The following is a 115,343-nucleotide window of genomic DNA, read 5'->3' on the forward strand; positions in this document are numbered from 1 at the left end:
TGGCTGTCGTTGATATCGACATCGGTGAAGCTCAAGTCGCCGCTGTCGCTGAGCATGCCATTGATGACATCAATATCCTCGGTGACCGCGCCGCTCATGTCGATGCTCAGCACCGGCGCATCATTGGTGCCGGTGATGGTGACAGTGACAGTCTCGGTATCTGTGCCGCCGTTGCCGTCATTGACAGTGACATCAAAGCTTAAGGTGATGGTCTCACCGACGGCGAGGAACTGCACCAGGCTGTTGGCGATCTCATAGTTCCAGCCGGAGTTGTCGACACTGAAGCCAGCTTCCAGCGCGCTAATGAGCGCCGTATCCAGTGGGGGATTATTGGTCCATGTAGCGTCATCATTGTAACTGCTGCTGACGTTGTGGCCGTCGTTGATATCGACATCGGTGAAGCTCAAGTCGCCGCTGTCGCTGAGCATGCCATTGATGACATCGATATCCTCGGTGACCGCGCCGCTCATGTCGATAGTCAGCACCGGCGCATCATTGGTGCCGGTGATGGTGACAGTGACAGTCTCGGTATCTGTGCCGCCGTTGCCGTCATCGACAGTGACATCAAAGCTTAAGGTGATGGTCTCACCGACAGCAAGGAACTGCACCAGGCTGTTGGCAATCTCATAGCTCCAGCCGGAGTTGTCGACACTGAAGCCGGCGGCCAATGCGTCCTGGGTGGCTTGATCCAGATCACCGTCGCTCCAGAGCACATCGTCGTTATAGCTGCTGCCGACACTGTGGCTGTCGTTGATATCGACATCGGTGAAGCTCAAGTCGCCGCTGTCGCTGAGCATGCCATTGATGACATCGACATCCTCGGTGACCGCGCCGCTCATGTCGATGCTCAGCACCGGCGTATCATTGGTGCCGGTGATGGTGACAGTGACAGTCTCGGTATCTGTGCCGCCGTTGCCGTCATCGACAGTGACATCAAAGCTTAAGGTGATGGTCTCACCGACGGCGAGGAACTGCACCAGGCTGTTGGCAATCTCATAGTTCCAACCGGAGTTGTCGACACTGAAACCAGCCTCCAGAGCGCTAGTGAGGGCCGGATCCAGAGGAATATTATTGCTCCATGTTGCGTCATCATTGTAACTGCTGCTGACGCTGTGGCCGTCGTTGATATCGACATCGGTGAAGCTCAAGTCGCCGCTGTCGCTGAGCATGCCATTGATGACATCGACATCCTCGGTGACCGCGCCGCTCATGTCGATGCTCAGCACCGGCGCATCATTGGTGCCGGTGATGGTGACAGTGACAGTCTCGGTATCTGTGCCGCCGTTGCCGTCATCGACGCTGACATCAAAGCTTAAGGTGATGGTCTCACCGACGGCGAGGAACTGCACCAGGCTGTTGGCAATCTCATAGTTCCAACCGGAGTTATCGACACTGAAGCCGGCGGCCAATGCATCCTGGGTGGCTTGATCCAGGTCACCGTCGCTCCAGAGCACATCGTCGTTATAGCTGCTGCCGACACTGTGGCTGTCGTTGATATCGACATCGGTGAAGCTCAAGTCGCCGCTGTCGCTGAGCATGCCATTGATGACATCGATATCCTCGGTGACCGCGCCGCTCATGTCGATGCTCAGCACCGGCGCATCATTGGTGCCGGTAATGGTGACAGTGACAGTCTCGGTATCTGTGCCGCCGTTGCCGTCATTGACAGTGACATCAAAGCTTAAGGTGATGGTCTCACCGACGGCGAGGAACTGCACCAGGCTGTTGGCTATCTCATAGTTCCAGCCGGAGTTGTCGACACTGAAACCAGCCTCCAGAGCGCTAGTGAGGGCCGGATCCAGAGGAATATTATTGCTCCATGTTGCGTCATCATTGTAACTGCTGCTGACGCTGTGGCCGTCGTTGATATCGACATCGGTGAAGCTCAAGTCGCCGCTGTCGCTGAGCATGCCATTGATGACATCAATATCCTCGGTGACCGCGCCGCTCATGTCGATGCTCAGCACCGGCGCATCATTGGTGCCGGTGATGGTGACAGTGACAGTCTCGGTATCTGTGCCGCCGTTGCCGTCATTGACAGTGACATCAAAGCTTAAGGTGATGGTCTCACCGACGGCGAGGAACTGCACCAGGCTGTTGGCGATCTCATAGTTCCAGCCGGAGTTGTCGACACTGAAGCCGGCGGCCAATGCGTCCTGGGTGGCTTGATCCAGATCACCGTCGCTCCAGAGCACATCGTCGTTATAGCTGCTGCCGACACTGTGGCTGTCGTTGATATCGACATCGGTGAAGCTCAAGTCGCCGCTGTCGCTGAGCATGCCATTGATGACATCGACATCCTCGGTGACCGCGCCGCTCATGTCGATGCTCAGCACCGGCGTATCATTGGTGCCGGTGATGGTGACAGTGACAGTCTCGGTATCTGTGCCGCCGTTGCCGTCATCGACAGTGACATCAAAGCTTAAGGTGATGGTCTCACCGACGGCGAGGAACTGCACCAGGCTGTTGGCAATCTCATAGTTCCAACCGGAGTTATCGACACTGAAGCCGGCGGCCAATGCATCCTGGGTGGCTTGATCCAGATCACCGTCGCTCCAGAGCACATCGTCGTTATAGCTGCTGCCGACACTGTGGCTGTCGTTGATATCGACATCGGTGAAGCTCAAGTCGCCGCTGTCGCTGAGCATGCCATTGATGACATCGACATCCTCGGTGACCGCGCCGCTCATGTCGATGCTCAGCACCGGCGCATCATTGGTGCCGGTGATGGTGACAGTGACAGTCTCGGTATCTGTGCCGCCGTTGCCGTCATCGACGCTGACATCAAAGCTTAAGGTGATGGTCTCACCGACGGCGAGGAACTGCACCAGGCTGTTGGCAATCTCATAGTTCCAGCCGGAGTTATCGACACTGAAACCAGCCTCCAGCGCGCTAATGAGCGCCGGATCCAGAGGGGGATTATTGGTCCATGTTGCGTCATCATTGTAACTGCTGCTGACGCTGTGGCTGTCGTTGATATCAACATCGGTGAAGCTCAAGTCGCCGCTGTCGCTGAGCATGCCATTGATGACATCGACATCCTCGGTGACCGCGCCGCTCATGTCGATGCTCAGCACCGGCGCATCATTGGTGCCGGTGATGGTGACAGTGACAGTCTCGGTATCTGTGCCGCCGTTGCCGTCATCGACAGTGACATCAAAGCTTAAGGTGATGGTCTCACCGACGGCGAGGAACTGCACCAGGTTGTTGGCAATCTCATAGTTCCAACCGGAGTTGTCGACACTGAAACCAGCTTCCAGAGCGCTAATGAGGGCCGGATCCAGAGGGGGATTATTGGTCCATGTTGCGTCATCATTGTAACTGCTGCTGACGCTGTGGCCGTCGTTGATATCGACATCGGTGAAGCTCAAGTCGCCGCTGTCGCTGAGCATGCCATTGATGACATCGACATCCTCGGTGACCGCGCCGCTCATGTCGATGCTCAGCACCGGCGCATCATTGGTGCCGGTAATGGTGACAGTGACAGTCTCGGTATCTGTGCCGCCGTTGCCGTCATCGACAGTGACATCAAAGCTTAAGGTGATGGTCTCACCGACAGCGAGGAACTGTACCAGGCTGTTGGCGATCTCATAGTTCCAGCCGGAGTTGTCGACACTGAAACCGGCGGCCAATGCATCCTGGGTGGCTTGATCCAGTGGGGGATTATTGGTCCATGTTGCGTCATCATTGTAACTGCTGCTGACACTGTGGCCGTCGTTGATATCGACATCGGTGAAGCTCAAGTCGCCGCTGTCGCTGAGCATGCCATTGATGACATCGATATCCTCGGTGACCGCGCCGCTCATGTCGATGCTCAGCACCGGCGCATCATTGGTGCCGGTGATGGTGACAGTGACAGTCTCGGTATCTGTGCCGCCGTTGCCGTCATCGACGCTGACATCAAAGCTTAAGGTGATGGTCTCACCGACAGCGAGGAACTGCACCAGGCTGTTGGCTATCTCATAGTTCCAGCCGGAGTTATCGACACTGAAACCAGCTTCCAGAGCGCTAATGAGCGCCGGATCCAGAGGGGGATTATTGCTCCATGTTGCGTCATCATTGTAACTGCTGCTGACGCTGTGGCTGTCGTTGATATCGACATCGGTGAAGCTCAAGTCGCCGCTGTCGCTGAGCATGCCATTGATGACATCGACATCCTCGGTGACCGCGCCGCTCATGTCGATGTTCAGCACAGGCGCATCATTGGTGCCGGTAATGGTCAGAGTGACTTGTTGTGAATCACTGGCGCCAAAGTCGTCGGTGACCGTCAGCGTGAAGCTTAAGGTGATGGTCTCACCGACGGCGAGGAACTGTACCAGACTGTTGGCTATCTCATAGTTCCAACCGGAATTGTCTGCACTAAAGCCCTGGGCGAGAGCATCCTGGGTGGCTTGATCCAGAGCGCCGCCACTCCAGCTTGCATCGCCATTGTAGCTACTGCTGACAACATGGCTGTCACCAATATCGACATCGGTGAAGCTCAAGGCACCGTTGTCGCTGAGCATGCTATCAATAACATCCACGTCTTCAATGACGGCACCACTTGTGTCAGCGGTAAGAATGGGGGCGTCATTGGTACCTATGATAGTAATAGTGACCAGTTGTTCGGCGCTGGCGCCAAACTCATCCGTCACAGTAACAGAGAAGGTTTCAGTGCGAATTTCACCTTCCAGCAGCCCATCGGCTGTGGTGTTATCTAGCTGATAATTCCAGGCACCACTGGCGGCATCTATGTTGAAGTTGCCAAAGGGGCTGTCGGCACTGCCGGACCAAACAAGCACGGCACCATTATCCACATCGCTGGCACTGAGCTGACCACTGACGCCTGGGGTTCCGGGGTCTATGCTACCATCATCAAATTGACCGGCTTCTCGCACTGTACCATCGGCTTCACCTGGCTGGGGCGTGCTGATCACAGGTATATCATTGGTACCCGTTATGGTGATCGTTAAGGTTTGGACACTGGTATCGCCATCGGCATCTGTCAACAGATAGGAGAAGACTTCCGTCAGGGATTCTCCCTGAGCGAGCGCCTGAACTGCTTGTGCTGCAGAGTTAATTTGATAGCTGTAACTACCATCGGCATTGAGGGTCAGCAGGCCGTAGCTGCCGGAAACAAGGCTTTGATTGGACACGGTATTATCGAGGTTGCCGCCACTGCCGGCGGCTGTCACCTGTGCGGTGTCGCCGCCCTGAACATCGTTATCGAGCAGGTTGCCACTAATGGCCGGCAGTGAGTCTTCATTTACACTGTTTACGTCATCCTGGCCACTTGGAGCGTCATCCAGTACCGAGATGGTAAGGGTATTCCCGACACTGTTTCCTTCTAGATCGGTCAATATCAGGTTGAAGGCCTCAGAGAAGTCATCGCTGAGGCTGTGGTCAACTGCAGAATTGAGGGTAAAGCTATAGCTGATATTGCCGTTTATCAGGTCAACGGCATTGATGGTGAGCACGCCATATTCGGTATTGATACTGACAGGGCCGTTAAATACGCCGCCAGAGACAATGGCAATCCCATCCAGGGTCAAGCTGGCTACGCCAGCCGCGGCACTGAAGCTCAAGTTACCGGTTTGGGTCAAGGGCGCGGGTGATGGCGTGGTTCCTGTCGGTAGGTTGGCATCTGAGAGTGTGGCTGCGCTACTGGTGAGTGTAGGGCCAGTCAGGGGAAGATCATCAAGTAATATTTCTTCTTGGGTGGTGATGGTGGCTTGCTCAAAGCCACTGGTATCGTAACCTGCGCTCGCCAATACTTCAGAACCATCCCTGGCTACGGATATATAGTCGAATCCGCCCTGGTTTCCAGCTGTCCCGGCACCGGCAGCTGTAGCGGGCAGGTTAGCGGTAGGGTCATCACCTGCAAGTATCTGTGCCTGTAATGCAGCTATTTCGGCATCGACCCCTTCATTGGCAAATTGGGCGCCATCAACAGCGGCGCTGTCTGACTGAGGTTGAGTGTTGGGCTGGGCATTTTGCTCTGTCAGCTGGGTACCGTCAGCATATTCTATGGTGAAAGTATCATTTGCAGTGAAGATGATCTCTTCACCATTGCGAATGACATCCCCGATACTCAGATCGCGGATATTGCCATTTTCGTCCTTGGCCTTGAGTTGTCCAACCAGATTGGTGACAACCGCGTCTTGCTTACTGATTGCGACGCCCATAACTCATACTCCTTTGCACGCATATACTGACGGCAAGGTCACTTTGTGCCCATGAGCGTCAGTTAAAGGTATTAATTATTAAGTCTGGGGTTGAAACAAAGACTGTCAAATATGTGACGTTAATGGTTGTAAAGTTATATGAGGGTGGGACAAAATGTCCACATTTTAGAATCTGTCTCGCATTCATGCGGTTACAGTATGTGTGCGGATAATCTTGTGATGATTAATAAAAAAGCCACTAAATAAGTGGCTTTTTTATTACGAAAAGATCTATCGATTAGTCGCACTTGGCGGCTTGCTTATAGCTCTTGAAAGCCCCTTGATGATCGGCTAACTGTTCCTGAAGTTTGGCTAAGGCCAGCCAGTACTCTTTGCGGGGCAGTAAATGACACAAGCGTTCCCATGCCGTGCGGGCCAGGCTGAATTCACGGCAGAGCTCATGGATTTGGGCCATACAGTGTTGGTAGTCGGCATGATTTTCGAGCTTGGGCTCCAAATTTTTCAGCAGTTTCAGGGTTTCGTTGTCCTGCGGCTCAAAAATTTTCGGCAACACTCCCAAAACCGCAGCGCAAGGTTCTTTTTTCAGCGCCTTATTCAGCAGTTTTAGGGCTTCGTCACGGCGGTTGAAGCCGGCCAGACCCAAAGCATATTGTGCCATATTGGCTTGTTGGCTGCGTTCCTGACGGCTAAGCCAGTGCCAACATTTTTCCAGTTCCTGTTCGCTGCGAAGGGCTGCCTGGGCCAGCAGAGCATTATTTACTCTTTGGTTCAGGAGGTCATACTCTTCATTATCCAGGAGTTGTTTTTTACGTAACGTCGGCAGTAGTAGTTTTAGGGCCTGCCAGTCTAACTGGCTCTGATAAAGCTCCAAGGCCAGTTGCAGTACCGGCGCTTTACTCTTGCTGCTGGGTTGTAGTTTATCCAGCTGCTCGCGGGCTTTTTCCAGCTCGCCTTGCTGCATGTAGTAGCGCACTCTGGTGGTGGTGACCGCTTGGGTTGCCAGTGGCAATTGGGCCGCCTTATTCAGGTATTCATCCCGCTCTTCATTCTTGAACTGTCGTTGGGCCGCTCTGGCGGCTGCCAGATAATTAAGAGCGGGCAGTTCACCGGCTTCGGCGCCTTTTTGCATCGCCTTTTCGGCCGCAGGCCAATCTTCTTCTGCCAGTGCCAGGGCGCCAGTGAGCGTGTGCTTACGAGCAGCATTGCGGCGCCAGCGCCGCGGCAGGTAGCGACTGTTAAGCACCAGATTCAGCACAGTGACAAGCAGCCATTCCAGTAGCTGCAACAGGGCAAAGAATATGATGAGTGCCATAACGGCAAACAGCAGGTTAGTTTCCAGTTGCCAGTCCAGGAAGGCGATATAAACATAACCCGTCTTACCGGCTAAGAGTGGGCTCAGACAGGCGCCTGCCAGAATAATCACCAGATAGATGAGTACTCTTATCATAGTTCGGCCCCCGGCATGAGTTCGCCATAGGTGACCAACTGCTTGAGCTGGGCGCTGGATTCAAATTTAGTCAGACTGATAGGATCCAGCTGCAGACTGGACAAAGCATTAATTGCAGTCAGCACTTCTTCGGTGCGCGGATCATCAAGGTCGAAATATTGTTGGATCCATTTGCGGGCCATGGCCAATGATTGGCGGTAGTTGAGCTCATCATATTGGTAGAGGGCCAGCTGTGACTGCAGTAGTTTATTGCGGATATTCTCGAGTAGGTACCATTCCTGCTGGGGAGATAGCAGAGGTGTGATATCTGAGCTTATTTTGCGAATAGTGAAGAAGTCTTCCTTCAGCGCGCTCCAGGTCTTGGCCAGGTTGCTCTGCCAGTCACCAATAGAGTCAGACATTTTACTTTCAGTTTCCGGCTCTATTTGTTGACTGCCGACACGGTTAAGCGGCAGCTTGTCCAGCTTGGTGATAATGCCATCCAGGGTGAAAACAGTACCTGCGATGTCGGTATTCTTGATGGCGCTTACCGCCGCCATATCGTTGGCGAGGGCGCGACGCAGCGGCATAAGAGATGGCTCCTGCATGGCAGCAATACGCTCATCGGCGGCCTGTAACAGGCCAGTTGCCGTTTGCGGATCTTTCTCCAGCCACAGTTTACGTCCCGCCATCCGCACCAAGTATTCGGCTTCAGCCGCCATCCAATGGTTGGGACTACGTTGTGCAAGGGTAGCGATACGGGTTTGCATCTGTTGTTGAGCATCGCGCAGTTGTTCTATGGCACCTTGTTGCTGTTGATTTTGTTGCAGGTCGCTTCTCAGTTGCTGCTCCAGTGCCTGCAATCTGGCCTCCGGAGCTTGTTTGACTTGTTCGAGGGTCGTTGCCAGCTGTGCATTGGCGGTTTGCTGTTGCTGCAGTTGCCAAAAGAGATAAGCACCTGTGGCGCAGGCCAGCAGTGCCAGCAACAGGCTCAATAGTAGGGTTAGTTTCAGGAGCAATGAGCTGTGCTTGGCTGTCGCCACAGGGGTATCTTGCTCTGTGAGATCCTGGGGCTGGGTAGGCAGTGCGGGGGTATCGCTCCCGACTTCTGGCTTGCTGTTATCCATTAATGCAGTCCTTTAACGCGACAATAGGGCTGGAAATCGGGAGGGGGGAAACTAAAGCCTCAATGCCTTGAGTACGGCCTTACTGTTGGCCGCCGTAGCATCAGTCACCTGAGTTAATCCGGCGACGACGGCCTTATCTACCACCCGAATGCTGGGAACTATAATATGACATGCTTGCAGCCAAGCAAAATACTCTTTTGGCAGCAGCCGGATAAGGTTCGTCAGGCTTTCTGCACTGCTGATCACTATGGTGTCTATCCCGAAGGCTTGCCATTCCTTGACCAGTTGTACTGCATCATAGGAAGGGCAGGTGCGGCGATAGACCTCCCAGAACTTGACTACAGCGCCATATTGCTGAAGTGTTTTTCCCAGTACTTCCCGGCCACCGTTGCCCCGAATTATGACCACTTTCTTGTGTTTTACTACTTCGGGTTGCAGTCCTGGCAGGGTTAACAGGCCTTCGGTCTGTTGATTGTCATCCGGAGCCTTATGCCCCTGAATGCCATAATGTGCAAAGGCCTCAAAAGTGGCTTCGCCGACGGCAAAATATTGAATGTGTGACGGCCATGAGGCATTCAGCGCCTGAGTGCCGAAATGCACCGCATTGGTGCTGACAAATACAATGATGTCGGCATCCTGCACCTCGGTAGGGGAGATACTTTTGTCTTCCATGGCCTCGACTGCCAAGAGAGGGGTCACCATAAAAGGTATGCCCCTTTCTGCCAGCGCCTGTTCCATGGCGTGATTGCGCCCCTCAGGGCGCGTCAACAACACTTTCATAGTGCCGCCTTGTTATTTGCCGTAAACGGCATCCAATATGGTTTTGGCGCCTTTGCTCAGCAGTTCTTCTGCCAGGGCGTTACCCAAGGCTACCGCTTCGTCTTGATGACCACTTACCACTCCTGAAATGACTTCAGAACCGTCAGGATTACCTACCAAACCTCTCAAGGTTAGTTGTTCGCCCTGGATCTCGGCATAGGCCCCGATAGGTACCTGGCAACCTCCTTCAAGACGCGTATTCATCGCTCTTTCGGCCAATACCCTGTAGCGGGTTTCTTTATGTTCAAGCGGTGCCAGCAAGGCTTTTACCCGCTCATCATTAGTGCGGCATTCAATGCCGACAGCACCCTGGCCGTTGGCCGGCAGTGATTCTTCGGCGCTGATAAAACTGGCAATACGCTCTGACAGTTTCAAGCGGATAAGCCCGGCGGCAGCCAGAATGATGGCATCATATTCACCGGCATCCAGCTTACCCAGACGGGTTCCCACATTACCGCGCAGATCTTTGATGATAAGGTCCGGGCGACGGGCTCTGAGCTGACATTGACGGCGCAGGCTTGAAGTACCGACAACCGCGCCTTGAGGCAGTTCATTTATACTCTTGTAGCTGTTGGAAACGAAGGCATCACGGGGATCTTCACGTTCGCAGATCACTTCCAGCCCCAGCCCTTCCGGGAATTCAACCGGCACATCTTTCATGGAGTGCACTGCGATATCCGCCTGGTCTTCCAGCATGGCGACTTCCAGCTCTTTAACGAACAACCCCTTGCCGCCTACTTTGGCCAGAGGAGTATCCAGGATGACATCACCCTTGGTGCTCATTGGCAGCAGTTCTACTGTCAGCCCGGGGTGAATGCGTTCCAGCTCGGCTTTGACAAATTCTGCCTGCCACATGGCGAGAGGGCTTTTACGTGTTGCTATGCGAATGCGATTTTCTGACATGCCAATCTTTTCCGTGAGAGTACGTTAAATGCGCCAATGCTAACATTGCCCATTGGAGAATGGCACCGAACGCTGCTCAATCTTTGAAGTGGGCACGTTAAATTTTTGCCAAATAGTGTGATCTTGATCTCATTACTTGCCTGCTACCGCAAAAGTGTTAGCATGATCATCCAACTGGTTCAGGGATAGTGAAATTTGGATGACCGAGCGTCAGCGACAATACGCCGAATACGCCGAGCGCCTCAATCGAGTGCGTTTGGCTCGTGCTCAGGCGCTGTTTTCCCCATTGCAAAGGCATCTGTTTAACCTGATCCCCCTGTTGCTGCATCAGCACCACAGCCGACTGCCAGGATATAACAGCCCTTTGACGCCATGCGGAGTCAAGGGGTTCCAACTCTCAGTTGAGCTCAAGGAATCGCTCGCTACCCTAACGTTACCCCAGTTCGAGGATACCCTGCATGCCAGTCCTGTGCTGGAAGGGGTTTACGTAATGGGCAGTACCGCCAGTTTTGGCCAGAATCCCAAGAGCGATGTGGATGTCTGGTTAGTCTATGACGCCGGGCTGACACAAGAGGAAGTAGAGTTGCTGCGGGACAAGAGCCTCAAACTCACCCGCTGGTTTGCCGGCTTTCAATTTGAAGTGAACTTTTATCTGGTACACCCGCGGCAGTTTTGCCGTGACGACACTTGCAATCAGGATGCCGAGTGGGAGCTGCTGGGGCATGAACACAGCGGCAGCGCCCAACATTGGTTGCTGCTGGAAGAGTTCTACCGCAGCCATATCCGCCTGGCCGGCAAGACGGTCGCCTGGTGGCCCAATGCCGAGCCTTGCAGCGATTTTCTGTTTCTTGGTGATATGCACCAACTACCCGCCAATGAGTATTTTGGTGCCTCTTTATGGCAGCTCTACAAAGGCTTGGACAAGCCGCACAAGGCCTTGCTCAAGGTACTGCTGTTGGAAGCTTATGCCAGCAACTATCCACAAACCAACCTGGTCAGTGAATGGGTGTGGTTGAGAACTCTGGCCGGTGACTTTTCCAACGCCAACGACGCCTATTTGCTCCTGTATCAATATATCGAATCTTATCTGCTTAAAGTGGGAGACGAGCGTCGGTTGGAGATAGTGCGCCGCTGTTTTTACCTCAAATGTGGTATCAGGCTCAGTGATGTCGAGCAGTGTCACGATTGGCGCTACCACAAACTCAAGCAATTGGTGGAGCAGTGGGAATGGCCCCAGAGTCTGCTGATTACTCTGGATGATTGCGAACATTGGCACAGTGGGCAGTTGCAGTGGTTCAACGCTCAACTTAACGAGTTGATGCTGGCCAGCTACCAAACTCTTTTGCATTTCGCTTCGACTCACAGGCTGAGCGAGTACTTTAAAGTAGAAGACTTGGGGCTGTTGACCCGCAAGTTACACACCTATTTCAGCGAGGACAAGCAGCAGATCCTGCGGCTCAACCGGCTTTGGAGTCAGTCGCTGGCTGAGCCGAATCTGACCATAGTTCGCAGCGAGCAGGATGGCCGCTGTCATCTCTATCGTCTATCGCCGGAGCCGCGACAGTTTATGGGCGAGGTGGCCATCTATCAGGCCGATGATGCCGCCTCTTTGATGATTTGGGCTTGCCTCAACGGGGTGGCTACCGCCAACAGCCGCTGGTTTGAGTATCGCGCGGGTCGTCTACGGTGTCGGCGTCTTAACCAGGTGGCCGAACGGCTATTGCCTTATACCGAAGACAAGCAATGGCGGGTGTCGAAACTGGATCTGTGTCAGCCTTGGCATTATCGCAAGTTGGTGTGGATTCTTAATCTGGAGCAGGACCCCAGCGAGCATTGGCAGGGTCAAAGCTTGATGCTGGAACTCATGGGCAGCAACCTGCTGGCGACAGGAAAACCGGCAGCCAGTTTGCTGGGTTCGGTGCAACTGATGAGCCTTAATTCTTGGGGGGAATGGCATTGTCATAGCTTTAGCGGTGAGCAGGCGCTATTGGAGGCCATTGCCTTTGCCACTCCAGGTATGAGAAGGGCGCCACAACAGGTGGCCTTCGATGTCGTCAGCGCCTCGCAAAAGCTGCAGTCCCAGCTGGAACAAACTGTAGTGGATATTCTCAAGCAGGTGCACCGACTGATAAAAGACGCCTGTCCGTCCAAGACTTTAGTGCAGCCACTGCAACTGGGTGAAAAGAAATATGGCCTGTTTTTCGATGCCAAGGGCATGAGTTACCGGGATCTCAGCGATGTGAAGTCCCTCTATCGTCAGTTGGCCAGGGGCGAGCTACAGAGTCTGCCAAGGCCCGAGCTTGCCAACGATCCTTGGGTCAAGGTGCCTGAGGTTATCCAGAACTATGCGGTGAAAGGAGTGATCCAGTATTTCCTGCGCAGCCGGGAAGATGAGTTGGATGTGTTTGTACTGGATGAAGGAAATGGCTTGAGCCACTATGTGCACAGCAATCCGGATGTCAGTGAATTGGTTAATACTGTCACCCAGCATTACGCCTTCGGTGAAGTACTGAACCTTAAAAATCAGTTCAACTTTCCGCAGTTTTTCCGCCTGGTGCGCCAGAGCGGTAATCTGGATGTGGTGCCTTTTGGGGTCACGGCAAGGGCGGCGCAGACAGAGTTCTGACCGCCCCTAAATCATCAGAACGACAGTTCTATACCACCCTGGCGGCTGATGGACTCTCTGACGAAGGGCATAAACTCGCCGCCGTTGCGCTCATCTATCCATTTACCGTCGACATAGCCAAAGTGATAACCACCGAAACGGGTTGCTACCCAGATCTGGTGCAGCGGCTCCTGTTTGTTAATCACGATTTTGGAGCTGTCGGCGAACTCGAGCTGCAGCACATTGCCTGAAGCGTCGATATCAACATCGGCATCCTGCTCATCTATTGCATTTTCAATTGCGGTTTCTATCCGGTCGAACATTTCATCGGCGAGCTGATGATATTCGGTATCTGTCATGGCCATGGAATATCTGTCCTTTGCTTTCATCAAGATGAATGCGATTATAAGGCTAATGTAATCCTGCTGCCCAGATGTTGAGTAAAATGAGACTGTTTTTATCCCTGATGCTTGCTAGCCTGTTGCTGCTTGGTTGTGGTCAAAAAGGCGTGCTTTACAAGAGCCCGGATCTGCCGGACAACCAATCCCAGACGGAACAAACCGAGCAACCCCAGCAATCGACAGAGGAAAACTAATTGGATCATTTTCAATATCAAGCTCAGGCTCTGTATGCCGAAGACTGCGCCGTAGCCGATTTGGCGGCTCAATATGGTACGCCTTTGTATGTCTATTCGCGGGCAACATTGGAGCGCCATTGGCATGCCTTTGACAGAGCCGTGGCCACTCATCCACACCTTATCTGCTATGCGGTCAAGGCCAACTCCAATCTGGCGGTGCTCAATGTGTTGGCGCGCCTTGGCAGTGGCTTTGATATTGTCTCAGGCGGAGAACTGACCCGGGTAATCACCGCAGGTGGCGATCCGGCCAAGGTGGTGTTTTCCGGTGTTGGCAAGACAGCGGCAGAATTGAAACTGGCACTGGAGCTGGGCATATATTGCTTCAACGTCGAGTCCCGCGCCGAGCTTGAACTGCTCAACGAAGTGGCAGGCTCTTTGGGTAAACAGGCGCCGGTTTCGTTGCGGATCAACCCAGATGTGGATGCCGGTACTCACCCCTATATCTCCACCGGCCTGAAAGAAAACAAGTTCGGCATCGCCATGGATGAAGCCGAGGAAGCCTTCCTGCAGGTGCAATCCTTGCCGCACCTGGCCATCAAGGGCGCCGACTGCCATATCGGCTCACAGCTTACTGAACTCAGGCCGTTTCTCGATGCTATGGATAGAATGCTGGCATTGATCGATAGGCTGGCAGAAAAAGGCATAGTGATTGAGCATCTGGACGTGGGCGGCGGTCTGGGAGTCACTTATGATGAAGAAACCCCGCCACAACCGGACAAGTATGCCGCCGCATTGCTCGAGCGTCTGGGTGAACGACCACTGAAGCTAATTTTCGAACCGGGCAGGGCGATTGCCGCCAATGCCGGGATCTTTGTCACCCAGGTATTGTTCCAGAAAGAGAATGCCGGCAAGCATTTTGCGATAGTGGACGGTGCCATGAATGACCTTATCCGGCCGTCACTCTACAGCGCCTGGCAGCAGATTATCCCGGTGCAGCCAAGAGAGGGTGAAAGCCGGGAATACGACATTGTCGGCCCAGTGTGTGAAACCGGGGATTTTCTGGGTAAATCACGCGCCTTGGTGCTGCAAGCTAAAGACTTGCTGGCGGTGCGTTCCAGCGGCGCTTATGGCTTTGTGATGTCCTCCAACTACAACACTCGTCCGCGAGCGGCCGAAGTCATGGTCGATGGCAGTGAACATTATCTGGTGCGTGAACGGGAAAAGCTGGAACAACTGTGGCAAGGTGAGCACTTGCTGCCGTAAACTAGTGTGAGTACTTTCCCGCTGTAGGCGTTGGAACCTAGGAGTAATCTTGATCCACTTCACTAAGATGCATGGTCTGGGCAACGACTTTATGGTCGTCGATGGCGTGACCCAGAATGTGTACTTTTCGCCGGAGCAGATCCGGCGCCTGGCCGACCGCAACTTCGGTATCGGTTTCGATCAACTGCTGCTGGTCGAGCCGCCCTATGATCCGGATCTGGACTTTCATTATCGTATCTTCAATGCCGATGGCAGCGAGGTCGAACAGTGCGGCAACGGCGCCCGCTGCTTTGCCCGCTTTGTTCGCAACAAGGGCCTGACCCAGAAATACAAAATCAAGGTCAGCACTTCATCCGGCAAGATGACCCTGCGCCTGGAGCGCGATGGCAATGTCACCGTCAATATGGGCGTACCTATCTTGGATCCGGCGCGGATCCCCTTCAAGGCCAAAAAGGCCGAAAAGACCTACCTGTTGCCTACCGAAGGGCAAACCTTCCTCTGCGGTGCAGTCTCCATGGGTAACCCCCACTGCGTGCTGGAGGTCGAGGATGTGGCTGCCACGGATGTCGATGTTATCGGCGCGCAACTGACCAACCACGAACGTTTCCCCAAAGGGGTCAATGTCGGCTTTATGCAGGTGCTCAACAAGGGTCATATCAAGCTCAGGGTTTATGAGCGCGGCGCCGCTGAAACCCTGGCCTGTGGCAGTGGTGCCTGCGCGGCTGCTGTGGTGGGCCAACTGCAGGGCAAGCTGGGCAATACAGTGCGGGTCGACCTGCCCGGCGGCACTCTGACAATCAAATGGGACGGTGAGGGCAAGCCGCTGTGGATGACAGGCCCGGCCGAACAGGTATACGACGGACAGATACAGATATGAAAGACGCCAAAGCTAAGCTCAATCCACCTTTTGATGAGCAGATCATCCGTGAATATCTGTTGGATAATCCGGAGTTTTTCTGCCGTCACCCCGAGCTGCTGTTGGCTATGCGTCTGCCCCACGGCGAGCGTGGCACAGTTTCTCTGGTGGAGCGGCGGCAGGAGCTGCTGCGCAGCCGGGTACAACAGCTGGAAGAGGAGATCACCGCGCTGCTTGGCATGGCCAGCCGCAATGAGAAAATCTTCTGCTTTAACACCCAGCTTTCATTGAAGCTGCTCGATTGCGAAGATATGGGCGAGCTTAGGCAGGTGTTGTGCGCCGAGCTTAAAGAAGCCTTTAACTTCAGCCATGTACGCCTGATTACCGTGCATGATATCGACTCAGAACTCTCGGCCATCTGGCGTAAGCGCCTGCAGCACGGCTATTACTTTGGTCGCTTGACCAAGGAGGAGTCCAAGCGTTTGTTCGGCTCTGAAGTCGGCTCAGTGTCACTGGCACGGCTGTCGGAGCAAAATGGCCAGGTGATCTTTGCTATCGCCAGTGCCGATGTGACTCACTTCCATCCGGAGATGGACAATATGCTGCTGGATCAGTTGCGGCAGCTGTTGGACCATCTGCTGCCCAAGCTCTGATGGCCGTTAAACAGGATTCTCCCTGGCTTGGCCGCTTCGAGCGCCATCTCAGTGCCGAGCGGCAGCTGTCTCCTTACACAGCCCGCAACTATCTGCGCGAACTGCAACGGGTTGCCGGGCTGTTGCCGCAGGATATTGATTGGGATCAGGTAACCGATCCCCAGTTGAGTGCTGTGTTGGCCAAGTTACATCGTCAGGGTCTCAGCCCGCGTTCTTTGTCTCTGTGCCTGTCGGCGGTCAAGCAGTTCTACGAATTTCTGCTGCTCGAAGAGCTGGTCAAGAGTAATCCCGCCCGGCAACTGAGCGCCCCGAAACAGAATAAGCCGCTGCCCAAGAATCTCGACGCCGACAGCATCAACCATCTGCTGGATATTGAGGTGACAGATCCCCTCAGTGCCCGTGACAAGGCGATGATGGAGCTGTGTTACTCCTCCGGGTTACGTCTGGCCGAGTTGGCTTCGCTGGATGTGCCGCAACTGGATTTCGCCCAGCAGCAAATCAGGGTGATGGGTAAAGGTGGCAAGGAGCGGCTGCTGCCTGTGGGCTCGGTCGCCATTGCCGCATTGCAACAATGGCTGGATTACCGCCGGGATATTCCCTGTGAAGATCAGGCGCTGTTCGTGACCGCCAAGGGCAAGCGCTTGGCGCATCGCAGTATTCAGGCGCGCATGGCGCGCTGGGGGCGGGAGCAGGTGCTATCCGCCAGGGTGCATCCCCACAAGCTGAGGCATTCCTTCGCGACCCATATGCTGGAATCCAGCGGCGACTTGCGGGCGGTGCAGGAACTGCTGGGACACGCCAATCTGGCGACCACCCAAATATATACCAGTCTGGACTTTCAGCATCTGGCCAAGGTGTATGACGGCGCTCACCCCAGAGCCAAAAAGGACAAGTGATGCAGGTGTTTCTTCGCCCCGGCGCTATCAAAGCCATCAGTTTTGATCTCGACGATACCCTCTATGATAACCGGCCCATTATCGCTGCCGCTGAAGGCACATTGCTCGAGTGGCTGGCCAAAGAATACCCCCGAAGCGGCAATTGGCAGGCCGCAGACTGGCGGGCATTGAAGCGCCAGCTGTTGCAGCAGCGAGCCGAGCTGACCCATGACACCAGTGCCGCGCGATTGGCGCTGCTGCAAACCGGGCTGGAGATGCTGGGATATGATAAACATAAGGCCAATCAAGGCGCTGAAGCGGGTCTAGCCTTGTTCCTTGAGCGGCGCAGCGACTTTAAGGTGTCAAAGGAAGTGCTCGCCCTACTTGCGCAATTGACTGAGCGTTTTCGCCTGGTCGGGATCACCAATGGCAATGTGGATGCCGGCAGAATTGGTCTGGGAGAGATGTTTGAGTTTGTGCTGCATCCGGGCAATGGCATCAGACGCAAACCCTGGGGAGATATGTTCCAGTTGGCCGCCGAGCGCCTGGCCTTACCCTCTGAGGCGCTGCTGCATGTCGGCGACCACCCGCTGACAGATGTCGAAGGTGCCCGTAAGGCCGGCTGTCAGGCTGCCTGGCTCAATCCGGCGTTTGCCGGTGATAACTGCAGAGCGGCTAATACCTTACTGCCTCACATACAGTTTAGTTCCCTAAGTGAATTGACACTTTTGCTGTAGTCCATCTGTGGATTTGACAATATATTATTTATAATCAATTGGTTGTTTTTGATTGGCTAGGTCTGTATATCCAGGGTACATTCACTGAATGCAACTTATTGAAACAATTGTTTGCCATTAAGGCGCGCATTAACTTATTTATTATCATTTTACTAACACCGGCTTGATGCTAGTGTATAATAATTTACAGTTAGCGCCTGAGATTTAACCTATGCCATCTCGAATAATCATGCTGTTTTTGTTGCTGCTGAGCCTGCCGGTTTCAGCTCACGAGCTGCATGCGGATGGGAGTTTCTGGGATGGATTCAATCATCCCCTGTTGGGATTTGATCATCTATTGGCTATGCTCAGTGTCGGTATTTTCAGCACTCAGCTCGGGCGCAGCGCCATCTGGTCAGTGCCGTTGGCATTTCTGTTTTTTATGACTTTGAGTGCTATCACGGGGATGCTCGCTACCCCTATACCCTTCGTTGAGCCCGGCATAGCGCTGTCGGTATTGTTGCTGGGGCTGGTTATAGCCCTCAATCGAGAAATGCCTATCTCTTTTGGCATGGCTTTTGTCGGTGTTTTTGCTTTGTTTCACGGTTATGTCCACGGCGCCGAAATGCCTGAATTGGCAAGGCCTGGTATTTATGCCATGGGCTTTATACTGGGGACGGCGGCGATTCATGTCGCTGGAGTGACCATTGGCAGTTTGATAAACCCGGATGGCAAGCGCAAACGGGCGGTGCAGCTCATGGGCTCGGCTATTGCCTTGGTGGGAAGTTATTTGACCCTGGAACTCTGGCTGGCTTGAGTATTGTGTCTTTGTTTGCGTCTTAACATACGTTTTACCTGCGCCGGGCTGGCGCGCATATCAGCATCTCCAACCCTGATATAGGTGCCGCCAATCGCTTCTGTCCCCAGATAGACTGGCTGCTGGCTGTAGTCTGCTTGAGGCACCCGAAAGCGGAGCAACTGCTTACCGGCCAGTTCTATCAGCTGAATGTCGGCCGGGCCAAGAATATTGGCACTGATCTTTTGCGAATTATTGAGGATCTTCCAGGCTTCATCGATAAGGGGCCTGGGCTCGGCTATCCCTTCGATAAAAAACTCGCCCTTTTCCTCCCTGACACCGAGAATGATCTCGCCACCATTGGTATTGGCAAAGGCGCTGTAGCTTTCCCACAGCGCCTGTGGCAGTGCGCCCTTGCCGTGGCGTCCGGCGGCGAGCTTGAACTCCACTGCGGCAGACTCACGCAGATTTTCAATATCGTCCAGAATGAAACCTGTAACCGGCATGACTGACCCCTTGTTTACTGCTGTTACTGCAGTTGTAGCAAGTCAGCCGGGATTTGAACAGCCCTCAGTTCACCAGTGCCAGGGCCTTGGGAAACAAGAGGTTATTTTCCAGGTGGATGTGACGGTGCAGATCGGCTTCAAACTCGGCCAAGGTGGCATAGCATACCCGCCAGGTAGTACAGGCATGTTCAGGAGCCTGGTAGTGATTGGTCAACTGCTGCAGCTTGGCCAGAATTTGTCCCGCCTCATCATGCTCATATTCCATTGCCCGGATAGGATTGCCTATATGGCCGAAACAGGCGTTGAACTCTTGCCCCTGACTCAGGGCGCGAATGGCCGGAAACAGTATCTGTTCTTCTTTTTGCAGGTGGGGTAAGAGGTCGTCCATCAGGGCGCGGATCCAACCGGCCAAGGGCTTGATCTCTTCATAATGCTCACCGTGGGCTCGCACCATCTTCTGGGCATATTCCAGCAGCAGCGGTGCGGTATCGCGTATGTACTTGTGGTGGGTCGCTTCGATATGCTCGATAAGCTCACCAAGTGGCAATTTGGCCAAGGCATCGTCCGGTGTGCCCTCTGCGGCCAGTTGGCTCAAGGCGTGCAACACCTCGGTAGGCTCGGCGCCGGCTCGCTCGCAGGCCGATGCCAATGAACGGCCACCGCCACAGCAAAAGTCGATACCAAAACGGCTGAAAACATGGGCGTTACGGAAGTCTTCGGCGACCAGTTCGCCGACTCTGCGTTCGAGGGAGATTTGCGCTGACATAGGATGCTCTCTGTGTTATCTATTTACATGCATAATAAAAGCATCTTTGGATTTAGCCAAGCTTAGGCAAATAAAACTTGACTGTTTTGCTTGGTTAATCACATTTTGCAGCAAACCTGATAGAGCCTCAGGGGCCGTCCGTGAGGTAGTTTATTTGATTCAGCCACTGAGCCGCCGTCGTCTGGTACTCTCCCTGATTTATCGCTTTAAGCAAGGTTTTGGCTTGTTGTAACTGCCCGGCTTCGTAGTGGCTCAGGGCCAGCAACAGCTGCCAGTAGCGGTTATCTGCATCTTGCTGCCGTAGCTGTGATAACAGTTGTTGTGCCAGCGGCCATTGCCCCAGGCTGTAAGCCAATTGTGCCCGTAGCGGCAGGGATTTCTGCCCTTGGGTTTCGTTTGATTTCTGCAGCAGGCTCAGCGCCTTGTCTCTTTGACGTGACAACAGATAGGCCTGAGATAACAGCGGCTTATAGCTGGAGTGTTGTGCCAGTGCCTCGCTGTGTTGCTCCAGCAGATCTGCCGCTCGGCCGGGGGCCTGATGCAGCATCAATAACTGTGCCAGCAGTGGAATACTGCGAGTGGGCAACTGCCCGGCCTTATAGGCCGAGCTGAGGACATTGAGTGATTCCTGCTCTTGCCCCTGTTGCTGCAGGTTATGGCCCAGGCGCTCCCAGTAGAGGGGGCGATCCGGATAGGCAGCGATCATCTGTCTCAGCAGTTGTTCTTCTTCCGGCAAACGCTGCTGCCGTTGATACAGAGACTGCAGAAAGTGTTGCCGGGTTTCGGTGACTTCCCAATCCAATGCCAGACGCATCTGCTCCGTGGCCTTTGGCAGTTGCTGCAACTGAAATTCGGCGTAGGAGGCCAGCGAGTGCATGGTGGCAAATTCAGTGGCGCCGGGTTTGAGTTCTTGTTCCTGTTGTTGCTCTTGGAGCTTGGCCGCCAGTTGCAGCCACTGCTTACTGTATTCGAGGCTTTGGCGGTATTCGCTTTGCTGATAGTTCAACTGGGCACCCAGCTTATAGAGATCCCGTTGCTGCAATGCCGTGACGGGTAAAGCCAGCAACAGCCGGGTTTGCTGCGCGGCGCACAGATAGTCCTTGAGGTTGATGCAGGCCTGCAGATGCAGGTAGGCCGCCATCTGCTGCTCACTGTCGCTGCCTTCGGCATACTGACGCTGAAAGCTTTCAATCGTCTTGAGCGCCGCAGCAGGATCCCGCTGCAATTGAAACTGCAGTTGTTGGTAACGTTGCAGGGCATTGCTCGCCAGCAGCGGCGCGCTGAACAGAATGCAGCAAAACAACAGGCTATTTTTCAAGTTCATATCTGATCACTATCCGTTGCCATTGGGTCTGCTTGGGCGCCGCGAAGCGCCACCTGAGTACGGCTCTGGAAGCCGAGCGGTAAAACACGCCGCTGGGGGCTTCATCCACCAACTTGATATCTTCTACTCGGCCGTCCGGGTTGATCGCCAAATCCAGAGTCACCTGTCCTTCAATGCCCCGCTGTTTGGCCTGCAGCGGGTATTCTGGCGGCATTTGAAACACCACCTGCGCCATGGCTATACTGGCCCGCATGGTACTGCCGGGAGCGCTGCCGCTTTGACTGAAATTCAGCGTCGGAGGTTGGATTTGCTGAATATCATCCGGCGTAGGCCACAGGGGATCCGGCACAGGAATACCTGTGTTGGCGTCTAGCGCGCTGAGATCCAGTGTTATGGGCGGAGGCGGTGGCGAGGATGTCAGCGGCGCAGCGCTGAGACGAACCTCAGGCAAGGGCTCTTGCGGTTTGCTATCCTGCCGCTCGGGAAAGTAGACTCCGCCCAATGTAACCTGTTTAACCGGCGCCGCGCCCTGTCCCAGCGTCAGGGCATAGATCAGGCTGGCCAATGCCAGATTGATCAGTATGGCACTGGTGAAAACCAGTCCTGTTTGGTTAGCTGGGGTCTTGGGTTGCGACGGCCACATTATTGACTCCTGCGATGCGTACTTTGTCGACCACTTCGATGAGCTTGCCGCTGGTGACATGCTTATCCACTTCGATAATGGCCGAACTCTGCTCTGAACTTGCCAGCGTGTGTTTCAGCCTGGCAGGCAGTTCAACCGCCTTGACGGCTTGCTGCTCCAGCCAGATCACATTGTGTTTGTCTATGCTGATTAAGATGGCGCGCTTATCCTGATTGTCTTGCACCTGAGCCGTGGGACGTTCCAGTTCCAGCGACTGGTTCTTCTGAAATGACGCCGATAAGATAAAGAAGATCAACAGGATAAATACCACGTCGATCAAGGGAGTGAGATCGACATTGGCTTCTGTACCTTGATCATCTGTGTGTTTGAATTGCATCTTTTACTCCGAAAGTGTCCGGCGCAGCTCCGCCAGCAACCGCTGATTGCTCTGCTTGAGCTGATAGGCCAGATAGAGCCCGGACAAGGAGGTCACCAAGCCTGCCAGTGTGGTCAGCAGTGCCGAGCTGATCCCGGATGACAGCTGTTTTTGGACATCGAGTTGCCCAAGTTCGGCAAAACTGCTGATCATCCCATCGACAGTGCCCAAGAGCCCCAGCAGCGGCAGTATCTTTATCAGTGAATCTATCCAGTCGAGTCCGCCGCTTAGACTCAGGGCGGCGCGGCTGAGAAAAGCTTGTTGCAACTGCGCCTTTTGCCAGAGGCCATAATGCGCAAGCCTGACGCTCAGCTGATTTGCATCATCCCGCCAGCGGGGGCTCAGGCGGCGAATACGGCTAAAGCCCTTCAGCAGCAGATACCACATCAGACAAGAGAGCAGCAGTATCAGCCAAACGATGACGCCGGCCTGCAGCACAAAATCATAGAAGGCGCTCATTGCCCGGGGTTACCTGTGCCACCAAAGCGCTGTAATACCACCAGTGCAGCCGCTTCCTGCTCAAGCATCTGGGTCAGTTGCCGACTCTGGCTCTTGACCGCGCAGTGCAGTAACAGCAGCGGAATGGCTGTCATCAGTCCCAGCTGGGTGGTCAGCAGTGCCTCGGCAATGCCACCCGAGAGCAGCTCTGTGTTGTTGCTGCCGAAACGGGTGATCACATCGAAGGTTTCAATCATGCCGCCAACCGTGCCCAGAAGCCCCAGCAGCGGCGGGATCCCCGCCAATACCGCCAGGGTGCCAGTACCACGGGTCAGGCGGGGGACTTCGCTGAGTACGGCGGCGTTGAGCCGCGCTTCGAGTTGCTCCTCGGGGCAGTCGGTTGCCGCCAACATCACCCGGCCGAGGGCATTGTCACTCTGCGCTTGCTGGCTGGCCTGCTGTTGGGTCAGCCGCCGTTTTTCGCGGCGCAGTATCCACAGGCGGTTCAGGGCTATGCCTGAGGCTATCAGGGCTATCAGACCGATAAAGATGCCGACTATCCCTGCCGGTTTGAGCTTGTCGAACCAGCCGTTAGCGTTTGCCGCCTGTTGCAGCAACTTGCCAAATGAGGGGTCGAGCCAGACACTCCCCTGGGTGGTCGATAGCTTTGGCTGCTCTGCCAGCAGTTGCCAGCTTTGCTGCGCCGGCAGGTAGCGTACCCAGCCTTTGTCGCTGAGGGCATTGAAAGGCCCATATTCGGTGACATTCAATAGCACTGGGGTGCCATCGGCATTGAGGCCTTCGCTGCTTTGCACTATGGGTTTGGCTGCCAATACGCTTTGTTCTGTCAATGCGGTCCAAAGCGCCTGCAGTCGCTGCAGGCCAAGTTGGTCAGTGGGTATCTCGGCAAGGCCGCTGCTGTCGTGGCGCCAGAGGCTGTGGGGTGCCACTGTGGTGAGCAGCAACTGCTCATGTTCCTGGATGGCGCGAAACACCCCGTCGAGACTGGCTTTCTCGGCGTTGAGCTGCGCCTGTTTGTCCTTGAGGCTTTGCTGCAGTGCCAGCAGTTGGTCTTCAAGTTCCAGGTTATTTGCCTGAGTCCGGGTGAGTTGCTGTTGCAGTTTCTTATGGTTGCTGCGCACCTGCTCCAGGCTCTGACGGCTTTGGTTCTCTTGCCGCTCGGCGGCCACTTGTTCCTGGCGACTGCCACTGCGAACCTGTTCCAACACCTGTTGCAGACTTTCGGCCTGGCAGGGGAGGGACAATGAGAGCGACAACAGCGATAGCGACCACAGTAATGCGGGACGCATCATGCTCTGGCGAGTGAGGGAAGACAAAAAGCTCATGATGCCTCCACTATCAGAGGCAGTTGCAGCAGTGTCGGTATGCCATCTCCGGAGGCGACTCGGATGGCCGCGGCGACATTGCCAAGCTGCTCAGGCGCCAGCGCCTGCCAATTATCTCCCTGCCAGCGGCCACCGGCCTTGCCATCCAGGGTGAGGAAAAAATACCCCAGGCGCCCGGCGCGCAGAAAATTCACCAGCCGACCGTCGTCGAGTTTGCCCTGCCAGCTTTCCACACTGTAGCCATAGCTGAGCTCAACCTGGTAGGCATCCAACAGCCGGGTCAGTTTCTCGCCCTGGTTCAGCTCGGCGCTTTGCAGCAGGAGTTGCAAATTATCGAGACGCTGCTGCCGTTCCTGTTGCTGAAATGGCAGATCGGCCCGCACCAGTTGCGTAAGTGAAAGCAGCATTTCGTCCATCATCGGGGCCAGCTGCATCCGGGTCTGGCGCAGTTGCCGGCGCTGCTCGCCAAGCTCCTCCAGAGCAGAGTGCAGTTGCCCTATCTGCTGCTGTAATTGCTTTTGGTAATGGCTGGCCAGTTGGATTTCATGCTTGAGTTGGCGGTTTTCCTGGATCAGGGATTGCTGCTCATCATCGAGTTTCTCTATGACTTGCTGGGCGTGTTGGCTGGCCTTTAATCCCTGACGGTCGGCCTTGTGGATCTCGTTGAGGTCACTTGGCGTGGCCGTTACCTGTAATACCCAGGCGGCCAAGACAGATACTGCTGTTTTAGTAAACATCTGAATGAAAATATTTTTTGTCTGGAATGCTGTGGTTTTGCGCACATCATCACCAGAATGTTGACATGATTTGAGACATTATCAGCAAATAGTAATGATAACAATTGTCATTTGTATTTGATCAAGTTATTTTGGCCAACCTCACACTTTAGTGGTGCGGGTTCAACTCCGGCATCGCTGTTTTTAACAATAAAGGGATTGAGGATGAAGAAACACGCGGCTGCAGTCTGTGGTCTGGCATTAGTGCCGGTAGCTCAGGCGCAACAGGTTGATGTGGCTGATCAACAGGAGATAATCGTCAGAGAGCAGGCCGACAATGGTCTGACTCAACATGAAACCCTGACCCGGGAAGATATTAAAAAACGCCCAACAGGTGACGGTAACCTGACCGACTTGCTCAGGTCTAATCCAGCGGTGCAGTTTTCCAACAGCGCCAACAGCAGTTTGAATCAAGGGGAGATCAAACCCGCCGACATTTCCATTCACGGCAGTAATGCCTACCAAAATGCTTTCCTGCTCGATGGCATGAGCATCAATAACGATCTGGATCCGGTCGATGGCAGCGTGGTCACCAATGCCCGCCTGTCCAGCGATGAGCAGGGCCTGTATGTCGACAGCCGCCTGATAGACAGCGTGACCCTCTATGATGCCAATATTCCGGTGGAATTCGGTGGCTTTACCGGCGGGGTAGTGGATGCCACAACCCGCAGTTGGCAAGGGGAAACTGCCGCCAGTGTTTATTTCCGCCAAACGGATGCCAGTTGGAACAAGGTGCATATAGATGACAAATTGCAGTTCGACTCGGCTAATAATGATCTGTCACAACCGGCCAGATTCCAGACGGATTACAGCAAGCGCAACTATGGCCTGAGTTTTGAAACCGGCATTACCGACGACTTGGGTTTTGTGGCTTCGGTTTCCCGGCGTGAGTCGAAAATCCCTATGATGAATGTATCTGCTACCGCAGTGGGACTGGATGCCAACGGTGAACTGGTGGCCTTCAAGACCGGCGGTGGCCTCAAGCATCAGCGACGCACCTCAGACAATCTGTTCAGCAAGTTTACCTGGTACGCGTCACCACGCACCACGGCGCATCTGTCGTTGGCCTATTCGGCTTATGAGGCGGAGATGTTCTTCAACGGAGTGGCCAATTCAGACTACCGCGATGAACACAAGGGCTACAGTTCTACCCTGGAGATAGAGCACGGCTTTGACGCTTCGACACTGGAGTTGTCGCTCAACTATAACCGCATGACGGACAAGCGTGTCGGCGAGCAAACTTACTGGGTGCAATTGATGGATTGGCAGAGCAATCGCTCCTACTCTTCAGGAGGCCCTGGCGATCTGGACTCGACCCAGGAAACCAGTACCGCCAAGTTGAAATGGAAATGGGATCCCCTCAAATGGGCCGGTATGAGTCACACCTTTACCCTGGGGGGCGAAGCCAGTTACACCGACGCCGAGTTCAACCGGGACAAGACTTACTACCGCAACAACTACGACGGCAGCCTGGAGATGATGGGCTGGTCACAACTGCGTCTCGATGCCTTCCTTGAAGGCCGATACAAGAGCACTCATAGCCAGTACGCCCTCTATGTTGAAGATGTGATCAACTGGGGCGATTTTAGCTTCAGGCCTGGTCTAAGGCTGGATCACGACGGCTTTGTCAATCGCAATAACCTGGCTCCGAGACTCAGCAGCAGCTGGAATCTGTTTGGCGACGGCAACACCCTGCTGACCGCCGGGGCCAACCGTTACTATGGGCGCTCCATGTTGACTTACGCCCTCTACAGCGGCCAAAACGGTGGCCTGGTACATTGCTACTTTGACTGTAAACCCAACTCTGCCGACAACGACTGGATGCCGACCCGGGACTATGAGGGGATGGAAGATCTGCAAACGCCCTATAACGACGAGTTTACCGCCGGTGTTCAACAGATTTGGGACAACAGCATCTGGAAGCTGAACTATGTGCACCGCAACGGCCGTGATGAAGTGCGCAGTCGTTACAAGTATCCCGGCACTGATGACTATGAGCAGCGCGCCATTCGAACCTTCGACAACAGCGGCAGCACCAGTCATGACAGCGTGATCTTCACCCTGATGAATCGGGAAACCCTTCAATTCTTGGGCGCGAACCACCAGGCCAAGTTCTCGGTCGCTTGGCAGGAAACCAAGAGCAACACCCCAAAAGATCAGGGATACAGCTATTTCGAATCCGGTCTCAATGTGGATGCCGACAAGGTTTGGTATGACGGCAAGGTCATTGCCGCGGCTGATTTACCGGCTACTGACTTCAATGCGCCCTGGAAGATAGATCTGGAACTGACCCACGAGTTCGATGACTACGGCCTCACCTGGTATAACCTGCTGCATTGGACCTCCAGCCGTGAGCAGGCCAGTCGCGATCAGAACGGTTATTTCCGCGATCCCGAGACCGGCAAGGATCTGGTCAAGTACAGCAAAGTGGATTTTGCCTCGACCTTCCGTTGGGATACCAAGCTGCAATGGCAGCCCGAATTTGCCAAAGGCGCTTCAGTGTCGGTAGAGATCTATAACCTGCTCAACCGTAAAAATGCCAACGACTCCTTTGTTCACCAGGATCAACTCTATTTCAACTATGAACCGGGGCGTCAGTTCTGGTTGCAGTTGAACTACGAATACTAAGCTGACCCTTCGGCGGGCGGCCCAGCGGCCGCCCGTTGCTATTGATGGATTTTCCGATATGAAACATCTGGCCATGTTCTGGCATTTGATAAAACCCTTTTGGTGTAATCAGCAACGGCTGCCGGCGTTGGCATTACTGCTGGTGGTGTTCACCTTAAGCCTCTCCTCGGTGTGGTTCAGCGTACAGCTCAACCAGTGGAACGGCGACTTCTTCAACGCGCTGCAGCAGTTGGATGGCAGCCTGATTTACCCCCTGTTGCAGCAGTTTATGCTGATCATAGTCGCCTTGGTGCTGGTGTTGGTGTACGCCGACTACCTGAAGAAAAAATTGATCATTCAGTGGCGTGAATGGATGACCCGGGATCTCTGTAGCCGTTGGCTGTCGCCGGATAGTCGCCATTACCGAATCCAGCTTGGGCAGCAGGAGCCTGACAACCCGGATCAACGCATCGCCGAGGATGTTTTCCTGCTGGTGGAGACTTCGCTGGATCTGCTGTTATCCTTCCTGCGTTCTGTACTCACCATAGGCTCCTTTGTGGTGATCCTCTGGACGCTGTCCGGCGAGATCAGCATTCCCTTGGGGTCAGCTGAGCTGACCATACCCGGCTACATGGTGTGGGTCTGCCTGCTCTACACCCTGATAGGCACCCTGATCACCCACAAGGTGGGTAAGCCATTGCACCGGCTTAACTTTCAGCAGCAAAAGCGTGAGGCAGATTTCCGTATCGCCCTGGTGCAGCGCCGTAATCACAGTGAAGCCATTGCCGGTCAGCGAGGTGAGGACTGCGAGCAGCAGGCATTGGCGCAAAGCTTTTCCCGGGTAGCCGGTAACTGGTATGCCTTGATGTCCAAGGAGCGTAATCTGGCCTTCTTCACGACAGGATACAGCCAGGTCACCATGTTGGCGCCGATATTCTTTGCTCTGCCCAAGTTTCTTGCCGGGGCAATTCAGCTCGGCGGTTTGATGCAGATAAAGATGGCCTTCACCCAGGTGGCCAGTGCCCTCAGCTGGTTTATCTACGCCTATAAAGACCTGGCGCGCTGGAGCGCTACGGTCGAGCGTCTGAGTCATTTTGAAGCCAGTCTGTTTGCCGATACGCCGCGGCCCGAGGCGGCAGTCGCCGCCAAGCCCTCAGCTGCAACCGATAGTGTCCCAGATAAAAGTGTCAATGTGTTTGAACCTCAGGCAGTGCCGCTGTTGCAGGCCAGTATGGATCTCTTGTTGCCGGATGGTCGGCCGCTGCTGCAAAGACTGCGCCTTTCACTCACACCGGGAAAGCTGCTGGTACTGCACGGCCGCTCCGGTATCGGTAAAACCAGTTTACTGCGAACTCTGGCAGGCTTCTGGGATGGCTATTACGGGAAACTGGCGACTCGGGTCAGCCCCTGCTGGATATCTCAGCGCCTTTATCTGCCGGAGGGTTCACTCAAGTCGCTCATCTGTTATCCGACTGCCACCCAGAGGTTTAGTGATGAGCGTTGCTGCCGAGTGTTGCAGCAGGTGGGGTTAGGGGAGCTGCAGGACACGCTCGAACACACAGATAACTGGCTGCAGCGGCTATCGGGCGGCGAGCAGCAAAGAGTGATGTTTGCCCGGTTGCTGCTCAACGCCCCTGAGCTGATCCTGCTGGATGAAACCACCTCGGCGCTGGACATAGCCGCCGCCACTTCGCTGCTGCAGCTATTGCGCGCCGAGTTGCCCAAGGCTTGCATAGTGTTGGTTAGCCATCAATTGCCACTGCATCAGCTGGCCGATGAGATTATTTCCCTGGAGCAGGATGAACAATGTCAACCTGCCAACATTACCCGCCTGAGGGAGGCCTGAAATGAAACCCTTGATAGTATGTTTGCTGGCCGGTTTGCTGCTGGCTTGCCAAAGCACTACTGAGCCGCAACCACAGTCACAACAACATTCAACGTCACAGCAACCACTCACCGAGGGCAGCTTGCCACTGAGGCCAGATCTGCAAACTTATACCTTGGAAAATGGTTTGCAGGTGATGCTGCTGCCCAGGAAAGATCCGCGGCAAAATGTGGAACTCAGGCTGCTGGTCAAGGCCGGCTCGCTGCAGGAAACCGACGCCCAGCAGGGCTTGGCCCATTTCGTTGAACATATGGCGTTCAAGGGCACAGAGGCGTTTGCGGATCAGCAAAGCTTTAAACAGCTGGAACAGCAGGGGATCAGCCTTGGCAGCCATGTCAATGCGGTCACCAGCTTTGCTTCCACCGTCTATAAGTTGTCTTTACCCGCCGCCGACGAGCAGCAAGTGGCGTTGGGATTGAAAATCTTATCCCAATGGGGCCATAAGTTGACGTTCGATCCCCAGGCGTTTGAGCGCGAGCGGGAAGTAATCATCGAAGAGTGGCGTCTGCGTCAGGGGCTAGGGCAGAGGATCAACAGCGCCCTGGAGCAACTGCGTTATCAAGGCAGTGAACTGGCCGAGCGTAATCCTATAGGTCTACCCGAGGTGATCCGCACTGCGCCTGTGACCCTGGCCAAGCAGTATTATCAGGACTGGTATCAGCCGCAAAATATGGTGCTGATGATGGCCGGTGAATTCGATGTCGAAGACGCTCGGCAGCATATCGAGCACTTCTTCGGGCCTATGGCGAAGGGCGACAGTAAAGTCACCGCCGACTGGGGCCGTTTCGATTCCTCCGCTGCCGAGGTGCAACTGCAAACTGTGTTGGATCCCGAGCAATCGCAGCGTTTCATCCAACTCATGCTGCAACAGCCCATGCCCGCGCCGCTCAATAGTGTCAACGGCCAATGGCGAGATCTGCTCGACAGGCTCTGGCTGGCGGTACTGAACCGTCGTCTCGGCCTGATGGTGGATGAACAGCTGTTTGCCAAGGCGCAGCTCGGCGATCAGAGCGCGGTGCTGTCGCCCTCGCGAATTCAGCATCTGGCGATTCTGCACCCGCTCGATGCCGACTATGGCACAGCGTTGCAGCGCTTTGCCACCGAGCTTAAACGTTTGGCGAGCCAAGGGGTGAGCCAAGCCGAGCTGGATGCCGTTAAGGGGCCCTTGTTGGCGCGCTTGCAACAGCAGGCGCTGAGCGAGTCGCGCTATGAAAGCGGTTATCTGCTTGAGCAACTGACCAATGCCGTCAGCTTTCAAATGCCTATGCTGAACAAGCAGCAAGAGTGGCAGATGACCCAGACCTTCCTCGCCGAGGTCACGCCCGAGCATCTGCAGGCGGCGGTGCAGTCTTTGCTGCAACAGGCCGAGGTCAAAATTGCCCTCATAGGGCCGGACACAGACGCCGAAAAGCTCAATAAAAATAGTCTGCTGACCGCCTGGCAACAGGGGCTGGCGAGCACGCCAGGCGCCTTTGCGCTCAAACCCAGGCAACTGACACTGGACTTAACGCCGCCAGCGATGAATAAGGTTGTGGATAGAGCATCACTGCCGGCGCTTGGCGCCTTGCCCAAGGTTCGCAGCGAGCGCTGGCAACTGGCCAATGGCCTGATCTTGCTGCTGCACAGCGATCCTATGCTGACCGATAACATTCAGCTGGATCTGCGCCTTCCCGGTGGTCGCTCTCTGGAAAACCACAACACCAAGGGCTATGTCAGCCAAGCGCTTTACCTGCCATCCTCCTGCGGTATCGGCGAGTATTCGGGCCGGGATCTGCTGGCCTTGCAGAAGCAATACGGCATCAGTATCACCCCCTATGCCGAGCTGCTGCATCATGGCCTGCGTGGTCAGGCATCCGCCGATACCCTGGCGCCGCTGCTCAAATTATTTGCCCTGCGTTTGACTCAGCCCAAGTATTGCCAGGAGGCTTTGAGCAGGCAGCTTCAGGCTATTCAGCAACAGCGGAATCATGTGCCCGCCGAGCGGCGCTTTATGGACGCCATCACACAAGCCGCCTTTGAGAACGGAGAGCTGCTCTTGATGCAGGGCAGTGAACCTGCATCAGAGCTGGCAAGGCTTGAGCAATTAGATAGGCAACTGCTGGGTGACCCGGGCGCCATGGTGCTGAGCATCAGCGGCAATCTGCCGCTCAAGCAATTGGGCGAGCAGGCCAACCTCTGGCTCGGTCATCTTGCCAAACAGGAGGGCAAAACGGCGCAGAGCTGGACTGATCGCAACATTCGCCCCAAGGCTGAGTCTATGGAGCGCCGTTACCCCTGGAGCAGTAGCCCGAAAACCATGGTGCAGATCCAATACAGCCAGGATGCGAAGTGGAGTGCGGCAAACAGCATGGCGATGCAACTGATAGAGCAGGTGCTGAACCAAAGGCTGCGGCAGAAACTGCGCACCGAGGCTTCCGGTGTCTATGTGATCCAGATGTCGCAGCTATTGGCGCGTGACCCGGCAGCTTATTATCTGGGACGGCTCAACTTCACCGCGGCGCCTGAGCGGGCCGAGGCGCTGGCCGCAGAAGCCGATACTGTAGTGCAGCATCTGGTGCGCGAAGGCATGAGTGTGGCCGAGTTCAAACAGGCCAAGCAAACCCTGGCCGTGTTGCAGCGTCAACAGCGCCAAAGCGCCGCCTTTTGGAGCGCTGCTCTGGCGCAGACCATGGCCGATGAAGGGCGACTTCAGGAGCTGGCTGAGACGGATAACACGCTGAATAAGCTGACGCTGGAGCAGACCAATCAACTGCTGCAACAACTTTTGGGACAGCAGAAGAAGGTCTTTATGCTGGAGCCGGCAGAGGTTTAATACCCAAGAGCCGAGGTATCTAACAAGACGGCCATTCGGCCGTCTTCTTTTACTAAACAATATGTTGAGGGCATTTATCAGAGTGACTTTTACCGAATCATATATTGTATGAGCCGTGTCGAATATTTCGCCATCAGACCTACTCGTTGACATGGGGCTATGGCAGACTGAATTTATGTTCAGGTGACGACAGCTAAATGTCCATGGAGGGGAAGGTGAGCAATTGTAAGTTGCCGATAGAGCGATTTGCTTTTCTCGAGATGTTGGCCTTTTGGAAAGGGAGCGTCCGCAATAAAGATATCGAACACCAATTTACCATTACCCGTCAGCAAGCCCACAAAGATTTGGCCAAATACCGGGAATTGCACCCAGGCGCCTTGATAAAGCTCGATAAGGCCTGTTTCGGGTTTGCGGAGCACGCCAGTCTCAGCTACTCATCTGCTTCCCTGGATGATTTTTTCCTCTGGTACGAGACAGGTTACTTTGCTCAGCCCCGCCCCTTGAATGGCTCCTGTGCCACCCGAATGGCATTGCCGGAACGCAACACTTGCCGCCATGTCCTCGCCGGTTTGATTAATGCCATCGAGCAAAACCTCAGGCTTGAAGTGGAATATGTCTCTCTGTCCAATCCCGAAGATGAAGGCCGAATTTTTACCCCCCACACCTTAGTCAAGGCCGGCAGCCGCTACCATGTTCGGGGTTACTGTGAAAAGTCAGCGGCTTTTCGCGATCTTGTTCTGAGCCGCTTTCGGGGAATTCCTGTTGTGGAGGGCATCGCCCATCAAACTGTAAAAGATGACTCGGCCTGGCAGACCATGCTGGCGGTAATTCTGGCTCCTGATCCCCGCCTGACAGCCCAGCAACAACAGGTGCTGGCCAAGGATTATCAGATGGAAGGGGGACAACTCATTATTCAGTGCCGGGCAGCCTTGGTGGATTACCTGCTCAGGGAAATGCAGGTCAATACCAAGTATCTGGATGGCACTCCAGAGGCTCAGCAGTTGGTGCTGGTAAACCGAAATGACATCAAGCAGTGGCTATTCAATAGCTAGGACCGGCATGGTTTAAGCCAAGGTAAACTCAGTTAACCTGAGTGTCTGTACAGTATTGGTGGCAATAGGAAAGTTGGGTAAAAGTAACTGATATCTAACGCCGAGGTATTTAAATGGACGATTTCTCACCCTCTGATCTTAAAGTGATTCTGCACTCAAAACGCGCCAACATGTATTACCTCGAATATTGCCGCGTAATGCAAAAAGATGGCCGAGTACTCTATTTAACCGAAGCTGATAAAGAAAACCTCTACTTCAATATCCCTATCGCCAACACCACAGTCTTGCTGCTTGGCAACGGTACATCAATTACTCAGGCCGCTATGCGTATGCTCTCGCAGGCCGGAGTACTGGTAGGGTTTTGTGGCGGTGGTGGCACACCGTTGCATATGGCGACTGAAGTGGAATGGTTTACACCGCAAAGTGAATATCGGCCTACCGAATACCTGCAAGGCTGGCTCTCATTTTGGTTTGATGATGAAAAGCGCTTAGCCGCCGCGAAACAATTTCAAAATGCCCGAATCGACTACTTACAAAAGGTGTGGCGCACTGACCGTGAACTCGCTCTGGAAAAGTTCAATGTTCAGGATCAGGTTATCCAACAATCACTTGAAACCTTCCACAAGCGCACAGTGGCAGCCAGTCAATCTTCAGAGCTGCTGCTTACCGAAGCGCAATTAACCAAAGTTCTATACAAATACGCAGCCAATAATACCGGCAAAGAGGGTTTTTCTCGCCAACAACAACCCGACAAAAAATGTACCGACAAAGCCAACGACTTTTTAAATCATGGCAACTACTTAGCTTATGGTTTGGCAGCAAGCTGTTTGTGGGTATTGGGGATTCCGCATGGCTTTGCCGTGATGCATGGTAAAACCCGCCGCGGTGCTTTGGTGTTTGATGTGGCCGATTTAATCAAAGACGCCATTGTGCTGCCCTGGGCCTTTGTTTGTGCCAAAGAAAACGCAGCCGAACAAGAGTTTCGCCAGCAAATATTGCAAGCCTTTATTGAGCACAAAGCCCTCGACTTTATGTTTGACACAGTAAAACGCGTTGCACTGGAAAAGAGAACAGAATAGTGCGGCTTAGCGCCGCACTTGCTACCTGCATGGCAGTGAACATGAATGTGAGTACATATTATTTCTAAGCTGCTATAACGCAGTGAAAGGATGGTAGCTACCTATTACGATAAAGACAAGTTTTTCTTGTTTTAATGTTAATACTTATTAGGTTGATCTTTCGAGGGGTTCATGTATTGTATGTTTTGTGAACTTTGAAACGTGTGGTGTTTTGATGAAAAGATTGATCAGTATTTATTGCTACATAAAGAATTGCTTATGGATATTATCTCTCCGGCTAAAGGACATGATGTCAAAGCCGGAGAACACTGCAACTTTTTTAATGCTACTAAAAATTATTAATGAAATTAAGCGATTGCTATATTGATTTTGGACTAACAATATGATGGTCACCTTTGTTTCTCAGTGTGAAAAAAACGCGCTTAAGAAAACCCGTCGCGTACTGGATGCTTTCGCCAACCGGATTGGCGATAACACCTGGCAAACCCTGATCACCGAAGAGGGATTGTTAACGGTGAAAAAAATGCTACGTCAAACCGCCAGCCGCAGCACTGCCGTCAGTTGCCATTGGATCCGCTCTCGCTCCCGCAGCCAGTTTTTATGGGTGGTGGGGAATAAAAAGAAATTTAATTTGGAAGGTGTGGTGCCAGTTAACAGTACTGAGAAAGATTTACTCAACAGCGACTATGAAAGTGATTGGAAATATTTGCCACTGATTAAAGCGCTCGCAGCTATGGCCGCTTTGTTGCACGATTGGGGTAAGGCTTCTTTACTGTTTCAGGAAAAATTAAAACCAGAGATTAAAACCCAGCATAAAGGCGACCCACTGCGCCATGAGTGGATCTCTTGCCTGTTATTTCATCAGTTCGTTACAAGCCAGATGAGTGAGAGTCACGATGAAGCATGGTTGAACTTTCTGATCAACCAAGGCATTGATGAGTCGCGATTGACTTACCAAAGGTTACAAACGGAAAAGCCACTAAGCGAACTGCCCAACGCAGCAGCATTGATTAGTTGGTTAATTGTTTCTCATCACAGATTACCGCTGCCCAAAAAAGAAGAGATGTGTCGGGAACAGCGAGAGAATCATAATAGTTCGCTTGGTGATTTGTTGGCCAGAATTACTTCGGCATGGGGGTATGAAAACCAATTTGAGGATTACAACAGGCTGTTACCCAAATGCTTTGAATTTCCTTTAGGGTTACTTTCCCAATCACAAACTTGGCTAACGGCATTGCAACGCCGAGCTAAGGATTTATTGCATCAGTTGCCTTTGTTAGAGCAAGCGATGAATGACGGCAGCTGGCGCGTGGTTTTACACCATGCACGGTTGTGCTTGATGCTGGGCGACCATTATTACTCCTCGCAAGCCAATGATCCTAGTTGGAAGGTTTCAACCGAGCTGTACGCCAATACAGATCCCGAGACCAAAGAGCGTAAACAAAAGCTGGATGAACATTTGGTTAATGTCGCCAGGGTGGCGGTGAATACGGTGAGGTTGCTGCCCTTTTTTGAATCTGAGCCGCTAAAAGCGACTGAACTTACCGAGCTGGCACCCAAAAGCAGCACCCCAAAAGCGTTCCGTTGGCAAGACAAAGCGGTACGTAAAATTATCGAGTGGCGTGAGCATACTGAAGATAAAAGCCAAGGTTGTTTTGTGGTCAATATGGCGAGTACTGGCTGCGGGAAAACTATGGCTAACGCCAAAATCATGCAGGCGCTCTCGGAGGATGGTGAAAGTCTGCGGTTTATTCTCGCGCTTGGTTTGCGCACTCTTACTTTGCAAACCGGCGATGAATACAAGCAGCGGCTCAAACTGCAAGATAAAGATCTCGCTGTGCTCATTGGCTCTAAGGCGATTTACGAGTTACATCACCAGACTGGTGCGCAAGTCGATAAGGAGGAAGTGGAACTTAATCAAGCTGAGCTTGGCTCTGAATCGATGGAAAGCTTGCAAGAAGAAACTGATGAACTGCATTGGCAGGGCGTATTGCCCGAAGAAGAACTCACCACAGTTTTAATCAAGGAAAAAGATCGCAAGTTGCTGTATGCCCCGGTACTGGCTTGCACCATAGATCATATTATGGCGGCTACCGAAACCAAACGGGGTGGGCGTTATATATTGCCTTGCTTACGGTTAATGTCATCCGATTTGGTGATAGATGAAATCGATGATTTTACTGGCGACGATCTGATTGCGATTGGCAGACTCGTTCACTTGGCCGGTATGCTGGGGCGAAAAGTCATGATTTCCTCTGCCACCATCCCGCCGGATTTAGCGCTCGGTTTGTACAATGCCTATCGCCAGGGGTGGGCAATATTTGCCGCCAGTCGTGACCGAAACGCCAGCATTAATTGTATTTATATTGATGAATTTACGGCACATACTCAGTTGGTGGGGAGCAATGATTATGACTTGGAGGCTTACCAGGCTTTGCAACAAGGCTTTATCAATAAACGGGTCGAGAAGCTCAAACAGCAAACCGCCAAACGTAAAGCCGAAATTATCCCCTGCCTCAAACAACCAGATTTACCGCTTGATACTCAGTATTTTGCAACGGTAAAGCAAGCGGTGCTGGCTAAACACCGGCACCACTTTACCTTAGATCCCCAAAGCCAAATTCAAGTTTCCTTTGGTGTGGTGCGCCTTGCCAATATTCAACCCTGTGTCGAGCTAACCAAGTACTTGCTCAGTTGTGATTGGCCTGCAGATACCGAAGTACGTTGTATGGCTTACCACAGTCAGCAAGTGTTGTTGCTGCGCCACGAGCAAGAAAAGCATCTAGATGAGGTGCTTAAGCGTAAAGAAGCAGCGAACGAATTACCGCTTGCCTTCAGCCATCCCATTATTCGCGGTCATTTAAATGCCTGTTCTGCAAAAAATATGATCTTTATTTTGGTGACTACGCCTGTGGAAGAAGTGGGACGCGACCATGACTTTGATTGGGCGGTGATAGAGCCCTCTTCTTTTCGTTCGATTATTCAAATGGCAGGCCGTGTACGCAGGCACCGTGATGGAGAAATTCCTGTGCCCAATATTGGCTTGTTGCAGTACAACCTCAAAGGGTTCAAGGGGGGAGAAGAGCGAGTATTTAACCGTCCTGGCTATGAAACCGACCGAACTACTCAGCTCGTCACTCATGACTTAACCCAGTTGGTGGACGAAAAGCCATTGCTGCAATCGGTTAATGCGGTTGCTCGAATTCAGAAGCGAGCGACGTTGGAGCCACAAAAAAACTTGGCGGATTTAGAGCACTTTGCCACCGCCAAAACATGCGGCACGGATCAAATCGGCAAGTCAGAAGTAAGCGAAGTTAACCGCCGGGATAGATTCAGCCGCAACCGTCGGGAAAGCCAGCGTCAATTTTGTTGGTGTGAGCATTTACACGGTCATATTCATGGCTACTGGTGGCTTACGGCATTGCCGCAATACTTCAAACGCTTTCGTAAAAGTGAACCCTCAGTGCAAATCTACTTAGTTAAAAAAGCGCGCAGCATTGAGTTTTGTTTGCGTGAAGATCAGGGCGGCTTACACCCGATTGAACGCACCTTGAATATTGAACATCTACCGTTTCCATCAACCCAACAACAGAAGCTTTGGCTACAGCGTGATTACAGTGAGTTAGTCAGTTTATACAGTCCAAGCCCTGAGCAGGAGTTTGTCACGTCAGTACGATACGGAGAAATCAGTTTTATCTACCGGGAAGGAAGTCAACAATACAGTTACAACGACCAATTAGGCTTGGTTAAGGTTAAATAGTGGAGGGATTTACTGTGTTAGATCCAGCAATAGTCACCTTCTTTGCCGAGCGCAAAGAAGCCTGGCTTAAGAAAAATGTCAGTACCTCGATGCAAGAATCAGAAGTATTGGAAAAACAGCGGGAGTGTGAGCAAAACTTTCTGTTGGCAAATTGGTTACCCGATGCTGCTAAAAGGGCAGGGCAAATCTCAATAGCCTCACATCCCTGCACCTTTAGTCATCCGAGTGCGCGAAAGAACAAAAATGGCTATGTTTCATCGATAATTGCCAAGAATAAACCGAGTGCCGATGGCTTTCTGCGATCAGGCAATGTGGCGGTAGAGCCTGATGCACTCGGTAATGCAGCGGCATTGGACGTGTATAAGTTCCTGAGCTTGCCGATGAGCGATCAACGCTCTCTGCTCGTGCATATTGAACAAGAAAGTGAGTTGGCTCGCCAGTTGCTTGAGGTGCCAACCTGTGATTATCAGACGCTACGAGACGGTTTTTTAAAAATGATCGATAGCGATCAAGCTTCGGTATCCAGCTCGAAGATTAAGCAGGTCTATTTCCCGGTAGCCGAAGGTGAATATCATTTATTGTCACTATTGACCCATTCAGGCCATCTTTTTGAATTACGCAAACGACTTGATGCAATGCGATTTGGGGAGCTTGTCAAAGAGGCCAGAGAGTGCAAAAAAGCCAATCGATTTCACCCAGAGGGTTATCAAGAAATATTTGGTCTAACGACCATTGGCTTTGGCGGTACAAAACCTCAAAACATCAGCGTGCTCAATAACCAAAATGCGGGAAAAGCCCATCTTCTTCCATCCATTCCGCCTAATTTAACACCCAGAGAAATCCGCTTGCCTAAGACGGACTTTTTCAAAGAGTGTTTTACTGCTTGGCAAGCCAAGGAGGTGTTGGAAGCGTTGCATCGACTGTTTAAGACTGACTATAACAACATCAATATCCGTGATGGACGCGATTACCGTATTCAGCAATACGTTGATTTGGTTATTGAAAAAATGTGGCAAGTGCGCCTGTTTCTCACTGACCATCAAGGCGACTTACCAAGCGAATTGCCATTGGAGCAAAAAGTTTGGTTGTACCCTGAATTTGAGTCGCAGCGAGAACAAGAGAATGAGTGGCTCGATAAAATCACTCGTCAAATTGCCCGTGGTTTAATCAACCACTACAGCCGCAGCAAAGTCATCAGCAACCCCTTATTACTGGCCGATCAAGAACTCTTGGCCATTGAGACAGTGGTTGCCAGCAATAGGGAGAACTTTCGATGAGAGTGCTGATTTTGCCCCATATTAAAATTCACAACGCCAATGCACTCTCAAGCCCTTTTACCATAGGTTTTCCGGCCATGACAGCATGGTTAGGGTTTGTCCACGCTTTGGAGCGCAAATTGAACCAAGCCGGTCTGTCTGAGTTAATGCTGCACAGTGTCGCCGTTGTCAGTCATTGCTGTGATGTACAAACTCACAAAGGTGAGGGCGATTTTGTCCATTCAATCATTGGTACAGGTAACCCACTCGATAAGGACGGTTCGCGTTCGGCATTTATAGAAGAAGCACGCTGTCATTTAGACGTCTCTTTAGTGATTGAGTGGAGTGGCGATGAGGAACAGGTGCAATATCCTGATTTTGCAGGGCAATTGCAAGCGGTCATCGCCACCATGAAAGTAGCGGGTGGTGATGTCATCTGTATAGGAAAGCCCGCAATCGGCTCAGTGGTGACAGAAGAGGATACGACGCGAGTTCTACGCCAACTGATGCCGGGCTATGTACTGCTAGAACGGCGCGATCTAATGATAGAGGCCATGCAGCAAGACAATGATGCATTAGATGCACTGCTTGGCTACCTCAGCGTTAACCACAATTGTGAACAGCTTGAAGATGGCAGTGTTGTTTGGCACAGCCAGCGCAAAACCCATGGTTGGATTGTGCCGATTGCCACTGGGTTTCAGGGCATTTCACCATTAGGTGAGGCGAAAAATCAACGAGATCCCACTACGCCCCATCGTTTTGCCGAAAGCGTGGTCACGCTAGGTGAGTTTGTTATGGCGCACAAAATTAAAAACCTCGATGACGCCCTTTGGCAATACAACTCCGATTTAGAAAACGATCTTTACCTTTGTCAGCAAGTTAACGCTATCAACGAACATGAATAAGGAACAATCTCATGGCTAAAATTAACGACACCGCTTCAGTATTGGCATTTGAGAAGAAACTAGTCCCATCAGATGGCTATCTATTTGGCACTAGCTGGGACGCTAAAGAACAGGTCACTCCTTTATCGTTACAAGAAAAATCGGTACGTGGAACCATTTCTAACCGTTTAAAAGCGGCAGTAAAAAATGATCCACTTAAGTTAAATGCCGAAGTGGAGAAAGCAAACTTACAACGTGTCGATGCCTGTGCTCTGGGGCAAGATCAAGACACTCTTAAACTCCATTTCACCCTAAAAGTGTTGGGTGGTTTAGCTCAACCTTCGGCTTGTAATAATGCGCAATTCAAACAGAGCTATAGTGCCGCAGTTGAGCAGTACATTGCCAAGCATGGTTGTTTTGAATTGGCAAAACGCTACGCCACTAACCTGGCAAACGCGCGTTTCTTATGGCGTAACCGAGTGGGTGCTGAAGAAATCGAAGTGCAAGTTAAGGCGCTTAATAAAGGGGCGGAGCAAACTTGGACGTTTGACGCCAAAAAGTTCAGCACCCGTCATTTCGATCATAACGACGAACAAGTGAGTAGTTTGGCTGAACGCATTGCCAAGGCCTTGGCCAGTAAGTCCGAACACCTGATGCTGCAAATTGACTGCTACGCAAAAGTGGGTAAAGCGCAAGAAGTTTATCCAAGTGAAGAGCTAGTGTTGGATAAAGGCAATAGCAAAACCAAGAAAAGTAAAATTCTTTATGCCGTTAATGAACATGCAGCGATGCACTCACAAAAAATAGGTAATGCATTGCGTTCTATTGATACCTGGTATCCGGAATATGCTTTGGCAGAACAAAGTGCAGGGGCGATTGCCATAGAACCTTATGGCGCAGTGACCAATTTGGGTAAAGCATTCCGCACTCCGAAAGATAAGCAGGATTTTTACAGCTTCTTTGACAAGTGGGCTCGTGGAGAACCACTACCGCGTGAAGAAGATGAGCATTATGTGGTGGCCGTGTTGGTGCGCGGCGGGGTATTCGGCGAAAGTGATAAATAGGTGGCGGTAATGAACTACTACCAAGAAATTACCTTACTACCGGATGTCGATATCTCGCTTGGTTTCCTCTGGCAAAACGTGTTTCAACAAGTGCATATTGCACTTGTTGAACACAAAGTGGATGCAAATCAGTCTAGTGTTGCGGTTGGCTTTCCTGATTATCTCCGGGCTAAGTTTCCCCTGGGCAGTAAATTGCGCCTCTTTGCCAAAGAACAAGCGTCATTGGAAAAGCTAGCCATTCACCAATGGCTGAATCGGTTCGAAGACTATGCGCATATAAAAGGGATCAAACCCGTACCGAGTGATGTTTCCTACGTGAGCTTTGTACGCAAACAGGTGAAATCGCCTGAGCGGATTGAGCGGGCTATGCAGCAAAAGGCGGCATTATGGGCGGCAAAGTCGGGCAAGCCGCTGGCCGAGTGCTTAACCGATCTTGAAAAAAGCAAACCGACTGGGCAGTGTGATTTGCCATTTATCTTCTTGCACAGCCAGCAAACGAAACAACGTTCGCCGGACAAAAACAGCAAGTTCCCGCTGTTTATCGAAAGATATCCGCAAAGTACACCTGTGGATGGGCTGTTCGATTGCTACGGGCTGAGTCGTAAAGTTAATGGTATTGCATCGCTTGGAACAGTACCGCACTTTTAAGCATCAAAGGGTGAGTTTTACCCTTTATTTTTGCTCTTTAAAAATAAGCTTTGTATACAATCAGTTACAACAGGTGGTATTCAACAGGGTAAAAATAGGTTTTTTATCCTAACCACCTGTTGTGACTTTCTTTTATTGCTTTATTCTATTGTTCACTGCCGCCCAGGCAGCTTAGAAATGCAAACGTATGGTAATGCTGCTCATTAGGATGTTCACTGCCGCCCAGGCAGCTTAGAAAGCAAGTAGGTCAGTATGAGCTTTATCGCACCAGTTCACTGCCGCCCAGGCAGCTTAGAAATTATTGGGCTTGGTGGCGGTTATCCGTTATCAAGTTCACTGCCGCCCAGGCAGCTTAGAAACTTGCGGATAGCATCATCAACCGTGACCACTTGTTCACTGCCGCCCAGGCAGCTTAGAAACATCAGTTGTGGTGGTGTTCGATGGGCTGCTAGTTCACTGCCGCCCAGGCAGCTTAGAAATCATGAATGGTGTAGCGCCCAGCTGGATAGCAGTTCACTGCCGCCCAGGCAGCTTAGAAATACACATTCCCTAACGGGGATTTTCAATGCTCGTTCACTGCCGCCCAGGCAGCTTAGAAAACTCCAGACTGGGCTTATGAACAACGCCTTGTGTTCACTGCCGCCCAGGCAGCTTAGAAACGATTGTGTATTCAGCTGTTGCATCAACATGCGTTCACTGCCGCCCAGGCAGCTTAGAAATGCTTATTTCGCCGTCTGAATATGAGTTTTTTGTTCACTGCCGCCCAGGCAGCTTAGAAACGGCCAATCTCGATTTGCAATTCGAGCCTCACGTTCACTGCCGCCCAGGCAGCTTAGAAATTGCTTAACCTGCACCTAAAAGAGGGACTTAAGTTCACTGCCGCCCAGGCAGCTTAGAAATCCGGTAGCAGATGCTGGTTAGGGAGGGACCCGTTCACTGCCGCCCAGGCAGCTTAGAAAACTTTCGTTGGTGCAACTGGTGTAATCATTATGTTCACTGCCGCCCAGGCAGCTTAGAAATGCTAGACAAGCTTTTCCTCTGGACTCTTAGCGTTCACTGCCGCCCAGGCAGCTTAGAAAGTACTCAACAACATAATGGCGGCCCGCAAGGCGTTCACTGCCGCCCAGGCAGCTTAGAAATTGCCGCTGATTTGGAAATAAACCGTATCCTTGTTCACTGCCGCCCAGGCAGCTTAGAAATGACCAAGGGCAGCCAGAACAAAGACCAGGGCGTTCACTGCCGCCCAGGCAGCTTAGAAATTCATGCCCGAGGCCATATCTTGAGATTTGCCGTTCACTGCCGCCCAGGCAGCTTAGAAAGATTGGTGAGCGTGAAAAGTGCCGCACCGTACGTTCACTGCCGCCCAGGCAGCTTAGAAATTGATGGCGGCCGCACGAAGCCGCAGCCACATGTTCACTGCCGCCCAGGCAGCTTAGAAAGCGCCATTGTGCAGACTGCCGGCAGCGCAGCAGTTCACTGCCGCCCAGGCAGCTTAGAAAGGTAGCAAATGGATTAATAGTCATCTCCTGTCGTTCACTGCCGCCCAGGCAGCTTAGAAATGGCTGACGGCCATGGTATTGACGCGCCGCGTGTTCACTGCCGCCCAGGCAGCTTAGAAAGCGAAGTGGCCAGACAGGGCAAACGGGGGTTCGTTCACTGCCGCCCAGGCAGCTTAGAAAAGACGGGCTGACCGTGGGCGGCGGGCTCGACCGTTCACTGCCGCCCAGGCAGCTTAGAAATCTTGCTCGCGTAGCGTTTCTTCACGCTGAATGTTCACTGCCGCCCAGGCAGCTTAGAAAAGGCCGCCGTAATACTTCATAGTTTCAACCACGTTCACTGCCGCCCAGGCAGCTTAGAAACAAACCAGGCCATCGCCTACGGCGTGCCCTCTGTTCACTGCCGCCCAGGCAGCTTAGAAAGGTAACCGCCGTTTTTGGCCGATCCGTGTCACGTTCACTGCCGCCCAGGCAGCTTAGAAACGAAGTGGAAAGAAGGGCAAGCGGGCGCAATCGTTCACTGCCGCCCAGGCAGCTTAGAAAGACCGCTGACGCCGTCACATATTCGGCCCAGCGTTCACTGCCGCCCAGGCAGCTTAGAAAGGCGGACCTTGCGGGGGGCGAGTCATCGTTCAGTTCACTGCCGCCCAGGCAGCTTAGAAAATACAGCCGGGCTTTAGGTCTTATCTGCTGTCGTTCACTGCCGCCCAGGCAGCTTAGAAATGTGCGCCCTTCTGGACGGCAACGAAGTGGACGTTCACTGCCGCCCAGGCAGCTTAGAAAGCCCACGGTCAGCCCGTCTGGCAGTGCGGTGAGTTCACTGCCGCCCAGGCAGCTTAGAAACGTGTGTTCACTGCAACGAGATGCAGGTCTTAGTTCACTGCCGCCCAGGCAGCTTAGAAAACACAGGGGCCTGCTGCCGACGCGCCGCGAGAGTTCACTGCCGCCCAGGCAGCTTAGAAACTGACAAGTACCACGGCACGATCTGCCTGGACCGTTCACTGCCGCCCAGGCAGCTTAGAAATATTAGTGCGTCCCGGCCCAAAGCCTGCGCGCGTTCACTGCCGCCCAGGCAGCTTAGAAAAAATCAGGCTGATATCCGATAACGATATGGCCGTTCACTGCCGCCCAGGCAGCTTAGAAATTCCCGAATGGGGATTTTCAATGCTCGCTCTGGTTCACTGCCGCCCAGGCAGCTTAGAAATTTTTGTTAGGCCTGCTGTGTTGTGGTTTTTTGTTCACTGCCGCCCAGGCAGCTTAGAAAGGTACGCGAGGGCAACTGGTTCAATGGTACCGGTTCACTGCCGCCCAGGCAGCTTAGAAATTGGGTACCCAGTCGTTATTGGCCAGTTCCAGGTTCACTGCCGCCCAGGCAGCTTAGAAACGCATAGACAAGGACTATAAGGGCGCATCCGAGTTCACTGCCGCCCAGGCAGCTTAGAAATAAGCGGGGCTTTTTTCGTTGGGGCTTGAGCCGTTCACTGCCGCCCAGGCAGCTTAGAAAAGCACCAGCACTATTAGGTATTCCTGCTTTGGGTTCACTGCCGCCCAGGCAGCTTAGAAATGATCAATGAATGTGCACACATTATCCTCCTGGTTCACTGCCGCCCAGGCAGCTTAGAAATTGGTTAATTAGCCCGGAGGGTTAGAAAGACGGTTCACTGCCGCCCAGGCAGCTTAGAAACTGCTGAACGGAGGCAATCCCCAGCGGATACGGTTCACTGCCGCCCAGGCAGCTTAGAAATACTGTTTCTTTTTCCTTGTGTCGTATGTCCCGTTCACTGCCGCCCAGGCAGCTTAGAAAGTATTGGTTGGCCTGCTCGCTAACGGTTTTGGGTTCACTGCCGCCCAGGCAGCTTAGAAAGCTATCACGTTAAATCGCCGCCTTTCATTTACGTTCACTGCCGCCCAGGCAGCTTAGAAACCTCAGCGGTTACCGTTACGCATTGCGACATTGTTCACTGCCGCCCAGGCAGCTTAGAAATCACAGTCAAACGCATCACGCAACTTTTCAATGTTCACTGCCGCCCAGGCAGCTTAGAAACCAAAGCGCCTCAATGCGTTTTGCCCAGGCGCGTTCACTGCCGCCCAGGCAGCTTAGAAATTACGTGAATCCTTGGCGAAACGCTTGGTGCCGTTCACTGCCGCCCAGGCAGCTTAGAAACTTCGTATTCGAGGTTGATACGTCCAGTTTCAGTTCACTGCCGCCCAGGCAGCTTAGAAAGATACGGCGGGCAACAAAGGCATCGATATCGAGTTCACTGCCGCCCAGGCAGCTTAGAAATCAAGCAGCACATCAAAGCGATGGAAGCCAATGTTCACTGCCGCCCAGGCAGCTTAGAAAGTTCGAGCTCTGCGCGAGCAGGCTGATATTGCGTTCACTGCCGCCCAGGCAGCTTAGAAAACGATCTAGTGCTTTGGAAAGCATCCCCGGAGGTTCACTGCCGCCCAGGCAGCTTAGAAATCACCCAGGAATTGTTTTAATGGCTCGCAAACGTTCACTGCCGCCCAGGCAGCTTAGAAAAGTTGAAGATTCATTTTGGTGCCGAGCAACAAGTTCACTGCCGCCCAGGCAGCTTAGAAATGTAGCCACTGGCAGCGATGGCGAATTTGTTTGTTCACTGCCGCCCAGGCAGCTTAGAAATGCAATCTGAACCTTATGGAAGATGACAGTCAGTTCACTGCCGCCCAGGCAGCTTAGAAACGTTATCGGGGTAGCGCGGGAGATCCGCGAGTGTTCACTGCCGCCCAGGCAGCTTAGAAAGTTCTTCTGGTGATGACCTTTCCCCCGAATTTATCACTCGGCCCCAGCAATATCCGAATTTCCTGCATTTATGGGGCTGAAGAGGCCGAAACAGAGGTGATCTAAATAGCGGCCCGGCTCAAGGCAGCATATCTACTCGAAGTAGTCTGCTGGCGCTGCGGCCTTTGTCGTCGCTGACCGATAACTGGAAGCGTCCTGCTCTGGGTGGGCGCCATTCCAGGGTTTGGCCCGGCAGGCTCTGGCCGAGCAGGCTGTTACCGGCAAACCAGTAGAGTATTTGGCTGTCGGAGGCGGCGTCGGCCTTGAGGGCTATGTGTTCATTGGCCACGCTTTGGCGCAGGCTGTAGGTGACACCCTTCAAGGGGGAGCGGATAAGCGGGGCCGAGTTGCTAACTGCGACTCTTTGGCTGCAGGCGGCCGGAAGCTCCGGCGGCCTCCTGCGGGGTAAACCTGCCTGCTCGAACAGGGCCGCCAAGTCTGACGGCCAGAAGGCAAACACCTCCTGGTGGTGAATTGCCGAGTCGTAGGGTGGGCAGACGGCGGCGCCGGTTTTGTTATCCAGCCACACGGGGCGATGCAAGTTGGAGACCTTGATGGGGGAAACTCCCGGGATATACCAGCCATCGACCAATTTGGGGCACCAAGGGTTGGGCAGCTCGCCGGAGGCGGCGCAGAAGGCTACCTTTTTCACTGTATCCGGCGGCGTGTTGGCCATGTCGGCCGTGCCCGGCAGCGCGCCCTGCAGGGCATCGCTGAGGGCGAAGAACAGGGGCCCGGCGGTTCGGACGCCGACAAAGGCCGGGTTGGGGGTGGCGTCGAAGTTACCCACCCAGACCACCAACACATAGGGGCCTGTGATACCGGCGCTCCAGGCATCGCGATACCCCCAGGAGGTGCCTGTTTTCCAGGCCACGGTCCAGTTGCTGCCGGGCAGGCCGTCGGCGCGGGGGTTGTCCTTGAGTATGTCCCGCACCATAAAGGCGGCGGCCGGGCTCAGCAAGCTCTTTCCTTGCGGGCTGATGGGCTGGCTTTGTTGATCCCGCAGCGGATAGTCGTGGCCCTGGCTCGCCAGCATCAGGTACAGCCGCGCCAGCTCCGCCATGGTCAGCTCGCCGCCGCCCAGCGCCAGGGATAATCCATAATGGCTTTCACCCCTGAGCCCCTGAATACCTGCCTGGCGCAGGAAGCCGTAGAGATTGGGTTGGTTTACTTGTCCTGCCAGCCACACGGCCGGCAGATTGCGGCTCTTGACCAGGGCGTCGTGGGCGCTGATGGGGCCGGTAAATCTGTGGTCAAAGTTCTCCGGTTGGAAACTGCCAAAGGCGGTGGGCGCATCCTTGAGTATGCTCAGCGGGTGTATGAGCCCCTGATCTATGCCCAGGCCAAACAGAAATGGCTTCAGGGTTGAGCCCGGCGAGCGGCGGGCGCTGACGCCGTCCACCTGGCCTTGGATATCGGTATCGAAGAAGTCTGCCGAGCCTATCCAGGCTTTGATGCTCTGATCGCGGCTGTCCACCAGGATTGCGGCGGCATTCTTGACCCCCAGATGGCGCTGGCTTTCGATATACAGCCCAAGGCGCCGTTCCAGCAAGGTCTGCAGGCTGACGTCCAGGGTGCTGTGAATTAGGGTGTCACTATTATTCCGCAGCAGGCGGCGGCTGAAGTGCGGCGCCAGAAATGGCAGCTCAGTGCGGTCATGGCCAATAGCGGTGAGTGTCAACAGGCCGTTGTTACGGGGATCGTCGCGATAGCTTTGTTGCCAGAGCAACGCCAGACGGTCGCGGGCATCCTGAAAGTCGGCACCGAAACGGGCGCGGCGCGCCGGGCTTTGCGGCATGACCGCCAGGCTGAGGGCTTCACTGAGTGACAGTTCACCGGCGTCTTTATGAAAGTAGATGCGGCTGGCAGCGCCGACACCTTCAATATTGCCGCCCATGGGCGCCAGATTGAGATAGGCCTCGAGAATATCATGCTTGGAGTAACGCAGCTCCAGCCAGAGCGCCGCCAGCATCTGTTGCAATTTCCCGGCAACCTGGCGGCTGTTGATGTTGTAAACTCGCCGGGCCAGCTGCATGGTCAGGGTCGAAGCGCCCTGACGATCATCCTTAAGATAGGTGGCGACTATCGCCCTGGCGGTGGCCGCCGGGTTGATGCCGGGGTGGAAGTAAAAATAGCGGTCTTCCTTGAGCAAGATGGCTTGCACCATGTTGTTTGAAACCCCTTCCAGGGGTTGCCAGAGCCGATACTGGCCATCACTGGCCAGCGTCAGCCGCAGCAGACTGCCATCGGCGGCCAACACCATGCGGGAACTGGGCGCCAGCTTTGAAAAAGGTTGTGCCGGCCAGAGTCTCAGCCCCAGCAGCAAGGCTGCCAGGGCCAGCAGGCACAAATAGCGGCGTTTCATGGCGCTTCGATCACCAACTCACCGCTTGGGCCCTGAGCCTGAACCAGGGGATCATACAGCCCCTCGGCGTAGGCGGGCGGCACCTGGAACTGGCCGACATTGGTGGCCCGAACCTTGTAGACAAAGGTTTTGGCATCGCGCCAGGCGGTACCGTAGAGCACCAGGCGGTCTTCGCGAACATTGAGCCACTGTGGCGACCAGTCGCTGTGCTGAGCCATACCCACTGGCGGCTGCCAGCCGTCGAAGCTGTCATCCTTGTCACGATAAACCGGCTCCACGCCGCCGGGCAGCAGATCTATTAGAACCACCTGCTGCAACTGGTCCATATCTGTGGCGCGCAGCCGCAGCCTGACCAGGAATTCATCCCCGACCTTGACCTTGGCAAGAGGTTGCAGCTCCTGGGTCAGATAGTCGCGGCTCACCTCCAGCCCCTGGCTGAAAGGCTTGGCCGGGCTTTGGTCAAATCCCTGCTGGCTGAGAAGATAGAAGGCAGGGTTGCTGCCGGTTTTCTGGTATTTCACTTCTTCACTGCCGAGGGGCAGCTTAGCCTTGGGTAGACTCAGTGCCTGCCAGGCCTTATCGACCAAGGCTTGCATGGCCAGCCCCTGATCGCCGCGGGAGTTATCCAGGGCGGTCAGTGCCCGCACCAGAGTACCGGCAGACAGCGAGCTGTAACGCTGCTCGCTGAGCCACTGGCCCATGCGCGGCAGCAGCTGTTCCGGCAGGTCATCCAGGCGCTGTGGCGCCTGACGGGCGATGAGTGTAAGCAGCTGGGCATCGTGCACCATGGGATCCAGGTAGAGGCCTAGGCGCTGGGGCTTGTCCTCAAGCAGCTGCCACTTCTGCGCCTGCCACAGCGGCTCGGCCAACTGTTGCTGCTGCATCAGGGTAAAGCTGGCGGCCAGCCAGGCACTGGCGATGTCCGCTTGCCAATCCTTGGGATAGTAGCGCTGCAAACGCTCGCGGATGTCGGCGAGGGCGCCGCTCACCTGCACCCCCTGGCGGGCCAGCAGATACGCGCCATAGGCACGCTCGCGCAGCTCATCCAAGCCGCTGCTGGGGCCGGAGCTCACGCTCGACAGATAGCTGTTGGCCTTGTCCAGTAGATCCTGGGGCACGGGGTAACCCTGGGCCTTGGCGTCCAGCAGCATGTCTACCACATACAAGGCCACCATAGGCTCGACTATCGGGTTGGCGGCCCAGAGACCGAAGCCGCCGCTGCTGTTCTGGCGGCTACGCAACTGGCTAATGAGTTGGTTAAAGTCATTGAGATTATCCTGGGGCTTGCCCAGCAGCAGCGCCGGTACGGCTTTGGATACCAACTGCTCGGTACAGGCGTGAGGATAGTTGTCCAGATAGTGGCTCAGCCCCTGAGCCCAAACCAGCGGACTGTTGCCGAGGGCCGCTTCCACCTTGCTGAACGGCGTAAACAGCTGACGGTCAAGTTTGAGCTTGGCTTCGGCACGGTCGAGCACAGCCGTGGCCAGGGTCAACCGGTGGGGCGTTAACGGCCGCACCGAGATGCTCTCGCTGATCTTGAGCTCGCCTTCGCTGGTGGCCAGCTTCCAGTGGAGTTCTCCTTGACCCAGATTTTCGCCTGCCTTGACGGCAAAGTGCGCCGTGGCCTCTCGGCCCGGTTCGATATGGAACTGCTGCGGTTGCAGGTCGCTGCGAAGGGCGCCGCTCAGGCTGAGGGTCAGGGTAACATCCTGCGCCTCGGCTTCTGTGTTATAGAGTCCCACAGTAACATCGGCGCTGTCTCCGGGTGCCAGGAAAGCCGGCACATTGGGGCTCATCACCACAGGCGCTTTAACCGCGACACTGGCCTCACTGGTGCCTATGCCGCTTTCGGTGGCACTGACGGCAAAGAAGCGGATACTGCCGTTGAAGCTGTCGGGCACAGTATATTGCAGCCGCTGCTCTCCGGCGGCCAACTCACGAATACCCGACCAGTAGACCACAGGCTTGGCGCGCTTGCGCTTGAAGGGGTTGAGGTTGGCTGCCAGCAGCGCGGCGGCGTCACCTCCGGGGGCAGCCTGGCGCATCAGCACCTTGAGATCCGGCAGCAGCAGGTCGAGAATTTGGCTCGAATCTACGCTGAGAGCCTTCTTGTCGAAGAAGTGCGCCAGTGGATCCGGCGCTTCATAGCGGGCCACCTGCAAAATACCGGCATCAACCCCGAATACCACGACTCTGGCTTTGCTTGGCAGCTTGAGGTCGATATCCAGTTGCGTCCCGGGTTTAACCTTTTCCGGCAGGCTCAGGGCGATGGCTTGACGCCGCTCACCGAGATCCACCTTAAAGGGTTTCACGGCATAGGACAGCGGGCTCATAAAGACTTCTTCCGAGTCCGGTGCCCGCAGGAACTGCACATTGATATAGGCATTGCCCTCAATGCCTTGCGGCAGGGTAATGCTTTGCAACGAACGAGTGCTGTCGGCCTTGAACCATTTGAAGGCGTAAACCTTGTCTCTCTCTATGGTGATGAGTCCGGCGCCGCTGTAAGGGGCCTGGATCGCTACCTGAATGCTTTCACCCGGCAGATATTCTGCCTTGTTTAGCGTCAGTTCCAGCTCGGCGTTGCGCTCCAGCGTGCGACTGGCGTTGCCGCTGCCGGCAACGCTGTAATCTATTTGGTTCAACTGGCGGCCGTTTTCATCCAGCAGTCGCAGGCGGTAGTCACCCGGCTCCCTGGTGTTGAGTTCCAATTGGCCACCGCTTGCGGCCAGACTCAGGGCAGTGCTGCCCAGCAGTTTGTCTTTGCGGCGCGATTCATAGCGATAGGTGCCGTCATTCTGTTTCACCAACACAGACACCCAGCGCCGGGCGATACGCTCGACTTTGAGCTCGGTAGCCACACCTTGAAGGTCCTGGCCAACGGCTTGCAGGTTGAGCACACGCTTGCCGTCTTTGCTGATGAAGTCCAGATCGCCATCGCTCTTGTAGCCCAGTAACCAGTCGGCATCGGATACCAGTAGCTGGTCTTGGGCGCTGACGCCGTGGCCTGAACCGGCTTCAAATACCCGCGCCAGCAAGTGCAGCTTGTAAGTGCTGCCGGCAAAGCGGTCCAGCGCCAAGTCCAGGCTAGCCTTGCCTTCGCCGTCTGTGGTGGTTTCGCTCAAGTCTTCGCGGAACGATTCCTTGAGCTTGCCCAATACCCCAAAGCGATAGCCGGGCCAGGCTTTGAAGCTGATATCGGTTGGTGACAGCACCATCTCGCCGCTGACTCGGCGATCGCTCGCCGGGCCGCCGAAGAGTTGCTCGGCCAAGACCTCGGCCTTGAGTTGCTGCGGCTTGCGCCAGCCTTCAAATTGCTTGTCGGTGCCCAGAGAGACTCGCACCTTAATGCGATCCGGCTCGAAGTCGCGCACCTTGAAGGTGACATCCCCAAGACGCGTGAGGCGGTATCTGTCTTTGATGAGGGACAGAGTGGCGAGATAGTCACCGGCAACCGCGGTTTCACCGGCGCTGAAGTCCAGGCTGTCAAAGCCGCTGCCATCGAGTTTGAAGGTGCGATCCAGCACGGTTACACCGCGGGGGTCGGTGATCTGCATTTTTACCGGCAGACCACCCAGGGCGGTACTCCAGTCCTGCCCCCGCACCAAACTGGCGATATGAGCCGTTTCACCGGGGCGATACAGCCCGCGGTCGGTGAAGAGGTAGGCTCTCAGGGCGCCGGGATCGTCGCTCTCGTAGCTGCCGCCGGTGTCGAAACGGGACAGATTGAGCTGGCGACGCCAATCAGCCAGCGGCAGGAAGGAGAGATCGCCATCCTTTTCGACCCGATAGTAGAGCGGGGTCTTTTCCCGGCGCAGTTCGCCAAGCTTGGCAAAGCTTGCATGACCGCGTTCATCGGTCAAAGCCTCGGCTACCGGCAAACCGTTGCGGCCGATGACGGCCACCCGGGCTCCGGCCACTGGAGTCCCCTTACCGAGGGATTGCACGAACAGATCCTGGCTGCCATCACGGCTGCGTTTGGCGAGTATCCCCAGATCTGTCACGACCACAAAGCGCAGATCGTGGGCCTCGGTTTGGTAATAGTCGAAGGTTTGGCTGTCTCTTTCATCGGCCGGAGTCAGCTTGACCACAAAGATGCCGCGCTTGTCCTTGAAGAAGGGCTTGAGGTCGACGCTGCCGTAGAGCGTCTTGCTGGGATCGCGCCCGGCAAGCTGTTGCTTGAACACCTGACGGGTGACCAAACGGTCGAAATCTGTGTTGTTGAGGTAGGGCTCGGCAAAGCTGCCCGAGCTTTGATCTATCAGGGCATTGAGCTGATCAGGCAGCAACTGGGCGACTTCAATCTGCACCTTTTGCACCCCACGGGCCAGATAGCCGAGGCGTTGATCTTCGTCCAGAGTCAGCAAGGAGCCTTCGCCGAGGAAGTTGAGCGCCTTGGGATATTGCGGCATTCGCAGCACAGTCAGCACGGCATCGCGGGACAGATAACCCCCTTGGCCTTCGACTTCCTTATCCACCATTACCGCCACGTAGCGATCGACCGGAGCTTTCAGCTTGAAGCTGTGCAACTGGTTGAGGCCTTCGGCGCCGGGGATCTGGGTCAAAGTCAGTTTGTCGGCCTTGGCCAGCACCTGCTCGGTGACATTTTCCTGATACCAGTGACGGCTTCCCTTGGGATTTTTCAGCGGCAGCAACCAGGCATGTACCTTGCCTTGAAGCGCTTCGTCGTTGACCGGACGTGAGCTTTCCATTGTCAATACCGGCTCGGGTTCATCCTTGTCGTTGTAGGCGAAGTTGACCTGAGGGTGTTTAAAGCTCAGCTGATAACGGCCGGGAACCTCTACTTGCCATTGGCTCTTGCCCGCCTTGTTGCCGCCGCTGGCCGCCAGGATCCCTTTGCTGACTTCCAGGGTTACAGTGCTCTGCTCAAGTGGCGTGACGAGCGCAGGAGAATGTATGTAAGCGAACAGATGCTTGTCGTCGAAGGTGACTTCGGTATCGCCATTGCCACTGTAGGTCAAGCCGGGGCTCAGCAATATCGCCAGTTGGGGTTTGACCGAAGCCGTATCCACCGGGTGGCTGAAGGCCAGGGTGGCGACCAGCTTTTGAATACTCGGCTGGGCCGGATCCTGGTACAGGCGTCCGTCAGAGATGGTGGCCGTGAAGGCGGCTGTGCTGAATTCGCTCTGGTATTTATCCAGTAAGATATGGTCTGCCAGCAGCTGCTTCTTATCCAGGCTGACTGCGAACTTTTCCGCAATCGGCCAGTCGTTATCCGGAGTAAATTGCAGGTGTTTGTCACTGGCCCAGCGCCACTGTCCGGCGAGTTGGGGGCTGAGACTGACGCCCTTGGAGACGGGTTTGCCTATGACATCCAAAGGCGCGACCGAACCACTGAAGGTCAGGGTCAAGGGAGCGACCTGAGGTTTGGCTTGGTGGTAATCGGTCAGCCTCGGCGCCTTGAGCGTATAGTGCAGGGTATAGGGCTTGGGTAAATGCTGGTACCAATACCAGCCGCCCCAGCAAAGCACAGTCAATACAGATAGCAGCAGTAGGCTTCCCAATGCTTTAAAGGGATGTTTTATGCACCAATGCATCCAGGGCGGCGCTTGCCAGTGACCAAAAACGGCAGCGAGAACTCGCCAAACTACCGAGAAGAAATTTCCTATAAGCTGTCCCATCAGTCCATGTCCTTGCTGTGTCTCGTAGCGCTATCGCCAAGTTGGGTGACGTTTTAAAGATGTCAGTCGCCGATGTCAATCAGACCGGGCCGATGCTGTGATGCCCTATTCGATATCGCCTCTGTAACTGTGGCTATATGGTACAGCAATCAGGCTGATTTTTGATCCGCGTTTGAATTCAAAATTGATAATAGGGCGGCAGTTGCATCGATATTTGCAGAAACCCTCCTTCCCAGCTACGAGCCCGCCGGCAGGACGTCGGTACTCGAGGTTTGACTTTGTACTTTATATTCGCCGTATCCGTGTCTCTTACCTGGAGTTCTTCTTGTTTGGGGCAGGTTGAGTTGCAGGTCCTGTCTATCTGCCCATCGATAATAGCAAACCTTATGGCGCTGGTTCCGGGGCGCTACAGGTTCATACATTCTCAACAGATCCCTGCTATACCTTTCTTTGCAGTAACTGGAACCCTGGCTGCGAATATTGACTCGATAGTGGTCTTTGGGAAAAGCATTTGGAGATTGCTTCTCCTGCTTGTGAATGGTTAGGGCTTAAAATAACTGCATGTGAAAATAAATGCTTTTTAAGTGAATTTAAATGCATTAACATATTGTTCGTGCCACAGGTGTGGCATTCATTTCTGCCGGTTTTAACGAGTGTGAGGTAAATCCCAAGGTGCGTACCACAGAATTGGTTGATGGTTTTCGTCATTCTGCTCCCTATGTCAATGCTCACAGGGGTAAGACATTTGTTGTGATGTTAGGAGGGGAGGCGCTGGCTCAGCCTAAGTTTCGTTCCATCATCAATGATGTTGCTTTGCTGCATAGCCTGGGGATCAAGGTGGTATTGGTTTATGGCGCCCGGCCGCAGATAGATGAATCCTTGGCTCATCATCAGATTGAGCCCGCCTATCATCAAGGTGTACGGATCACCGACGAAGCCACTCTCAAGCTGATTAAGCAGGTGGCTGGTTCTTTGCAGTTTGATATTACAGCCAGGTTGTCCATGAGCTTGTCGAACACACCTATGCAGGGAGCTCAGATCAATGTGGTTAGCGGTAATTTTGTCATCGCCCAGCCTTTGGGGGTCGACAATGGCATTGACTATTGCCTCTCCGGCAAGGTGCGCCGTATTGATGTTCAAGGGCTTAAGCGGCAATTGGAAAATAACTGCATCATCCTGATGGGGCCGATAGCTGCTTCGGTCACCGGCGAGAGCTTTAACCTCACTGCTGAAGAGGTAGCGACTCAAGTAGCAATCAAGCTCAAAGCCGACAAGATGATAGGTTTCAGCTCCCAGAACGGTATTTTGGACCGTAATGGTGATGTGATTGCCGAGCTGATGCCCAACGATGCCCAGAAAATTCTCGATAAACTGGCTGGTCAAGGTGAAGGTTGCGTCGGCACCATGGCGTTTCTCAAGGCCAGTATTGATGCCTGTCGCAGTGGCGTACCCCGTTGCCATTTGGTCAGCTATCTGGAAGATGGCGCCCTGTTGCAGGAATTGTTTTCTCGTGAAGGTATAGGTACCCAGATAGTCACTGAGAGTGCCGAGCGCTTACGGCGTGCATCCATTGCCGACATTGGCGGCATACTCAACCTGATCCGCCCGTTGGAAGAGCAGGGTATCCTGGTGCGTCGCTCCCGCGAACAACTGGAGATAGAGGTAGAGCAGTTTATGCTTATTGAGCGTGATGGCTTGGTGATAGGCTGTGCGGCGCTTTATCCCTTTGAAGAGGATAATGCCGGCGAATTTGCCTGTTTGGTGGTACACCCTGACTATCGCGATGCCGATCGCGGTAGCTTGCTGCTGCAAAACATCATAGGCCAGGCCAAGGTACGTGGTTACTCCAGGTTATTCGCGTTGACGACCCGTAGTATTCACTGGTTCCTTGAGCATGGTTTTGAATTGGTGGAGGTGGATGCTTTGCCTAACAAGAAGAAGCAGCTTTACAACTACCAGCGCCGCTCGAAAATCTTGGCACTCGACCTGTAAGATTCAACCTGTTTGACATAACACCATTCAGTTAAGCAAACTTTGACTGAATGGTGTTAATGGATTTCAGAGTAGGAACGGTCCTATGAGGACCGTTGCCTTTTGCATCAAGACTTGGTGCGCTTCATCGCAGTGAAGAACTCTTCATTGGTCTTGGTCATTGCCAGTTTGTCGATCAAGAATTCCATCGCGCTGACTTCATCCATAGGATTGAGGATCTTACGCAGGATCCACATTTTCTGCAGCTCATCCGGCGTGGTCAGTTTCTCTTCACGGCGGGTACCACTGCGGTTGAAATCAATGGCAGGGAATACTCGCTTCTCAGCGGCCTTGCGTGACAGATGCAGTTCCTGGTTACCTGTACCCTTGAACTCTTCGTAAATTACTTCGTCCATCTTGGAGCCGGTATCGATAAGCGCAGTGGCGATAATAGTCAGGCTGCCACCGTTTTCGATATTACGGGCAGCACCGAAGAAACGCTTGGGTCTGTGCAGTGCGTTGGCATCTACACCACCTGTCAGTACCTTACCGGATGAAGGTACAACCGTGTTGTAAGCACGAGCCAGACGGGTGATAGAGTCCAGCAGGATCACTACGTCTTTCTTGTGTTCAACCAGGCGCTTGGCCTTTTCGATAACCATCTCTGCAACTTGTACGTGACGGCTTGCAGGCTCATCGAAGGTGGAAGCGATCACTTCACCTTGAACCAGACGCTGCATTTCGGTCACTTCTTCAGGACGTTCGTCGATCAGCAGTACCATCAACACCACTTCAGGGTTGTTATAGGTGATGGACTGGGCAATGTTCTGCAGCAGCAGAGTCTTACCGGCTTTGGGTGGCGCAACAATCAGACCACGCTGGCCTTTACCCACGGGTGAGCAGAGGTCCAGAATTCGGGCGGTGATGTCTTCGGTGGAACCGTTACCACGTTCCATACGCAGACGTTCTTCTGCATGCAGTGGGGTAAGGTTTTCAAACAGGATCTTGTTGCGGGAGTTTTCAGGCTTGTCGAAGTTAACTTCGTTGACTTTCAACAGAGCAAAATAGCGTTCGCCTTCTTTTGGGGGACGTATTTTGCCGAAAATCGTGTCACCCGTTCGCATGTTGAAACGACGGATCTGGCTTGGCGAAACATAAATATCATCGGGACCGGCCAGATACGAACCATCGGAACTGCGCAGGAAACCAAATCCATCCTGAAGTATTTCCAGAACGCCGCCGCCGAAGATGTCTTCACCACTCTTGGCATGGGCTTTCAATATAGAGAAGATGATATCCTGCTTGCGGGCACGAGCCATATTCTCCAGCTTCATTTCTTCGGCCAGTGCGACTAAGTCTGCAATAGACTTGTTTTTTAATTCAGTTAAATTCATTTTTGGTGGGTCTTGTTTCACGCGACAAAGCTTACGCGCTCAATCTCTCAAATTGGACTTGATGGATGTTGATTGAACAGCGAGAAGTGGGTTAGTAGAAAGAATCTGGTTATTAAAGTAGCACTATCAGGACAGGGCGTCCAGAAGTTTAACTGAACCCGGCACATTTTTATTTCTAGGGCGTGCCGGGTGTCACTTATTTGATTTGAGTGATCAAATCTGGGCGTCGATGAACTCTTTCAACTGAGTCTTGGACAGGGCGCCAACTTGATTGGCAACCAGTTCACCGTTTTTGAACAGCAACAGGGTAGGAATACTGCGAACACCGTATTTAACAGGTGAAGCGTTGTTCTGATCTATGTTTAATTTGGCGATGGTCAGTTTGCCAGCGTATTCTTCGGCAACATCGTCCAGGATGGGAGCGATCATTTTACATGGGCCACACCACTCGGCCCAGAAGTCTACCAATACAGGCAGTTCTGATTTCAGGACGTCATTTTCAAAGCTGTCGTCGCTCAGGTACACAATTTTATCGCTCATGATGTTCTCCAGTTGGGTTGCCATTACTGGTCTGTTAATGGCTTAACCTGTATATTGGGTTGGATTAACGGCAATTCAAGTCACCGTTTTTTTCTTGTCGCTATTTCAAACGATCGAGTATCTTATTGCAACCCTAACTGGTATGCTTGCGCTATGAGCGAAACACATTTATCTCAACAAAAATTTGCCGAACTGCCACTACATCCTGAAGTAATTCAGGCGCTTGCAGAAAACGGTTTCGAATATTGTACGCCTATTCAGGCACTTTCCCTGCCGGTACTTTTGCAGGGCAAGGATATCGCCGGTCAGGCGCAGACAGGTACGGGCAAGACCCTGGCCTTTCTGGTAGCAACTTTTAACCATTTACTTTCAACCGATATTCCCGCCGAACGCCAACTTAATCAGCCCAGAGCCATCATTATGGCACCAACCCGGGAACTGGCGATTCAGATAGCCAAAGATGCCACCTTGCTGTCCAAACACACCAAACTCAAGGTGGGGATTGTCTATGGCGGCGAAGGCTATGATGCCCAGCGCAAGGTGCTGGACAAGGGCGTGGATATCCTGATTGGTACTACAGGACGCATTATAGATTATGTGCGTCAAGGGGTTATCAACCTCAGTTCCATTCAGGCGGTAGTGTTGGATGAAGCGGATCGCATGTTTGATCTGGGCTTTATCAAAGACATTCGCTTCCTGTTCCGCCGTATGCCGGATGCCAAAGACAGGCTCAACATGCTGTTCTCGGCTACCTTGTCGATGAAGGTGCAGGAGCTGGCTTATGACCATATGAATGATCCGGTCAAAGTCGAAATTGCACCGGAAGAGAAGACCTCAAAAAACATCAAGGAAGAGCTGTTCTATCCTTCGATGAAGGACAAGATCCCACTGCTGCTTACCCTGATAGAGGAAGATTGGCCGGATAAGGCGATAGTCTTTGCCAACACCAAGCATCAGTGTGAGAACCTCTGGGGCTGGCTCGAAGGAGATGGTCACAGAGTCGGTCTGCTGACCGGTGACGTGCCACAGAAGAAACGTCTTAAGATCCTGGAGCAGTTCACCAAGGGTGATCTGGATATTTTGGTGGCCACAGACGTCGCAGCCCGTGGCCTGCATATTTCTGATGTGTCCCATGTCTATAACTTCGACCTGCCTGATGACTGTGAAGACTATGTTCACCGTATCGGTCGTACCGGCCGCGCCGGTGCCAAAGGGGTTTCAGTCAGCTTTGCCTGTGAAGAATACGCCCTCAACCTGCCGGCTATCGAAGACTATATCAAGCACTCGATTCCGGTAACCTCTTACGATGCCGAAGCCTTGCTCGATGATATTCCTGCACCGGTTCGTATCCATCGTAAGCATGCCGGACCGCGTAATACCCGCGATCGCGGTCAGGGACGTCCTCAGGGAGCTCATCGTAGCGGTGGTCGTCCACCTCGTCACGACAGGACCCGCAGACATTCCTGAATGCCGAAACCCGCCTACGCCGCCATAACCCTTGGCTCCAATAGCTTCAATATGCTGGTTGCCCGTACCGTCGGCGGCCAGCCCAAGGTTCTTGCCAAATACAAACGTAAGGTGAGGTTGGCCGAGGGAATTGAGGCCGATGGCAGTCTTAATCAGGCGGCATTCGAACGAGGCCTCGATTGCCTGGCGATGTTCGCCAATATGCTTGTCGAGCATCAAGTTGGTGATGCCAATGTGGCTGTTATTGCTACCGCAACTCTTCGATGTATCAGTAATTCAGATGAATTCAATCGTCGTGCCCTGCAAATATTGGGGCACCCGATAGAGATCATCTGCGGTATGCGCGAAGCCGAACTTATCTATCAAGGCATGGTGGCGACCACTCATGGTGAAGGGCGACGCCTAGTGATAGATATAGGTGGCGCCAGTACCGAGTTTATTGTGGGTGACGGTGAAAAGGTGCTGTTTAAAACCAGTCTGCCCATAGGCTGTGTCACCTATAATCAATGCTTTTTCACCTCTGCCCCCCTGCAACCGCTGGACTTTGACGATGTGCGAGCCAAGGTGGAGCAGGCCTTGGCTGAACACAAATCGACTTTGAAAGCGCTGGGCTGGCATTCGGTGGTCGGTGCTTCCGGAGCAGTGCAGTCAGTGGTTGAAGTGTTGCAGCACAGGCAGGAGTCGGAAACCCTGACCCTGACGGTACTGGAGTCGTTGAAACAGGAGTTGCTTGCGCAGGAGAGCCTAACTTTGGATAGCATAAGTGGCCTTTGTCCCGAGCGGGCGCCGACCTTTGCATCCGGAGTTGCCATCTTGCTGGCGCTGTTTGAACTTTTGGGTATTGAACGCCTGCATTTATCCGGCGGCGCTTTGCGTGAAGGGGTGCTGCAGATGTTGGCCAAACGGCAGTTTGCAGAATAAGCACAATTAAAAAAGGACCTTAACCAGGTCCTTTTTACTATCTCATTTTTTTGTTGCTACAGTCCGAGTGCACCTTAGGTTACGCGGCATAGTGGCTTGAAAGATTACTCGAGGATCTTGGCTAGATCCTGCTCCAGAGATACTTCCGGGCGTTCAACGATACGGCCAATCTCTTTGCCATCCTGAAGCACAATAAAGGTTGGGATCCGCTGGAAGTCATATTGAGCGGCCAAGCCTTCCGGATCCTGTTTCTGGCGATCTACCCCGATATAACGCACTTGGATATTAGGGTTGGCTACTTGCTCCATGATGCGGATAAAGCGCGGTGTTTCTCTGTGGCAGTCCGGGCACCATGTACCTATGATGACGACAATTTCTGTGGCTTTCTTGACCGCTTTTACTGGAGCCAATACCTCTGCTTCTACCTGATAACTTTGATAGCCACTGCTGAATTCGGGTAATTCTGTCACCAGTTTCTGTGCTTCGACTGCGCCCGTTAAGATCACTTCCTGTTTCTCCTCGCTGCAGGTGGCGATAAAGCCTTCCTGTTTGTCTTCGAAACCACAACCGCCATTGGCCATAACCTGGCAACTGAAGAATAACGCGGTGGTGGCGAGTAACGCTTTTACATTCTGGTACATCATACTACCTCGGGTGGGGTGACTCCATACCTTGATTCAACCATTGGTGAGGGATATCGCAAAGAGACAAACACTATGTATGTTAGCAAGATCACTAAATAATTTTGATCTGAACAAAGAGGTTTTTCAACGAGGGAGTGGATTCTTGCCGGGAATGAGACAAATACAAAAAGCCGCCTTGAAGGCGGCTTTGGAGTTCAATTTACTTGGCGTCTTTCAGCCATTGGGCGGCCTGCTTGGCAAAGTAAGTGAGAATGCCATCGGCGCCGGCACGTTTGAAGCACAGCAAAGATTCCATCACTATGGCTTTTTCTGCCAGCCAGCCGTTTTGAATTGCTGCCATATGCATGGCGTATTCACCGCTGACCTGATAGGCAAAAGTCGGTACACCCAGTTCGGTTTTGACTCTGCGCACTATATCCAAATAAGGCATGCCTGGCTTCACCATCACCATATCGGCGCCTTCCTGAATATCCAGGGCGACTTCATGCAATGCTTCGTCCGAGTTGGCCGGATCCATTTGATAGCTGTGCTTGTTACCGCCTTTGAGGTTGCCGGCAGAGCCGACCGCATCGCGGAAGGGGCCATAGTAGTTGGAGGAATACTTGGCGCTATAAGCCATAATCTGAGTGTTGACGTGGCCTGCGGCTTCGAGTGCCTGACGTATGGCACCTATGCGGCCATCCATCATATCTGAAGGGGCTACCATATCTGCACCGGCTGCGGCGTGGGACAGTGCCTGTTTCACCAGAATTTCTGTGGTGATGTCATTAATGATGTAACCGGTCTCATCTATGATGCCGTCTTGTCCATGAGTGGTGTAGGGATCCAGTGCGACATCTGTCATCACGCCCAATTGAGGGAACTCGGCCTTGAGCTCTCGAACGGCTCGTTGCACCAAACCGTCAGGATTGTAGGCTTCTTCGGCCATCAGAGACTTTTTCTCCGCCGGTGTTACCGGGAAGAGGGCAATCAAAGGGATACCCAGCTCTACCAGCTCTTCGGCTTCTTTGAGCAGCAGATCTATGCTGTAACGCTCAACGCCCGGCATGGAGGCTACAGATTCGGTACGCTTGTTACCTTCGAGCACAAACATGGGGTAGATGAGATCATTGACTGTCAACAGGTTCTCAGCCATCAGGCGGCGGCTGAACTCATGCTTGCGCATACGGCGCATACGACGCTGTGGGTAGGCACTGGTAATTATGTTCACTTTGGGCTCCTGGCTGGATCTGAAAGGGTATCTTGCTCGGGATCAAAGGCGTAGACCTGATCCCTGCCTGAATTCTTGGCGCAATACAGTGCCTTGTCGGCTTGCTCCAGCAACTGGGTGATGTGCATATCCGACTCTATAATGGCGACACTGACGCCGATACTGGCGGTCAGAGGGATTGTCTGTTTATCCCAGCTGACATCCAAGGCCGAGATGGCGTGACGTATCTGTTCTGCCACACTCAGGGCCCCGATAGTATCAGTATTAGGCAATATAATAGCAAACTCCTCACCACCAAAACGTGATACCAGATCACTTGGGCGCCTGAGGATATTCTTGAGGGTATTGGCAATACTTTTAAGGGTTTGATCGCCGGCCAAATGGCCATGGGTGTCGTTAATGGTCTTGAATCTGTCTATGTCCAGCATCAGCAGTGCCAGCGGCGTCTGTTGTCGGCGGCTGATGCGCCCTTCGGCCTGCAGACGCTTGTCGAAGGTGGAGCGGTTTTTGACCCCGGTAAGGCTATCTATAGTGGCCTTTTCGGTGAGCTTCTGGTTGGCCTCATTCAGCTCTCTGAGCGCTATTTCCAGCTCCAGAGTGCGTTCTTGTACCATACGTTCCAGCTTCTCGTTACTCTCGGCTTCCATTCTAAGGGTTTCTTCTCTGGCTTCGCGGATCCGTTCCGCCTGTCTCAGAGCTTCCTGTTGAATTCTTTGCTTGGCTTTGCGTTCATCGTTGTAGCGTATCGCCAACACTGCCGCCATAAATACGACTTCGAAGGTGAGCCCCAATAGCACCGGCGTTTGAGGCATCAGGGGTAGCTTTAAAATACCCAGATACATGAAACAGGATACGAAGATCCCCAGCGTCATCCCGCTCCAGGATACTGTGTAGAGTTTGGCGAGTTTATTGCCGCGTATCGCCTGCAATATGCTGAAAAACAGTAGCATCAGGCTCACAGACATGACTGAGACTATCTCAATATAGATGGCGAGTGCGTAATCAAGCAGTATAGTGGCGAAAATCAGCAGTATGGCGCTGGCCGCCGTATAGCGACAGGCCCTCAACATACGGATACTGTGGTATTTGAGCTGTAATACCTTCTCGGTAAAGAGTATCCCAAAGGCAATCACCAGAGGGACCAACGAAGGGATAACATATTGTTGCAGCTGCGGCACATTGGGCCAAAGATAGCGAAAGGCCGTACCATTGATGCAGGCAACCAATAGCGTCATGGTCAATACATAACCGGCATAATAGCTGTAACTGAAGGAGCGGGTTGTTAGGGCGATAAACAATGCAAACAAGCCTATAGCGGCCAGGGCGCCTAACTGTATGCCATTGAGCATATTGCGGGTTTCCTGGCTTTGTAGCAGCGCGTATGGCTCCCAAAGGTGAATAGGCAGATAGCTGCTGCCGGCGGTGGTCAATTTGAGCCAGAATTGGTGCTGTTCCTGCTGCTTGATGTTAAAGGCATAGAGGAAGCTGGTACTCAATATGCTTCTGTGGCCAAAGGCCTGGGTATCTCCCAATGTTAGCTGACGCTGGAGACGACCATCGACGTAGTGGTAGATCTCCAGCTTGTCCGTACTGGGGTTATTGAAGGCCAGTATTCTGTTGAAATGGCCCGGCTCTTTGGCATAAAGGCTGAAGTTGAACCAGAGGCCATCGGCGCCCATCTCGATAAAGTTGTAGTCATTGGCTGGATGCCAGGCGGTATCCGGTAAATTCTGTACCTGGTTGAGGCGACTATCAGCGCCTTGCTCTGTGACTCGGGTGCTGGGGCGCAGATCCAAATCCAGCCCTTCGGTTGCAGAAACCGCGACTCTGGGTTCGGCAGCAAGAGTGAGAGACAGTAAACTCAAGAAGAGCAATAGAATGGAGTAGGCATTAGCCATGAATGCTCTCCAGCTTAAAGAAACGCAAGCTGTTGCTAAAGCACTGGCGCGCAAGACTCTCCAGCGACTGACCTCGGATGTCGGCGACAGCTTGGGCTATGTAAGGCAGATACTTGGGCTCATTGCGGCCCGATTTCGGCTTGGGTCGCATGCTGCGTGGCAGTAGATAGGGACTGTCGGTTTCCAGTAATAATCTGTTGTCCGGGATTAATGGCAGAGCGCTGACCAGATCTTGTCCACGGCGTTCGTCACAAACCCAACCTGTTACGCCCAGGTACAGATCCCTGGCAATATAGTCTTCGGCCTGTTTGGGGCTGTCGGTAAAGCAGTGCAGTAGCGCTGCCGGAAGGGCTTCCAGATAGTCATCCAGAATAGCCAGAAAATCATCATGGGCGTCGCGCTGATGCATCAGTACCGGGTATTGCAGTTCTACCGCCAGAGCCAACTGGGACTCAAAGGCCTGGCGTTGCTGCTGGCGCGGCGAAAAGTCTCTGTTGTAGTCCAGGCCGCATTCCCCTATGGCAACCACGCCCGGTTGCCTGGCCAGTTGTTTCAGTTCGGCGGCGCTCTTCGTCTGCCACTCGCTGGCATGATGAGGGTGGACACCTACTGTGGTGTAGACTTTTTGGGGATATTGCCGGCAAACCTGGATGCAGCTTCGGCTTTCATCCAGATGGCTGCCAATAATGATAAGCGGCGAGACGCCTTCGCCTGCCGCTTCATTGATAACTCGATTGAGATCTTGTTCCAGGTGGCTGCCAATTAGATTGACAGCGATATCCAGGTATTGATTCACTGCAGACGCTTGACCCTGATAGTGCTGTTGCGCCCTTCAGTTCCCAACAGGAATGAGCCTAAGGCGGCTTTTTCGATATAAACCTTCTGCCCGGATTTCAGGCGGAAATTGCGGCTGTCGGTTTGTTTCCAAACCTGACCGTTACTGAAGCTGATTTTGAGGGCACCATAGGGGTCTTTATCGACCTCGCTGATGGTCAGGAAAATCTTCGCAACTTCATTTTTCTTGCTGGTCTGGATAGTGGATTCCAGGTTATCGGCACCGAAGTCGGCCGCAGGATCGGCCTGAACACTCTTGGCCACAGGCGCAGCGGCAACTACAGTGGTTGCTTCGGCAGCACTAACTTGGCTGGCTTTTACATGAGAGACTTTGGCAGCCAGCTCATCGTAGCAGATGAGCCGGTCGAGTTTATCAGTTAGGGAGGCACATTGAGCCAATTCCTGCTCGATACCGGCCTGAGCCTGAAAACAAAGCAGTGCAGCAGTAGAGGCAGCAATCCAGGTTAAACGCATGAATATCATCCTTCTTTTATTCTTGTTATTGCCCTTGCTGCCTGCTGATTATGCCTGTTTTTCTTCGGTTTCATCCTCGTCTGATTCATCCGAAGCCTTGCTGTAAAAACGGGCAGCCAAGAGTCCACCTTCAAACAATAACAGCATTGGCACGGCCAGCATAGTCTGAGAGATGACATCAGGCGGTGTTAGCATCATGCCCACCACAAAGGCACCGACAACGATATAGGGGCGTTTAGCTCTTAGGTCTTCCGGAGTCGTGACACCGGCCCAGCACAACAAAATCACGGCGACCGGGATCTCGAATGCCAAACCAAAGGCAAAGAACAGCTTCAGAATAAAGCTCAGATAACTGCTGATATCGGTTGCTACCTGAACCCCTTCCGGAGCCACACTGGTAAAGAAGCCGAATACGACCGGGAATACTACATAGTAGGCAAAGGCGATCCCCAAATAAAACAGCAGAGTACTACTGAATAAGAGCGGAACTACCAGACGTTTTTCATGTTTATACAGTCCGGGCGCGACAAAGGACCAGATCTGAAATAGCACATAGGGCACCGCAATAAAAAAAGACAGTACCAGTGTTAGTTTAAAGGGAGCAAAAAACGGCGCGGCCACATCCGTTGCAATCATACTGCCGGTATCCGGCAAAGACTGCATCAATGGGATCGCCATATAGTGATAGATATCATTGGCCCAGTAAACCAGGGCAATAAACACGATAAGCACACTTGCAATGGCTTTGAGCAGTTTAGTGCGCAGTTCAAGCAAGTGGCTGATTAATGGCTGCTGTTGCGACATGCGTTACCCATTATTTAGTGTCAGTACCTGTCGGCTTGGGAGCCGTCTCGGTGGCAGGTGTTTTCTCCTCGACAGCGGCTTCTGCCTTGGGGGATTCCTGGGCTGGAGATTTGCTGTCTTCAACCTGATAGGGACGGTTAACCGATTGGGCCGCCTCTCTCAGTTGATCGATAGATTCCTGCAGTTCCGGAGACAGATTGCTGAGGCCCTTGCTCTCGGCCTTCTTCAGGTCTGCATGTAACTGCTCGATCTTGAGCTCCTGCTCAAGTTCATCTTTGACCGAATTAGCCATGCGTTTCATGGCACGGATCCAGCCGGTAATTGAACGTACCGCTACCGGGAGACGTTCGGGGCCGAGAACGACCAGCCCCAATACCCCGATGAGCAGCAGCTCCATAAAGCCGATACCATCGAACATAGGGAATTACGCCTGTTCTTTGTCCTTGGACTCAGGCTTCTTATCAGTCGCCTGTGCTTTGGGGTCTGCCTGAGTGTTCTGTGCAGAAGTGTCCTCGATGGCCTTCTTGTCCTCGTCACTGGACATGGCATTTTTAAATCCTTTAACTGCTCCGCCGAGGTCGCCGCCCAGTGAACGCAGCTTCTTGGTGCCGAACAGCAGCACTACAATTAACGCGATGATGAGAAGTTGCCAAATACTGATACCACCCATGAAGGTTTCCTCTTAGATAATCTTGGTTCAATTATGAACCTTTAATTAAAATGTACTAATTAAAATTTCTTAATTTTAGGCCTGGATCGCCATCCAACAAACCATAGGATTGCTCCGACCCCAATACTGACATAGGACGGCCACAGTGTAGCGTCCTGACTGAGTGAAATCGTGCCACAGATCAACAAAATTGCGGATGTGATTAACAAATAATTACTCTTGTGTGCTTTTTGCTGGTGTTTAAGATACTTATCCAACATCTGCTGCTGAGCTCCAAGGAGATTACGCCCCAGCTTCAGATTGTCATATATCAGTTCCGGAATCTCTGGAAGTTTATCAGACCAGAAGGGCAATTGTGTTTGCACTTTTTTGAACATTGCCTTGGGGCCGACCTGTTCTGCCATCCACTGCTCAAGGAAAGGCTTGGCCGTTTGCCACAAATCCAGTTGAGGATAAAGCTGACGTCCCAAGCCTTCGATATAGAGCAAGGTCTTTTCCAGCAAGACCAACTGCGGCTGTACCACTATATGGAAGCGGCGGGCGGTGCGAAACAGTTCCAGCAGCACATGGCCGAAGGAGATCTCATCCAGCGGCTTGTTGAACATGGGTTCACACACCACTTTAACCGCTTGCTCAAAGGCCTGAATGTCGGTATCGGCTGAAACCCAACCGGATTCCACATATAGTTGGGCGATACGGCGGTAATCACGGTTGAAAAAGGCGAGAAAGTTTTCTGCCAGATAGCGTTTATCCGTGTCGTTAAGTGTTCCCATAATGCCGCAGTCCAGACCTATATAGAAAGGATCTTCCGGGTGCTCACGGGAAATAAAGATGTTGCCCGGGTGCATGTCGGCGTGGAAAAAGTTATCGCGAAATACCTGGGTAAAGAAGAGTTCCACCCCACGCTCGGCCAACAGCTTGAGGTTGGTGCCCTGGGCCTTGAGCGCGGCGATGTCCGACACCGGGATCCCCTCGATACGTTCCATCACCATCAAGCGCTGATAGCTCAGTTCTTCATAAACATAGGGAATATAGAGGGCGTTGGAGTCGATAAAATTGTTGCGCAGCTTGACTGTATTGAGCGCTTCCAGTTTAAGGTTGAGCTCCCCCAAAATGGTAGTGCGGTAGTCTTCCACCACTTCGGCCGGGCGCAGGCGGTTATCCGGGCCGAGAATGGTTTCCAGCAGCTTGGCACTCTGGCTCATCAGCTGTAGGTCGGCGAGAATGTTTTGCTCTACATTGGGGCGTAATACCTTGAGGACCACAGGTTTGCCGTTGGACTTGAGCGTTGCCGTATGCACTTGGGAAATAGATGCCGAGGCCAGCGGGGTATCGTCAAAGTCGTCAAACAGGGTTTCTATGGGGGCTTTGAGCTCGGCCTCAATAGCTTCTCGTGCCAGCTTGGAGTCAAATGGCGGGACTCTGTCCTGCAACATGGCCAATTCATGGGCCCATTCATCACTGAGCAGATCGCGACGGGTGGAGAGCATCTGGCCGAACTTGATATAAACCGGCCCCAACTCTTGCATAGCCAGTTTCAGACGTTCACCACCGGCCTTGGATTTATGTTTGTTGCGCAGCCAAAACAGACTGCGACGCCAGAGTTTAAAGTACCAAGGGGTCAACTTTTTCGGCAACAGCTCGTCCAAACCATAATGCAGGGCAATGCTGATAACCTGATATCCTCTCTTGATACTGGCGAAACTCATGGGCTTTTCTTGTCCTTCAAATTGGCGAGTCGTTGTTCTAAGGCGTCCGTGGCGGCCGCAAGCTCGTCAATTTTGTCGCAATGGTGAATAAATTCAAGCCGATGAGGGGCTAATTTGTACTCTTCGGTGGTTAATTGCGCCAGATGGGACTGGGTCTTGTTAAACACCCGGCTTAAATCTGCCCTGGCGCGCTCCAGACCGCTCAATAATATATGCGTCGGGGCATCGCCCAGATAACGGGACAAAGGCTCGGCAAAGTCGAATCTGACCTGTTGCAGAAAATGGCTGAATGTTTGCAGCAGAGCGAGTTCCCCTTCGATGACCAGCTTATCTTGCTTGATAAGCTCGGTGAGACTCTCGCCTTCGCCCAGGCGATAGAGAGTGGTGGCATCGGCCTTGACGGTTACCGCCACCTCGCCCTCATAGCTGGAAAGCACCTGAATTTTCTTGGCAAACACCAGATAAAGCGGCCAATTTAGTTGACTGAGCTGCAGACACAGGACTTTACCGTGCAGCGATTTCAGCCGAGCATATTCGTCTTCGGCTTGGTCGGTGACTTTCTCTAGTGCCATCTCCAGGGCGGCGCAGCACAACAGCCGCCACTGGGATGTCAGGTTCAGCTCATTCATCTCAGAACTTATAGCCTCGATGCAGAGCCACTACGCCGTCGGTCATATTGATGTAATCCACCTGCTCCAGGCCGGCGTCCAGCATCATCTGCTTCAGAGTTTCCTGATCCGGGTGCATACGGATGGACTCGGCCAGATATTCGTAGCTGTCGGCATCTTTGGCAACCAACTGACCCATCTTGGGCAGGATCTTGAATGAATACAGATCATAGGCCTTGCGCATGATCTCATGCTGTGGCTTGGAGAACTCCAATACCAACAATTTACCACCCGGCTTGAGCACTCGTTGCATTGAGCGCAGCGCCGCGTCTTTGTCGGTCACATTACGCAGGCCAAAGGCGATGGTGATGATATCGAAGTGATTGTCCGGAAATGGCAGCGCTTCGGCGTTGGCCTGTACGTAATTGACGTTGCCCACAATGCCCTTGTCGCGTAGTTTGCTGCGGCCAACTTTGAGCATGGAATCATTGATATCCGCCAGAATAACCTGGCCCTTGTCACCCACCAGGTGCGAGAATTTGGCGGTCAAATCACCTGTGCCACCGGCCAGATCCAATACCTTCATTCCCGGACGGGCACCGGCGCACTCTATGGTGAAGCGTTTCCAGAATCTATGGATACCAAAGGAAGCGACATCGTTCATGATGTCGTATTTAGCGGCAACGGAATGGAAGACTCCGGCTACCAGGTCGGCCTTCTTTTCAGCTTCGACAGTTTTATACCCGAAATGTGTACTCTTTGGTGAGCCTTCAGACATCAGTGTATTCCTATGACTAACTTGTATTGCAGCGAGTGTAAGCTATTGGTGCGGCTTGCTGAATCTTTGCGCGGCCAAGCTGTGATCGCCGCAGTAAAAAACGCTGTTGGCCTCGTGGCCAGACTGCGCATTAGACCACAATATCCGCCGGGGGTGAATAGCCCCAGCCGCCATAGCATTGCCGATGGCGGCTGAACTTCGCTGTGTCTTCCTGCCCATTCGGGCATAGGCAAGCTTGGCGTCGCTAAAGCAAAAAGAGTGGAGTTGCATTCAGACCTGTTTGGCCTGTAGGTAGGCGTAAATTAGTTCGGCAAGGCACTGACCCACGGTCTTATAGCCTGCGGCCAGGCCTGCATCGTGGCATGCCGGGGCACCTTCTGCCAGATGCAGATAAACACTTTGGGTGTGGCGCGCCATATGGCTGACATAATGCGCCGCATCCAACAAAGGAATACCGGCAACGGTTGAGGCACTGGAGGGCATCTGGGTTATGGCATCCAGATCCAGCTCTATGGCTACCGGCAGCCCCGTATGACGCAGCTGGCGGGCAATATCGCTCAGAGCCTTCTCCAAGCTCAGCTCGCGACGTACCCAAATCTGCTGCAGGCTGTGCCAGCTGCCACCAAATGCCGTAAGTTGTTCCAGATTGGCTTCACTGTTTTTCAGTTCATGCAGCCCGAGCACATGATAATGCCCCAGGGCGCCGTTGGCCGCCGCATAACTGAAACCATTGCCACTGTGGCGGCCTTCCCGCAACCTGAAGTCTGAATGAGGATCCAGGTTGACCGCTGCCAGCGGCTTGGATAATGCCGCCCGGGCGGCGCTGAGTAAGCCAAAAGCGTTGTTGTGGCCACCGCCGATGACGATAGGCTCAAGTCCGGCGGCAAAAACCGGGGTTAGGGCCTCTATAACCTGCTGATCCAGCGACTCCACCTCTTGTCTGAGTTGCTGACAATCATGGGCAGCATTGGCAACTGGGATGATCTCCCCCAGCAGCAGGCATTCTTCACCACTTAAAAAGCGGTTGGACTGCAGGTTAAGCAGCGCCGGCAACATGGCGTCAAAGGCCTGGTTGGCGCCGCCTTGTCCCAGATTAGCTCTGGGCCCAAGATCTTCCTTGATACCTATGATGGCAAAACGGGCGCCTGCGGCTTTGGCCTGAGTCAGCGCATCCATATAGCTCGCCGCGCCTGGCAGCAGGCGCACTTTCTGACCCAGACGGGTTTCACCTTCTCTGGGGCTGAAAGATTGAGCCAACTTGGTTTGCGTGATGGGGGAGAGCGGCAGTTCCATAGAGTTTCCCTTTCTCTGACGGGGCAATAACAGCCTCTATTTTGGCCTACGTTGAGCAAAAGGCAACAAAAAAGCCGGCAGAAGCCGGCTTTGGTTCAACAGTGAATATCAGTCGATATCCAAGGGTTCAGGAGACAGAATTACCCCTGTGTTATCGGCATAGATATGATCGCCCGGCAGGAAGGTAACACCACCGAAGTTCACCGGAATGTCTACTTCACCAATGGCGTTGCCGTCGGCACCAACAGGAATGGAGGCCAGAGCCTGGATACCTATATCCAGTTCTTCGAGGGCATCGACATCGCGCACGCTACCGTAAACGATAATGCCTTCCCAGTTGTTATTGACCGCAACCTCGGCAATCGAGGCATCGATCAGAGCCCGGCGCAGAGAACCCCCGCCGTCTACCAGCAGAACCTTTCCTTCGCCATCGTCCTGCAATACATCGAGAATGAGGCCGTTGTCTTCGAAACACTTGATGGTGCTAATGGAGCCGCCAAATGAACTACAACCGCCGTAGTTGCTGAACATAGGCTCGACGACATCGACAACATCCAGGTACATGTCACAAAGTTCTGAGGTGTTGTATTCCATATTTACACTCCTGTTGAACCGCAAGGTCTGACAAGACCGCGGGATAACGCACTAAGTGCCAGTATATAAGGGATTCTTGAAAAGAAAAGTGTTATCAATCACGGTATTGCTGGATTTTCCTTTTATTAACATTTGTGTGGTAATATTTCGCAGCTAGTGTATAAATCTGCGCCATTTTTTGATGTGAGTCATTAAATAACGTATTTTTATTACAACTATGCTGTGGCTTTTGTTAATATAAGCACCATCCAAACTTACTTAACTTTAACCTGCTTTAGGGGCACGGATCCCCCGTCAGGCTTATGGACGGCAGAGAGCCTGAACGAGGTGCCTTATGGAAGCTCTTAACACAATTGAAATCATTGGCTATTTTGCCTCCATTATGGTGGCCATTTCTCTGATGATGAAGGACATTATCTGGCTGCGTTGGATCAACTTTAGCGGTTGCACCCTATTCGTGATTTACGGTGCGGCGATTTCTGCCTGGCCGGTAGCAGGTATGAACGCTTTTGTGGCTTGTATTAACGTCTATCATTTGATCAAAATTTATCGTGGCCGGGCGGCAATCACTGCCTGATGTCATAAAAGCTTAGGGCAGGTGTCACCTGCCCGTCACACCCCTTGACTAGGCTCTTTACTGCTACACAGATTGGAGTCCTTGACCTGGCTCCCTACTGTCCACAGAAGGAGCCTCAGCCATGTTTGCCTACCTTGCTGAACTCGATCTTCGAACATTTCGTGCGCTGACACAATTTGGCCGCAAACATGATCTGGAAACCTGTGCTCTCAAGTTTTCTGCATCAGGTAATGGCCCGCTTTACCTGTGTCTGGCGCTGCTCATGTTGCTGGAGCAGGATGGGTCACGTTTCTTCGCCTTGTTGCTGTTGGCGTACGCTGTGGAACTGCCTTTGTATCTGCTGCTGAAAAATGCCATTCGTCGTAAACGTCCATGCCATCAGGTTCTGGTGGGCTTCAGGGCCAGCTTTGAGCCCTCTGATAAATTCAGTCTGCCGTCCGGCCATACGGCGGGGGCTTTCGTGTTCGCCAGTGCGGTATGGCAAATTTATCCTCAAATGGCACTGCCGGTATTCATCTGGGCGGGCCTGGTTGGAGTTTCCAGAGTGTTTCTCGGTGTTCACTACCCTCTCGACATCCTGGCGGGGGCTCTTTTGGGCAGCAGCGCCACTCTCATAGCTGCAGTTTGGATATAAGGATAATCAATGCGAATACTTTACGGTGTTCAGGGCACAGGGAATGGCCATTTGAGTCGCGCTAGAGTTGTAGCCAAGGCCTTGGCAAAGCACGATATTCAAGTTGACTATTTATTCAGCGGTCGCCAGCCGCAGCAGTTTTTTGATATGCAGGCCTTCGGCGATTACCGAGTCTGTGCCGGGCTGACTTTTGTGACTCAAAAGGGACGGGTCAGTATCCCCAAGACAGTGATGCACAATTCCGCCATTGAACTTTGGCGGGACATTCGCGAATTGGATCTCAGTGGCTATGATCTGTTGCTCAATGACTTTGAGCCGGTTTCGGCTTGGGCCGCCAGGCGTCAGGGAGTGCCCAGTATAAGCATCAGCCATCAGGCTTCCCTCAGATATCCGGTGCCCAAAGTAGCAAACTCCTGGTTCAATAACTGGTTGCTGGAGAACTTTGCCCCGGTGGATCAGGCATTGGGGTGTCACTGGCATCACTTTGGTTATCCGATATTGCCGCCCTTTGTCGATGTCAGTCGCTGCGCCGTGGAACATTCGCACGATATTTTGGTATATCTGCCGTTTGAGAGCTCACAAGCTATCACCGAATTGTTGCTCCCTTTCCATGACTACCGTTTTATGGTGTATCACAGCCAGGCTGCGCCAGTTGCTTTACCTGAGCATATTCTGTGGCATGGATTTGATCGTGAAGGCTTCAAGGCCGATCTCGCCAGCTGCGGTGGGGTGATAGCCAATGCCGGATTTGAACTGGCCAGTGAAGCCCTGACCCTGGGTAAAAAGCTCTTGGTTAAACCCTTGCTTGGGCAGTTTGAACAGCTGTCGAATGTGGCCGCCCTCGAGTTGCTGGCAGCGGCCGACAGTATGATGACGCTGGAGCCGCAAACGGTGAAACGTTGGCTCAAACGGGGTAGCCCTGAGCCGATTAACTACCCGGATGTGGGCGATCTGCTGGTGCCTTGGCTGTTGGCCGGCAACTGGCAGGATAGCCAATCACTGTGCCGGGAGTTGTGGCAGCAGGTGACGTTGCCCGATACCTGGTTTTCCAAGCAGGATGCCAGGGCACTCAGCGGGCTGCCTTTGGGCTCGCTGATCCGCTAGCAAAGGTTAGAATAGGCGCTCGTGGAACCTGTTTGTACCTTCCTCAGTTATATTTGATATTCATGCTGATCAGGGCTTCGCGGCTGCCCTTTTCGGCGCGCAGCCTAGCCAGATACTGTTCCCAGAGTTCAGTTTGTTGGGTGCAGAGCTGGTGCAGTATCTGCCAGGAATAGAGGCCGGTATCATGGCCGTCGTCAAAAATCAGCTTCACTGCATAATTGCCAACCGGCTCTATGGCGCTGATATTGACCTCTTTCTTGTGAGTCACCAGCTTGGGGTTGCCATGGCCGTGAACTTCGGCCGACGGAGAGTGAACCCGCAGAAATTCGCAGCTCAGCTGATACTGACTGCCATCATCGAAGCCTATCTCGAGCAGTTTGGATTTACGTTTCAGTTTCAGTGATGTGACTTGAGGATGACTCATGGGAACTCCATTGTGTCCGGGGTTGCTGTGTATCTGTTTATTCTATGTCAGAGCGCTTGGACTGTGCACCCCGGTGGATGAGAGCTGACACACATTAATGGTGGCAAAAATAGCGGCCGCATGCAGCGACCACTATTGGATAAAGATGAAGGCGGTTATTTGATAAAGGCGAAGGCATCGCCGTAGAGGTGGGCTTCATCCAGTCCCATCTCGCGGAATTGTTCCCGCGCAGCGCCGACCATGTCGAAACGACCGGCGATATAGATGTCATAGCCTACCAGGCTGACAAAGTCTGAGCGTATCTGCGCCAGTAGATTAGCTTTTTTCCCAGCCCAGTCGGCCTCGGCCTGTTCGACTACAGGCACGAAATGCAGCCAGGGGTGCGCTTGATGCCACTCTCTGGCGATGGCTTCGTAGTACATGGCTTCAGGGTTGCGGCAGCCCCAATAGAGCAGGGTTTCAACTTTTTGCCCCAGGGCGATTTGCTGCTCTACCAGGCTCTTGATATAGGAGAAGCCAGTACCACCTGCAACCAGTAGTCTGGGTCTGACACTCTGGTGTCTGAGGAAAGCTTCACCGCCCGGGGCTTCGATATCGATATGACTGTTGTTTCTCAGTCGCTCGACCACCTGCATGGGATAGCTCTCGCTGACGGCTGCGCCTATGTGAAGTTCTATGAGTTCGCTGCCGGGGGCCGAAGCTATGGAGAAGGGACGCTTGTCTTTCTCACCCATTACCACGCACAGGTACTGACCAGCCTTGAATTCCAGCGGTTTTTCGGGGCGCAGCAATACCTGGTACACAGCGTCATTAAATGGGGCAACTTTCTCTATCTTACAGCGGATGCTATTCATTGAACTTCCTTTTTACCTCTCTGTTGAAGGCTTATTTTCATAATGGCTAACGCAGTTATTGCGAATTATAGGGTCGCTTGGTCTTCTATGCCCAACTGTTCCCAAATCTCGTCCACCCGCTGTTTAACCTCTTGGTCCATCACTATTGGGGTACCCCATTCGCGGTTGGTCTCACCTTCCCACTTATTGGTGGCATCCAGGCCCATCTTGGATCCCAGTCCCGCCACGGGGGACGCGAAATCCAGATAGTCAATGGGGGTGTTGTCTATCATCACTGTGTCGCGGCTGGGATCCATCCGAGTGGTTATGGCCCAGATAACGTCCTGCCAATCGCGGCAATTCACGTCTTCATCGACTATGACAATAAACTTGGTATACATAAACTGACGCAGGAAAGACCAGGCTCCCATCATCACCCGCTTGGCATGGCCGGGATATTGTTTGCGGATGGAGATCACCGCCATCCGGTAGGAACACCCCTCCGGAGGCAGGTAGAAGTCAACGATTTCCGGGTACTGCTTGCGCAGGATAGGAACGAAGACCTCATTGAGTGCTACCCCGAGCATGGCCGGTTCATCCGGTGGCCTTCCCGTGTAGGTGCTGTGGTAGATGGCGTCTTTTCTGTGGCTGATATGAGTTACGGTAAACACAGGGAAGCTGTCGGTTTCATTGTAGTAACCTGTGTGGTCACCGTAGGGGCCTTCCACCGCCATCTCCTCGGGATCGATATAACCTTCGAGAATGATTTCGCTGGTGGCCGGTACTTCCAGATCGCAACTCAAGGCCTTGACCACTTCGGTACGCTCACCGCGCAGCAGCCCGGCAAAAGCATATTCGCTCATGGCATCGGGCACTGGCGTGACGGCGCCGAGAATGGTGACAGGATCGCTGCCCAGAGCCACTACCACAGGATATTTTTCACCTGGATGTTGCTGTTTAAAGTCGGCAAAATCCAACGCGCCGCCTCTGTGTGACAACCAGCGCATGATCAGCTTGTTCTTGCCCAGCAGTTGCTGGCGGTAGATCCCCAGATTCTGGCGTTTCTGTCTCGGCCCTTTGGTGATGGTCAAACCCCAGGTCACCAGCGGTGCAACATCGCCGGGCCAGCAGTGCTGAATGGGCAGGGCGGTCAGGTCAACCTGATCGCCTTGCAACACCACCTCTTGGCAAGGGGCGTTACGCACTGTCTTGGGTGGCATGTTCAGCGCTTGTTTGAACATGGGGATCTTGGCTATGGCATCCTTGAAGCCCCTGGGGGGCTCGGGCTCCTTGAGAAACGCCAGCAGTTCGCCCACGTCCCGCAGCGCCATGGGATCATCCTTGCCCAGGGCCATGGCGACCCGCTTCGGAGTACCGAAGAGGTTCACCAGCACGGGCATCTGTTTGCCCTTGGGGTTTTCAAACAACAGAGCCGGGCCACCGGCGCGCAGTACCCGATCGGCTATTTCGGTCATTTCAAGATAAGGATCAACCGGATAGCTGATACGCTTGAGCTCACCCTGACTCTCAAGGTGATCGATAAAACTGCGTAAATCCTTAAAACTCATGTGGAAATAGCCTCGCTGCCGAATGCATTAATGGCGCGCACTATAGCATTAATCCGAGCAACGGTTAACTGCTAAGGAAAGTGCAAATAACTCCTCGTGGCACTCTGGCTTGCAGATTAATCGGCGTTCAAGGCCTCTGGCAGCAAGCATGCCGGGGCCTGTCGAAGTCGGATCCTGCCAGAGATTGCTGCCGCGGCCAGAGATGACCAGGTAACCCTTGGCTGAATGTACGCTGAGTCATCTTTATTTCGCCTGCGATTCTGTGATGAATCCGGGAGTAAGCCGTAGTAGCATGAAAGCTGCGGGCCTTGAAGCCTGGAGGTTATATGAAACGAGCTATTTTCCTGAGTCTGATACTGATGAGTTTGCCACAGGTGGCTGCTGCCTGGGATAACTCCCATACTGAGCGCCACTATCAGAGTGATATTCATAGAGAAGATTATAACCGCTACCATAACCATGGCTCACGGAGTCACTGGGGCCTGTATTGGGGCGTTAACAATCCCTGGCTATCGCCCTGGCGTTATGACCCATGGAATCGCTGGCAGTGGGATGATCCTTGGTACAGAGATCGCTGGCAGCGTCCCTATGTATATCGCAGGCAACCCAAGCCGGAGCCAGTGGTGGTTGCGCCACCGCAGCGAGTAACGACTCACTTCGAAACCTTGGCAGATACAGAGAGTCGCGCCAGCCTACCGGCCAATGCCAGGGTGATACAAGAAGCTAATCGCACCTTGTATCAATGGCAAGGCAAGACCTATCAATTTGACTGGCAAAGCCAAACCTATCGGCCTCTGCCGCAATCCCCATCTGAAGTTGGAGAACAAAACAAATGAAATTGATCACAGGGGCCAGCAGTGGCTTGGGGGCTGCGCTGGCGAGACGCTATCATGCTGAAGGTGAGTCCTTGCTGTTAACCGGCCGCAGTGAACAGAGGTTGCAACAGTTGGCGGCAGAGTTGCCCGGTGTCAGTTACCAAACAACAGATTTAACCAATCCAAGCGCGATTGAGGCTCTGCTCGATAGCTTAGGCGAGGCCCCTGAAATGCTGCTGCACTGCGCCGGCAGCGGCTGCTTTGGTAACCTGGAAACTCAGTCTCCAACTGATATCAAGGCTCTTATCGACAATAATCTGCTGTCCACTCTGCTGTTGCTCAGAGCCATGCTGGCTCGTTGGCGGCAAGAGAGCATGACACTGGTGATTGTCATGTCTACCGCGGCGCTGCAACCCAAGGCAGGAGAGAGCAGTTACTGCGCGGTAAAATGGGCCGTCAGAGGCATGCTGGAGTCCCTGCGCTTGGAGCTCAAGGGTAGCAAGATAAAGCTGATAGCCGTCTACCCCGGCGGAATGGCAACCGGTTTTTGGCCCAGCAGCGGTAAGTTGGTGGATACGTCGAGCTTTATGACTGCCGATGAAGCGGCAGGCATGCTAAGTAACGCCTTACAAAACTGCGTTCATGGTTATGTTTCGGATATCACCTTGAGCCGAGGCTAGCAGGCTGCATTAAAAGTTAAAAAGGATTTTGCACTGTGAGTCGGGGCGGCCAAGAAGAAACACTGCCAAGGGAGGCGCTATGATATCTCAATGGAACCATACTAACTCAGGCTTGGGCACTCGCTTTTGGCTCGGTCGTTACTTGATGAATTGCCTGTTGCTGCTGGGCAGTTTGCTGTCTTTGGGATCGGCGCAGGCCAACATAGCCGACAACTTGTGTATTCCCTATACAGCCAGCGAAAAGGTCACACTCGCTTATATCAATGATGGCGATACCCTCACACTCAAAGATGGCCGCCTGATACGCTTGATAGGTGTTAATGCTCCTGAGATAGATCATCAGTATCCGGGGCTCTCTCAACCCTACAGCATGGAGGCCAGGGCCTTTGTCGCCTCTAAGCTCAAAGTGGGTGATGAGCTGGCGCTGATGTTTGGCCCAACCAAGTTGGATCCCTATGGTCGCACCTTGGCCTATGTCTTTACACCGAATGGATTATTGTTGCAGCAGGAACTACTGCAACAGGGTTTTGCGATGGCCAGGGTCTACCAGGAACATCCATTTTGGGAATGCTTTGCCGAGTTGGAGCAGCAAGCACGCACTCAGAATGCAGGCTTGTGGCAGTTTGAAGACTATGCGCCCAAGGCGACTTCGGCTATCGGTCAGCAGGATTTAAATCACTACCGGCTGGTCAGAGGTGTGGTGACAGATTTTGAAAGAAAGGGACAGTATTTGTGGCTTATTCTGGACGATAACTTCTATGTTGGCATACCTCAGGCCGGATCTGGTAATTTTAGCAAGGTTTTAGCGCTGAACTCGCTCAAAAGAGCCGTTGTGGTGCGGGGTAAGTTGTATTTTTCCTACAAAAAGTGGCAGATTATCGTCAGCCATCCTTCACAGATAAGTTTGGAAAATCCCCCTTAGAAGCAAAATACCTGACTTAAGTGGAAAATTTGCCATCCACTGTTTTAAAATCGCGCCTTTTCGCGTATCTTTAGCGCCTTGTGATTTGAGTCACTGTGAAAGGAATTTTGCAGTGATCCAGACCTGTGTTTGTACGGTTTTTACTTAATATCATTCCGCATTTCAGGATTTTAAAATGACAGATTTCCGTCAAAAAGCGCTCGATTACCATGAGTTCCCCGTTCCAGGCAAAACCGCAGTGATGCTGACCAAGCCCGCCGAGACCAGTATGGATTTGGCTTTGGCCTACAGTCCTGGGGTGGCAGAACCGGTACGTGAAATCGCTTCCAATCCTGCCAATGCGTACAGATACACCAACAAGGGCAACACGGTTGCAGTAATCTCCAACGGCACCGCCATTTTGGGGCTGGGTAACCTCGGCCCCTTGCCATCCAAGCCGGTAATGGAAGGAAAGGCTTTGCTGTTCAAGCACTTTGCCAATATCGACGCCACAGATATCGAAGTAAAACACCGCACAGCTGAAGAGTTTATTCATACGGTCGAAGCGATTGCCGACTCCTTTGGCGGTATCAACCTGGAAGATATCAAGGCGCCAGAGTGCTTTGAAATTGAGCGTGAACTGATCGAGCGCTGTCAGGTTCCTGTGTTTCATGATGATCAGCACGGTACGGCAATTGTCACCGCTGCCGGGATGATCAACGCCCTCGAGATCCAGGGCAAGAAGCTTGAAGAAGCAGTGTTTGTCTGTATGGGCGCAGGCGCAGCGGCTATCGCCTGTATGAGCATGTTGGTCAAGTGTGGTGCCCAGCGTGAAAATGTCTACATGCTGGATAGAAAGGGCGTGATTCATACTCGCCGCGAAGATCTCAACGAGTACAAGGCGCTGTTTGCCAACAACACAGACAAGCGCACCTTGCAGGATGTGATCAAGGGGGCTGATGTGTTCCTGGGACTGTCTGGCCCAGATGTTCTCGGCGCTGAGGAAGTGGCCATGATGGCCGAGAAGCCGGTGATCTTCGCCTGCTCCAACCCGGATCCCGAGATCAAGCCTGAGCTGGCCCATGAGATACGTAAGGATCTGATCATGGGAACCGGTCGCAGCGACTATCCCAACCAGGTCAACAATGTGCTTTGTTTCCCATTCATCTTCCGTGGCGCCCTGGATGTGCGTGCCAGCCGCATCAATGATGAGATGAAGATAGCCGCGGTTTACGCCATTGCCGAACTGGCCAAGGAGCCAGTGCCTGAATCTGTGTTGGCGGCTTATCCCAATGTCAACGAGTTGAGCTTTGGCCCTCTGTATGTGTTGCCCAAGCCGATGGACCCAAGGTTGCTGCCTAAAGTCGCCAAGGCTGTGGCACAAGCAGCCATAGACTCTGGGGTGGCGCAGATAGACACACTGCCGCAATACCCGGAAGTCTGATAGCAGCTTTATTCCAAAGGGGCCTTGTTGGCCCCTTTGTTGTTTTTGCAAGGCAAACGGGGCATTTTCTGGTCTATGCTGCTTGTTGGTTGCCTTTTGCGTATGGCTGCTGAATAATCAGCAAGTTGAGTTCCCGCAGTGAGGCGGCTCACCCCCAAGAAGAAGAATAAGACTGGCAGGATCGCCCTCGATGAAACTCACCCGTATTCTCACAAAAAAGCTCACCAGTTTTTGGCTCTTGTCGCTGACGATAGTGGCATTTGTGTTTCTGCTCTGCGCCATGATGAGTTTTCTGCAGCTGACTTATAAGTTCCAGCAACAGAAGGTCACGGAGCTGGAAACCATGCTGGCCAATCAATACCACTCCGGCAGTAACTGGGAGCTGGAGTCCTGGCTGCCTCCCATGTTAATTGCCTACAATGCTGCCAGTTTTAAGCTCTGGCATCATGATAAATTACTATTTGAATATAAAGGCAATATCGCTACAGAAAATCTGGTGCGCTATCAATCTTCGTTGAAGAATAACCCTGAGTTTCGTATGGAGCTGGAACTGCCGCAGCCGTTTTCTCAGCACAGACCAGGTTGGTATGAAGTCTTGATAATTCTACTTGGCGTGGGGGCCGTGCTGGCGTTTGTCCGCTTTGGTTATCTCTGGTATTCGCGGCAACTGGAGGGCATTGAAGAGCTGGCACAGCGCAGCCGTTTGATTCTCCTGGGTGAGCACGAAAAAGCGCAGGCGATGCCGGGCAAGGGTAAACCCAGGTTGATCAACCGTGCCCTCAGCCGTTTGCTGGAAGAGCTGGCCGATGCCCAGAAAGAACGTGCCAGATTTGACAAGTTTATCCGCAGCAATACCTTTCTGGATCCCGACACTCGTATAGGTAATCGTCTGTTTCTCAAGAATCGCCTCGATGCCCTGAGCAATGAGCAGGGCATGATAGCCCATGGGGTGCTCTATCTGTTGGAGCTGGAAGATCTGGATCTGCTGCAACAAAAGCTGGGGGACAGTCTGACGCTGGAACTGCTCAGACAAAACGTCAATGGCATCAGCCAGATACTGCAGTCACAGCCCAACAGCTTTTTTGCCCGTCGTTCCCATAACCAGTTTGCAATAGTGGTGACCCAAATTTCCCTGGCTGAGGCTGATCAACTGGCAATCCGCTTGTTAAAAGTCTGCCAAAGCCAGGTATTGCCCAAGCTGGACAACGCCGACAACTTCTATCATCTCGGCGGCGCTTATTTCAAAGTGGGTGACGGCCATCAGCAACTGCTGGAAGAGGCGGAAATGGCCCTGAGAGCGGCGCAGTTGCAGGGGATCAATACCTGGTTTATGTATGATAAGGGCGCGGTAGATCAGGAGTTTGCCAAAGGCTCGGTACGCTGGCGCAGCTTTCTGGAAATGGCCTTGGTCAATAAGCGATTTCTGGCTTATACCCAGCCCGTGATGGATTGTGACGGCAAGCTGCATCACAGAGAAGTGTTTACCAGAGCCAGGGATCCCGAAGGTAATCTGGTGCGGGCGACCCTATTTTTGCCTATGGCGGTTAAATGTGGCCTGATGCCGCAAATTGAGCGTCAGACTCTGGAAAGAGTCTTGTTTGAGTTGCTGCCAAGTGAGCCGGACAAGAAGGTTTGTTTCAGCATCAACCTGAGTCTGGATTCGCTGATGAGCCGAGCCTTTATTCGCTGGCTGCGTACCACCTTGCTGGAATACCGGGACCTGACCGGCAGGCTGATCTTCGAGGTCAGTGAAGATATCGCGGCGCCCAATCAGGAGAAAATAGCCTCCAGGCTGCAGATGATCCGCAAGATGGGCGCGCGCCTGTGTGTCGATCATGTGGGTCAGCAGGTGATCAGCACCCAATATATTCAGGACACAGGTTTCCAACTGATTAAGCTGCACAGATCCATAGTGCGGCAGATCCATCTACGACCCGAAAACCAGCTGTTTGTTCGTAGCCTGATAGGTGGACTCTACCGTACCGAAGTGCAGGTTTGCGCCGAAGGGGTGGAGTTGTTTGAAGAGTGGCAGACACTGAGAATACTCGGAGTCAGCGCCGCTCAGGGCAGCTGGTTCAGCGAGCCTATGCCGGCAACAGCCTGATCAAGAAAGAGTTCCGGGTTACTACAGGCTGGATTTGTCTGCCGGCCTTGCTGAGCCTATCTTTAGGACAGCTCTCAGTTTAATAATATTTGCCTATAAAATGAATTGATTAGTGTTTAGAATGAACATGCCAAAATATTGACTTAACTTTAAATTGGCAGCAAGTTCATAACCTTATGGGTACGATAAACGCTGCCGTTTTCACAGGGACTCAGGGTTTCTTATGACGAACAAGTCATTCATCAGTCGTCTTTTCAACTTTGGCGCGCCTCAATCCGGCAGCAATACCGGGGTGTTCCTTGCTGCCAATCACGCCTGGGTCTTTCGCCCGGAAAATGACGATCAAAGAGCCCTTTGTCATTGCTATCCACTGCACAAAGATGATTGGAATTCACTGTTTTCCGCGGTTTATGCCGATTTTGGCCCTTCAAAATTACAGTTGGCTCTAGGTTTTGGTCGTTATCAGCTTTTGAGTGCCGACCGGCCCAAGGTTGAAGCCGATGAGATGGCTCAGGCATTGGTATGGGCGGTCAAGGATATGGTCAGCACGCCGCCAACCGATATCCATTTGGATTACTTCGAATCGCCGATTAAAAGCAGTGACAAACTCAATGTTGTCGTCTGTTCCCACAGTCGCTTGTCTGCCTTGGCCCAGGAAATAGATAAGGCAGGTATGCAGTTGGTGGGGATTAGCATCGAAGAGTTACTGCCCACTAACCTCTTTAACCAAGATCCTTTAGCCAGGCTGGTGATAAGCCAAGTGCCTGGACAGGAGTTATTACTCACTGTGGTTCGCGAGGGTGAGCTCTATATGCAGCGGCGCATTCGCGGATTTTCTGAATTGCATCAGACCGATGCAGAATCCTTGGGGTTCGGCGTTGCCGATACCCTCAGCCTGGAGATCCAGCGCTCGATGGACTTTTTTGAAAGTCAGCTCAGGCAAGCGCCGGTGGCCTCGATTGACATTATGGTTCAGGGGCAAACCTATGCCTTGGCTCAGTTGATATCCCGTAACTTTAATCAACAAGTGCGTCCGGTAGATGGCATGGATGTCGGCATGAAAATGGCTGAACTCAGCTATCAGGAATTTAAGCGGGGGAGTAAATGAGCAAGACCCGGGTCAATCTCTATTCGCCTTCTCTCTTGCCTCCCAGGTTAAGGCTCAGTTTCGCCCGTTTGTTGGCTATTGCAGGCGTGCTCTTGTTACTGGGGCTTTCGCTTATCGGCTTGGGATGGTGGCAGCAAACGCAAGTGTCCAGGCAGTTGCTTGAGGTCGAGTTGCAGCGCCAGGCCTTGGAGAGCGAAAAACAACAACTGGAAGCCGAATTGGCCAAGCGTCGCCCTAGTGCCGAGCTGGTCGTTGAGCTGGAGCGCCGTACTCAGGAGCGGGAGCTCAAGGGCTTGCTGCTGACCGAACTTGGGCAGCGGGAGCGCATGACCTCCAAGGGGTTTGCACCTGTATTGCAGGAGTTGGCTCAAGTGTCCGATGGCAGTGTGTGGCTGAGCCGCATCAAACTTGAAGAAGGCAAATTGGCGTTTGAAGGTTTCGGCCAATATCCGCAGAGTCTGCCGCGCTGGATAGACAAGCTCAAACAAACAGAGAGTCTGAGAGGGCGCTCGTTTGCTTCCATGACCATGGCTCGGGAGCCAGGCCAGCCATTGGCCTTCATTCTGACCAGTGAAGCCCGGGAGGTGAAGAAATGAATTTCCTTCGGCGTCTGGGCCAAGCCTTTGATGGTTTGAGTCAAAGAGAGAGAGGCATGGTGGCGGGAGTCAGCCTGTTGGTGCTGTTCTTGCTGCTGTATCTGCCGCTGGAGTCTTTTTGGCTGGAGCGCCAGAGCAATTTGCAACGGCTGCATGCCGGCCAGAGTAGCATCAAGCTCAGCCAACAACAGCTGGCGCTTTATCGCCAACGCCTGGCGGAAGACCCTGATACGCCGCTCAAGGCAAGTTTGGCGCAAGTGAATCGTGATATCGCTGCGCTGGTTCAACAGCTGGACAGCCAGATGGTTGACATGGTGCCCGCCAGTTATATGCCGTCATTGCTTACCGCCTTGCTGGAACGGGTGCAGGGAATACAGCTGACCGGCTTCAAGTCTGTCGCCCCAACCCCTTTGCTGGTGGTAGGCAAAGCCGATGAACAGCAGATGAACCTTTACAGCCACGGCATAGTGCTGGAGCTGGAAGGTGACTATTTCGCCGTGCTCAAGTTTGTACAGGCGGTAGAGAAAATGCCGGACAAGCTTTATTGGAAGCGCCTGGATTACCGGGTGTCTGAGTATCCCAAGGCCAGTGTGCAACTTGAGTTATACACGCTCAGCATTAATGAGGACTTTATCAGTGTGGCATCTTCCCGCTAAAGGCTTAATCTTACTGGCGCTGCTCTGTAGCCAGGATCTCGTTGCCGCCAGCTTGCGGGACCCGACCATGCCGGCGCAGGGGCTGATCGCTCCGGCCAAAGAGCTGGGCGGACAGGGCCTGGTGCTGAGTAGTTTGCTCAATGGACCTCAGGGCAAGCGGGCCGTGATCAATAACCAAATTTACCGCCAGGGGGACAGAGTTCAGGGAGTGGTGTTAAGCCGTATCTATCAGGACAGCGTTTTGCTGGCCGATGGTCGCCGTCTCTATCTGTTTCAAGCGATTACCGAGCGCAAGGAAAAACATTAATGAAAACCAGACTCGCCTGTATGCTGCCGTTGTTGGCTTTGGGCCTGGCGGCCTGCCAAACCACGGATAGGCCCAACCCAGCCGCTTCCAAAGAGGCGTTACGCGACTCTTTGGCACAGCAAAATGCCAAGGCGGTGGTGCCGCCTCCGGCCAGCTTGCCTCCCGGTGTGCAGCAGGAGTTGAATGCCGATGGTCTTCTGGCTGGGCTGGCCGCACCTATGCAGACCGAGCGGCGTTTCGATGTTTCGGCCAATGATGTCGATGCCAGGGTGTTTTTCCCGAGTCTGGTGGAAGGCACTCCCTTCAGCGTGGCTGTGCACCCGCAAGTGAGCGGCAATATCTCTCTGTCACTCAAGGGCGTGACCCTGAGTGAAGCCTTGCAGGTAGTGCAGGATATTTACGGTTATGAGATCAGTCGGGAAGGACGAGTCTTGAGGGTCTATCCCGCTGGGCTGAGAACCGAGACTTTCCCGGTCAATTACCTCTATATGGAACGCATTGGCCTGTCGCTGACCTCGGTCAGCTCGGGAAGGATCTCTGACAACAATAACAACAATAGCAACCAGAACAATAACGGCCTGAACAACAATAACAACAGTGGTTTTGGCAATAACAACAATAATAATAGCAACAACCAGAACAGCAATAACACCAACGGCACCTTTATCAGTTCCCGCACCAAGACAGATTTCTGGGGCGAGCTGCAAAAGACCCTGGAATCGATTCTGGGCAACAGCGGTGATGGCCGCTCAGTGGTGGTGACACCTCAGGCCGGCTTGGTAACCGTCAGAGCCAATCCGGATGAGCTGCGGCAAATTCGCAGTTTCCTTGCCACCGCTGAGAGCCATTTGCAGCGGCAGGTTATTTTGGAAGCCAAGATCCTCGAAGTGACCCTCTCCGATGGTTATCAGCAGGGGATCCAATGGCAGGATGTGCTTGGCAGCGCTTTGGCTGACGGTAACACCAAGGTTAATTTTGGCACCAGCGAGGGCTCGTTTGGCAATCAGATCACCGAGGCCATAGGAGGGGTGACCTCTTTATCACTCAAAGGCACAGATTTCGCCGCTATGATTACCCTGCTGGATACCCAAGGCGATGTCGATGTGCTCTCAAGCCCCAGAGTGACAGCGTCCAACAACCAGAAGGCGGTGATCAAAGTTGGCCGTGACGAATACTTCGTCACAGATGTTTCCTCCACCACAGTGGCCAGCACCACGCCGGTGACATCGCCTGAGGTGGAGTTGACGCCCTTTTTCTCGGGGATTGCTCTGGACGTGACGCCTCAGATAGACAAAGACGGTAGTGTGCTGCTGCATGTGCATCCTTCAGTCACGGATGTGAAAGAGCAGAACAAGAGCATCAAGATCAGTGACTCTTCGTTGGATCTGCCCTTGGCCCGGAGTGAAATCCGTGAGTCCGATACTGTCATCAAGGCGCTGTCCGGCGATGTGGTGGTGATAGGCGGCCTGATGAAGAGCGAGAATACCGAAGTGGTATCCAAGGTGCCGCTGCTTGGCGATATTCCCTTTATCGGTGAAGCCTTTACCAACCGCAGTAAGTTAAAGCGCAAGACAGAGCTGGTGATTTTGCTCAAGCCGACCGTGGTGGTTGATGGCACCTGGCAAAAAGAGCTGCAACGTTCCCAGAGCTTGCTCGACCGCTGGTATCCACAGGAATAACGGCCACTATGTATCTGCAGCATTTTGGCATGCAGAGCATGCCTTTTGCCCTGACCCCCAATACAGGTTTTTTCCTGGGGTTGGCTCCCCATGTGGAGGCCTTGCAAGTATTGCAGGTGGCGCTGCAAACCGGTGAAGGTTTTATCAAGGTCACCGGCGAGGTGGGAACCGGCAAAACTTTGCTGTGCCGTAAACTGCTCAACGAGCTGCCGCAACAGTTTCGCTGCGCCTGGTTGCCCAATCCTTATTTGACACCGGCAGAACTCAGGCTGGCGATTGCCGAAGAGCTGGGGATTGCCGTGAATGAGATTAAAGATCAGCAGCAACTCAGTGGCCTTATTCAGCAGCAGCTGCTGGCGCTCAGTGTTCAGGGGCTTAATATCGTTTTGCTGCTTGATGAAGCCCAAGCTCTGCCGGATGAGAGCCTGGAAGCATTGCGGCTGTTGACCAATCTGGAAACCGAGAGTCGCAAGCTGCTGCAAGTGGTGATCTTCGGCCAGCCCGAGCTTGATGCGCGCTTGGCGCAGCAAGAGTTTCGCCAGTTACGCCAGAGGATCACTTTCAGCTATCGCTTGCGGCCGCTGACCCGGGATGAAGTCTACGCCTATCTGCGCCACAGATTGGCAGTGGCCGGCTATCAGGGACCGGCGTTATTCAGCGCCGCAGACAGTAAGCGTATTGCCATTGCCGCCAGAGGGATCCCCAGATTGGTGAATATTTTGGCGCACAAGGCGCTGCTGCTCTGTTTCGGCGAAGGTAAACAGCAAGTGACATCTACGCATATCAAGGGCGCCATCAAGGATACCGAAGATGCTTCTTATCCTGGCAACTGGCGTTGGTTTTGGCCGACTCTGGTGCTGCTCCTTGCTTCAGTCGGCGCCTCTGTCGGGGTTTATGCCATGAAGGGAGCCGGACTATGAGCGTGGTCAATCAGATGCTCAAAGATCTGGATAAACGCCAGCAGCCGCACAACTTAGCTCATGTGCCGGCGGGGCAGACCAGTCACGCGGCGGCCAATCCCTGGTGGTTGCTGCTGGGAGGCACGCTGCTTGGCATCTCTCTGTTGGCGCTGGGGTTATGGTTGGGCGGTTATCTGGGTGATGACAACTCAAGCTCATCCCAAACCCAAAATCAAACTCAAAACTTTAGTGGCAACCGAGCCGAGCCATCGCAGACTGTGCCTTATGAGCCTGGGCCCACGGGCCGAAATCGGCCACAGCCGAGGGCAGTTTCAAGCGCTGCCGATGGCAGTGATAGATTAAATTTGGAGCCTGAGACGCAGATCTCGGCGCTACAACTGCCCAGCAAGAGTATGGCTCCAAGTGAACAACCCAAAGGTTCTAATGCAGGCTTGAATGCTCAAGGCTCAGCCTTTGAAACAAAAAGCTCTGAAACGAACGACTTTGAAACAAAAAAAACTGAAATGTATGGCTCAGAAACAGGCAGCTTAAACTCAAACCTAGCCGATGACAGCCTTGAAACCAGCACAGCAACCGAACGCTGGGCAGCCAAGGCAGAGCCGCTCGGACAGGAGGCTGGACAAGAGCCATCTCAGTCAGCACAAATAAAAACACCGGGTCGCAATGAAAAGTCAGACTTGGAGCAGAAGCCCAGCTCCAATGAGAGTGGCCGGATAACCCAATCCAGATCAGCGGCTGCTAAACCAAGCCAGACGAAAATGAGCGTGACTCAGGTTTCTCTGACCCCGGCAGAGCTGTCGCAGAAAAAGTTACAACAGGGACAACAGGCCAAGGAGCTGGGCCAGATTGACAAGGCAATGTCGGCCTATGCCGAAGCCTTACGCTTGAATGATGCCAACCACAGTGCCCGTCAGGAGCTGGCGGCGCTGTTTTATGGCCGCGGCGAATTGGACAAGGCGGCAGTACTGCTGCGTCAAGGCGCCGAGCGTTATCCGCAGCAACCTGTGTTTTGGTTGTTGCTGGCCCGGGTGCAAAAGGCTCGCAGCGAGTTGCCTCTGGCTCTTGCCAGTTTGCAACAGGTAGCCGATGGCAGCGAGCTTGGGCGCGAGAAATGGCTGCTGCAGGCAGAAATAGGTCAAAGCCTCAAAGATTGGCCCTTGGTACAGCAAAGTTATCTTAGCCTAATTCAGCAGGATGCCTCTCAGGGACGCTGGTGGTTGGGGCTGGCCTATGCCCAGGATGCAAGTGGCGATTATGACGCCGCCAAGGCCAGTTATCAGGAAGCTCTCAAGCGCCAGGGCTTGTCCGCGGATGCCCGTGATTACATAGAAAACCGACTCGCCCAGATAGGAGGCCGCCAGTGAAACCCAAGTTAAAAATGCGCCTCGGTGATCTCCTGGTACAGGAACAGATTATCAGCGAGGTGCAGTTGCAAAACGCGCTGTCACAACAAAAACAAACCGGCCGCAAGCTGGGACGCACCCTGATAGACATGGACTTTATCAGCGAGGAACAGCTGCTGCAGTTTCTCTCTCATCAGTTGAATATTCCCTTTATCGATATCAGCAAGCGCCCCATTCCTGCTGAGGTAGTCAACCTCTTGTCCGAAGTGCAGGCCCGGCGTTTTCGAGCCTTGGTGATTGAGGCCGACAAGGATTCCGTGCTGGTGGCTATGAGCGATCCGGCCGATCTGCAGGCGTTGGATGAACTGGATGTGCTGTTGGCGCCAAGACGCCTGAAACTGGCGGTGGTCAAGGAGCAACAGCTGTTTGATGCTTTTGACAACCTCTATCGCCGCACCGGTCACATTGCCCAGATGGCCGGTAAGCTGGAGGAAGAATACGCTGCCGATGATCAGTTCGATCTCGCCAGTTTGACCGAAGGCGACAGCGACAACGAGACCACAGTGGTTAAGTTGTTGCAGTCAATTTTCGAGGATGCGGTGCAGATCCGCGCCTCGGATATTCACATTGAACCCGGCGACAAGTCGCTCAGGATCCGCCAGCGGGTGGATGGTCTGTTGCAGGAAAACGTGCTCAAAGAGGTCAATATTGCCGCGGCGCTGGTGCTTAGGCTCAAGCTGATGGCCGGTTTGGATATCTCGGAAAAACGTTTGCCCCAGGATGGCCGTTTTCATATTGAAATCAAAGGTCATCAGATAGATGTGCGTATGTCTACCATGCCCATCTATCACGGTGAGTCTGTGGTGATGCGACTGTTGGACCAATCGGCCGGCCTCTTGACCCTGAATGAAACCGGGATGCCGCCGCATATTCTCGAGCGGGTACGGCGGCAGATAAAACGCCCCCACGGCATGTTGTTGGTCACAGGCCCTACAGGTTCGGGCAAGACCACTACACTTTATGGCATTCTCAGTGAACTGAACAAGGCTGAGAGTAAGATTATTACCGTGGAAGATCCGGTGGAATATCAACTGCCGCGGATCAACCAGGTACAGGTCAATCACAAGATAGGCCTGGATTTTTCCAACGTACTGCGCACCACCCTGCGCCAGGACCCCGACATCATAATGGTGGGGGAGATGCGGGATCAGGAAACCGTCGAAATCGGCTTGCGTGGTGCCCTGACAGGTCACTTCGTGCTCTCGACCCTGCACACCAATGATGCCATTACCAGCGCCCTGCGTTTGCTCGATATGGGGGCGGCCAGTTATTTGGTGGCCAGTGCCCTTAGAGTCATTATCGCCCAGCGCCTGGTGCGGCGGGTGTGTAAGAACTGCGCCACAGATTATCAACTCACGCCGCAGGACAGGGTCTGGCTCCAGAGCATCAGCAAGCGCGACTTTTCCGATGCCAGGCTCAGAGTGGGCACAGGGTGTCAAAGCTGCTCCGGCACAGGTTATCGCGGTCGTATTGGGGTATTTGAGATCCTCGAACTGGATGAAACCATGATAGAGGCTATGCGCAGCGGTAATCCCCATGAATTTGCCCGCGCTGCTTACGCCAGCGAGCAGTTTACCCCGCTGGCTGAATCGGCACTGGCATATTTGCACTCTGGCCTGACAACCATAGAAGAGGTCGCCAAGTTGGTGGAAGATGTCTCTGAAGCTCAGGTGCCGTTGGCAGCCGAGATGATGGCTAGGGATGAGGTCTGATTATGCCGCTTTATGCCTATCGGGGCCGGGATGCCGGCGGTGAACAGGTAAAAGGGCAGCTGGATGCCGCCTCCGAGAGTGCGGCGGCCGATCAACTGCTGGCCAGAGCCGTGATCCCGCTGGAACTCAATGAGGTCAAAGCGGGCCGGGATCTTAGCCTCAAGGGCCTACTCAAACGCAGAGTCAGTCTGGATGAGCTGCAGATCTTTACTCGGCAGATGTATTCCCTGACCCGCTCCGGCATTCCTATTCTGCGAGCCATTGCCGGGCTGGCGGAGACCACCCACTCCAAGCGGATGAAAGAGGCGTTGCAGGATGTCTCAGAGCAGTTGACCGCCGGGCGGCCGCTGTCGTCGGCGATGAACCATCATCCGGACGTGTTCGACGCCTTGTTCGTCTCCATGGTGCATGTGGGAGAAAACACCGGCAAACTGGAAGATGCCTTTTTGCAGTTGTCCGGTTATATCGAGCGGGAGCAGGAAACCCGCAGACGGATCAAATCTGCCATGCGTTACCCCATGTTTGTTCTGTTGGCGGTGGTGCTGGCACTGGTGATCCTCAATATTATGGTGATCCCCAAGTTCGCCGAAATGTTTTCCCGCTTCGGTGCAGAATTACCCTGGGCGACCCGGTTGCTTATCGGTACTTCCAACCTGTTTGTCAATTATTGGCCCTTGATGCTGGTGGCGCTGGTGGTAACTGTACTCGGGGTGAGTTATTGGCACAAAACCGAGCAGGGGGAAAAGCAGTGGGATCGCTGGAAGCTGCATATTCCGGCGGTGGGTTCCATCATAGAGCGCTCGACTCTGGCTCGTTATTGCCGTAGTTTCGCCATGATGTTGAGCGCCGGGGTGCCCATGACTCAGGCGCTCAGCTTGGTGGCCGACGCTGTGGATAACAGTTATATGCACGACAGAATCGTCAACATGCGCCGCGGGGTCGAAGCGGGGGAATCTATGCTGAGGGTTTCCAATCAGAGTCAGTTGTTTACGCCTCTGGTGTTGCAGATGGTGGCGGTTGGGGAGGAAACCGGCCGCATAGATCAGCTACTCAATGATGCCGCCGATTTTTATGAGGGTGAGGTAGATTATGACCTCAAGAACCTCACCGCCAGGCTGGAACCTATTTTGATCGGCATAGTGGCAGTTGTCGTGTTAATCCTGGCGCTGGGTATTTATCTGCCTATGTGGGACATGCTCAATGTGGTCAAGGGAGGCGGCTGATGCCAAGCCAGCATCAGGCTGAGGAAGATCTGCTGCGAACCTTTGCCAGTCTGGCGGCGTTGTTGATTTTGCTGATTATTTTGGCGGTGTTGGGAATGCGTTATTTTTCTGCTGTGGACAAGGTATCAGCCAGAGGCCTGCAGCTTGAACACCATAGGATGCTGAATGTGATAGCTATGGTGAGATCCCAGTGGTTGCGTTTGGGGCGCCCTGAACAGATGCAATTGGATTGGCACACATTGGATCACGAGGTGCAGCCTAGTCCATTGGCAATGAATCCGGCCGGTTGGCCACAGGCACCAAGCCGGGATGACAAAGGCTGCGAGGTGCTTTGGCAGCAGCTTCTGGGAGGTATACCGGATAAGGCGGTGATTCAAGCTCAGTTTATCAACCGGGATCAAAGCTGCCGTTATTTGAGCCCCGCCGGTGACAGTCTGAGCTATCAGTTGGACACTGGAAGGGTCATTTTTTTGACGTCAAATACAGATTATTGACTAAATGGTTTTTTATCTTAACGGAGCTGCTAATATCCATGGCGAACAGGTGGAGGAAACCTAGATGAAACGACAGATGCAAGGCTTCTCGTTAATCGAGTTGGTGATAGTAATAGTTATCCTGGGCCTGCTGGCCGCAACTGCTATTCCGCGTTTTTTGAATGTGACAGATGATGCCGAGGATGCCAGCCTCGAAGGCGTGACGGGCGGCCTGGCTACGGCGGTGAGTTTTGTACGCTCCCAATGGGAGGTTGATGGTCGCCGTAATACGTCAGTGCTCCTCGATGGTATTTCCGTGTCTTTGGACACCCGTTTCGGTTATCCAACCGGCACTGGCAATACTTCGGCCACTTCCATGGATGATGCCAGTTGCCAGCAAGTGTTCAACACAGTACTGCAGAGTGCGCCTAAGAATGTGCTCTATACCGCTGACGCCAGAGAACAACGTTATACCGTCAGAGCCCTGGATGGTGCAGGTGTAAGTGCTACAGCTATTGACGGTACTTTAATAACCGGGCTGGATCTCTGTGTTTACCATCAGGTGGCATCATTGGCACTGAACCAAAGTTCAGGCGTGGCAACACCGGCGCCGGATCTCAACACCACAGGCGCCAAGGGTATTACCTATAACCCGGGAACCGGCCAGGTCTTGAGTTTCAACAACTGATTGAATTGTATTTTTTGAACCAAAGGAAAGCGCTATGCAAAAACAACAAGGTTTCACCCTGATCGAACTGGTTGTGGTGATCATTATTCTCGGTATCTTGGCGGTGACTGCGGCGCCTAAGTTTATCAACCTGCAATCCGATGCCAGAGCTTCGGCCCTGCAAGGGATGAAAGGTGCCATTCAAGGAGCCAACAGCTTGGTTTACTCCAAAGCCGCCTTGGCTGGGGTGGAAAGCCAGCCTTCTACCACAGTGGATATTGCCGGTACGACTGTGACTACCGATGATGTCGCCATCGTTTTTGGCTATATGGCCGCGACTCAAGCTGCACTTGAGGCAGGAATGGACGCTCGGTTTGATGCTGGCACCTCGCCAACTGCAGAAGGTTCGAATGACTGGGTTATCAGCGAAGATGAGAATAATAAACAAGTTACTATCTGGCAACGCGGTGCGCCAGCCGATGTCGCTGACCCAGCAGCCAGTTGTAAGATTGTTTATATCGCACCTACTGCAGCCGGTGCATTACCCACTATTACTCTGACAGATACAGGCTGCTGATAGCCTGTAGCTGAAAAGGCCTGCCAAGCAGGCCTTTTTTACGTCAGGATTCAAACTATTGAGCTTATTTGCCATACTTGACTGAGTATGGAATTGGCGGGAAATCATATGGCTGTGACCAAGGGGACAGGCACCCGGGGATTTACTCTGGTGGAGTTGGTAGTGACTATCATGTTGCTGGCCATACTTTCCGTCGTGGTGCTGCCCAAATTGGTATCCTCCAGTAGTTACAGTGCCTGGACGCTGCGACAGGAGTTGATTGCCGAGCTGCAAAAGACCCAGATGTTGGCACTCAATAATCCCGACCGCTGTTATCGACTCACTATCAGCAGCGGCGCTTATCAACTCAGCCACTTGACCCAGGATTGCGCGACCCTTATCCGCAGTAATAGCGCCGAAAGCTTGCCGCGTAATACCCGGATACTGCTTCAAAGTAACGGCGCTGACAGTTTTCAGATCCAGTTCGATGCTTATGGACGCACCAACCTTGCCTGCAATGGCGCCTGCCTCTCAGTGGTCGCCGATGAAACCCTGACTATCGCCATAGAGTCCGAGGGCTATATCCATGAGGGCTAAAGCGCGGGGATTCACCTTGATAGAGCTGGTGATCGGCATGTTGGTGCTCGGCATTGCCTTGGTGCTGCTGACCAGTGTGTTGTTTCCTCAAAGCGATCACGCGGCGCAGACTCTGCATAGAGTGCGCAGCGCTGAGTTGGCTCAGGCTGTGATCAATGAGATCTGGGGCAAGCGTTATGATGAACATAGCGGCGTAAATGGTGGTCTGCCCGCCTGTGACGGTGTGGGTGGCTTCCCTTGTACCCAGGAAACCCATTATGGACCGGATGGTGAGAGTCGGGATCAATTTGACGATATTGACGATTACCACGGTCTTAACGAGCAGAGCCTGATGCTTAATTCCAGCCTGAGTTACCTGAGTCTCTATCCGGGGTACAGTCTCAGCGTCCAGGTATCCCAGTATCAAGCCAACAGCAAGCTGGTGACTGTCACGGTAACTACCCCTGCGGGCGAAGCTATCCGTTACGACGTGCTGAGGAGTAATTTCTGATGCGCTTGGGGCAGGGAAAAGGATTAATACAGACCAAAGGCCTGGGCTCTACCAAGGGCTTTACCTTGGTGGAATTGGTCACTGTGATACTCATCCTGGGGATTCTGGTGGTGGGGGTCAGCAGCTTTATTATCTTTGGTACCCGTATCTTTGTGGATTCGACCGCTATCGACCGAGTGTTGGGCAGCAGTCGTTTCGTGATGGAACGTTTGAGCCGGGAGCTGCGTAATGCAGTGCCTTCCAGCCTTAGGCTGCAGTCCAGCTCTCAGCTGCAGTGTTTGGAGTTTTTGCCCATCAGTGCCAGCGGCAGCTATCTGTCATTGCCTTTGGCGCCGGATGTCCAGACGGACACTGCCACAGTGTTTGCGCCGGCAACGGCGGTTTCGGCCGGTGAACAATTGCTGGTTTATCCGCTGACCCATGCAGATATTTATGGCAGTGGCAGCAACAAGCGTCACGCTATAGACAAGGTCACTGCCAACGGCTCACTGCTGACCTTGCAGTTTGCCGCCGCGGTTAACTTTGCCGAAGCTTCACCGGCGAAGCGCTTTTATGTGGCCGGGCAACCTGTCAGCTACTGTTTTTCGCAGGCAGATGGCAGCATTCGCCGTTATAGCCACTATGGTTATCATGCCGGTCAGCCTCTGCCCGATACCATGGGCACGGGAGCCTTGATGGCCGAAGGCTTGAGTAATGATATGGCCACCAACCCGGCGGTGCGTTTGCTGCCTGCGACTCTGGTTAACAACGCCATAGTACAGTTGCAGCCGCAGTTTGCTGTTGTCGGTGAAAAGTTTCAGTATCAACATCAAGTGCAGGTGATCAATGTTCCCTAGCCGAAATTATCACTGTTATGTGCAAAAGCATCAGGGCGGCAGTGCCTTGGTGATAGCCATCTTTGTAATATTGGTGATGTCGCTGTTGGCGGTGACTCTGTTGCGGGTTGGCGGCGACGCCGACGAGGGCGTTAACCTGGAAGTCTGGGGCTTAAGGGCGCTCAATGCTGCCAACAGCGGCGCCGATGCGGCCCTGGCCAGGCTGTTCCCCTTAAGCGGCGGCACTGCCGGTTGCGTCGCCGTGGGCTCAAGTTGGACAGCGCCGGATGTGACCGGGTTTCATGGCTGTAATGTCCAGCTCAGTTGCGAGACCTTAAGCCAGGATGCCAGCCCGGGCAGTGCCAGATTGTATCGTATCCGCAGCACTGCGGTATGCGAGAGCGGCAGTTGCGGCGCGGCAGCGGTAGCAGACAGCCAATGTCTGAGGGTAAGTCGGGTTGTGGAGGTGGAAGCCCGTGAATAGTCGCATACTGCTGTTACTCGGGATCTTGCTTGGCGCTTGGCCTATGGCGGCCTTTGCCGTGCCTCTTTGCAGTGATATTTTTACCGATCCGCCTAGTGGTAACCATCTAAATGACGGTTTTGTTCCGCCCCCCAATCTGCCTCCAACGCAGGGGGTGCTGCATTGTCCTTATAACGGCACGTTTTGTAGTCAGCCCCTGGCGGCCGGCGATATTAATTTTAGTCATGGCAGTTTTTTTCATGGCCGTTTTTTGTATCCAACCACGACCACGACCAGGCTCTATTTCGATAGTTTGACTCTGAATAATGCCACCCTGAACCCAGGAGGAAAGGCTGAGAACCTGATCATCTATGTGCGTGGCTCGTTGGATATCACCGGGCAAAACACAGTGAATGCCATTATCTATGTGGCGGGCTCGGTCAAAGTGGCCGGTGGGGCTTCCCTCAGTGGTGCCCTGGCTTCCGGCGGGGCATTGGATATCAAGGGCAACTCGGATGTAAATATCGACCTCGGTGCAGTCGATGACGCCGATTTTGGCGGCATGTGCGGCAATGACCAAACGCCAGTGCTGGGGTGTTTCAGCGATGACTTCAGCTCGGCTTCCCTATCGGCAGATGCTTGGGCCATCAAGGTGCTGGGCAATTCAGTGCCGCCCAGCATAGTGGGCGGACGTCTGCGTTTGACTCCTGCCCGGGGCAATCAGGCAACCTCCAGTACCTATCAGCGCTTGTTTCCGGCTGAAGGCAATCTGGTAACAGTTGAATTTGATTATTACGCCTGGTCGCCCCAGGGTGGTACCGGCGGTGATGGAGTGGCGGTGATTCTCTCGGATGCCGCCGTGACGCCGCAGCCGGGCAGTTTTGGTGGCGCCTTGGGTTATGCCCAGCGTAATGATGGCACCCCGGGCTTTGCCGGAGGCTGGTTGGGGGTCGCTCTGGATGAGTACGGTAACTTTTCCAACCCCACAGAAGGGCGTGTCGATGGCCCGGGGGAGATTCGACAATCTGTTTCTATTCGTGGTTCAGAGGCAGGTTCTTATCGTTACCTGAAGGGGACGGAAGATTCTATCAGTCCCGGTATTGATGTTCGAGGCTCTCAGTCTCCTGCGCCGGGGCACAAGTATAAGATTACTGTAGATTCCCGTCAGGCAAATATGGCCATGGTGTCTGTTGAGCGAGATACAGGTGCCGGTTACCAAACTCTGGTGAGCCCTTTCAATGCCCGTAACTTTCCTGGGCAAAGCCGGGTTCCGGAAGATTTTTACCTGTCGCTTACCGGCTCTACCGGTGATGCTAACAACAACCATGAGATAGACAATTTCCAGGTTTGTGCCCTGGAGTCAAAACCCGTGGGCGAGCAGGTGCATCATTTTGAGTTTGATTACAGCAGCGCGCCTTTTACCTGTCGCGCCGAACCCATCACCTTGAGGGCCTGTAAAAATGCCAGCTGCTCAGAGCTCTTCACAGGTACTGTCACCGCCAATTTGAGCCCGAATCCTGTCAGTAACGGCCGTTGGTTGCCGGCAAGTTCGGTGACTTTCAATGGCGGCAGTACCCAAATTCAACTGCAAAAGTTTGATCAAACGCCGCTGACACTGGGGGTTTCCTCCTCGACTCCGGCCACCCGCCCCGGCAGTGATACCCTGTGCCGAAGTGGCAGCGGTCCCTTGAGTTCGGTCGCCTGTCGCCTGAGTTTTGCCGAGAGTGGTTTCATCTTTGATGTGGCAGATAAGCTGGCCAACAAGCCAGAGACGGGAGTGCTTGTTAAGGCGATGAAGTCAGATGGCACAGCCCTGTGTGTACCGGCCTTTGCCAGTACCAACAAGACGCTTTCGTTCTGGAGTGAGGCGCTGTCGGCAGTCGTCGGTTCACCCAAGGTGCAACTGAAACCGACAGACACTTTGAGCTGGCAGGATATAGGCAGCAGTCAAGCTGCCGCCACGCCGCTGACCCTGGCCTTCGACAGTCAAGGCCAAAGCCGAATCGATATCAATTATGCCGATGCCGGTCGGGTCGAGTTAAACACCCTCTATAGAGGAACGACCAGCGAAGGGGATGCCGGGCTGGTGATGCACGGCGCCGATGATTTTGTCAGCTTCCCGTTGGGATTCTGTGTCGAGGTCGAGCAATACTGCCAGGCCGCGGATGCCTCCTGTGCGCCTTTTCGGCGGGCGCAGGAAAATTTCCCACTTAGCATCAGCGCCAAAGCCTGGGCGGATAATGGTAATGCCGATCTCTGTAAAAACCTCACCACACCTTCCTATCAACAGGCAGGTCTCTCTTTATGGCATAAGCTGATTGCACCGGCTTCAGGTCAACCCGGTGAACTGCAGCTGCAGCAGTATGATCATCTGCGCCAGCAAACGCCTGAGAATAACCGGCTCGCTCAGGCGGTCAGTGAGGTTGGGGTGTTTGAATTCGGCGTTACAGCGCCCTTGCCCTACGAGGGCAGTGTGACCTTCCCGAGTTTGGTGGGCAGCAGATATTGGCAGGGGCCGAGTGGCAAAACCATAATGCCAGTCGGGCGCTTTGTGCCGGCCTTCTTCCGAGTCGATGAAGCCAGTTTGCTGCCGGCCTGCAATGGTTTCAGTTATATGGATCAGCAATTTGAAGTCAGTTATAAAGTCAGCGCTTTGGCACTGGATAGGCAAGTGACTCAAAACTATGTCGGTGATTTTGCCAAGGCTTACAGTCATTATCAGGCAGCCAATCAATTCGACGGAGTGGCGTTGGACAGCCGGGTTTCGGGGGGCGAGATTACTTCAGATACCTGGGTGAATGGCCTGGCTGAGTTCCAGGGGCAACTCAAGTTTGCCCGCAAGGACCCGGTTGCAACAGACGGGCCTTTCCCGCTTTTGGATATCGGCCTGGAAATTCAGGATCCGGACAAGATTGCCAAGCTGCAGGACAGCAATATGCAAAGCGATTTAAGCGGTGACTGCTCTGTGGCAGGCAGCTGCAGCGCCGTGCGTCTTGGTAGCCAAAAGATGCGTCATGGGCGTTTGCTGTTGGACAATACCTTTGGCCCGGAAACCCAAATCTTGAGCATGGCGGCGAGGACAGAGTATTGGGATGGCAGTGGCTGGCGTTTGAACGAACTGGATAACTGCAGTGTGTTTAACACGCCGCTTGAATATCAACAGGATCAACTCACCCTGGGTTACCGCTATGAACCTGCGCTCAGTGCCGGGCAGAATATTAGCCGCTCCGCCAGCGGCGGCAACACAGTGACTGCCTTTGGCGGCGAGTTTGAACTCTTGTGGCGTGCGCTTGGAAGCTCAGGCTATCGCGGCAAGGTGACGGCGCCGCTCAAGACGCCTGAATGGTTGCAGTGGTACTGGAATTGGAATGGCCTCAATGACGGCACACTGAGCGACCCCAGAGCCAGTGCCTTCTTTGGCCGTTATCGCGGCAACGACAGGATCATCAGTTGGCGGGAAGTTAACTGAAGCCGAATCACCACAGTGTGAAGCAACTCACTAAAGCGCCAAGATGTAGATAATTTAACTTTGTCTTCAACTCACATTGAGCATAATCGACAGCCTCTGCTGTATTTGGCTGAATAAATTATGTTGGAAGCGCTTGCGGGTTTGGGGTGGATCTGGTCTTTGGGGCTGATCCTGGCTGTACTTTTTGTGTTGGCATACGAGTTTATCAATGGCTTCCACGACACCGCCAATGCGGTAGCCACTGTGATTTATACCAATGCCATGCCGGCCAGAGGCGCGGTATTGGCTTCGGCGCTGTTCAACTTTGCCGGGGTGTTGCTTGGGGGGCTCGGTGTGGCTTACGCCATAGTGCATCTGCTGCCGGTCGGGCTCTTGCTGGACATGGACTCCTCCCAAGGCCTGTTGCTGGTGTTCTCCCTGCTGTTCTCGGCCATCGTCTGGAACTTGGGTACCTGGTTCTTCGGTATTCCCGCCTCCAGCTCCCACACTCTGATAGGCTCCATCATGGGGGTCGGTGGTGCCTATGCCTGGCTCAACGGTCAATCGCCGCTGGATGGAGTCAATACCGGCAAGGCGATAGATATCATGCTCTCCTTGCTCTTGTCTCCAACCCTGGGCTTTATTCTGGCGGCGATTTTGTTGTTGGTGATGAAGCGTATCTGGCGTAAGCCCAAGCTACATCGCACTCCGGCAGAGCAGATGGCGGTCAATGGCAAGAAGCACCCGCCATTCTGGGCCCGGATTACCTTGATAGCCTCGGCCATGGGGGTCAGTTTCGCCCATGGCTCCAACGATGGTCAGAAGGGCATAGGTCTGGTGATGTTGGTGCTTATCTGCATGGCGCCGGGTTATTTTGCCCTGGACTTGAACAGCCGGAGTTTCGATATGGATAAGGCTCAGGATGCCAACCGGCGCATCATGGCCCTGTATGATCGCAACCCGCAGCTGGTGGCTAATCTGGGTGAGCACGCTGCCGACAGTCGCTGTCAGGACTCGGCCATAGCTTCGATGCAAAGCCTGGATAGGCTCCTTGAGCAAGGGAATACGGTTAAACAGCTGACTCAGGAACAGCGCCGGCAAGCCAGGCAGCTGATCCTTTGTATCGATGACAGCACCCGCAAATTGGCCAAGCAGCCATTGCCCGCTGCAGAAGTCAGTCAGTTAAAACATTGGCGTGGTCAGCTTAACGCCATTACCGAATATGCGCCGCTATGGGTCATAGTGGCCGTTGCCCTGGCTTTGGGTTGCGGCACCATGGTGGGCTGGCGCCGGATTGTGCACACTGTTGGCGAGAAGATAGGTAACGGTGGCATGACCTACAGTCAGGGGATAGCCGCGCAGTTGACCGCCGCCGGTTCTATCGGTATCGCCAGTATGACAGGCATGCCGGTATCTACCACCCATATCCTGTCTTCGGCCGTGGCCGGCACCATGGTGGCCAATGGCTCCGGAGTACAGAAAAACACTATTAAACAAATTCTGTTGACCTGGGTACTGACACTGCCTATGACCATAGTTTTGTCGGCCGGGCTCTTTATGTTGGTGCAAACCTTTTTTGCTTGATATATGCACAAATCATGTCAAGGGATTGGCATGATCCAAGCTTTTGGCAACTTTATCTCAGCGCATTGCGACAGCTTTTACAGATATATGCCAAAAACCCTCACGGATTAGCGAATGTTAACCCCGCGAGTCTTGTGGAATGCCGGAGGCATTGATAAAGTTAGCTGATTTTCATTTCTTCTGACTCCACAGAATACAGGCTAGTTACATGTTCAAGAAGCTGCGTGGCATTTTTTCTAACGATCTGTCGATCGATTTGGGTACAGCTAACACTCTCATTTATGTTCGTGAAGAAGGCATTGTATTGAATGAGCCTTCCGTGGTCGCCATCCGTGGCGAACGAAGCAGCTCTGGGCAGAAATCCGTGGCCGCAGTCGGTACTGAGGCGAAACAGATGCTGGGACGTACCCCCGGCAATATTCAGGCCATCCGCCCAATGAAAGATGGGGTTATCGCAGACTTCTACGTGACCGAGAAGATGCTGCAGCACTTTATCAAGCAAGTGCACAACAACAGCTTTTTCCGCCCAAGCCCTCGGGTACTCGTGTGTGTGCCTGTAGGTGCCACTCAGGTTGAACGCCGCGCGATCAAGGAGTCAGCGATGGGCGCCGGCGCCCGTGAGGTTTACCTGATTGAAGAGCCAATGGCAGCAGCCATAGGGGCCGGCTTGCCGGTTTCCGAAGCCACAGGCTCCATGGTGGTGGATATCGGTGGTGGTACCACTGAAGTGGCTATCATCTCGCTCAACGGGGTGGTTTACTCCTCTTCCGTGCGTATCGGTGGTGACAAGTTTGACGATGCCATCATCAACTATGTGCGCCGCAACTACGGCAGCCTGATTGGTGAAGCCACAGCCGAACGTATCAAGCACACAATCGGCACGGCTTATCCAGGCGATGAAGTACTGGAAATTGAAGTGCGCGGCCGTAATCTGGCCGAAGGGGTACCGAGAAGCTTTACCCTGAACAGCAATGAGATCCTCGAAGCGCTGCAAGAGCCGCTGTCGGGCATTGTCAGTGCCGTGATGGTAGCACTGGAGCAGTCGCCTCCAGAGTTGGCGTCCGACATCTCTGAGCGCGGTATGGTGCTCACAGGTGGTGGTGCCTTGCTGCGGGATCTGGACCGTCTGCTGATGCAGGAAACCGGGATCCCTGTAATGGTTGCCGAAGATCCGCTTACCTGTGTGGCCCGCGGCGGCGGTAAAGCACTGGAGATGATCGATATGCACGGCGGTGACCTGTTCTCAGAAGAAAACTAATACTTTCCAGCACAGGCGGTATCTTACCGCCTTAGCTTTTCTATGAAGCCTATTTTTGTTCGCGGTATTTCAAATCAGTTCAGGTTGACATTGGCAGTGGTCATGTCGGTGATCCTGCTGGTTGCCAATGATCGTCTCGAACCTGCGAGACAGTCGCTGGCATCCTTACTGAGCCCTCTACAGTACCTGGCCAACGTGCCCGGTGAGCTGCTGGATTGGTCTGCCCAGAGTCTGGCGACCCGTGACATGCTGGAGCAGCAAAACAAAGAACTCTTGCGCCAGCAACTGCTGATGAGTGAAAGACTGCAGCGTTTTGAACACCTGCGCCAGGAAAACCAACGCCTGCGTGAACTGCTGGGCTCGCCGGTGCATATGGACTCGCGCAAGATGGTGGCCGAGGTGATGGAAGTGGCCAGCGACCCCTTCCATCATTATGTGGTGATCAACCACGGCAGCCGCAACGGCGTGTTTGTTGGTCAGCCGGTGGTGGATGCCCAGGGGGTTGTCGGCCAAGTGGTGCAGGTCAGCGAACTCACCGCCAGGGTGTTGTTGCTCTCCGACCCCAAACACGGCTTGCCGGTGCGCATTACCCGCAACGATGTGCGCCTGATAGCCAACGGCATAGGCGAACTCGATGAGATAGAACTCAGACACGTGGCCAAGAGTACTGACATCAAGGTCGGCGATTTGCTGGTGACTTCTGGGCTTGGCAACCGCTTCCCGGAAGGTTATCCGGTGGCGCGGGTGATTTCGGTTTCCCGCGACGATGGCCAGAGTTACCTCAAGGTCACGGCGCAGCCGCTGGCGGCGCTGGACCGAATCCGTTATCTGCTGCTTATCTGGCCTGAAGACCATCCCGGCGCCAAGCCCGAGTCACAAGAGCCGGCTGCAACCGACGCCAACAGTGGAGCCGAATCATGAGCCTGGAAAATGCCAATGGCCGTTTGGCGGTATGGCTGACCCTGCTGCTGGGTATGCTGCTGCAGATCATGCCTGTACCGGAAATGTTCAGCGCCTGGCGCCCCGATTGGCTGGTGCTGGTGATGATCTATTGGGCCGTGGCACTGCCCCACAGATACAATATTCTCACCGCCTGGGTGTTGGGGGTGCTGCTGGATATTCTACTGGGAGCTACCCTGGGTATCCGCGCACTGGCCATTTCCCTGGTGATTTATGTGGTGGTACTGCACTTTCAGAAGCTGCGTAACTTCCCCATGTGGCAGCAGTCTTTGGTTATCGCCAGCCTGATCTGCTTCTATCATCTGATTATTTTCTGGGCCCAGTTTGTGGTTTCGGGGGCGCATTTCACCTTGGAGCTATTCCTGCCTTCCCTGTCCAGCCTGGCTATTTGGCCCTGGGTTTTCTGGATACTGCGCCGCATCAGGCGCCACTACAAGGTACGTTAATATGCCGCTGATTTTGGCCTCAGCCTCCCCCAGACGCCGCGAGCTTTTGGCGCAGCTGGCGCTGGGAAATCCGAACTTTGGTTTTGAGATCCTGCCCGCCGATATCGATGAGAGTCATCAAGCCGGGGAAACCCCGCAACAGTTTGTCAGCCGTTTGGCCGAAGAGAAGGCGGCAGCGGGCTTAGCCCTGTGGCACGGGAACCCTGAACATCAGCAAGGGTCTGATACTCTAGTGCTGGGCTCAGATACTCTAGTGCTGGGCTCAGATACTATAGTGGTATTGGGCGACAGAATTTTGGGTAAACCCGTGGACAAGGCCGATGCCTGCGCCATGCTCAAGAGCTTGAGTGGCCGCAGTCATCAGGTGATGACCGCCGTGGCCTTGACCGATGGCAAGCGCACTGAGACGGCTTTGGTGGTCACCCAAGTGTACTTCTGCGACTTGAGCGATGCCGATATTCAGGCCTATGTTGCTTCGGGCGAGCCCATGGATAAGGCGGGAGCTTATGGCATTCAGGGGTTGGGTGGCAGCTTTGTCGCCAAGATTGAAGGCAGTTATTCGGCGGTAGTGGGCCTGCCCATGGCTGAAACCCGGGCGCTGTTGCACAAGGTCGGGTGTTTGTAAGCTCGCTTACACAAACTGACGAATTTTTAGCAGCTTTAACGCCCGCCAGTCGATAAAATCAATGAATTAACATCCAACAAGGGTAAATCGTGAATACCAGTCGCACAGTCAATAGCAAGGCTCCGCGGAAGATGGGGTCAGAACTGCTGATCAATGTGACGCCCACGGAAGCGCGAGTCGCATTGGTAGAACACGGTGTCCTGCAGGAAGTGCATATCGAGCGGCGTATGAAGCGCGGCCTGGTGGGCAATATCTATAAGGGCAAGATCAGTCGGGTTTTGCCCGGGATGCAGGCGGCATTCGTCGATATCGGCCTGGAAAAGGCGGCCTTTTTGCATGCCTCGGACATAGTGCCGCACACAGAGTGTGTTGCCGATGTGGAAAAGGGCAACTTCGTGGTGCGTGATATTGCCGAGCTGGTACGTCAAGGCCAGGACATCATGGTGCAGGTGGTCAAAGACCCCCTGGGCACCAAAGGCGCGCGGCTGACCACGGACATAACCCTGCCTTCCCGTTACCTGGTGTTTATGCCGGGCTCAAGCCATGTGGGGGTTTCCCAGCGAATAGACTCTGAAGAGGAGCGGGCGCGGCTGAAGAAAATTACCCTGCCTTTTGTCGACGATGACGGCGGCTTTATCATTCGCACTGCGGCCGAAGGCATAGGTGAGGATGAACTGGCGCAGGATGCCGCTTTCCTGCGGCGGGTGTGGGCCAAGGTCAGCGAGCGGCGCAAAAGGCCCAAGACCACGCTGTTGTACCAGGACTTGGCCTTGCCGGTGCGAATTGTCAGGGACTTTGTCGGTGCCGAGCTCGATCGCATTCAGGTGGACTCGGGCCACACCTTCGAGGAGCTGCTGCATTTCGCCCAGGAGTTCATGCCGGACATTGCCGATAAGATAGAACACTACAGTGGCCCGGCGCCGATTTTCGATCTCTACGATGTGGAGAATGAGATTCAGCGGGCGCTGGAGCGTAAGGTGGAACTCAAGTCCGGCGGCTATTTGATCATCGACCAGACAGAAGCCATGACCACTGTGGACATTAACACAGGGGCCTTTGTCGGCCACCGTAACCTCGAAGAAACCATATTCAACACCAACCTGGAAGCGACCCAGGCGATTGCCCGTCAGCTGCGGCTGCGCAATCTGGGCGGCATCATTATTATCGACTTTATCGATATGTTGCAGGATGAGCACAAGCAAAGGGTGCTCAACAGCCTGGCCACGGCGTTGGCCAATGATAGGGTCAAGACCAATATCTCTGGTTTTTCCGGCCTCGGCCTGGTAGAAATGACCCGCAAGCGCACCCGCGAGAGCCTGGAGCATGTGCTTTGTGGCGAGTGTCCTGCCTGCCGTGGTACCGGCTCGATGAAAACAGTGGATACCGTTTCCTTTGAGATCTTCCGCGAGATCATCCGTCTCAACCGCACCTACGATGCCGATGAATTCCTGATTTACTGTGCCCCAGCGGTACACGCCTGCCTGTCCGATGACGAGAACCACCTGGTGGCTGAACTCGAAGTCTATATCGGCAAGCGTATTCGCATTCACTGCGAGCCCATGTATGTGCAGAGTAAATATGATGTGGTGATGGTCTAGTGCGGCTGTCTTTTTGCCCTCGAACCCTCGGCCGCTATTGCTGGCGCACCTTGGCCGTGACCTTGGTGCTGTTTGCCTTGATGGTGAGCCTCATCCGTGGGCTATTGCCGCAACTGGATGAAGCCAAGCAGCAACTGGCCGACTATGTTGAGCGCGAATATGGCGTCGAGGTCAAGATAGGCAGCCTGTCCGCCCGCTGGCAGGCCTTCGGCCCGGCGTTGACGGTTGAGGGCTTGGTGTTGCCGCCGCAGGAGCGTTTGCCGGTGACACTCATGGTCGACAAGGTCGATGTTAAGCTGGATTTCTGGCAGAGCCTGATGACCGCCGGCCCGCAAGTGGAGGATGTGATCTTCGACGGGGTGCAACTGGCGCTGGATCTGGATCATCTGGGGCAGAAATCGACCGCGACTCTTGATGCTGAAAGTAAATCTGCCCCTGCCACCAATATCGACTGGCTCTATGCCTTGCTGCTGGAACAGTTGGACCGTTTCTCTATCCGCGATGCCAGTGTGCAGCTGTTGTCCAGCAGCCATGATTATCGCCCCATTCATCTGCGGGACCTCAGTTGGCGCAATAGCGGCAAGTTGCACCAGGGCCGCGGCGCCCTCTATCTGGATGAGCTGGCAACGGCGACCGAACAACTCACTCTAAGGCTGGATCTCAAAGGTGATGGCTACAAGCCAGATAGTATCAAGGGCCAGGCCTATCTGCAGGCGCAGTCGCTGGATCTCGGCAAGTGGGCCTCACGCCAACCCAATCCTTATAACCCCCAGGCCAAGTTGCCGCTGGAGGGGGTGGTCAACCTGGAGGCCTGGGTAGGCTTTGCCAACCGCGGCCTGGAATCCGGGGTGATCAAGCTGTTGCCCAGCTGGCTGCGCTGGTCACTCAGAGATGAGCCACAAAAATTTGCCATAGATGGCGGTGTGATTGCCTGGCAGCCCATAGCCGACGGCTGGCGCCTGGACAGCAGTGAGCTCAAACTGGCAACCAATGACAAGCCCTGGCCCAAGCTGGAGTTTCACGCCATGGAAACCGCCGGGGAACTTTATGGCAAACTCAATGAACTGCAATTTGATAGTCTGTTACCTCTGTTGCCGCTGATTCCCGGCATGCCTTTGGACGGCTTGCATACTTGGCAGCAACTCAAGCCTCAGGGCAAGCTCGGTCCTCTGGCTATCTATCGGCCCAAGGACGGTGAACTGCAGGCCAAAGTGGCGCTGGAGCGGGTCAGCTGGCAGCCTTCCGAGTCCATCCCTGGCAGCACACCAATCGATCTTTCTCTGGGTTGGCGGAACAACTTCCTCAGCGCAACACTGCCTACCCAGGACTATAAACTGGACTTTGGCGACGGTTTCAAGGCGCCGCTCAGTTTTCGCGCCGATGCCTTTGAGCTGGGCTTCTCGCTCGATAGTCAGGCGCTGATGGTGCCGGCATTGCATCTGGGCAATGACGACATCAGCCTGGACGCCTCTATGCGTTTGCTGCTGGCCGACAAGCCGCACCTGGCGCTGTCTTCCCGGGTCAAACTGCTCAACGCCGCCAATGCCGGGCGTTATTTCCCGCGCCATGCCATGGGTGAGTCACTGGCCGATTATCTGGAAGGCGCCATCAAGGCCGGTCGCAGCGATGATGCCGCCGTGGTCTGGCACGGTGAGTTGGCCGGATTTCCTTATCAGGATCATTCCGGGGTGTTTCAGGCAGGGTTCAATCTGACCCACGCCGAATATGCCTTCCAGCCGGATTGGCCGGCGGTGACCGACTTGAGTCTCAAGGCGCTATTTGAAAATGCCCGGATGGATCTCTGGGTTAACAAGGGCAAGCTGTTGAATGTGGCGGCCGATGGCGCCCATGTCTATATCCCCAAGATGGATCACCAGAGTCTGCTGCGGGTTGAGGCGCAACTGGCGACTCAAGGGCAGGATGCCACCGAGGTGTTGCAGCGCTCGCCGCTTAAAGACAGTGTCGGTATCACTCTGGATGTGGTGCAGGTTCAGGGGCCTGTCAGCGGTAAGCTGGATCTCAGTATTCCGCTCTATGACGGTGAAGAGGCGCAAATCCTCGGTGATGTCCAGTTCGCCGGGGTGCCGATTTATATTCGTGAGCCCGGGGTGCTGCTGGATAAAGTCAACGGCAAGGTGAGTTTTCATAATGAGGTGGTCAAGGGCGAAGGCTTGAGTGCCAGCCTGTTCGGCCAGCCGTTGCAGTTTGGTTTTGATACCGGCAAGGTCAACCAGAATATGGGGCTCAATGCCAGGCTCAAGGGCCAGTGGAACCTCGCCAACTTGCCGTCCGAGCTGGACTACCCTCTCAGCGATTTTTATCAGGGCGCGTTGGATTGGCAGGGGAATTTGAAGCTGATTTTTGATGAGATAGGCTATCGAATTCAAGCCAATGTCAATGCCGATCTCAAGCAGACGGAGTTGCTGCTGCCGCCGCCTTATCAAAAGGCGCCCGGGCAGGCGCTGACGCTCAAGGCCGAGCTGCTCGGTGACAACAAGACCAGCTCCCTGGGCGTGCGTCTGGGGGATAAGGCCGAATTCTGGGGTGGCTTTGATGCCGACTCAGGTAAGGGTCTGAAACACTATGACCTGCTGCTGGGGCGCCTCTATCGCAGCGGTGATCAGTTGCAAAAACAGGATGGTCACTTACGGCTGGCCCTGGATGAGGTGGATTTTGCCCAGTGGCAGCCGCTGATCAATGCCTTTGTCGGCAGTGGCAACCATGACGAAAAGGCTGCTGCCGAGAGCCAAAACCCAGTTCAAGCCGCGACTCAAACCGAGAGCACGGCCGGTACCACAAGCATTGCAGCAGATAAAGCTTTTTTCCCGCCGCTCAAGGGGATAGAGGCCAGAGTGAAACAGCTCGAGCTGCTGGGGCAGCGCTTTACCGAGTTGCAACTCAGTGCCCGCCCCGGAGAGCATGCCTGGCAGATAGAGGGACTGTCGCCGGAGTTTGCCGGTCGGGTAGAGATCTACCCGGATTGGTACAGCCAAGGATTGAAGCTGGTGGCCTCGCGCCTGTATCTGAATCCGATAGCGGCTGAGCCTGAGTCCAAAGCGCAATCCGAGCCCGAGCCTGAAACCAATCTGCCTCAGGACAGTGACCTGCCGCCGCTGGCGGTGGAGGTGGATGATTTCCGCTATCAGGATATGGCACTGGGGCGTTTGTTGTTGCAAGCTAGCCCGTCGGCGACGGGCTATCAGATCCAGACTCTGGCGCTCAGCAGCGAGGATGCCAGTTTGCAGGGTAAGGGGGAATGGCTGAGCCGTGGCGGTAACAACCGGACCCAGGTTGAACTCAATCTCAAGGGAGATAAATTTGATCTGTTGGCTACTCGCTTGGGACTGGATCCAGGCGTGAAAGACTCGCCGCTGGAGGTCAAGGCCGAGCTCAACTGGCTGGGTGCACCGCTGGCGTTTAATCTGGAGAGTCTCAGCGGTAAAGTTCGTTTCGATCTCGGCAAGGGGCATATCGAACAGCTCAGTGACAAGGGGGCGCGGATCTTCTCTCTCTTTAGTCTGGACTCGCTTTTACGCAAGTTGTCACTGGACTTTACCGATGTGTTTGGCAAGGGCCTGTATTACAACTCCTTTGGCGGCGATCTGACCCTGGAGAACGGGGTGCTCAAGACCACCAATACCGAGATGGATGCCATTGCCGGTAACATGAAGGTGCGCGGCTATACCGATCTGGTTACCGAGAGCCTCAACTATGATATTCGCTTTGTGCCGCAACTGGCCTCCAGCGTGCCGACTGTTGTGCTGCTCAGTACCAGCGCCTGGACCATGGGCCTGGGGGCTTTTGCCCTGACCAAGGTGCTGGAACCCGTAATTGAGATTATTTCAGAGATACGTTTCCGCTTGACCGGCACCATGTCAGACCCCAAGCTGGAAGAGTTGGAGCGAAAGAGCAAAGAGATAGAGATCCCTGAGTCTGTATTGCCACGGCAACCCAAGTCGGCGCCTGAGAAAGACCAGACTCAAGTGCAGGACGATGAGCCTGCGGCCACGGATGCAGGCCAAGGCGATCAAGTCAAGGCGGACAACAAAGCCAAAGCGCTTAACAGTAACCCAGTGAGGGTTGTTGAAGAGGGTGTCGGCGCTGAGGCTGAAAAACCTTTGCCTCAAGCCGATAAAGTCACGCCGCTGCCGCTCAAATCGCCGAGTGAACCCAAGACAGAAGTGCCAGTGAAACAGGAAGTCGAACATGCAAGTCAGTCTGCTACAGTGTCAGAGTTGCCGCGAGCCGGAACAGAACCTGCAATTTATCGTCTCGCAGCTTGAGACTCTTCCCCGCCAAGACAATGAACCCCAACTCGTGGTGCTGCCCGAGTGCAGCCTGCTGTTCGGCGGCCATGAGAGCATGCAGTTGGCCTGGGCCGGTGAGCCTGGGCAAAGCCCGCTCAAACGGCGCTTGGCCGAACTTGCCACCCAGTTTCAGGTATTCCTGCTGGCCGGCTCTATTCCGGTAGCCAGTGGCGATGGCCGGGTTTACAGCCGCTGTTATCTGTTTAATGATCAGGGGCAGGTACTCGGCGACTACGACAAGCTGCATCTGTTTGACGCGGAAGTGACCGACGGTACAGGCCAATACAGTGAGAGCGATACCTTTTGCCCGGGTGAGCGGATAAGCGTGGTGGATACCCCTTTTGGCCGCATCGGCCTGGCTATCTGTTATGATCTGCGTTTCCCAGATCTGTTTCGGGCGCTGCGTTTGCAAGGAGCCGAGATTATCGCCTTGCCCTCGGCCTTTACCAAGGTGACAGGCGAGGCGCACTGGGAAGTGCTGCTCAGAGCCAGGGCGATAGAAACCCAGTGTTTTATACTGGCGGCGGCGCAATGGGGCCAGCATAATCAAGGAAGCCGCGAGACCTGGGGCCAGAGCATGATAGTCGACCCTTGGGGACGTATTCTGGCGCAGAAGGCCGAAGGCACAGGCTGGGTGCAGGCGCGTTTGGACAAGGCCGAGTTAGCGCGGGTGCGCAGCGCCATGCCCGTAGAGACACACAATAGATTTTTGCCGCCGCAACTGGGCGACGGCAAGCGGAAATAACCAACAAGGCCACAGGGCCGGATTGAGAGAGACCCAATGCCATTTTTAACCCAAGTGGGACAGAGTTTACTGCAAGAGGGACTGCACCTCGACGATCTGCAAACTTACCTGGAGCGAATCCACCAACACCAGGTGGATTTTTCCGATCTCTATTTTCAGGGCAGCCGTCATGAAACCTGGGTGCTGGAAGATGGCATAGTCAAGGAAGGCAGTTTTCATATTGAGCGCGGTGTCGGTGTCCGAGCCATCAGTGGTGAAAAGACAGGTTTCGCCTACGCCGATGAGATAACCCCCAAAGCCTTGGCTGCCGCCGCCGATGCCGCCAGAGGCATAGCCCAGACTGGGGGCAGCTATCAAACTCAGGCCTGGAAGCGCCGCGGCGCCAAGGCGCTGTATCTGAGTGAAGATCCGATAGCGGCACTGGAAGAGGGCCGTAAAATTGCCCTGCTCAAGGAAGCGGATGCCTATATCCGCAGCCTGGATAGCCGCATCATTCAAGTGGTGGTCAGCCTGGCCGGGGTGCATGAAGAGATACTGGTAGCTGCCAGCGATGGTACTCTGGCGGCGGATATCCGGCCGCTGGTCCGCTTCAATTGCTCGGTGATCCTCGAAGAAAACGGCCGCCGTGAACGGGGCGGCGCCGGTGGTGGTGGTCGTCACCACTATCAAACCCTGATGGCTGCCGCTGATGACGGCTTGCCCATGTGTTTTGCCTTTGCCCGCGAGGCCGTGCGTCAGGCGCAGGTCAACCTAAAGGCGATAGACGCCCCTGCCGGTGAAATGCCTGTGGTTCTGGGCGCAGGTTGGCCCGGAGTCTTGTTGCATGAAGCGGTTGGCCACGGTCTGGAAGGTGACTTCAACCGTAAGGGCAGCAGCGCCTTCAGCGGTAAGATTGGCCAGCAGGTGGCCTCCAAGTTGGTCACTGTGGTGGACGATGGCACGTTGGAAAACCGCCGTGGCTCGCTGACCATAGATGATGAAGGTACCCCGGCGCACAAGACAGTGCTGATTGAGAACGGCATTCTCAAGGGCTATATGCAGGACAAGCTCAATGCCCGCCTGATGGGGCAAAAGCCCACCGGGAATGGCCGCCGCGAATCATATGCTCACTTGCCTATGCCGCGGATGACCAACACCTATATGCTGGCCGGTGAGTCGGCGCCCGCCGATATCATCAAGTCGGTGAAAAAAGGCCTCTACGCCCCCAACTTCGGTGGCGGTCAGGTGGATATCACCTCGGGTAAGTTTGTGTTCTCGGCCTCTGAAGCCTACCTGATTGAAAACGGCGAGATCACCAGTCCGGTGAAGGGCGCGACCCTGATAGGCAACGGCCCGGAAGCCATGGGGCAGATCTCCATGGTGGGTACAGATCTTGAACTCGACAAAGGCGTCGGCGTCTGCGGCAAAGACGGCCAGAGTGTCCCGGTCGGGGTTGGGCAGCCAACGCTTAAACTGGACCGTCTGACGGTCGGCGGCACAGCCTGAGAAATGCTGTCGAATCCCTGATTCGGCAGCTGAGTTTAGCGCTGGTTCATGCATTGCTCTTGGGTGAAGTTGATAGCCGCTGTGGCGGCCTAATGGTGCAAATAACTATCGCTTCAGACGCTCAGAGTCACATCTATGTGACTCTGAGCCAGCTCAACATCCTGTTTCACACACGCTAGCTCGTCCGCGAGGTGATACTCGCTCTGGATTCGACTGGCGTTGCTTTTGGCATCCAAATTCATCCATGGATAAGGTCTGCTCGCCATCCTTGGCTCACGCCCATAAGCCCACTCACCGCTGGCCATGTTATTTGCGTTAATGGATCTCGGCGATATTGAGGGTGACAGGGCAGTTCTTTTGGCACTGAGTAGCTTGTGAAACATTTGAGAGATCTGCAGATATACGCTTAATTCCAGGCACAGGTGGAACTGTGACCGTCGAAAACAGGGTCTAATTTTGTTCCTGACAGATTTTGTATTTCCTGCGTCCCTGTAAGTCAGATGTTTTCGTCGAGCGCCTATGGATGGGTTTATAACAGCTTGTTTTACCACAAGCACCCCATACAGAGTACGGTACGGATATAGCAAACAAAACCACATAATGTACGTTACATAGAGCTTGATTTACTTTTAAGTTGCAAGTGCAAAACAAAATGTAATCAAATGATTTGCAGGATGGTAGCTTTTTTGATACCTATTAAGTAAGGTTGCAAATATTAATGATTCAATGGAAGTGGAGTTGTTATGAAAAGGACGTCATTCTTGGTATTTCTCACCATGAGTATCAATTTTTATGCATGTGAGATCCAAGCCTCAACAGCGGTGTCACTTTATGCCGATAGAGTGGGTATAGATCTCATCGATACTTTCAATATAGAGCCTAACTTGGCTTCCCATACGACTGGGTTATTGGGAGATCAATTCGATCCCGCTATGGGAGGAATTAGCTTTACCCAAACAGACATTAACATTCCTGGTAATAGTAAACTTCCTGTGCAATTAGTAAGGGTATTATCCGGGCCCGATAGTTGGTTTTCAGACTCTAGGGAATTTGCATCTTGGAGCTTACAAGTACCTCATATTAGATCGTCCTTTGTTTCGGAAAAAGGTAAAACACCCGAGACTAGTGGCTCTGCTACCCGCCAATTCAATGGTTGGTTAAGGGGAACCGCTTGTTCTTCTGATGGCGTTGTTGCCTAAATAAGCGGAACCTTTTTCGCTTTCCATGATCTGATCTTGCATAACAGGTCTTCGGTCAGTTTCATGGGTAAGTCAGCACGCAATATCACCAATTGGAAGCAATATAATCAGGCATTAGTCAACCGTGGTTCGGTCACCTTCTGGTTAGACGAGGCGGCGATTAATACTTGGCATTGCACGCAGCATCACGGCGGTCGTGGCCGTGGCTTTCAATTCAGCGACACCGCCATCGAAACCGCCTTGATGCTCAAAGGGATTTTTAAGCTGTCATTACGTGCGACCGAAGGGTTCATCAACTCCCTATTTCAGCTGATGAAAATACCGTTAATTGCTCCAGACTACAGCTGTATCAGTAAACGCGCCAAGACGGTGAACGTCAAGTACCGCAATCCCTCAAGAGGTGCGGTAGCGCATGTTGTCGTCGATGCCACAGGCCTCAAAGTGTATGGCGAAGGTGAATGGAAAATGCGTAAGCATGGCAAAGAAAAACGTCGGGTTTGGCGCAAGCTTCATTTGGCTATCAATGCCGCTACACATGAAATTATCGGTGCGCAAACAAGCCTTGAAACTGTAGCAGATAATGAAGTATTTCCAGCGTTACTGGCTCCCCTAAGACGCAAGCTTAGACAAGTCTCCGCTGACGGGGCTTACGATACTAAAGCTTGTCATAAATTATTGCGACGAAAGCAGGCGAAGCCAACGATTCCACCCCGCTCAAATGCCGGATACTGGGAACCAGGGCATCCTCGAAATGAAGCTGTGGATGCACTTAAGGCCGGAGAGTTG

At 53.7% G+C, this 115,343-nt stretch carries 92 protein-coding genes and 1 CRISPR repeat array (2 of these 93 running past the window's edge); of the genes, 57 read left to right on the forward strand and 35 right to left on the reverse strand.

What is annotated here, in order from left to right; translation table 11 throughout:
* The 5 genes from SIL79_RS09025 to hemC form a co-directional block, all read right to left on the reverse strand.
* Positions 1-6,164: the 5' portion of a retention module-containing protein gene (locus tag SIL79_RS09025; RefSeq protein ID WP_319619169.1), read on the reverse strand. 4,795 nt of this gene lie to the left of the window's left edge; the window shows 6,164 of its 10,959 coding nt (coding positions 1-6,164); the start codon lies at positions 6,162-6,164; its stop codon lies beyond the left edge, outside the window.
* A gap of 277 nt (positions 6,165-6,441) precedes the next feature.
* Complete coding sequence (locus SIL79_RS09030) at positions 6,442-7,611, reverse strand: heme biosynthesis HemY N-terminal domain-containing protein (protein ID WP_039034023.1); 1,170 nt, start codon at positions 7,609-7,611, stop codon at positions 6,442-6,444.
* Positions 7,608-8,717, reverse strand: a complete 1,110-nt coding sequence (locus SIL79_RS09035; RefSeq protein ID WP_052248048.1) for a uroporphyrinogen-III C-methyltransferase — start codon at positions 8,715-8,717, stop codon at positions 7,608-7,610. Before SIL79_RS09035 ends, SIL79_RS09030 begins: the two co-directional genes overlap by 4 nt.
* 51 nt (positions 8,718-8,768) lie before the next feature.
* A complete protein-coding gene (locus SIL79_RS09040; protein WP_039034024.1) occupies positions 8,769-9,497 on the reverse strand; it encodes a uroporphyrinogen-III synthase in 729 nt (242 codons plus the stop codon).
* A 12-nt stretch (positions 9,498-9,509) separates the two neighbouring features.
* Entirely contained in the window at positions 9,510-10,439 is a 930-nt protein-coding gene (gene hemC, locus SIL79_RS09045; RefSeq protein WP_039034025.1) for a hydroxymethylbilane synthase, read from the reverse strand.
* Positions 10,440-10,638: 199 nt separating this feature from the next.
* Between hemC and SIL79_RS09050 the strand changes: the two genes are divergently transcribed.
* On the forward strand, positions 10,639-13,065 hold the full coding sequence (locus SIL79_RS09050; protein WP_071475690.1) for a class I adenylate cyclase: 2,427 nt from the start codon (positions 10,639-10,641) through the stop codon (positions 13,063-13,065).
* A 14-nt stretch (positions 13,066-13,079) separates the two neighbouring features.
* On the opposite strand, the gene cyaY is transcribed toward SIL79_RS09050, so the two are convergent.
* A complete protein-coding gene (cyaY, locus tag SIL79_RS09055; protein WP_025011356.1) occupies positions 13,080-13,409 on the reverse strand; it encodes an iron donor protein CyaY in 330 nt (109 codons plus the stop codon).
* Positions 13,410-13,489: 80 nt separating this feature from the next.
* Between cyaY and lptM the strand changes: the two genes are divergently transcribed.
* The 7 genes from lptM (at position 13,490) to SIL79_RS09090 (ending at position 18,801) form a co-directional block, all read left to right on the forward strand.
* Positions 13,490-13,639, forward strand: coding sequence for an LPS translocon maturation chaperone LptM (lptM, locus tag SIL79_RS09060; RefSeq protein WP_162206859.1), 150 nt, complete (start codon positions 13,490-13,492; stop codon positions 13,637-13,639).
* Positions 13,640-14,884 carry a diaminopimelate decarboxylase gene (lysA, locus tag SIL79_RS09065; protein ID WP_319619173.1) on the forward strand — a complete coding sequence of 415 codons (1,245 nt, stop codon included), beginning with the start codon at positions 13,640-13,642 and terminating at the stop codon, positions 14,882-14,884. It abuts the gene before it with no gap.
* 49 nt (positions 14,885-14,933) lie between these two features.
* Entirely contained in the window at positions 14,934-15,761 is an 828-nt protein-coding gene (gene dapF, locus SIL79_RS09070) for a diaminopimelate epimerase (protein ID WP_039034028.1), read from the forward strand.
* A complete protein-coding gene (locus SIL79_RS09075; protein WP_319619174.1) occupies positions 15,758-16,393 on the forward strand; it encodes a DUF484 family protein in 636 nt (211 codons plus the stop codon). Before dapF ends, SIL79_RS09075 begins: the two co-directional genes overlap by 4 nt.
* Positions 16,393-17,289 carry a tyrosine recombinase XerC gene (gene xerC, locus SIL79_RS09080; RefSeq protein ID WP_039034029.1) on the forward strand — a complete coding sequence of 299 codons (897 nt, stop codon included), beginning with the start codon at positions 16,393-16,395 and terminating at the stop codon, positions 17,287-17,289. The genes SIL79_RS09075 and xerC overlap by 1 nt, the downstream gene beginning before the upstream one ends.
* Complete coding sequence (locus tag SIL79_RS09085) at positions 17,289-18,005, forward strand: HAD-IA family hydrolase (protein WP_319619176.1); 717 nt, start codon at positions 17,289-17,291, stop codon at positions 18,003-18,005. The genes xerC and SIL79_RS09085 overlap by 1 nt, the downstream gene beginning before the upstream one ends.
* Positions 18,006-18,216: 211 nt before the next feature.
* Positions 18,217-18,801: a HupE/UreJ family protein gene (locus SIL79_RS09090; RefSeq protein ID WP_039034031.1), complete on the forward strand. Its 585-nt coding sequence runs from the start codon at positions 18,217-18,219 to the stop codon at positions 18,799-18,801.
* Here SIL79_RS09090 and SIL79_RS09095 read toward each other — a convergent pair.
* The 8 genes from SIL79_RS09095 to SIL79_RS09130 all read right to left on the reverse strand — a co-directional run bounded on the left by SIL79_RS09095 (position 18,771) and on the right by SIL79_RS09130 (position 24,955).
* Positions 18,771-19,286 (reverse strand): AlbA family DNA-binding domain-containing protein, encoded by a 516-nt coding sequence (locus SIL79_RS09095; RefSeq protein WP_039034032.1) that lies wholly within the window; start codon positions 19,284-19,286, stop codon positions 18,771-18,773. The two genes, SIL79_RS09090 and SIL79_RS09095, sit on opposite strands and share 31 nt — an antisense overlap.
* A gap of 64 nt (positions 19,287-19,350) precedes the next feature.
* Entirely contained in the window at positions 19,351-20,052 is a 702-nt protein-coding gene (gene ric, locus SIL79_RS09100; RefSeq protein ID WP_039034033.1) for an iron-sulfur cluster repair di-iron protein, read from the reverse strand.
* Between the two features lie 127 nt (positions 20,053-20,179).
* The gene (locus tag SIL79_RS09105; RefSeq protein WP_319619179.1) at positions 20,180-21,376 is read right to left on the reverse strand and encodes a tetratricopeptide repeat protein; all 1,197 of its coding nucleotides are present in this window, start codon (positions 21,374-21,376) and stop codon (positions 20,180-20,182) included.
* Complete coding sequence (locus SIL79_RS09110) at positions 21,360-22,019, reverse strand: energy transducer TonB (RefSeq protein ID WP_319619180.1); 660 nt, start codon at positions 22,017-22,019, stop codon at positions 21,360-21,362. Before SIL79_RS09110 ends, SIL79_RS09105 begins: the two co-directional genes overlap by 17 nt.
* On the reverse strand, positions 21,988-22,395 hold the full coding sequence (locus SIL79_RS09115; protein ID WP_039034036.1) for an ExbD/TolR family protein: 408 nt from the start codon (positions 22,393-22,395) through the stop codon (positions 21,988-21,990). The genes SIL79_RS09110 and SIL79_RS09115 overlap by 32 nt, the downstream gene beginning before the upstream one ends.
* A 3-nt stretch (positions 22,396-22,398) precedes the next feature.
* A complete protein-coding gene (locus SIL79_RS09120) occupies positions 22,399-22,893 on the reverse strand; it encodes a MotA/TolQ/ExbB proton channel family protein (protein ID WP_052248049.1) in 495 nt (164 codons plus the stop codon).
* Positions 22,890-24,218, reverse strand: a complete 1,329-nt coding sequence (locus SIL79_RS09125; RefSeq protein WP_319619181.1) for a MotA/TolQ/ExbB proton channel family protein — start codon at positions 24,216-24,218, stop codon at positions 22,890-22,892. Before SIL79_RS09125 ends, SIL79_RS09120 begins: the two co-directional genes overlap by 4 nt.
* Entirely contained in the window at positions 24,215-24,955 is a 741-nt protein-coding gene (locus tag SIL79_RS09130; RefSeq protein WP_319619182.1) for a DUF3450 domain-containing protein, read from the reverse strand. Before SIL79_RS09130 ends, SIL79_RS09125 begins: the two co-directional genes overlap by 4 nt.
* 204 nt (positions 24,956-25,159) lie before the next feature.
* Here SIL79_RS09130 and SIL79_RS09135 point away from each other — a divergent pair, with 204 nt between their 5' ends.
* The 10 genes from SIL79_RS09135 to cas6f all read left to right on the forward strand — a co-directional run bounded on the left by SIL79_RS09135 (position 25,160) and on the right by cas6f (position 42,041).
* A complete protein-coding gene (locus SIL79_RS09135) occupies positions 25,160-27,622 on the forward strand; it encodes a TonB-dependent receptor plug domain-containing protein (protein WP_319619183.1) in 2,463 nt (820 codons plus the stop codon).
* A gap of 58 nt (positions 27,623-27,680) precedes the next feature.
* Entirely contained in the window at positions 27,681-29,447 is a 1,767-nt protein-coding gene (locus tag SIL79_RS09140) for an ABC transporter ATP-binding protein/permease (RefSeq protein WP_319619184.1), read from the forward strand.
* A 1-nt stretch (position 29,448) separates the two neighbouring features.
* Positions 29,449-32,298, forward strand: coding sequence for a M16 family metallopeptidase (locus tag SIL79_RS09145; RefSeq protein WP_319619185.1), 2,850 nt, complete (start codon positions 29,449-29,451; stop codon positions 32,296-32,298).
* Between the two features lie 215 nt (positions 32,299-32,513).
* Complete coding sequence (locus SIL79_RS09150; RefSeq protein ID WP_319619186.1) at positions 32,514-33,350, forward strand: WYL domain-containing protein; 837 nt, start codon at positions 32,514-32,516, stop codon at positions 33,348-33,350.
* Positions 33,351-33,463: 113 nt separating this feature from the next.
* Positions 33,464-34,429: a type I-F CRISPR-associated endonuclease Cas1f gene (gene cas1f / locus SIL79_RS09155; RefSeq protein WP_319619187.1), complete on the forward strand. Its 966-nt coding sequence runs from the start codon at positions 33,464-33,466 to the stop codon at positions 34,427-34,429.
* 382 nt (positions 34,430-34,811) lie between these two features.
* On the forward strand, positions 34,812-38,189 hold the full coding sequence (gene cas3f, locus SIL79_RS09160) for a type I-F CRISPR-associated helicase Cas3f (protein WP_319619188.1): 3,378 nt from the start codon (positions 34,812-34,814) through the stop codon (positions 38,187-38,189).
* Positions 38,190-38,203: 14 nt separating this feature from the next.
* Positions 38,204-39,466 (forward strand): type I-F CRISPR-associated protein Csy1, encoded by a 1,263-nt coding sequence (gene csy1 / locus SIL79_RS09165; protein WP_071475695.1) that lies wholly within the window; start codon positions 38,204-38,206, stop codon positions 39,464-39,466.
* Positions 39,463-40,350: a type I-F CRISPR-associated protein Csy2 gene (gene csy2 / locus SIL79_RS09170; protein WP_071475680.1), complete on the forward strand. Its 888-nt coding sequence runs from the start codon at positions 39,463-39,465 to the stop codon at positions 40,348-40,350. Before csy1 ends, csy2 begins: the two co-directional genes overlap by 4 nt.
* Positions 40,351-40,361: 11 nt before the next feature.
* Positions 40,362-41,393 carry a type I-F CRISPR-associated protein Csy3 gene (gene csy3 / locus SIL79_RS09175; protein WP_071475679.1) on the forward strand — a complete coding sequence of 344 codons (1,032 nt, stop codon included), beginning with the start codon at positions 40,362-40,364 and terminating at the stop codon, positions 41,391-41,393.
* A 9-nt stretch (positions 41,394-41,402) separates the two neighbouring features.
* The gene (cas6f, locus tag SIL79_RS09180; protein WP_208159137.1) at positions 41,403-42,041 is read left to right on the forward strand and encodes a type I-F CRISPR-associated endoribonuclease Cas6/Csy4; all 639 of its coding nucleotides are present in this window, start codon (positions 41,403-41,405) and stop codon (positions 42,039-42,041) included.
* Positions 42,042-42,191: 150 nt separating this feature from the next.
* A CRISPR array of direct repeats spans positions 42,192-46,301; the repeat unit is 28 nt; unit sequence GTTCACTGCCGCCCAGGCAGCTTAGAAA.
* A gap of 118 nt (positions 46,302-46,419) precedes the next feature.
* Here cas6f and pbpC read toward each other — a convergent pair.
* Complete coding sequence (gene pbpC / locus SIL79_RS09185) at positions 46,420-48,705, reverse strand: penicillin-binding protein 1C (RefSeq protein WP_233962903.1); 2,286 nt, start codon at positions 48,703-48,705, stop codon at positions 46,420-46,422.
* Complete coding sequence (locus SIL79_RS09190; RefSeq protein WP_319619189.1) at positions 48,702-54,344, reverse strand: alpha-2-macroglobulin; 5,643 nt, start codon at positions 54,342-54,344, stop codon at positions 48,702-48,704. Before SIL79_RS09190 ends, pbpC begins: the two co-directional genes overlap by 4 nt.
* A gap of 672 nt (positions 54,345-55,016) precedes the next feature.
* On the opposite strand from SIL79_RS09190, the gene argA reads away from it, so the two are divergent.
* Positions 55,017-56,336, forward strand: coding sequence for an amino-acid N-acetyltransferase (gene argA, locus SIL79_RS09195; RefSeq protein ID WP_039034102.1), 1,320 nt, complete (start codon positions 55,017-55,019; stop codon positions 56,334-56,336).
* 107 nt (positions 56,337-56,443) lie between these two features.
* On the opposite strand, the gene rho is transcribed toward argA, so the two are convergent.
* Together rho and trxA are read right to left on the reverse strand one after the other, a co-directional pair.
* On the reverse strand, positions 56,444-57,709 hold the full coding sequence (rho, locus tag SIL79_RS09200) for a transcription termination factor Rho (protein WP_039034049.1): 1,266 nt from the start codon (positions 57,707-57,709) through the stop codon (positions 56,444-56,446).
* Between the two features lie 213 nt (positions 57,710-57,922).
* On the reverse strand, positions 57,923-58,249 hold the full coding sequence (gene trxA / locus SIL79_RS09205) for a thioredoxin TrxA (protein WP_025011563.1): 327 nt from the start codon (positions 58,247-58,249) through the stop codon (positions 57,923-57,925).
* A 153-nt stretch (positions 58,250-58,402) separates the two neighbouring features.
* On the opposite strand from trxA, the gene rhlB reads away from it, so the two are divergent.
* Positions 58,403-59,716, forward strand: coding sequence for an ATP-dependent RNA helicase RhlB (gene rhlB / locus SIL79_RS09210; RefSeq protein ID WP_039034050.1), 1,314 nt, complete (start codon positions 58,403-58,405; stop codon positions 59,714-59,716).
* The gene (locus SIL79_RS09215; RefSeq protein WP_039034051.1) at positions 59,717-60,637 is read left to right on the forward strand and encodes a Ppx/GppA phosphatase family protein; all 921 of its coding nucleotides are present in this window, start codon (positions 59,717-59,719) and stop codon (positions 60,635-60,637) included. It begins immediately after the preceding gene.
* A 104-nt stretch (positions 60,638-60,741) separates the two neighbouring features.
* Here SIL79_RS09215 and SIL79_RS09220 read toward each other — a convergent pair whose 3' ends face one another.
* The 13 genes from SIL79_RS09220 to rraA form a co-directional block, all read right to left on the reverse strand.
* A complete protein-coding gene (locus tag SIL79_RS09220) occupies positions 60,742-61,278 on the reverse strand; it encodes a thioredoxin family protein (RefSeq protein WP_039034052.1) in 537 nt (178 codons plus the stop codon).
* Positions 61,279-61,480: 202 nt separating this feature from the next.
* Complete coding sequence (gene hemB / locus SIL79_RS09225; RefSeq protein WP_039034053.1) at positions 61,481-62,491, reverse strand: porphobilinogen synthase; 1,011 nt, start codon at positions 62,489-62,491, stop codon at positions 61,481-61,483.
* Positions 62,488-64,389 (reverse strand): sensor domain-containing diguanylate cyclase, encoded by a 1,902-nt coding sequence (locus SIL79_RS09230; protein WP_319619192.1) that lies wholly within the window; start codon positions 64,387-64,389, stop codon positions 62,488-62,490. The genes hemB and SIL79_RS09230 overlap by 4 nt, the downstream gene beginning before the upstream one ends.
* The gene (locus SIL79_RS09235) at positions 64,382-65,185 is read right to left on the reverse strand and encodes a TatD family hydrolase (protein ID WP_319619193.1); all 804 of its coding nucleotides are present in this window, start codon (positions 65,183-65,185) and stop codon (positions 64,382-64,384) included. Before SIL79_RS09235 ends, SIL79_RS09230 begins: the two co-directional genes overlap by 8 nt.
* The gene (locus SIL79_RS09240; RefSeq protein WP_039034056.1) at positions 65,182-65,697 is read right to left on the reverse strand and encodes a hypothetical protein; all 516 of its coding nucleotides are present in this window, start codon (positions 65,695-65,697) and stop codon (positions 65,182-65,184) included. Before SIL79_RS09240 ends, SIL79_RS09235 begins: the two co-directional genes overlap by 4 nt.
* Before the next feature lie 48 nt (positions 65,698-65,745).
* Entirely contained in the window at positions 65,746-66,501 is a 756-nt protein-coding gene (gene tatC / locus SIL79_RS09245) for a twin-arginine translocase subunit TatC (protein ID WP_039034057.1), read from the reverse strand.
* 10 nt (positions 66,502-66,511) lie between these two features.
* Entirely contained in the window at positions 66,512-66,919 is a 408-nt protein-coding gene (gene tatB / locus SIL79_RS09250; protein WP_071475672.1) for a Sec-independent protein translocase protein TatB, read from the reverse strand.
* Between the two features lie 6 nt (positions 66,920-66,925).
* Positions 66,926-67,171 (reverse strand): Sec-independent protein translocase subunit TatA, encoded by a 246-nt coding sequence (gene tatA, locus SIL79_RS09255; RefSeq protein WP_039034059.1) that lies wholly within the window; start codon positions 67,169-67,171, stop codon positions 66,926-66,928.
* Between the two features lie 59 nt (positions 67,172-67,230).
* On the reverse strand, positions 67,231-68,880 hold the full coding sequence (gene ubiB, locus SIL79_RS09260; RefSeq protein ID WP_162206873.1) for a ubiquinone biosynthesis regulatory protein kinase UbiB: 1,650 nt from the start codon (positions 68,878-68,880) through the stop codon (positions 67,231-67,233).
* The gene (locus SIL79_RS09265; RefSeq protein WP_039034061.1) at positions 68,877-69,509 is read right to left on the reverse strand and encodes a ubiquinone biosynthesis accessory factor UbiJ; all 633 of its coding nucleotides are present in this window, start codon (positions 69,507-69,509) and stop codon (positions 68,877-68,879) included. The genes ubiB and SIL79_RS09265 overlap by 4 nt, the downstream gene beginning before the upstream one ends.
* A 1-nt stretch (position 69,510) precedes the next feature.
* Entirely contained in the window at positions 69,511-70,266 is a 756-nt protein-coding gene (gene ubiE, locus SIL79_RS09270) for a bifunctional demethylmenaquinone methyltransferase/2-methoxy-6-polyprenyl-1,4-benzoquinol methylase UbiE (RefSeq protein ID WP_039034062.1), read from the reverse strand.
* A 270-nt stretch (positions 70,267-70,536) separates the two neighbouring features.
* A complete protein-coding gene (locus SIL79_RS09275; RefSeq protein WP_319619194.1) occupies positions 70,537-71,559 on the reverse strand; it encodes a formimidoylglutamase in 1,023 nt (340 codons plus the stop codon).
* A gap of 108 nt (positions 71,560-71,667) precedes the next feature.
* Positions 71,668-72,153: a ribonuclease E activity regulator RraA gene (gene rraA, locus SIL79_RS09280; protein ID WP_025011574.1), complete on the reverse strand. Its 486-nt coding sequence runs from the start codon at positions 72,151-72,153 to the stop codon at positions 71,668-71,670.
* Positions 72,154-72,487: 334 nt separating this feature from the next.
* Between rraA and SIL79_RS09285 the strand changes: the two genes are divergently transcribed.
* The 3 genes from SIL79_RS09285 (at position 72,488) to SIL79_RS09295 (ending at position 74,468) form a co-directional block, all read left to right on the forward strand.
* Positions 72,488-72,730, forward strand: coding sequence for a YgjV family protein (locus SIL79_RS09285; protein WP_039034065.1), 243 nt, complete (start codon positions 72,488-72,490; stop codon positions 72,728-72,730).
* Between the two features lie 121 nt (positions 72,731-72,851).
* Entirely contained in the window at positions 72,852-73,364 is a 513-nt protein-coding gene (locus SIL79_RS09290) for a phosphatase PAP2 family protein (protein ID WP_039034066.1), read from the forward strand.
* A gap of 9 nt (positions 73,365-73,373) precedes the next feature.
* A complete protein-coding gene (locus SIL79_RS09295) occupies positions 73,374-74,468 on the forward strand; it encodes an MJ1255/VC2487 family glycosyltransferase (protein ID WP_071475669.1) in 1,095 nt (364 codons plus the stop codon).
* A 43-nt stretch (positions 74,469-74,511) separates the two neighbouring features.
* Here SIL79_RS09295 and SIL79_RS09300 read toward each other — a convergent pair whose 3' ends face one another.
* From SIL79_RS09300 to ubiD, 3 genes are all read right to left on the reverse strand, one after another.
* Positions 74,512-74,892, reverse strand: coding sequence for a gamma-butyrobetaine hydroxylase-like domain-containing protein (locus SIL79_RS09300; RefSeq protein WP_071475668.1), 381 nt, complete (start codon positions 74,890-74,892; stop codon positions 74,512-74,514).
* 155 nt (positions 74,893-75,047) lie between these two features.
* Positions 75,048-75,746: an NAD(P)H-flavin reductase gene (gene fre / locus SIL79_RS09305; RefSeq protein WP_319619195.1), complete on the reverse strand. Its 699-nt coding sequence runs from the start codon at positions 75,744-75,746 to the stop codon at positions 75,048-75,050.
* A gap of 65 nt (positions 75,747-75,811) precedes the next feature.
* Entirely contained in the window at positions 75,812-77,293 is a 1,482-nt protein-coding gene (ubiD, locus tag SIL79_RS09310) for a 4-hydroxy-3-polyprenylbenzoate decarboxylase (protein WP_054744491.1), read from the reverse strand.
* A gap of 326 nt (positions 77,294-77,619) precedes the next feature.
* Here ubiD and SIL79_RS09315 point away from each other — a divergent pair, with 326 nt between their 5' ends.
* The 31 genes from SIL79_RS09315 to tldD all read left to right on the forward strand — a co-directional run bounded on the left by SIL79_RS09315 (position 77,620) and on the right by tldD (position 113,358).
* The gene (locus SIL79_RS09315) at positions 77,620-78,129 is read left to right on the forward strand and encodes a hypothetical protein (RefSeq protein WP_052248054.1); all 510 of its coding nucleotides are present in this window, start codon (positions 77,620-77,622) and stop codon (positions 78,127-78,129) included.
* Positions 78,126-78,788 (forward strand): SDR family NAD(P)-dependent oxidoreductase, encoded by a 663-nt coding sequence (locus tag SIL79_RS09320; RefSeq protein WP_039034070.1) that lies wholly within the window; start codon positions 78,126-78,128, stop codon positions 78,786-78,788. Before SIL79_RS09315 ends, SIL79_RS09320 begins: the two co-directional genes overlap by 4 nt.
* 79 nt (positions 78,789-78,867) lie before the next feature.
* Positions 78,868-79,710 (forward strand): thermonuclease family protein, encoded by an 843-nt coding sequence (locus tag SIL79_RS09325; RefSeq protein ID WP_233962905.1) that lies wholly within the window; start codon positions 78,868-78,870, stop codon positions 79,708-79,710.
* Positions 79,711-79,885: 175 nt separating this feature from the next.
* Positions 79,886-81,133: a malic enzyme-like NAD(P)-binding protein gene (locus tag SIL79_RS09330; protein ID WP_039034071.1), complete on the forward strand. Its 1,248-nt coding sequence runs from the start codon at positions 79,886-79,888 to the stop codon at positions 81,131-81,133.
* A 190-nt stretch (positions 81,134-81,323) separates the two neighbouring features.
* A complete protein-coding gene (csrD, locus tag SIL79_RS09335; protein WP_071475665.1) occupies positions 81,324-83,237 on the forward strand; it encodes an RNase E specificity factor CsrD in 1,914 nt (637 codons plus the stop codon).
* A 223-nt stretch (positions 83,238-83,460) separates the two neighbouring features.
* Positions 83,461-84,345, forward strand: coding sequence for a hypothetical protein (locus SIL79_RS09340; RefSeq protein ID WP_071475664.1), 885 nt, complete (start codon positions 83,461-83,463; stop codon positions 84,343-84,345).
* Positions 84,342-84,941: a PilN domain-containing protein gene (locus tag SIL79_RS09345; RefSeq protein WP_162206875.1), complete on the forward strand. Its 600-nt coding sequence runs from the start codon at positions 84,342-84,344 to the stop codon at positions 84,939-84,941. Before SIL79_RS09340 ends, SIL79_RS09345 begins: the two co-directional genes overlap by 4 nt.
* Positions 84,938-85,597 carry an MSHA biogenesis protein MshJ gene (locus SIL79_RS09350; protein WP_162206876.1) on the forward strand — a complete coding sequence of 220 codons (660 nt, stop codon included), beginning with the start codon at positions 84,938-84,940 and terminating at the stop codon, positions 85,595-85,597. The genes SIL79_RS09345 and SIL79_RS09350 overlap by 4 nt, the downstream gene beginning before the upstream one ends.
* Complete coding sequence (locus tag SIL79_RS09355) at positions 85,578-85,904, forward strand: hypothetical protein (protein WP_039034076.1); 327 nt, start codon at positions 85,578-85,580, stop codon at positions 85,902-85,904. The genes SIL79_RS09350 and SIL79_RS09355 overlap by 20 nt, the downstream gene beginning before the upstream one ends.
* On the forward strand, positions 85,904-87,583 hold the full coding sequence (mshL, locus tag SIL79_RS09360; protein WP_039034077.1) for a pilus (MSHA type) biogenesis protein MshL: 1,680 nt from the start codon (positions 85,904-85,906) through the stop codon (positions 87,581-87,583). The genes SIL79_RS09355 and mshL overlap by 1 nt, the downstream gene beginning before the upstream one ends.
* A gap of 8 nt (positions 87,584-87,591) precedes the next feature.
* On the forward strand, positions 87,592-88,503 hold the full coding sequence (locus tag SIL79_RS09365) for an ExeA family protein (RefSeq protein ID WP_162206877.1): 912 nt from the start codon (positions 87,592-87,594) through the stop codon (positions 88,501-88,503).
* Positions 88,500-89,867 carry a tetratricopeptide repeat protein gene (locus SIL79_RS09370; RefSeq protein ID WP_162206878.1) on the forward strand — a complete coding sequence of 456 codons (1,368 nt, stop codon included), beginning with the start codon at positions 88,500-88,502 and terminating at the stop codon, positions 89,865-89,867. Before SIL79_RS09365 ends, SIL79_RS09370 begins: the two co-directional genes overlap by 4 nt.
* Positions 89,864-91,618 (forward strand): GspE/PulE family protein, encoded by a 1,755-nt coding sequence (locus SIL79_RS09375; protein WP_144361983.1) that lies wholly within the window; start codon positions 89,864-89,866, stop codon positions 91,616-91,618. Before SIL79_RS09370 ends, SIL79_RS09375 begins: the two co-directional genes overlap by 4 nt.
* Before the next feature lie 2 nt (positions 91,619-91,620).
* Positions 91,621-92,841 (forward strand): type II secretion system F family protein, encoded by a 1,221-nt coding sequence (locus tag SIL79_RS09380; protein ID WP_039034081.1) that lies wholly within the window; start codon positions 91,621-91,623, stop codon positions 92,839-92,841.
* On the forward strand, positions 92,841-93,335 hold the full coding sequence (locus SIL79_RS09385) for an MSHA biogenesis protein MshF (protein ID WP_162206879.1): 495 nt from the start codon (positions 92,841-92,843) through the stop codon (positions 93,333-93,335). Before SIL79_RS09380 ends, SIL79_RS09385 begins: the two co-directional genes overlap by 1 nt.
* Positions 93,336-93,399: 64 nt before the next feature.
* Entirely contained in the window at positions 93,400-94,002 is a 603-nt protein-coding gene (locus SIL79_RS09390) for a pilus assembly FimT family protein (protein ID WP_162206880.1), read from the forward strand.
* Between the two features lie 34 nt (positions 94,003-94,036).
* Positions 94,037-94,558, forward strand: coding sequence for a type II secretion system protein (locus SIL79_RS09395; RefSeq protein WP_162206881.1), 522 nt, complete (start codon positions 94,037-94,039; stop codon positions 94,556-94,558).
* A gap of 108 nt (positions 94,559-94,666) precedes the next feature.
* On the forward strand, positions 94,667-95,134 hold the full coding sequence (locus SIL79_RS09400; protein WP_319619197.1) for a prepilin-type N-terminal cleavage/methylation domain-containing protein: 468 nt from the start codon (positions 94,667-94,669) through the stop codon (positions 95,132-95,134).
* Complete coding sequence (locus SIL79_RS09405) at positions 95,124-95,624, forward strand: type IV pilus modification PilV family protein (RefSeq protein WP_162206883.1); 501 nt, start codon at positions 95,124-95,126, stop codon at positions 95,622-95,624. Before SIL79_RS09400 ends, SIL79_RS09405 begins: the two co-directional genes overlap by 11 nt.
* Positions 95,624-96,460 carry a PilW family protein gene (locus SIL79_RS09410; RefSeq protein ID WP_162206884.1) on the forward strand — a complete coding sequence of 279 codons (837 nt, stop codon included), beginning with the start codon at positions 95,624-95,626 and terminating at the stop codon, positions 96,458-96,460. Before SIL79_RS09405 ends, SIL79_RS09410 begins: the two co-directional genes overlap by 1 nt.
* Positions 96,450-96,923: an MSHA biogenesis protein MshP gene (locus SIL79_RS09415; protein WP_319619198.1), complete on the forward strand. Its 474-nt coding sequence runs from the start codon at positions 96,450-96,452 to the stop codon at positions 96,921-96,923. Before SIL79_RS09410 ends, SIL79_RS09415 begins: the two co-directional genes overlap by 11 nt.
* Positions 96,916-100,371, forward strand: coding sequence for a DUF6701 domain-containing protein (locus SIL79_RS09420; protein ID WP_319619199.1), 3,456 nt, complete (start codon positions 96,916-96,918; stop codon positions 100,369-100,371). The genes SIL79_RS09415 and SIL79_RS09420 overlap by 8 nt, the downstream gene beginning before the upstream one ends.
* Positions 100,372-100,491: 120 nt before the next feature.
* A complete protein-coding gene (locus tag SIL79_RS09425; protein WP_101096368.1) occupies positions 100,492-101,934 on the forward strand; it encodes an inorganic phosphate transporter in 1,443 nt (480 codons plus the stop codon).
* 208 nt (positions 101,935-102,142) lie between these two features.
* A complete protein-coding gene (locus SIL79_RS09430) occupies positions 102,143-103,192 on the forward strand; it encodes a rod shape-determining protein (protein WP_025011854.1) in 1,050 nt (349 codons plus the stop codon).
* A 42-nt stretch (positions 103,193-103,234) separates the two neighbouring features.
* A complete protein-coding gene (gene mreC / locus SIL79_RS09435) occupies positions 103,235-104,113 on the forward strand; it encodes a rod shape-determining protein MreC (RefSeq protein ID WP_039034090.1) in 879 nt (292 codons plus the stop codon).
* Positions 104,110-104,598: a rod shape-determining protein MreD gene (mreD, locus tag SIL79_RS09440; protein ID WP_039034091.1), complete on the forward strand. Its 489-nt coding sequence runs from the start codon at positions 104,110-104,112 to the stop codon at positions 104,596-104,598. The genes mreC and mreD overlap by 4 nt, the downstream gene beginning before the upstream one ends.
* A 1-nt stretch (position 104,599) precedes the next feature.
* Entirely contained in the window at positions 104,600-105,223 is a 624-nt protein-coding gene (locus tag SIL79_RS09445; RefSeq protein WP_319619200.1) for a Maf family protein, read from the forward strand.
* 131 nt (positions 105,224-105,354) lie between these two features.
* Positions 105,355-106,821 carry a ribonuclease G gene (gene rng / locus SIL79_RS09450; protein WP_052248058.1) on the forward strand — a complete coding sequence of 489 codons (1,467 nt, stop codon included), beginning with the start codon at positions 105,355-105,357 and terminating at the stop codon, positions 106,819-106,821.
* Positions 106,821-111,104: a YhdP family protein gene (locus SIL79_RS09455; protein WP_319619201.1), complete on the forward strand. Its 4,284-nt coding sequence runs from the start codon at positions 106,821-106,823 to the stop codon at positions 111,102-111,104. Before rng ends, SIL79_RS09455 begins: the two co-directional genes overlap by 1 nt.
* A complete protein-coding gene (locus SIL79_RS09460) occupies positions 111,028-111,873 on the forward strand; it encodes a carbon-nitrogen hydrolase family protein (protein ID WP_071475648.1) in 846 nt (281 codons plus the stop codon). Before SIL79_RS09455 ends, SIL79_RS09460 begins: the two co-directional genes overlap by 77 nt.
* 36 nt (positions 111,874-111,909) lie before the next feature.
* Entirely contained in the window at positions 111,910-113,358 is a 1,449-nt protein-coding gene (gene tldD, locus SIL79_RS09465) for a metalloprotease TldD (RefSeq protein ID WP_071475647.1), read from the forward strand.
* 113 nt (positions 113,359-113,471) lie between these two features.
* On the opposite strand, the gene SIL79_RS09470 is transcribed toward tldD, so the two are convergent.
* A complete protein-coding gene (locus SIL79_RS09470; protein ID WP_162206889.1) occupies positions 113,472-113,624 on the reverse strand; it encodes a hypothetical protein in 153 nt (50 codons plus the stop codon).
* Positions 113,625-114,101: 477 nt separating this feature from the next.
* On the opposite strand from SIL79_RS09470, the gene SIL79_RS09475 reads away from it, so the two are divergent.
* A complete protein-coding gene (locus SIL79_RS09475) occupies positions 114,102-114,557 on the forward strand; it encodes a hypothetical protein (protein WP_319619202.1) in 456 nt (151 codons plus the stop codon).
* A gap of 63 nt (positions 114,558-114,620) precedes the next feature.
* Positions 114,621-115,343, forward strand: the 5' portion of a protein-coding gene (locus SIL79_RS09480; RefSeq protein ID WP_319619203.1) for an IS5 family transposase. The gene runs 195 nt beyond the window's last position; only the first 723 of its 918 coding nucleotides appear in the window; it begins with the start codon at positions 114,621-114,623; its stop codon lies beyond the right edge, outside the window.

This window comes from Shewanella indica, from assembly GCF_033842865.1.
Classification (GTDB): domain Bacteria; phylum Pseudomonadota; class Gammaproteobacteria; order Enterobacterales; family Shewanellaceae; genus Shewanella; species Shewanella indica.

Excerpts from the sequence above, each read along its gene's own strand:
- rhlB (WP_039034050.1), top strand. The coding sequence starts at position 58,403 with ATGAGCGAAACACATTTATCTCAACAAAAATTTGCCGAACTGCCACTA.
- cyaY (WP_025011356.1), bottom strand. The coding sequence starts at position 13,409 with ATGGCCATGACAGATACCGAATATCATCAGCTCGCCGATGAAATGTTC.
- SIL79_RS09125 (WP_319619181.1), bottom strand. The coding sequence starts at position 24,218 with ATGAGCTTTTTGTCTTCCCTCACTCGCCAGAGCATGATGCGTCCCGCA.
- SIL79_RS09275 (WP_319619194.1), bottom strand. The coding sequence starts at position 71,559 with ATGGAACTGCCGCTCTCCCCCATCACGCAAACCAAGTTGGCTCAATCT.
- SIL79_RS09030 (WP_039034023.1), bottom strand. The coding sequence starts at position 7,611 with ATGATAAGAGTACTCATCTATCTGGTGATTATTCTGGCAGGCGCCTGT.
- SIL79_RS09445 (WP_319619200.1), top strand. The coding sequence starts at position 104,600 with ATGCCGCTGATTTTGGCCTCAGCCTCCCCCAGACGCCGCGAGCTTTTG.
- SIL79_RS09145 (WP_319619185.1), top strand. The coding sequence starts at position 29,449 with ATGAAACCCTTGATAGTATGTTTGCTGGCCGGTTTGCTGCTGGCTTGC.
- rng (WP_052248058.1), top strand. The coding sequence starts at position 105,355 with ATGGGGTCAGAACTGCTGATCAATGTGACGCCCACGGAAGCGCGAGTC.
- cas3f (WP_319619188.1), top strand. The coding sequence starts at position 34,812 with ATGATGGTCACCTTTGTTTCTCAGTGTGAAAAAAACGCGCTTAAGAAA.
- SIL79_RS09295 (WP_071475669.1), top strand. The coding sequence starts at position 73,374 with ATGCGAATACTTTACGGTGTTCAGGGCACAGGGAATGGCCATTTGAGT.
- ubiB (WP_162206873.1), bottom strand. The coding sequence starts at position 68,880 with ATGAGTTTCGCCAGTATCAAGAGAGGATATCAGGTTATCAGCATTGCC.
- SIL79_RS09115 (WP_039034036.1), bottom strand. The coding sequence starts at position 22,395 with ATGCAATTCAAACACACAGATGATCAAGGTACAGAAGCCAATGTCGAT.
- SIL79_RS09095 (WP_039034032.1), bottom strand. The coding sequence starts at position 19,286 with ATGCCGGTTACAGGTTTCATTCTGGACGATATTGAAAATCTGCGTGAG.
- rho (WP_039034049.1), bottom strand. The coding sequence starts at position 57,709 with ATGAATTTAACTGAATTAAAAAACAAGTCTATTGCAGACTTAGTCGCA.
- SIL79_RS09475 (WP_319619202.1), top strand. The coding sequence starts at position 114,102 with ATGAAAAGGACGTCATTCTTGGTATTTCTCACCATGAGTATCAATTTT.
- SIL79_RS09090 (WP_039034031.1), top strand. The coding sequence starts at position 18,217 with ATGCCATCTCGAATAATCATGCTGTTTTTGTTGCTGCTGAGCCTGCCG.
- SIL79_RS09340 (WP_071475664.1), top strand. The coding sequence starts at position 83,461 with ATGACGAACAAGTCATTCATCAGTCGTCTTTTCAACTTTGGCGCGCCT.
- SIL79_RS09395 (WP_162206881.1), top strand. The coding sequence starts at position 94,037 with ATGCAAAAACAACAAGGTTTCACCCTGATCGAACTGGTTGTGGTGATC.
- SIL79_RS09460 (WP_071475648.1), top strand. The coding sequence starts at position 111,028 with ATGCAAGTCAGTCTGCTACAGTGTCAGAGTTGCCGCGAGCCGGAACAG.
- csrD (WP_071475665.1), top strand. The coding sequence starts at position 81,324 with ATGAAACTCACCCGTATTCTCACAAAAAAGCTCACCAGTTTTTGGCTC.
- SIL79_RS09410 (WP_162206884.1), top strand. The coding sequence starts at position 95,624 with ATGCGCTTGGGGCAGGGAAAAGGATTAATACAGACCAAAGGCCTGGGC.
- csy2 (WP_071475680.1), top strand. The coding sequence starts at position 39,463 with ATGAGAGTGCTGATTTTGCCCCATATTAAAATTCACAACGCCAATGCA.
- SIL79_RS09405 (WP_162206883.1), top strand. The coding sequence starts at position 95,124 with ATGAGGGCTAAAGCGCGGGGATTCACCTTGATAGAGCTGGTGATCGGC.
- SIL79_RS09085 (WP_319619176.1), top strand. The coding sequence starts at position 17,289 with ATGCAGGTGTTTCTTCGCCCCGGCGCTATCAAAGCCATCAGTTTTGAT.
- cas6f (WP_208159137.1), top strand. The coding sequence starts at position 41,403 with ATGAACTACTACCAAGAAATTACCTTACTACCGGATGTCGATATCTCG.
- SIL79_RS09190 (WP_319619189.1), bottom strand. The coding sequence starts at position 54,344 with ATGGGACAGCTTATAGGAAATTTCTTCTCGGTAGTTTGGCGAGTTCTC.
- SIL79_RS09240 (WP_039034056.1), bottom strand. The coding sequence starts at position 65,697 with ATGCGTTTAACCTGGATTGCTGCCTCTACTGCTGCACTGCTTTGTTTT.
- SIL79_RS09365 (WP_162206877.1), top strand. The coding sequence starts at position 87,592 with ATGTATCTGCAGCATTTTGGCATGCAGAGCATGCCTTTTGCCCTGACC.
- mshL (WP_039034077.1), top strand. The coding sequence starts at position 85,904 with ATGAAAACCAGACTCGCCTGTATGCTGCCGTTGTTGGCTTTGGGCCTG.
- SIL79_RS09220 (WP_039034052.1), bottom strand. The coding sequence starts at position 61,278 with ATGTACCAGAATGTAAAAGCGTTACTCGCCACCACCGCGTTATTCTTC.
- SIL79_RS09390 (WP_162206880.1), top strand. The coding sequence starts at position 93,400 with ATGAAACGACAGATGCAAGGCTTCTCGTTAATCGAGTTGGTGATAGTA.
- SIL79_RS09265 (WP_039034061.1), bottom strand. The coding sequence starts at position 69,509 with ATGAATGAGCTGAACCTGACATCCCAGTGGCGGCTGTTGTGCTGCGCC.
- tldD (WP_071475647.1), top strand. The coding sequence starts at position 111,910 with ATGCCATTTTTAACCCAAGTGGGACAGAGTTTACTGCAAGAGGGACTG.
- SIL79_RS09380 (WP_039034081.1), top strand. The coding sequence starts at position 91,621 with ATGCCGCTTTATGCCTATCGGGGCCGGGATGCCGGCGGTGAACAGGTA.
- SIL79_RS09105 (WP_319619179.1), bottom strand. The coding sequence starts at position 21,376 with ATGAACTTGAAAAATAGCCTGTTGTTTTGCTGCATTCTGTTCAGCGCG.
- SIL79_RS09035 (WP_052248048.1), bottom strand. The coding sequence starts at position 8,717 with ATGGATAACAGCAAGCCAGAAGTCGGGAGCGATACCCCCGCACTGCCT.
- SIL79_RS09135 (WP_319619183.1), top strand. The coding sequence starts at position 25,160 with ATGAAGAAACACGCGGCTGCAGTCTGTGGTCTGGCATTAGTGCCGGTA.
- mreD (WP_039034091.1), top strand. The coding sequence starts at position 104,110 with ATGAGCCTGGAAAATGCCAATGGCCGTTTGGCGGTATGGCTGACCCTG.
- SIL79_RS09285 (WP_039034065.1), top strand. The coding sequence starts at position 72,488 with ATGGAAGCTCTTAACACAATTGAAATCATTGGCTATTTTGCCTCCATT.
- csy3 (WP_071475679.1), top strand. The coding sequence starts at position 40,362 with ATGGCTAAAATTAACGACACCGCTTCAGTATTGGCATTTGAGAAGAAA.
- SIL79_RS09110 (WP_319619180.1), bottom strand. The coding sequence starts at position 22,019 with ATGTGGCCGTCGCAACCCAAGACCCCAGCTAACCAAACAGGACTGGTT.
- SIL79_RS09345 (WP_162206875.1), top strand. The coding sequence starts at position 84,342 with ATGAGCAAGACCCGGGTCAATCTCTATTCGCCTTCTCTCTTGCCTCCC.
- hemC (WP_039034025.1), bottom strand. The coding sequence starts at position 10,439 with ATGTCAGAAAATCGCATTCGCATAGCAACACGTAAAAGCCCTCTCGCC.
- SIL79_RS09430 (WP_025011854.1), top strand. The coding sequence starts at position 102,143 with ATGTTCAAGAAGCTGCGTGGCATTTTTTCTAACGATCTGTCGATCGAT.
- SIL79_RS09050 (WP_071475690.1), top strand. The coding sequence starts at position 10,639 with ATGACCGAGCGTCAGCGACAATACGCCGAATACGCCGAGCGCCTCAAT.
- tatA (WP_039034059.1), bottom strand. The coding sequence starts at position 67,171 with ATGGGTGGTATCAGTATTTGGCAACTTCTCATCATCGCGTTAATTGTA.
- SIL79_RS09350 (WP_162206876.1), top strand. The coding sequence starts at position 84,938 with ATGAATTTCCTTCGGCGTCTGGGCCAAGCCTTTGATGGTTTGAGTCAA.
- fre (WP_319619195.1), bottom strand. The coding sequence starts at position 75,746 with ATGAATAGCATCCGCTGTAAGATAGAGAAAGTTGCCCCATTTAATGAC.
- mreC (WP_039034090.1), top strand. The coding sequence starts at position 103,235 with ATGAAGCCTATTTTTGTTCGCGGTATTTCAAATCAGTTCAGGTTGACA.
- xerC (WP_039034029.1), top strand. The coding sequence starts at position 16,393 with ATGGCCGTTAAACAGGATTCTCCCTGGCTTGGCCGCTTCGAGCGCCAT.
- SIL79_RS09425 (WP_101096368.1), top strand. The coding sequence starts at position 100,492 with ATGTTGGAAGCGCTTGCGGGTTTGGGGTGGATCTGGTCTTTGGGGCTG.
- tatC (WP_039034057.1), bottom strand. The coding sequence starts at position 66,501 with ATGTCGCAACAGCAGCCATTAATCAGCCACTTGCTTGAACTGCGCACT.
- SIL79_RS09370 (WP_162206878.1), top strand. The coding sequence starts at position 88,500 with ATGAGCGTGGTCAATCAGATGCTCAAAGATCTGGATAAACGCCAGCAG.
- SIL79_RS09400 (WP_319619197.1), top strand. The coding sequence starts at position 94,667 with ATGGCTGTGACCAAGGGGACAGGCACCCGGGGATTTACTCTGGTGGAG.
- SIL79_RS09290 (WP_039034066.1), top strand. The coding sequence starts at position 72,852 with ATGTTTGCCTACCTTGCTGAACTCGATCTTCGAACATTTCGTGCGCTG.
- SIL79_RS09120 (WP_052248049.1), bottom strand. The coding sequence starts at position 22,893 with ATGAGCGCCTTCTATGATTTTGTGCTGCAGGCCGGCGTCATCGTTTGG.
- ubiE (WP_039034062.1), bottom strand. The coding sequence starts at position 70,266 with ATGTCTGAAGGCTCACCAAAGAGTACACATTTCGGGTATAAAACTGTC.
- cas1f (WP_319619187.1), top strand. The coding sequence starts at position 33,464 with ATGGACGATTTCTCACCCTCTGATCTTAAAGTGATTCTGCACTCAAAA.
- SIL79_RS09075 (WP_319619174.1), top strand. The coding sequence starts at position 15,758 with ATGAAAGACGCCAAAGCTAAGCTCAATCCACCTTTTGATGAGCAGATC.
- SIL79_RS09300 (WP_071475668.1), bottom strand. The coding sequence starts at position 74,892 with ATGAGTCATCCTCAAGTCACATCACTGAAACTGAAACGTAAATCCAAA.
- SIL79_RS09470 (WP_162206889.1), bottom strand. The coding sequence starts at position 113,624 with ATGGCGAGCAGACCTTATCCATGGATGAATTTGGATGCCAAAAGCAAC.
- SIL79_RS09315 (WP_052248054.1), top strand. The coding sequence starts at position 77,620 with ATGAAACGAGCTATTTTCCTGAGTCTGATACTGATGAGTTTGCCACAG.
- pbpC (WP_233962903.1), bottom strand. The coding sequence starts at position 48,705 with ATGAAACGCCGCTATTTGTGCCTGCTGGCCCTGGCAGCCTTGCTGCTG.
- SIL79_RS09040 (WP_039034024.1), bottom strand. The coding sequence starts at position 9,497 with ATGAAAGTGTTGTTGACGCGCCCTGAGGGGCGCAATCACGCCATGGAA.
- SIL79_RS09215 (WP_039034051.1), top strand. The coding sequence starts at position 59,717 with ATGCCGAAACCCGCCTACGCCGCCATAACCCTTGGCTCCAATAGCTTC.
- SIL79_RS09385 (WP_162206879.1), top strand. The coding sequence starts at position 92,841 with ATGCCAAGCCAGCATCAGGCTGAGGAAGATCTGCTGCGAACCTTTGCC.
- SIL79_RS09230 (WP_319619192.1), bottom strand. The coding sequence starts at position 64,389 with ATGGCTAATGCCTACTCCATTCTATTGCTCTTCTTGAGTTTACTGTCT.
- ubiD (WP_054744491.1), bottom strand. The coding sequence starts at position 77,293 with ATGAGTTTTAAGGATTTACGCAGTTTTATCGATCACCTTGAGAGTCAG.
- rraA (WP_025011574.1), bottom strand. The coding sequence starts at position 72,153 with ATGGAATACAACACCTCAGAACTTTGTGACATGTACCTGGATGTTGTC.
- SIL79_RS09415 (WP_319619198.1), top strand. The coding sequence starts at position 96,450 with ATGTTCCCTAGCCGAAATTATCACTGTTATGTGCAAAAGCATCAGGGC.
- lptM (WP_162206859.1), top strand. The coding sequence starts at position 13,490 with ATGAGACTGTTTTTATCCCTGATGCTTGCTAGCCTGTTGCTGCTTGGT.
- SIL79_RS09130 (WP_319619182.1), bottom strand. The coding sequence starts at position 24,955 with ATGTTTACTAAAACAGCAGTATCTGTCTTGGCCGCCTGGGTATTACAG.
- tatB (WP_071475672.1), bottom strand. The coding sequence starts at position 66,919 with ATGTTCGATGGTATCGGCTTTATGGAGCTGCTGCTCATCGGGGTATTG.
- trxA (WP_025011563.1), bottom strand. The coding sequence starts at position 58,249 with ATGAGCGATAAAATTGTGTACCTGAGCGACGACAGCTTTGAAAATGAC.
- SIL79_RS09140 (WP_319619184.1), top strand. The coding sequence starts at position 27,681 with ATGAAACATCTGGCCATGTTCTGGCATTTGATAAAACCCTTTTGGTGT.
- SIL79_RS09320 (WP_039034070.1), top strand. The coding sequence starts at position 78,126 with ATGAAATTGATCACAGGGGCCAGCAGTGGCTTGGGGGCTGCGCTGGCG.
- SIL79_RS09325 (WP_233962905.1), top strand. The coding sequence starts at position 78,868 with ATGATATCTCAATGGAACCATACTAACTCAGGCTTGGGCACTCGCTTT.
- SIL79_RS09330 (WP_039034071.1), top strand. The coding sequence starts at position 79,886 with ATGACAGATTTCCGTCAAAAAGCGCTCGATTACCATGAGTTCCCCGTT.
- ric (WP_039034033.1), bottom strand. The coding sequence starts at position 20,052 with ATGTCAGCGCAAATCTCCCTCGAACGCAGAGTCGGCGAACTGGTCGCC.